Raw genomic sequence first — 115,343 nt, 5'->3', positions numbered from 1 at the left:
CATGAACAGAGACCATTTTCGCCTTATATTTCCCCAACAGTGCATTGCCCTGATCAAAACACTTTAAAATACCATCGTAACTAATGGTTTGAATCGCATCGTTTTTAAGCTGTTTCCAGATGCCCTTCTCGAAAGTTGGTTCCGGACCAAGTAACTCCGTCTGATACCAGCCCAATTTATTACAAATGACCACTTCATCAGGATCTACCTGCAGCTCGGATAAAGCCTTGCCCAGGATTTCCAAAGCAAGGCCGGCGCCATATTTACCGGCAGTATCAAACAGCGCATTTCCAGGCGAATGCGCGATGCATTCTTTGATGATATCTCTTTTGGTATCGTAATCAATTGACTGATACAAATTACCCAAACTGCTCGTACCAAAAATTACCTGGGGAAATTGGACCATATTCTTTGGGTATTCTTTTTCCATGATGGGTCACCTCCATTATTTTGACAATTCACATCATAAAGGAAGCTCTTTTTTTTTCAGAAAAAATCCCATACTTATCAAATAATTAAGCTATTTTAACCTATAAATGGAGATGATACCCCCATAAAGAATTAATGATACAATAACCACGCGGATGAAACCCCAACACCTAAAGATTCCAAACAGTGCAGACCAGTCGTTCAGTGTAAGGAAGGACATGCTGCCAAACATCAACAACCGCTGGCATTACCACAATGAAATTGAATTGATCTGTTTCCACAAAGGAAGCGGAACCCAGTTTGTAGGAGACCACATTAACAAATTTATGCCTGGCGATATCGTACTCGTAGGAAAAGATTTGCCACATTACTGGAAGTACGACATGCCTTGCATCAAGAATCCGGCTGCAGAAGAACCCTACTCCACCGTAATTCATTTTTATGATAACTTTATCGGAGAGCGTTTCCTCCATCTTCCGGAAACCAAGCAGATTAAAACCATACTTGAAAAGGCCAAAAGGGGCATTCTCATCCGGGGAGAAAATAGTCCTGAAATAGTACGCGCTATTGAGAAAATTTACCAAAGCAGCGGATTGATCAAAATCATCAAGCTACTGGAATGTTTATTAGCGATTTCCAATCTGCCGCAAGTAGTTTTACTTTCGTCTTTAGGCTTTAAATACGATTACGGAGATTCGGAAGACGAGAGAATAAACGACATCTATAATTTCGTGTTAAATAACTTCCAACGGAGAATCCACCTTAATGAAATCGCTTCTATTGCAGATTTAGTTCCAAACTCCTTTTGCAGGTATTTTAAAACGCGAACCGGAAAAACGTTCTCCAGGTTTCTTCTTGAAATAAGAATAGGCTATTCCTGTAAGCTAATCCTCGAGAACAAGATGTACATCAAACAAGTATGTTTTGAATCCGGCTTTAATAACTTTGCTTCCTTTCACAAAAGCTTTAAACTGATCACAGGAAAAACACCTAAACTTTACCAACAGGCGCATACGCTTGCATAACACCTCCTTTATCACAAAAAAGGAACACCTATTTTTCCAGGCGTTTTTCCAGCTCCTTAATGTTCACCGAGATCATTCTGCCTACCATTTTTCCATTTCGGTACGTTAAAACCCGGAATAAATCTGCACCGGTAGGAATACTTAATGGTGCTTTATAGGCAGCTGAAAATTTATCCGGATAGGTACCGTCAAAAGTATAATACACATCCAGGTTTTTCAATTCTGTATCCAATGCAATTTGAAAAGTTTTATTGACGCTGTCTTTTACAGGCCTGATCACAGGATCGTATATACTCCTTGCATAGTTGATATTTGAAAAGTCATAACGTACCATGTTACCTTCCATCCGCAGGATAAAATTTTCCCAGTTTTTCTGTTCTTTTGGCGACCACAATGCTTCTGCTAAGGCAAATGCCCTGGGCCAGGTCATATACTCTGCATGGCGGTAACTGGGAACAGACTCTGTCCAAAGACAGCCTTGTCCGCCCAGAATCAATGCAGGGTTCAGCACTTCTTTTGGAACAGGATCGAAATTATAGCAATTGCGCAGCGTAAGCATCGAATAAGTAGGCGGCTCAACAGCGGGGTCACCCTGGTAAAGGTCCAGGTAACAATTGTCGGTGGGCGTCATGACCACATGGTGATTCATCTTAGCCGCATCAATCCCTCCTTTCATTCCCCTCCAGGACATTACAGTTGCTTCAGGAGCCAGGCCACCTTCCAGAATCTCATCCCAACCCATTAATTTTTTACCCTTGGCCTGAACCATCTTTTCCATACGCTTGATGAAATAACTCTGCAGCTCTTCCACTGTTTTAAGCTTTTCGACTTCCATTCTCTTTTTACACTTCGGACAGTCTTTCCAAACCGCTTTATCACATTCATCTCCTCCAATATGAATATACCGGCCGGGAAAGAGTGCCGCGACCTCTCCGATTACTTTATCCATAAATTCAAAGCTCTGTTCATTTCCCGGGCACAAGGCATTTTCTTTTTTATCGGGAAAGTTGTTGCCAACATTGACGCTAAACGGGCCTCCTGTACAGGACAATTCAGGATAAGCCGTCAGGGCAGCAAGGCTGTGCCCCGGTACATCAATTTCAGGTAATATCGTTACAAAGCGTTTACTGGCATAAGCGACAATTTCCTTGACCTCTTCCTGAGTATAATACCCTCCATAACTGGCAACTTCATCAGCTCCCTGAGGTTTTCTGCTCCACCATAAACCCATCCTGGGCGCTCTCCATGCACCAATACTCGTCAGTTTAGGCAGGCTCTTGATTTCTATACGCCATCCCTGATCGTCGGTCAGATGCCAGTGAAAAACATTCATTTTATATTTTGCGAGCTGGTTGATGTACTTTTTAACCAGTTCTTTTGGAAAGAAGTGACGGCTTACATCCAGCATCAGCCCCCTCCAGCCGAACCTTGGATAATCCGTAATTTTCACACAAGGTATATCCCAGTTTTTATTGGCAGTTTTTCCGGAACTTTCAATCGCCCCCGGCAACAACTGCATTAACGTCTGTATGCCATAAAAAAGTCCGGCAGGTTTATTTGCCTGAATACTAACCCCGTAAGGTTTAACATCGAGAACATATCCTTCTTCCCCGATCAGTTTATTATACGTACGGTTAATGTTAAAATGAATCCCATCCTTCCCATGACCAGACCGAACGAGGGAATAACCCGTCGGCTTTTTTATCATTGCGGCAAATAATTCAGCGATCTCCCTGTAGGCTTCGTCTGAAATCAATCTGGTACTGCTCCTCAATTTGAAAACACCTGTCTTGCTTTCCACTTTGACAGGTAAAGGAATCAGGTTAAGATGAGTTGGCTTTTCCTCGTTTGCGCCAGCCTGGCAAATAACCGGCATTGCTAAGGTCAATGCGGCAGTCAGAAAAACCAGGCTCGCCAATAGGATATTCTTTCTCATGTTTACGTTTTATGGTGTATTCAGCTGATGCCGTTCCAGGTATATTGTTTCCCGGCCAGCGTTTTCAAGGTAATCAATTTCAGGCCATATTTCAATTTAACTGTTCCCCCATATTTTGACGATAGTGTAGCTGAAACCAGTTTCCCATTTTTCCATTTGATCCCTACTACAAATCCTCCTCTGGCGCATAAACCTTTTACTTCGCCCTCTTTCCATTGCTCCGGGATGGCTGGAAGCAATTCGATATACCCCTGATGGCTTTGTAAAATCATTTCTGAAATCCCCGCACCTCCGCCAAAATTGCCGTCAATCTGAAAGGGGGGATGCGCACAAAACAAGTTCGCATAAGTCCCCCCGCCTCCCATACTTAACGGAGTCCCCTCTCCTTTATATCTTAATAGTTTTTTTATGGCATCATAGGAGCGTTCTCCGTTTTGCAGCCTTGCCCATAAATTGATCCGCCAGGTAATGGCCCATCCCGTCCCTTCATTCGTTCTGATGTCCAAAGATCTGCGCACTGCGTCGGCCAGCTTAGGGGAGCCGGAAGAAGTGATGGAATAGCCCGGATAAACAGCAAACAGATGCGACAAGTGACGGTGACGGGGATCGGTATCTTCCCAATCATAATACCATTCCTGTAAATTCCCTGCTTTTCCTATTTGGTAAGGATAGAGTTTGTCTAAGGCTTCTTTTACCTTTTTTTGCATTTCGGCGTCCAGGTTCAATAGCTCCGCCGCTTTCAGATAAGTCACAAACAGTTCCCTGATCATGGCCAGATCGGCAGTTCCTCCATAAGCGGCTGCCCCCTCATATCCGGTTCCTGGTATCCTGAAGTAATTTTCCGGGGAGGTTGAGGGCGCGGTAATCAGATTTCCCTTTTTGTCTTTTACCAGGAAATCCAGACAAAACGCTGTTGCCCCTTTCATTAAAGGGTAAGCCTTGGCCCTTAAGAAATTTTTATCCCCTGTAAAGGCATAGTGTTCCCATAAATGTGTCGACAACCAGGCCCCTCCCATCGGCCAGTTGGCCCAGGACACATCTCCTTTTCCAAAATCGCCAACAGGGTTGGTCTGCGCCCAGATATCCGTGTTATGGTTACATACCCAGCCAGCACAATTGTAAAAATCTTTAGCAGTTATTGCTCCTGTTTTTGCCAGGCGACCGATGAAATCAAATAACGGGGTATGCATTTCTGATAAGTTTCCTGCTTCCGCCCCCCAATAGTTCATCTCTGCATTGATATTGGTGGTAAAATTACTGGACCATGGAGGTCTTATTTCTTCATTCCATATTCCCTGAAGATTGGCGGGAATTCCTCCCGGCCTGGAACTGCTGATCAACAAATAGCGGCTATATTGATAATACAAGGCAATCAGGTCCTGATCTTCGGCTCCCTTTGAAAAATTAATTAACCTTTCTTTGGTACTCAAATCTTTAACAGCAGCAGGCCCTAAATTCAAATCGACCCGATCAAAATACTTTCTAAAATCTGAGACATGCCGGGCCTGAAGCGCATCATATCCTTTTGCACCAATTTTCTGTAAATGACCGAGCGCAATCTGCTGTTCAGACTTACCTTCTTTACCCGGATTTTTATCAAATCCGTTATAGCTCGTCGCCATAGACAGTAATATCACCACTTCTGAGGCATCGGAAATCATTAAACGCGCTCCACGAAATTCGGACTTCCCATTTAACTTTAATATTTTCAAACGGGCATTGAACCGCATTGCATTGAGGGTATCCTGTACAATTGGATTAGGGACATTCCCCAGATAATTGGGTGCTGCATAAATCGGAGCATACCCGTTCATGGTCAAACTTTGCTGTTCCACTGCAGAGCGGTTTAACAACAAACTGGTTAGTTTACAGCTAAAATTCAGTTTATCCTTACCCTTTGCGCTAAGCCTCATCACCACCACCTGATCCGGATAGGACACAAAAGTTTCCCTGGTATAAGTAGTCTGGCCAATCTGATAGCTTACTTTACTCATCGCCCGTTGAATATCAAGCTCCCTTTTATAGCCGGTTACCTGACCTGAAGGATATTTAAAATCAAACATCAGATTGCCGAGCGGTGCATAAGATGCAGAATATTTCCCTTGCATAAAATGCATCAGGGAATCTGCTTTTTTATAATTCTCATCAAATAGTGCTTCACGAACAGGTTGCAGGTAATTCTTTGCATTCGGGTTCATATGGGCATCTACCGGTCCGCCGCTCCAAAGGCTCTCTTCATTCAGAGAAAGTCGTTCTTTTTGGACTCCGCCATATACCATTACACCGAGTCGTCCGTTGCCCAATGGCAATGCTTCTTCAAAGCCTCTTGCAGCATCATTATACCACAATTTAAGCCCTTTCAAACCCGGCTTCTGAGCAGAAACATCAGTCACCAATATTACACTCAATAACCCTGCAATTATTATATTTTTCATCAGAATATATTTGTTTTTTTAATGGTTATGAAGCTATCACGCACCTATTATTCATTGTTATTTATTGCTTTCAATGGCATTCATGAGCTCGCAAGCGCGGTTCATTACTTTTTGTAAGCGGTACCATCCTATCGACTTTTTTCGCTGAAAGTTATTTTATAAGCTACCGCATATTCAGCCGGATATTTACCTGCAGGTTGAATCACCAATCCATTCTTTGTTTGCTTCCAGGAAACCGGCACTGTGCTTCCCAGCAGCTCTACTTTCCCGATTGTCTTGTTTTCAATCGTTAGGCCCAAGGATTTGATCATCGTGCTTCCTGATGGAATGCCCAATCCTATTGCATACAAAACATCACCTTTAGTTGTAAAGCGGATATCTCTGGCATTAAAAGGAGTTTTCTGCTCTGCAAAAGGTCCTTTCGCAGATTGTGTTGGCCCTTCTCCGGCAATTTTCCATGGTCTTGTTCCATAAATTGCTTCTCCGTTTATGGCCAGCCATTTACCAGTCCCCAAGAGCACATTCGTTTCTTCGTCCGTTATTGTACCATCAGGACGTGGGCCGATATTCAACAACAAGTTTCCGTTTTTACTTACGATATCAATTAGATTGGTGATGACGTATTGTGCGGACTTGAAAGTATTGTCATTGGTAAAACCCCAGGAAGTATTCCCGATAGCATCGTCTGTCTGCCATGGCAGTTTCCTGATCTCGTCTAACTTTCCTCTTTCTAAATCTAAAACGGCGGCTTTTTCCGGAAATGCTTTATCGTATTTATAATTGATCACTACCCCTTCATTCCATTCCTGTGCTTTATTGTAATAATAAGCGGCAAAGCTTTTGCGATATGGATTTAGGGCAGGTTGTTCGATCCACCAGTCGAACCAAAACAATTGAGGATGGTACTTATCGACCAATTCTGTAGACCTTAAAAGCCAGTCGTTCATAAATTCCGGCGACATTGTTTCCTCTTCTCCCCTGGCAGGCCCATAGAAATCAGCGAACTTTGGATCGTTAACATCGGAATCAAATTTCCGCCCCCCGCTGAGGAACCACCAGTGTTCAATCCGGTGAGAGGACAAGCCAAATATCATATTCTGTTTGCGGATTGATTTTGACAACTCTCCAATGATGTCCCTTTTTGGTCCCATCTCCGCAGCATTCCATTTAGAAAGTGAAGTTTTATACATGGCGAAACCATCATGATGTTCGGCAACGGGAACTACATATTTCGCCCCTGCTTTTTTAAACAATTCTGCCCATTGATCAGGATCAAACTTTTCTCCTTTAAACATCGGGATAAAGTCCTTATAGCCGAATTTTCCCTGTGGGCCGTATTTTTCGACATGGTGCTTAAACTCTTTTGTACCCTGGGTATACATTTGTTTTGGATACCATTCTCCAATATATGCAGGAACGGAATACACTCCCCAATGGATAAAGATTCCGAATTTGGCATCTCTAAACCAATCCGGTACCTGATATTTTTCGAGTGATGGCCAGCTCGCTTCGTATTTTTCCGCTACCTGAGCTTTAGCAGCAGCAGAAAGCAGGACCATAGAGATCATAAAACATTGAATTACACTTTTCATATATTTGGTTTGGTTGATATTTTAGCCCGGTACAAAAGCAATCATGCTTTCCTAATCTAAAATTAATCCTCCAGCCCTTTTAAGTGCTTCTTTTATTATCCAACTATTAAGCTATTTTAACATAAACTTCTATTTATCTAAAAAAGTAAGTGAATCTTTATAGTAAAACAGGAGAAATGCTAGCTTCTCAACGCGCCAAGCATCCCCAGTTGCAGGATCTCTTCGAATCTGGTCTTGACGGCCTGAGCAAAGCCCTGAAGTAAACTAAGGTCTGCATTCCAAAAATCGACATCAGCAAGTATACTCAATACATAATGTTCATCACCCAGCGTCACCTTACCGGCGAAATAACCGGCACTATCATCATTGATCAGATAGTTGATCTTTTGATAAGCACCATAATACTTCCCATCTTTCTGATGATCCGTTTTCATAAATACCAGGTAGGCGGCAAAACCGAAGGCGATATGCTCCGGAACATGATGGAATAACCTGTAATGATTTAAGAGCAATGGCAAAATACGGATTTTCATTTTCATGGTATACTGAGCGGTGATATTCAGCCATAAATGTGCGATTGAAGGATTTGCAAAACGGTCCTTTACCGTATTGGCAAAAGCAGTTATTTGCTCCGGACTTACTGCATAAGGTATTGCAGGGCCAATTTCTTTCTCCATTAGCATAGCGATGTAATTCTTTATCTGCTCGTTTTCCATGGCATTTTTAACGGTGTCAATACCAGATAGAAAAGCGATTCCGGAACTTAAAGTATGTGTCCCATTTAAGAGCCTTACTTTTAATTCTCTATAAATCTCAATGTCTTCCACCACAATCATTCCCTGATCGGCCATAGAAAAGGATAAAACTTCTGCAACTTTATCATCACCTTCAATCGCCCACAAGCGATAGGGCTCCGTCATCACTAGTAAATCGTCCTGATACCCCAGTTCTTCTTCAAGCGCCGAAAGGGCTTTCGCGTCCGGCTTTCCTGGCACAATCCTGTCGACCAAAGAATTACAGAAACGATTGTGCTGCAGCAACCAGGAAACAAACTGATCTTCCAGCTCATTAAATAAGGCCAGCTTCCATACGATTTCCTTTAATTTCTTTCCGTTATCCGGGATCAGTTCTGTTGCGATGATCACCAAACCTGATTCTTCAGCCCCTTTAAATGCCTGGTATCTTTGGTATAGCACCGCTAAAACTTTGGCAGGAAAAGAAACAGGTGGACTTTGATGGATCGACTCTTCTACCAATTGTATCCCAGCTTCTGTTGTATTGGACACGATAATCCGGAGCGCTTCTGATCCGGCAATGGCCAAGATTGCTTCCCAGTTATTATTGGCGGCGATTACCCTGCTAATCGCAGCAGAAATGATATTTTCTGACACAAAGACCCCATTTTCAACACCACGGACACAAATGGTGTACAAAGAATCCTGCTGATCAAATTCTGTCGTCTCATTACCTGTTGACTTTACAACAGCCACACGCCCATTGAAAATACCAGAACGGTTTGCTTTATCAATGAAATAATCGGGCAGACCGCGAAGTAAAACACCGGTTCCAAATTGCAATACTTTTTCCGGAAGCCCGAAGCTGGCCGGATCGGGTATGTTTGTTGTCACATTTGATAGCAGGTTCAGGTTTTTCCGAGATAGGATCATTTTCTGTTATTTAAGCTCCGCAATTCTACAATGTTTTTTTGTAAATTTTTAATATACAGGCTACAAATTTAATCCTCATTCAGTTCTTCAGTCTGCATTTAAAGCGGGAGCACCGAATCGAAAATATGGATCAAAACTTCTTCGGAGGAATTCAGGGCAATAAAAAAGGTCCGACACCTAAAAGTATCGGACCTTCCTATTTTTCAAAGAATAAGTTTAAGCCGCTTTTTTCTTTTGTTTGTTTTCTGAATAAAATGCAAATCCTAAGCCAGCAAGCAACAAAATGGAACCTGCTAAAGAGATTTTCTCACCCATGTAATACGACACCGGCTCAAATTTGAACTCTACTTTATGGTTTCCTGCTTTCAGCTGCGCTGCACGCAACACGTAATCAGCTCTGAAATAAGGCTTCAGTTCTCCATCTACATACATGTTCCAGCCTTTGTCGTAATAGATCTCAGAGAACACTGCAATGATGTCTCTAGGTGCGCTGTAAGAATACACCAAATGATCCGGGTGGTAACTATCCAGTTTAATGAATGCAGATGGATCTGCACCAACAGTTTTGGTATCAATTAAAGATTTATACCTGATGTCTACGATCGCTTCCTTTTTAGGGTCAAAGCTACTGATGGCTTTCATTTCCTCATCTGCATCCTTTGCGAACTGTACGTTCTGAACGATCCAGGCATGTCCTGCTGCAGTCGGGTTGCGTTGCATTTTATAAGATCCGTTTTTAGGATCCTGTGTGATCAGGTATTTGGTATTCAACATATCCAAAACATCCTGATTGATGCTTTTTGAGAATTGGTTATCAATCAGCTCCTGATAACGTTTCAGCTTAGCAGCATGGTAACCACCTATTGTTTTGTGGAACTGTGAAGCACTTGCATCCTGGAAAGTAGAGATACTTAAATCCAATACCCTGTAATCCGGATCTTTATCTGCAACGATGAAGTTGTCCACATCACGTGGCTGAAAATGGTTGTTTACATCACTTTTGCTGGCAAAATTGCTGTTATTTAAATAACGGCGATCCACCTGCCACATGTCGACCATGATGGCAATTCCAAGTAAAATCACTGCCGTTTGCACGTTCAGTTTTTTATTTAAGAAAGCCCAAACCAGGCCATAACCAATCACGATAAACAATACAGAGCGTAAAGCATCCGCACGTGCGATGTCTGCACGGTCGGCAACCAATGCACTGGCAATATTTTGTGCGATTCCGCTATTGTTTTCCAGCATTTGTGTCAATGCCTGAATCATTTGCGGATGATTCTCTGCGGTGAAGCTAAAGAATACGGTAGGCATAATCGCAACCAGTAAACTGAAACCACCCGTGATTCCCGCAGCAATAGTTAATTTTTTAACGAGTGTCTTTTGATCATAAGTACCTTCCTGTGCTTCTTTTATCGCAAGGACAGCCAGAACAGGAACCATTAATCCAACCAATGCCAGGATCGACTCTACCGCCCTGAACTTGTTGTACATCGGGAAGTATTCAAAGAAAAGATCTGAAATCATCGGGAAGTTCTTTCCGAAAGACAACAGCATAAACAAGATCGTTGTACTTAAGATCCACCATTTGATTCTGCTTCTAACGATCAGCAAACCGAATACAAACAAGAAACAGATGATCGCACCGAAGTAATAAGGTCCTGAAGTACCTGGTTTCTCACCCCAATATTGCTGCAAACCAACCTGTCCGGCCAGTTGCTGAATTGCCTGGGTTGGATCTCCTCCTGTAATACCCTGTAATGCTTTATACGTATGGCTTTCCGGTTTCACCAATTCGTCGATACTTGTTGGTCCACCATAAAGGTTTGGAATAAGGAAAGTAAAACTCTCTCCTACACCCTGGCTCCAGCCATAAGCATACTCTTTCGACAAACCGTTTTTCTCTTCAGCCTTATCTGTAGTTAAGTTAGATTTACCACGGTTAGACTCCTTACCATATTCATAAGTCGTCCATAATTTTCCGGCATTGACCATAAAAGCCAGCACCATTGCAACTGCAAGGAAGCTAATTGCTTTTCCAAAAGCCGCTGTTTTTTTCTCTTTTACTGCATGGTATACCTCAATACCGATAAAGATCAACAGTGCAATCATCAGATAATAGGTCATCTGAATGTGGTTCGCTCTGATTTCTAAAGCCAGGAATAGAGCCGTTAAGCTTCCTCCCAACCAGTATTTACCCCTGAGGGTGAGGATTACCCCCGCGATGATTGGCGCACAGAAAGCAATGGCCAATGCCTTATTGCTGTGCCCTGCGGCGATAATGATAAAATTATAGGAAGTAAAAGCGAAAGCTATTGCTCCTGCTGCAGCGAGCCAGGGGTTCACCCTGAGTACGCAGAAGAGCAGATAAGCACCTACCAGGTACAATAAAACTGCATCTACAGGATCAGGAAAGATCGCTTTTACGAAAGAGATCACATAAGTTGCTCCATTTAGCGGGTGTTGAACCCAAATCTGATAAGCGGGCATACCTCCAAACATCTGGTTCGTCCAAAGTGGCCCTTTGCCATCTTTAGCCTTATAATCCATGATTTCTTTGGCAGTGGCCTTTGCCTGTATAACGTCACTTTGCGCAGGAGCTTTTCCTTGCAATACGGGACTGAAATAGACAAAACAGATGATAACAAAAAATCCAATGATGGCCAGGTGTATGCCATTCGCTTTTAACCAATTATTCATTAAGGTTTGTTTAAGATTAAACTAACCCCAAAAATATAAAATTGATACAGATTAGGAAGTAAATTTATCGATAAGAATAAAATACCTTTATTTTACCTCTTCATAGTCTACGAAATCACCCAGTTTATCTGTTCTCCCACCCTTAGGTTGAGGAGGCATATAATCAATAGAAATAGCTCCATCAGGTCTGCTATTGCGTTGTCTGGCCTGGTTTTCAGCTTGTTGCTGAACCTTGCTAAACATATTTTTTAGCACCATTGGAAATACCAGACGGAAAATCAACCGCAGGATATAAAGTACTAAAAAGGCGATAAAAAGAAATTTTAAAAATGCCATTTTGTTAAATTAATGTTTACAAATATAGACGGAATTGGAATTTCATTATTACAAACCCCTTCTGATTATTGCATTTTGATTACATACCTTGTACTAATCTTCTACAATTTCGGCCACACGCCCCACCTGACCATCTTCCAAACGAACTTTAATCCCTCTGGAATGAAAAGCAGAAGAAGTGAGCAAATTGGCAACGATGCCTCTTGTTAACTTTCCGCTTCTCTGGTCTTTTTTCAGGATGATGTCTACTTCTAATCCCGGGTAAATGTCTTTTCTATTCTTTCCGTCCATCTTATTTACTAAATCTTTCTTCAAATACTTTTTCCATGGCAAACATTTCATCACGTAACCTTGCAGCCATTAGGAAATCCATTTCTTTTGCCGCTTTTGCCATGTCCTTACGTGTTTTATCAATTGACTTCTGCATTTCAGGCTTTGTCATGAACTGCACAATAGGATCCGCAGCCATACTCACCTCATCCACTTCCACATAAGCCTTGGCCCTTGCCGCATTTCCAGAGAAATCCAATACTGAAGTTTGTTCCAATATCGCTTCCCTGCTTTTGCCAACTGTTTTAGGCGTGATGCCATGTTCCAGGTTATAGGCAATTTGTCGTTCGCGGCGTCTGTTGGTTTCAGAAATGGTTCTCGCCATCGAATCCGTGATGTTGTCCGCATACATGATTACCCTTCCTCTATCGTTCCGCGCGGCCCTTCCGATCGTTTGGATCAGCGCCCGGTCTGAACGAAGGAAACCTTCCTTATCAGCATCCAGGATGGCCACCAGCGAAACTTCCGGTAAATCCAGTCCTTCTCTGAGTAAGTTGATCCCGATCAGCACGTCAAATTCGCCCAGGCGAAGTCCGCGCAGGATTTCCACCCTTTCCAACGTTTTCACCTCAGAGTGAATGTAGCGGCATTTTATGTTTAAGCGATCCATGTACTTTGCGAGTTCCTCTGCCATTCTTTTGGTCAGTGTAGTCACCAGCACCCTATCGCCCATTTTTATTGTTTTATCGATCTGATCCAGCAAATCATCCACCTGGTTTACTGCAGGTCTGATTTCAATCAGCGGATCCAGTAAACCTGTAGGCCGGATCACCTGTTCAATGACCACACCTTCCGTCTTCTGCAATTCATAATCTGCCGGAGTTGCACTTACATAAATCGTTTGTGGTGCAAGGCTTTCAAATTCATCGAAATTTAAAGGCCGGTTGTCCAGTGCAGAAGGCAGTCGGAAACCATATTCTACCAATGACATTTTACGTGACCTGTCTCCACCATACATCGCGCGGATTTGAGGTACGGTGACATGACTTTCATCAATCACCATCAGGTAATCGTCCGGAAAATAATCCAGCAAACAGAAAGGGCGCATTCCAGGAGAACGTCCGTCAAAGAAGCGGGAATAATTTTCAATTCCTGAGCAATAGCCCAGTTCTTTCATCATTTCAATATCAAAGTTCACCCTTTCTTCCAGTCTTTTAGCTTCCAGGACTTGTCGATCGCCAATCAATTGATTTTTACGGATCTCCAGTTCTTCCTGAATCCCCCAGATGGAAGAGGTAAAACGGTCTTTTGGTGTCACGAACAGATTGGCTGGATAAATGGCCATATCTTCCAGTTTCTCCAGGGTTTTCCCCGTTACCGGATCGATGACGCTTAACTCTTCAATATCGTCACCAAAGAAAGAAATGCGGTAGGCATTGTCCAGGTAAGCAGGAAAAATATCTACGGTATCTCCTTTTACCCGGAATGTTCCCCGTTTAAATTCATTGATGGTCCGGGCATATAAAATCTCTACCAGGCTATGTAAAAAGCTATTTCTCGAGATTCTCGTCCCTACTGCAAAACGGAAAACCGATCTGGAGAAATCTTCCGGATTTCCCATACCATAGATGCAGGAAATCGAAGAAACGACAATGACATCTCTACGTCCCGACATCAATGCAGAAGTGGTCCGCAGTCTCAGCTTCTCGATTTCTTCGTTGATGCTCAGGTCTTTTTCTATATAGGTATTCGTGCTGGGCATAAATGCCTCAGGCTGATAATAATCGTAATAGGAAACGAAATAATTGACCGCATTTTCCGGAAAAAACTGCTTAAACTCCCCGTAAAGCTGCGCCGCCAATGTTTTGTTATGGCTCAGGATTAAGGTTGGTTTTTGAGTTTGTTGAATAACGTTGGCTATGGTAAAAGTTTTACCGGAACCTGTTACGCCCAGCAATGTCTGATAATTTTCTTCGTTATTTACCCCATCTACCAGTTGTTCGATGGCACTGGGCTGGTCTCCTGTTGGCTTATAGTCTGATACAAGTTGAAATTTCATCTGTAGATTTTCTATTTATCGCTCACGCTCGGTTCGTAAAGATCAAAGATAAGGAATTATTTACGCGGATTAAGCTTTCCATGTATAGCTTATGCTTATGCTCCGAAGACGGGGCTGAGATGCTCCGGGATAGCAAACTCATTCTTCTTAGTCCACAACAAAATCCTGCTTCCGTTATTGGCATATGCGGTTGATATGTTGCTAATTTCCGTTTTATTTTTATTGATGACTATTTAATCATTAACAGGTGGTTGATAGGTCAATCATTGGTCAAATAGACTTATTAACTATGTGTTTATAGTTACTTAAATATTAATTTTAATTAACAACATATGATCATCATATAAAAAACATTTCGTAACTTGTTACTGCACAAATGAATTACTTAATTTAAAAACAGATATGGGAAAGTTGATAAATGGCATATTTGGAGGATTCCATGGCAGGATCGGCAATTTGGTTGGCTATACCTTAAAAGGTAAATACATTATCAGAAAAATAGGCAGAAGTTCTAAACCGCTCACTCCGGGCAGGAAAGCAAACTGTCAGAAGATGACCGTTGTAAATGAGATACTGAGCCCTTCGCTAGATGTGATCCGGGCAGGATTTCGCCTCGCAGTGGCCGGAACGGATAAAAACGAGTACAATGAAGCGGTTTCTTATAATAAAAAGAACGCCATTCAGGGAGTCTATCCGAACATCAGCCTGGATTATACCAAGGTACTGATGAGCATGGGAACACTTCCGGTAGCGATTCATCCTACCATCAGTCAAACAAACGAAAAAATCACCTTTAACTGGGAAGTAACGGATGATCAGGCCTATCAGTATGGGAACGATCGCGCAATGCTGGTGGTCTATTTTCCTAATCTAAAAATATCCCACTGCGATTTGATTGGCTCAAAAAGAATTGAAGGATCACACACCCTCAACATAGGTCCGGAATATGTAAATGAACGCATGGAGGCCTATATTTCTTTTGTCAAAGACAATGGAAGAGAAGTTTCTGACAGTGCTTATGCAGGTGCTTTAAATACCCATAAAACCCTCGACATTTCGGAAAAAACGGATTCGGAGACGGAGTGCTCAAACCGGGATTCCGATTATGCGGGTTCGGATTTCGACATCATCAGCTATCGGGAGTATCTTTTGGCTTCAGGTATCGGAGTTCCGGAACCAAAAAGTGGACCGGACAAAATAATAACCAGCCGCTGGTCGATATATGTACTAAAAAGCAGGGCCAGTGATCAGAGAATTGGCGATTGCTACCTTAGATTCAAACAGAATGATAAGTTTACTGCCGAAATGAAGGTTAGCATTGCTCCTGAAGAGCAGCGTAAGGGTTATGCAAAAGAAGCATCATCAGCAATGATATCCCTCCTCTTTAACAAATCAGAAGTTAACCGCATCGTAAAAATTGTGGATGCTCAGGATGAGGCCGCGATAGCTTTGCTGAAAAGCCTGGGCTTTAAAGAAGAAGAATACTTCAAAGACAGTGTGTTTTCAGATGGGAAATGGGTAAGCGAATATCAATTTGCGCTATTAAAATCGGATTGGAAATAGATCGCAACGAACCTTACTATTAATATATAGGAAGCTAAAAGGGCTTCCTATATATTATCTTTTCAGCTCTTCAATCAAAGATTGTAAGGCCTTATTTGTATTAGTAAGTAGCTCTATCTTCTCACGTTCTACTTTTAAAATGTCTTCATAAAGCTTCTCAAGCTTTGCGGTTTGCTCTACAATTTTATCTATGGGGCTAAAATTATAATTGTAAATCGCCTGAGAGCTATCTCTCATCTCCTGAATATTGAACGTTGGGGACTTCATATTAAAGTTTCTAAGTATTTCCGGTGACACGCCCATTCCCTGCGCTAATTGCGCAAACAAAATTTCATCAAGACCTTCTTGATTTTCATAATAAGAAAGTGATTGCTGAGTAGTATTCAGCTCCTTTGCTAATATTTCCTGTTTCATACCTATAGATTCACGGAAGCGTTTACTTGTTGTCCCTGGTGTTTATTTCCGATTTTTTGGCTTTCCATATATGAAAACAGTGATTAAGTTAAAAAATCCGGGGTTCTTGTTTTTACAAAAAAAACAGGTGTAATACAAATATACAAGATTTGACACGGAACATCTGCACCTTAAATTTTCTTTTAAAGAAAAGTTATTCACATTAATTATCAGCCAAATACTATCAACCGTTTTTCTGGAATAAAAACTCCCCCGGACGGGGATTGTCCAGAGGAGGGTATTAGGGGGGTATTATTGTTTTGCAGCAAGTATTCTTGCAGCAAATTCTTTTCCCAGCCTGCTGTCCCTAAGCGGGGCAGAAAGGCTGTTATACAAGGTTTCGGCTTCCGCCACATCTAGTTTTTTGCCTGCCGATTCTTCCAGTGCAATTAAGCTGAAATAAGAATTGGGGTTGGTCTTTACGAACTCCTTTTGCAGTACTTTCCTATCCTCAAAGGCTTTTCTAAAGCGCAACTCCAATCCTTTCATAAAGGCCGGATCTTTTTTAGTGTCCTCGGTAGCGAGCTCATACTCTTCGTTGACCTTCGACATCTGGAGTTTAGGTGCGTCCAGGAATTGTTCATACCTTTTGTGTTCTTTATTTATTGGAGATCCTTTGATTTCCGCATGTTTTAAAGAATCCGGGGATTGCATTGTAATTATTCCCTTTTCGAGAAAGAGGGAAGTCATATCCGGATTTGCCCCGACATTCTCCTGACCGGCTCCCTGATGGTCCAGTAGCAATTTAGCCTGTACGGGCTCTGACAATTTCCCCTTGAACTCAAACTGCCCGTTTTTAACATTTACTGAATCCAGGATATGGGTCCCGTTTACCGTATAACTGATATAAACTCTGGCTGCAGCAGGTATTTTATCTACTTTTATTTTCAGAGAAAAGGCTTGATCCTGTGCAAACAACATTGCCGGAACACACAGACCTATAGTTAGCATGATTTTTTTCATGAGTATTTTTTTATGATCAGTTACCTTATGTTTTGTGCTATTCCTGATTTTCCAATGATCTGATCAGGAATAGGGAGTGCATATTTCGGATCATTTGGCGCCAAGATATATTCTTTACCTCCTCCGGTTCGCTTTAAAGTCAGCGCAAATTCAGGCTCTTTATTCAGGCGTTTTAAATCCATCCAACGGGTTCCTCTAAGCACCAGCTCTTTTCTTCTTTCGTTCAGGATTAACCGCAGCGCATCTGACTGATTGGTTGCCGTTAAAGGAACAAAACCTTTGATCCGTTTTTTCAGCAAGGTATTCAGGTCGTCCATCGCATCATTCACTTTATTTGCTCTTGCCGCCGATTCTGCCCTGTTCAGGTACATTTCGTCCGTGGCCACTCCTGTGAAATAGGCATAACTGCCATCGTAACTTCCTTTAAAACCCATCGATCCATCTCTGTTTTCTTCAAAGAAAACGGTCTTCCTGTAATCATTATTCAGGTACAGGTCGTATAGGGACTGATCAATCACAGGTGTAAATGTGACTTCCATTGAGAAGAACATGATGATTTCCGGATTGGTAATTCCCGGCAAAGGATAAAACTCAGTATCATCCAAATCTGCATAGTCAATCAGTTTATTATTGAGCTGTAAGGCAGCATCAGCGTACTTTCCGGCATTCGGATAATCGCGCATCGCCAGATACACTCTGGATAAATAAGCGTAGGCTGCTGCCTTTGAAGGACGGATATTATGTGTTGCATTTGCCGGCAGTAGATCTGCGGCCTGTTTCAGGTCATTCAAAATCTGGTTATAGGTTTCCTGAACATTTAGCCTCGTTGTTTTTACATTAAAATCTGAAGTCATCGTTAACGGAATCCCCGGATCAGTGGCTGCAGAAGCCGGATCATAGGCCTTGGCCCAAATCAGTGCCGCCTCAAAGAATGCCCTTCCACGAAAGAATAAAGCTCCACCTTTAACATTATTCCAGCTTTGTTCATTAAAGCCCGTCTTGTTGATTTTCGCTGTCCCCTCCAATGCAACGTTGGCATTATAAACCTGGGTATATACTGATCCCCAGTCGTTCGTTCTCACTTCTGAGAAACTCTTATCCTGCCAGGTATAAAGATTACGCTGATCCACTTCAAGACGGTTATAAGCATCGGCGCTGAGCGAATAATCATCTGCGCTGACAAACCCTGCGGAGGTCGAGGCCAGGTTCATCTCAAAATTGCCATCTAAAAGACTTTGAAAATCTTCTAAAGTCTTTGGCACCAATAATTTTTTATCCGGCTTCTCGTCCAGAAATTTCTTACAGGAAGCAAGGGTACTGAAAACGGCCAGTAAGAGGATATATATATTCTTGTTCATCGTGTTCTTATTAAAGGTTAATAATTAGAAATCTGCTTTCAATCCAAATGAAAAGCTTGCTTTCGGATTAAACTCATTGTTATACTCAGGATCAATACCGAACTTATTGGCGCTCCATAAAATGCCGAGGTTATTACCATTTGCAAAAAACTGAATTTCCTGAACAGGTAATTTTGACCAATGACTCTTCTTTAAAGTATAAGCCAGGTTTACAAACTGCAGTCGGATATGATCTGCCTTGCTGATCAACACTTCTGAGGAGTTATAAAAATTATTTCTATCGATGTTATTTGGGTAAACAAAGGAAGGGACATCCGTATGTTTTTCATCACCGGGTTTTTGCCAGCGGCTGGCATAATCCGCATGTCCTCCTGTGCCGGAAACCCCAACCAGTCTGTTATAATCAACCGAGGTTCTCCTGAAATAATGCCCCATTTTATAGGTTAAATTAACCGTAAGCGACAATTCCTTCCAGCTCAGCGTATTCATAAAATTACCAAAGACAGTAGGTGTTGCAGAACCAACAAATACCATATCAGATATCTTGCTGTTCGCACCTGTAAATTCCTTATAATTTTTTGAAGGCTGTCCATTCAGATAACCTTGCGGATCACCTGTAACGGGGTCAAGTCCAGCCCATTTATGCACTACAATCAGGAAAACCGGCTGCCCAACCAACGGCAGGGGTGCAAGGGTTCTGCCATCATTTACGTAATCTGTTCCATTTGTGCTTTTCAGCAGGTATTTGGTCACTTTATTGGTATTGTAACTAAAGTTAAGTCGTTGTGACCATTTAAAGGTCCGGTCAATAACTTTACTGCTCAGTTCCACATCAATCCCGTTTCCACTCATATTTGCCACATTTTTAAGCATCCTTGTCACACCGGTGGTCGTATAATCCATATCCTCAAGACCAAAAAGATCTGTTCCTTTTTTGTGGTAGTATTCAATACTTCCTGAAAGCACATTGTTGATCAGTCCAAAATCAGCACCGATATTGAACATCTTTACCCTTTCCCATCTTAGCTCCTGATTGGGAATCTGGCTGATGACAGACTGAGGGAAGCCTGTATAAAAAGCAGCACCGGCGCTTTGTAAAGTCAGAACAGCTGTTCTTCTGCTATCCAGGTTTCCACTTGCCCCATAGGTGGTCCTCAGCTTCAGGTAAGGTAAAAATGCCAGGTTATAAAAGGATTCGTCTGAGATATTCCAGGAAGCTCCCGCAGACCATAAGGGCACTCCCTTTTCATTTGTCTTTACGCCAAACAGATTAGACATATCTTTACGTACGCTTCCCGAAAGGGTATATTTACCTTTATAGGTATAAGCCGCATTTCCAAATAAAGAAACAAAGTTGTTCAGTAGTTCATCGGCCTTAGCTCCATCCGACAGGAACTGGGTGTTTCCAGAGATAAAATTTGGATAAGAATTGAGATAGTCCGGTCTTCCGATTTTCAGGTTTTCATCATCATATCCATAAGTACGATGTGCATTCATCACTGTTGAAATCTGTCTTACTTCTGTTCCCGCGAGCGCAGCAATCTGATGATCTCCAACTCTTTTGTTATAATTTAATTGAAAACGACCGTTCTGAGAGATCACACTATTGGTTGTGTTCCCCAATATAGCTCCATAAGGCGCATTGTAAGTGACTACCCCTGTTTTGCGGTTAAGCTTAGAAAAGCTGTTCAGGATATCTCTTGTATAAAAGCTATTCAGGTCTTGTAACGAGCTTGATTTGATTTGCTGATTTTCGTATTGATATTTCAGATCGAGGTTTAAGTCTTTAGTCAGTTCATAGCTCAGGCCGACATTTGCCATGATACTTTGCAGATTAACTTTAGTCACATTATGTTGATAATCTTCCAGAGGATAAAGCTTCCAATCCATCAATTTTCCCATTCCTGCGGTATCTGTATAAGTTTTTCTATACACATTAAAAGGAACTGCATTTCCCTGGTCATCTGCCAAACGGGAATAAGGATAAATCTTTTTTGCCCCCAGCTCATTCATCTTGTAACCGGATTTTCCTGATTTCGTATGACTGTTCGTATAATAAAGTGAGGTGCTGATTTGCAGTTTATCTGTTGCTTTGAAGGTATTCGCTGCCCTGAGGTTAATGCGATCATACTTTTCAGAAAGCACAGAAAGGTTTCTGTCGTATCCTCCGGAAATCATGTACGTCATCTTATCCGCTCCTCCCTGAAAATTCAACGCATATTGCTGATTAACCGCAGCCTGATACATGTATTTAGAGATTTCATTTCTGGAGTCAATCCCCCTCAGCGCATCAATCCGGGACTTTGCATCTGCATCTGTCATCTTTTTATCCCTTGCTGCAATCAGCAATTCCAGGACCTCCGATAGCTCGGGCTTCCTTTTATCGCTCTCCTGCACCTTATAGGCTCCTGCCGCAAACAGCTTTTGCTCTACATCAATAAAATCACTGGTGCTCATTTGTTTAAGGTCAAAGAGATTAGGTTTACCGGTAACCGTGACATTCGAGTTGAACTGAATTTTTAGCGGCTGACTGTACCTTCCTTTTTTAGTTACGATGACGATTACCCCATTTCCGGCCCTGGCACCCCAGATGGAGGAGGCAGCTGCATCTTTCAGAACGCTAATACTCTCGATATCATTAGGATTGATGTTATTTACATCTCCCTCATAAGGAAAATTATCCAGTATAATCAGTGGCGCCATTGCTCCGTTAATGGTACTTACACCACGAACCGTTAATTTTGCCCTGTTCTCTGCTTTATCAAATGCAATACTATTCGTTACCCCATCTAAACGGTTCAGGATATTTACGCCCACCTGTTTATTCAACGTTGCATTATCAATCAGTGTAAAGGAACCTGTAGCCCTTTCTTTGGGGATTTGCTGATAGCCGGTATTGACCATTACCTGTACTTCTTCCAGCTCTCCTGTTTTTACCTCAAGCTGGATGGAAGAGTTTAATTTTAGCGCCGCAGCACTGATTTCTTTGGTTTGATACCCGATATAAAACACCTGTAAAATGGCATTCTCTTCTATATTGTCCAGCTGAAACTCTCCTTTTTCGTTGGTCAGGACCGTACGTTCTGTTCCCTTGATTTTGATGGTCGCTTTCGGAAGGCCTTGTCCGGTTTCATCCAGTATTCTACCTCTGACATCAATAGCGGCCATGTAAGCGACTACTTTGTCAATGATCGATTTCTCTTTGACGCGGATGACGATACTTTTATCCTCTACCGCATAAGACAAGTCCTGTTTTTGCAGGCACAATTCCATCACGGCTGTTAAGGTGGTATTCTTAAAATTAACGTCTATGCGTTTCCCGGCATCCAGACTTTTATCTGCATAAAATACGTGATAGCCAGTCTGTTTGGCGACCTCTTTAAATATCTGTTCCAGGCTTACCTGTTTTTTGCTCAAAGTTATTTTCTGTGCAAACCCGGCAGCACTCACCTGTAACAAGCTGGCGGTCAATATAATTATGATCAATTTCACAATTAATAGGAATTTGGTTGGCAGCCAGGAGCATAGCATGCCTAGGTTAAAAGCTTTTAATTTCATAGTTTTGGTTTAGTTGGGTTAATGCCCGGAGTGGGTGCGATCTTATTTCTCCCGGTGTTAAAACCGGAAGGGGTTAACTCAATTATTTAGCCGGATAGTGTTCGTAGCACGATCCGGCTTTTTCATAGAGCCACCTGTTGACATAGGTAGATGGTTAAGGTAGATTTCTCTTCATATTTGATTTATTTTGATACAATAATTTTTCTTCCCTGGATTTTAAAGCTTACCGCTCCGGTGAGCTCCAGTCTGCGCAGCACCTTATTTACATTGTCGTACCTGGATACAATTCCACTGAACGTTTCTTTTCTTGGCGCATATGGTTCGTAGACGATTTCTACATTATACCAACGGGAAATTTTCCGCATGATCCCCTCCAGGCTCTCGTTCTTAAACATGAAAATGCCGTTCTTCCAGTCTGTATTTCTTTCGATATCGGCTTTCTGAACATCCAGTCTGTTCGCCATCAGCCTTGCTTCTTCACCCGGATTCAGCATCACCACATTGCCCGTCTTCAAAGATGAGACCCTTACCGATCCCTCCAGCAGGGTCGTTTTTGTTTGTTGCTCATCCAGATAGGCATTGATATTAAAATGTGTTCCCAGCACTTGTACCCGCTGTTTATCCGTGGTAACGACAAAAGGAGTTTTGCGTTTTGCGACTTCAAAATAGGCTTCTCCGCTGAGGGTTACTTTCCGTTCTCCGATTCCGGAAAAAGCAGTAGGAAACTTCAAAGCAGAAGCGGCATTGAGCCATACTTTAGTTCCATCCGGCAAGATCAGCGCATACTGTCCGCCTTTGGGCGTGCTGATGGTATTCTGACTTGCGGTTACAGCAGCCCCTTCGCTAAGGCTATACACCAGCTCACCATTTTTGGTTTTGGTGATCTTTACGCCTGAGACCTCTGCCAGCTGACCACTCTGTGCCGTTTGCAGTGAGATCACTTTTCCATCTGCCAGCGTTAAAGTGGCCTTATCTCCTCCCGGCGGGATGGCCGCAGCAGCCTGTTCCCGAAGCTGTTCCGCTCTGTTAGATTTAAAATAATAGAACCCTGCACATAGGGTAAGGAAAATTACCGCAGCAGCAGACCAACTGCGGTAATCCCAGCCACGAACAGCTTTAGAACGCTGTAGAGGGCTTTCCTTGTAATCGAAGATATACTGAAGCAGCTCGGTTTCCTGGTCTGCAGTCAGCTGTTTTTCATCGGTAGATGTATTTATAGCGTCGTCGAGCAGGTCACTCAATTCCAAATTATTTGCAGGATCATCCACCAATACATAAAATTCTGCCAGCTCTGCAGCTGAACATTGGTCATTTAAGTACTGATTTAGCAAATAAGGAAGCTTCTGATTCATATCTTTCGTGTAAACGGTTTATTCTTCTCTTCTTGTCCTTTAGCGACCGTTTACCTATACATAGACACGAGAAAAGTAAGCAAGGGGTAGTTGGGTATGAAATATTTTCAGAAATACACAAAAAACTACCTTAACGCAGGATCAGGGCAATGATCACCATTGGAATTCCCATCTTTTTAAAATGAATCCGGATTCCCCGCAGGGCGCCTTTCATGTGTGAATGGACCGTTGATGGTGCAATATTTAACCGGAGGGCAGCCTGTTCATAGCTAAGCCCCTCTTTATGGCAGAGTTTATACACCTCCCGCTGCTGGGCAGGAAGTCTTTCTATAGCCATTTGTACCAGTGCCAGGGTATCTTTATAATCGAGTGCATGCGCTGTAGAATGATCCGGGATTTGTTCCGCCTCAAAATCACCGACAAGCACTTTATGCTTGGCAATATTGCGCAAGGCGTTTAAAGAAAGGTTTCTTGTAATTCTATTGAGGTAGGCTCCAAAATTTTCGACCTTGCCGAGGTTGGTCCTGTTTAGCCAGATGTTGAGAAAAACATCCTGAATGATCTCTTCTGCCAATACAGGAGAGCGGGTTAGCTTCAATGCAAAAGCATAAAGACCAGGGTACCTGGCTTTAAACAATTGGCTGAAAGCTTGTCGGTTCCCCCCGATAATTCCTTTCAACAGTTCAGTCTCGTCGTATATCGGCTTAATTGACAGAAATTATCCTCCCTGCTAAAACAATTTGAAATTTCATATGTATATTTACTATGAGCTGTAAAGATAAATTTTATATACTAAATTATATACTATGAGGCTTCTGGTTTATACTCCCCTGATTACTCCACGCATAAAGTATATCTTTAATTTTATCTTTAAGGATATATTAAGGGCAAATTTGGACATCAGCCAGAACTTGTCAGAATTTATCAATACTGAGGGGCCCAAGCTTTGTTATGGACGACAGCCCGTTGGCCAAGGCCTATTTTTCAAAAGCAGCGGATTGCTGACCGATCAGAAGATCGCCGTTCAGCGGATTGGGATTACCAGCTTTGGAGATCAAAAAGTTCCCTTTCCTGTAACAGGCAGCCGTTTGCCTTTTGATATTTTTGCGGCCTCCTTTTACTTTCTGACCAGGTATGAGGAATACCTTCCATTTGATGACCGCAAAGGACCAAATTACCATGCTCAGCTGAGCCTGCAACATAAACTGGGCCTGCTTCGGGCTCCGGTAATTGATGAATGGGCGTTGATTTTAAAGAATATTCTGCTCAAAAACTTCCCATCAATGTCTTTTGGCAAGAAAGATTTCAGTTTTCGGCCGGCCTATTCTCCTGAACTCAAATCCAGGGCAACCGGCAACAGGTTAAGAAAGGCATTACATTTCATGAATTCTTTAGTCAGGCGGAAGTTGCAAAGAAAACATTATGTGCAACAAATGAATGGCATTCACCGCTTGATGATGGAGATGAATAAAAACGGAGTTTCCAGTCGGCCGGAGTTCCTGCATACAGACATCGCGAATATTCCAGCTCCGGGAAGAAGTAGCAATTGGGAAGAAAAGTTAAAAATTCCAAAGAGCTACCTGAGGCTAACCGTAAAAAACATCAATCAGGATTACAGCATGTATTATCCCGATACTCCAGGTTTCAGGGCAGGCACCTGTAGTCCGTTTCACTGGTATGACCTCCAGATAGAGAAACAATCTCAGTTAAAAATCTACCCGATTGCACTGACAGATAATGGGTTGAGATCCGGGAAAACCAATAAAGACCTGCTTTTACAGTTGAACGAGCTGATGGACCATGTAAAATTAGTAAATGGTAGTTTTTACAGCCTTTGGCAAGATAAGACTATTGCTCTGGCCTAATCTTTTATCTTTACACCCTCCTATACTTTTACACGATGATATTTAACCTTGATAAAACCACTTCCATTGCCAATGTTTTCCTGGCCGAGCTCCGCGACGAGAATATTCAGAAAGACGCCATGCGTTTCCGGAAAAATATGGAACGCCTGGGCGAGTTCTTCGCTTATGAGATCAGCAAAACGTTAGAATTTGAGCGGAAAGAAACCCAAACCCCACTAGGATTGGCCAAAACCGCATTTTTACCTCAGCAACCGGTATTGGCAACCATATTAAGGGCGGGAATCCCTTTGCATCAGGGATTGTTAAACATATTTGACCAGTCGGAATCTACCTTTATCACCGCCTATCGGAAGAACCATAAAAACGGAAATTTTGTAATTCAGGTAGAGCACATCTCTACTCCCGACCTGACCGATAAAGTAGTCATTATGGCCGACCCAATGCTCGCCACCGGTATGAGCATGGTTTTATGTTGCAAAGAACTCCTGAACCGTTATCAGATTAAGGAACTGCATATTGTATCCGCCATTGCCAGTGCCGAAGGTGTAAGCCATGTGCGGGCAAATTTACCTAAAGCTAAATTATGGCTTGGTGCTATTGATGAGGAAATGACCAGCAAATCTTACATTGTTCCCGGCCTGGGCGATGCCGGAGATCTTGCTTATGGCATAAAACAATAACCCGGATAAAATGAGTATAGAAAAAAGACCGGTCATCAAACTTCGGCTTTCCATTTTCGACAAAGGTGTTGAAATCTTTGGGCTATTGGTCTTGCTGGCAGCATGGGTCTATGTATTGGTAGCCTATTCTAAGTTTTCGGATTCCATTCCGACACATTTCAGCATTAACGGAAAACCCAATGCCTTCGGCCCTAAGTCTGATCTTTATCAGCTATTGACCGTATGCACTTCCTTATATGTGCTCTTAACCATAGCAAACCTATTTCCACAATATTTTAATTACCTGAAAGCCATCACCCCTGAAAATGCCGAAAGGCGATATACAATCGCCACAAGAATTCTTCGATACCTGAAAGTATTGATTGTACTTATCTTTGCGGCACTGGTGTTCATTACGACAAGGTATTGACAGCAGCATAACCCCCTGAATAATGATTAAACATATTTTTTTCGACTTAGACCATACCATTTGGGATTTTGACAGGAATGCTGAAGAAACCCTTACAGAATTATATGCCCAATATCAGCTGGAATCCCTGGGGCTCCGCTCTTCCCGCGAATTTATTGATACCTATACGGAGAACAATCAATTGCTCTGGGCAGAATACCATTTAGGAAAAATAACGAAAGAAACGTTAAGATCTGAGCGTTTCAGTAAAACTTTTATCCAGTTAGGCATACAACCTTCGCACATTCCGTCTCAATTTGAAGACGATTATGTACGCCTTACCCCTACCAGAACTAATTTATTTGAAGGTTCTGAAAAAGTATTGACTTACCTGCAAAAGAAATACACTTTACATATTATTTCCAACGGATTTAAAGAAAGCACCTTAACAAAAATGGACAAATCGGGCTTAAATCCTTATTTCTCCAATGTTATTATTTCGGAAGATGTAGGCGTTAATAAGCCCGACAAAGCTATTTTCGAGTATGCCTTGCGCTTAGCTTCTGCTCAAAAAGAGGAAAGCATTATGATCGGTGATAGCCTGGAGGCCGACATTCGGGGTGCTCAGGATTATGGGATGAAAGCCATTTATTTCAACCCAATGAACAAGGAAAAACCCGAAGATGTGGTCTGGCAAATCACGCATCTGGAAGAATTACTAAATCATTTCTAAAGACGATATATTTTGGTATGGGATTCGCATTCCTGAAATACACACAAATAAAAAACCTTATGAAAAGATTAGTTTTACTGTTTGCCGTTATGCTGCAAACCGCCCTTACTTTTGGGCAAAGCCGGAGTACTTCAGAAGTATTCGTCGAAATCCCTGAGCGTGGGAATTATGTCGTTTATCTGGATGATGATTTTGCAGGATCTTCCAAAGGCCGTTTCCGCTTTTATGATGTATACAGAAATTCGCCTACGCTGGTGGTGAAGAAAGACAGTGTTGAGCTGTTTCGCAGAAGGATCAATGTTGCTCCAAATACCAGGATGATTGTCAGCTATTCCAAAAGATCGGGATTGCGCAATGTGGTTACCCTTCCGATATTTGACCGCGGACAATATGCGCTGGATGATTGGGACAGGAGTTACGCTGGTAATGGAGCAGGATTTGAATATGAAGAGGCGATGACTGATGAAGAGTTTAAAGATGCAATGACCGTTATCAACAACGAAATGTTTCCGAAAAACAAATTGGCATTGGCAAAGACTACTTTAAAAAATTCAATGATTACGACCAATCAGTTGCTCGTTTTAATGAAAGCTTTCCCTTTTGACGAAGACAAGGTCGAGGTGGCACATTATGCTTATGCACGTGTTACTGATCGAAAAAACTTCATCAAGGTACCTAAAGCATTGATGTCCCTGTTTGCACAGGAGGATATGATTAAATGGATCAGCAAACAATAATATTTCTCATAGATGGGTACTGCCAAAGACTATAAAAAAATTCAGGATATTGTAGCCAGCTATAGCAGCAAGCTGAAAGAGTTTAGTGAGGAAACATTTTTGCTCAACCCTCCTATCGGAGGCTGGTCATACAGTGAGGTTTACTTCCATATTTTTGACGCCAGCATTCTTTCTCTGATGGAAATGACCAATACCATATCCGGCAAGGGAGAAAGAAAACCAACGGCCTTTATCGTGAAAGTGATTCTATTCTTTGGCAGCCTTCCTCCTGGAAAGAAATATAACGCACCCAAAAGACTGGCGGCAAGGCTAAAGAAAGTCAGCAAAACTGAAGCTTTGGCATTGATAGATCAATTCCTTTTGGAATTGGATATGGCTATGAAGAAGATCGAAAATGCGGATAGCACACTTAAAACACCACATCCGAAGCTTGGTTATTTAAATGCTTTTCAATGGTTAAGATTTATTCGAATCCATTTGAACCATCATTTGCAACAATTACGAAGGATTGAGCAATCCTATCAAAGATAACCCAACAAATTTCACATCTTTGTCTATCTTTTATCTGTATTAAAAGAACAAAAAATACGATTATGAAAAGGATTTTATATGCCAGTTGTATTGTTGTGGCGCTTTCTGCCTGTAATTCCAGTCCGAAGCAAACGCAGTCCGTGATCACGCCAACCCCCGCAGGTCTTCCTTCGGCATCGGCTCCGGTAGCGGCCACAGGAGAAAAACCGACACATAATCCGGCTCATGGACAACCTTATCATGATTGTGCAATTGCTGTAGGTGCTCCATTGAATGCAAAGAACAGTGCACCTGTTAGCCCTACACCGACTCCGGCCCCAGTTACCGCGAGTCCGGTAAAGGCTCCGGTAGTAACGCCTCCGACGGTTCCTGCCAATCAGAAAGAAGTGAGGCTAAACCCTGCACATGGACAACCGGGTCATAGCTGCGCAATTGCTGTTGGCGCACCTTTAAGTTAATTTAAGCCAGGTTAAACAAGAATGAAAATTCCAAGTATTCCTGGGTTTGATCAGGGAGCAATAGAAAAATATGCTAAAAATGCCGGCTGGCTGATGATCGCCAGAGTGGGTAGTCTTGGAATAAAGATCGGGATTGGGATCATGGTTAGTAATTACCTTGGTCCGGAAAAATTCGGTATTTATGGTTATCCCTTAATATTTGCCACCTTTTTCATTGCCGCAGCTGCGCTTGGACTGGATGGATTTATTACCCGTGAATTGTTACGGCATCCGGAAAAGAAAGACCAACTTCTGGGCACTGCTTTTATATTAAAACTAACCGGGGGACTGCTGGTTCTTCCACTGATCTATCTGGCTTATCAGATATGGAACGGCATAAACCCAATTACAGCTCCTTTCTCTTACATCCTGATTGTTAGTTTTACCGGAGTCTTTCAGGCATTTAACATTATAGACAGCTATTTTCAGTCCAGGGCTCAGGGGAAATTCATCATGAAGATTCAGGTACTCGGGAATCTCTTCTCTGCTGCGCTTAAGCTCGTCCTGATCCTCCTTGGCATGAGCCTGAGCTGGTTTATTGTCGCCTTACTGCTTGATGCAGTTTTGCTGGCGATTGGCTATGTGTATGTTTACCAGAATAATGGCGCATCGCTCTTCCAATGGAAATTTGAAAGCAGTGTTGCAAAATTTTTATTGACAAATTCATGGCCACTGGCCTTTTCGGCAATTTTGGTGACCATTTACATGAAAATCGACCAGCTGATGATCCAGAGCTATCTGGGCTCTACTGCGCAAGGGATTTACTCGACCGTTGTCCAGTTATCCGAATCCTGGTATTTTATCCCTGTAGCGATTGTAACTGCTGTTTTTCCTGCCATTATGAATGCAAAAAGGGATGATCCGGAACGTTATCAGAAAAGAATGCAGAACATGTATGACCTCATGGTATGGATCAGTATGAGCATTGCCATCGTCATGACTTTCGCTTCTCCTTTGGTCTATAAATTCTATACACCAGAGTACCGGGGAGCCGCCCATGTCTTATCTATACACATCTGGGCTGGTATTTTCACCTTTCTGGGGACGGCAAGCGGACAGTTTCTAATTGCAGAGGGCTATACAAAATTATCCTTGTTCCGTACGGGAATGGGCGCTTTGATCAACATTATTTTAAACATTTACTGGATTCCAAGGTATGGAATTACCGGTGCTGCTGTGGCGACCTTAGTTGCTTATTTCGTGTCTAATTTCATGATCCTACTGGTCCCAAAAACACGGCCTCAGGGCATCATGATGCTCAAATCGCTGTTCCTGATTACCCTTTTGGAGAAGATCAAAAACAGGCCCCGCGCTCCAAAATCTTAGCCGGATCAGCATTGCGATCAATAATTATACGGATATATTAGCTTTTTGCGTTTAACATTTTAACTTTGACTATTAAATATTGGTATGATCTGAGTGGAAGAAAGCCCTCAGACTCATGACAAACACCGGATCAGATGGCTTCTGGGCCCTGCCGACAATTAACAACATAACCATTACAGATGTCCTTAAGAAAGGTAGTAAGATCAATCGTATTAAAACCAATAAACATGCTGGACCTTATTCAGTTAAAGTCCAAAATAAAAAATTCATCTGCACCTTTGAACATCATCATCGGTTCTGAGAAAACGGCTTATCCCAACTGGCTGCCTACGAATATAGAGAGCTTAAATTTATTGGAAAAAAGCTCTTTTCAAAACCTGTTCGGCGAAAAGAAAGCGACAAAATTTCTTGCAGAGCATGTCTTTGAACACATCAGCTATGCCAATGCATTAATTGCCTTAAAAAACTGTTTCGAGTTCATGGAAAAAGGCGGCAGCATCAGAATTGCGGTGCCTGATGGTTTTCATCCCAATAAGGACTATATCGACATGGTAAAACCAGGCGGACATGGTGAGGGTGCCGACGATCATAAATTGCTATACGATTATCATCAGTTGTCTAAGGTGCTGGAAGATGCCGGTTTCCGGGTTCAGCTTTTAGAATACTATGATGAGCAGCGTCAATTTCATTTTACAGACTGGAAAAGCGAAGATGGTCACATCCTCAGGTCCAGAAGGTTTGATAAAAGGTTTAATGAACCTTTGGGTTATTCCTCACTGATTATTGACGGTATAAAAGATTAATAAAATGGCCATAATCACAGAAGATCTAGTTGCTTCCTATAATGATTTTTACACCGATAGTGATGTAGAATGGCGGATGCTTGGTGCAAAATCCAAGGCAAAGAACCTGATAGAAGTCTGCCAGGGAATTCAGCCGAAAAAGATCCTGGAAGTGGGTGCCGGCGATGGCAGCATTTTACATTACCTCAATGAATGGAAATTCGGGGAGGAACTTTATGCCCTTGAAATCGCAGATAGTGGCGTTTCTTTAATCAGAGACCGAAAGCTGGAACGCCTAAAAGAAGTCAACAGCTTTGATGGGTATACCATTCCTTATGCTGACGACAGCTTTGACCTGGTGATCCTTGCCCATGTCCTGGAACATGTAGAACATGAACGGATATTGCTGCGCGAATTAAAAAGAGTGGCTAAATACCTGGTGATTGAAGTTCCTTTAGATTATCGTTTCGGGGTGGATCAGCGCATGAAACATTTCCTGAATTACGGCCATATCAATATGTATACTCCTACCCTGATCCGCTTTTTGCTACAGAGTGAAGGCCTTTCTGTGGAAGCAGACAAAACCTCTCTTACCCCTATAGAAACGATCAAATTCTGTGAGTATCAGGTAAAGAAAACACCAAAAAGCCTGTTCAAAACCTTAAGAATTGAGCTGGAATACAGGATCAAGAACCTATTGGGTGCCATTTTAGGAAAAAACAAACGGGAACAATTTGGAAATGCTTATACCGTTCTTACTAAAAAGTCAACCCAAAATCTGGAGATCTTCTAAATATGCAAACCTTTGCACCTATCGCATTATTCGTTTATAACAGACCGCAGCATACTGAGCGCACCATAAAATTCCTTAAACAGAATCAGCTGGCCTCAGAAAGCAGGTTATTCATTTTCTCAGACGGATTTAAATCTGCGGAAGATGAAGCCAAGGTGCTGGAAGTACGCGAATTGCTTAAAAATATTGATGGATTTAAGTCCGTTGAGCTGATTGAACGCAAAAAAAATATGGGTCTGGCCAATTCAGTCATTGCCGGGGTAGGCCGCCTGGTAAAAGATTATAAACAAGTGATCGTGATGGAAGATGACCTGATCACTTCTCCTTATACGCTGACTTATTTTAACGAGGCTTTAGACCGCTACCGCAACGAAGATCAGGTGATGCACATTGGTGCTTACATGTATCCCTTAAAGGAAAACAACATTCCGGAATCTTTCTTTTACCGTGCTGCAACCAGTTGGGGATGGGCTACCTGGGACCGGGCATGGCAACATTTTGAACCCAATATTGATACGTTGATGGCACAATTTGATGCCAAAAAGAGATCCGCTTTTTCTATTGAGCATAAAATGAATTTCTGGAAACAGATGCAGGACTTCAAAGCGGGGAAAAACAATTCCTGGGCAATCCGCTGGTACGCTTCGATCTTCCTCAAAGGGGGATTGACACTGAATCCTGCGCAATCGTTGGTGAACAATATCGGGCATGACGGAACGGGAATTCATTCGGGCATCAACGACATTTACAATGTGATCATCAATCCTAAACCAATCAGTGATTATCCTGTTGAAATAAAAGAAAATAAAGCCGCCTACGAGACGATTAAAGAATTCCTGTCGACCAGGAAGGGAAATCTATGGGAAAGGCTTAAAAGATATCTAAAACAACGTTTAGGCTAAGTTCTATACCTTCCCCATAGGGTGTTATGCTTTTCTTGCTTCCAAAATGATATAAGGAGAAAGCTGTCTGGAGTTGAAAGGAAAAACCTTGGTAAACAACTTCCCTGCCAGCCATACTGTTTTCTTTAACAACCGGACACCTGCGGGCTTATGTTTTTCATTTTCCAGCCAAAGGCTAAAATGCCCGAAATATTTAGATTGAATCACTTCCAGACCTGCCTGTTTGCAGATGTTGGCGAGTAGATCCGGGTCCATACAATCAATATTGTGCTTATCGTAGTTCTCTTTGTCAAAAGTCTTTTGAAACCAACCGTTCAGTGCTTTAAAATTGGGCAATGTGATCAGTAAAGTACCTCCCGGTTTAACAAAAGCAATGTGCCTGTTGATGATGTCGGCAGTATCGTTGAAATGTTCAATCAATCCACAAGACAAGACCAGGTCAAATTGCTGTTCCGGCTGATAATTGAACAAATCAGTCTCGATGATATGAATATCTGATTCCTTCAACCCGTTGGCTTCGAGTAAAGCATTCGTTACCGGTTGGTGGACAAAATAATCCAGCAGGGTCACATCGAGTTTGAAGTATTTCTTCAGGAATACCGCATAGTATCCCGGGAAACCGCCTAACTCAATCGCTGTTTTTACCCCTTGTTTATTGATGATCTCTCCAAGTTCCTTATGAAAAAGGTAGTTCGACGGAATATTAACCGACAAATCGGTCTTGCTCTCCCAATAATTCACCCAAAACTGTCTGTCCGTTAACAGGTTGTCCATATTATTTTTTTAAATCTTTTAGTATTTCTGATACCGCACGTTCCAGTTGAGGATCTTTATTCTCCAATCTGTCGGTGAATGTATTTTTCACGTAAATATCAGGAGCTACCCCTTCCGTTTCAATATTTTTTCCATCCAGAGTATAACAGCCCCATGAAGGAAGGCGATAAGATGAACCATCGACCAATCCTTTAGCGGAGGTAAAGATAATCCAACGATAGGTTTCTGTACCAATAATCTTACCTAATTTTAATTCTTTGAATCCAGCGGCTGTCATTTCGGCATCACTTAAGGACTGTTCATTGATTAACAATACGATTGGTTTGGCAGCAGGGCCAAAATTACTTTGAGGGGCCGTTTTACCACCACGGTATTTCCATTGAAGGTAAGGTCTTTGCGCTAAGAATTTTAAGACCTCATCATGTACATTACCTCCGGTATTGTAACGCAGATCGAGGATAATGCCTTCTTTATTGTTTTCCTGAGCCACCATATCCAACAGGAAATTTTCCAGTTCCCCGCCGCCCATATTTTTCATATAGGTATAAGCGATCCGGTTATTACCCAGCTGTTTTACGCGTTCTCTGTTATTCGTAATCCACTCATCGTACAGGTTATTGCGCAATGTGCCTGAGCTTTGAGGATGTACCTTTGTTTGGATGGTTTTCCCTCCACGTTCTACGGTAAGTGCCATTTCCTGGCTGAGAGAAGGCGAAGTAAAATAAGTATCGCGGTCGGCATCTTTGTCGACTTTGGTTCCGTCTACCGCCGTAATCACATCTCCTGCTTTCAGGTCGACACCAACATGCTTGGCATTACTCCTTGCTACGATCCGCTCTACTTTAAAAGGGTCCTTATCAGAAAAAATGATTCCCGTTTCATTGGTGGCATAGTTGAGGTTTTTACGTTCTTCGGCACCGGCAGTACCAAAGCCCAGGTGTGAAGAGTTCAATTCGCCCAGCATATCGTTTAAAAGAATGCGGAGGTCGTTGCGGTTATTCAGGTATGGAAGGTACTTTGCATACTCCTGCTGAGTCTTTAACCAGTCGATTCCATGAAAAGTTTCGTTATAGAAGTTTTCCTCTACACCGGCCCAGGTTTCGTAAAACATCTGATTAAACTCTTCATTCAGGTTTCTGTTAAATTTAAAACCAATGTCTAAACGGTCTAATTTGTTCGCTTCCAGGTTGTATTTATTAATGACCCCTCGAACCAGGGTGTAATATTTACCACCTGCTTCTACCAGACTGCCATATCCTTCTGTTACTTTTTCCGTTTTAGCACTTTCAAAAGGTTCTGTTACTGTCCGGTAAGTTCCAGCAACACCAGCCTCATGATCGGAGTAAAAGAACATATAGGTTTTTTCTCCTTTTGCAAAGACCTCGACTCCCTGCTGGGTGCCGAAAGATGGTCCCTGAAGCTCAATCCGGTCCATAATATTTTGAGTATTGATGGTAATGACTGAAGGTATTTTTTCTTTCTTTTCTGTCGGCTTGGCTTTTGTGGTATCTTTTTTAGCCGTACTTTTTACTTCAGGTTTATCTTCTTTTTTCTCTGTGAACAGTTCGTCGAACTTGTCGATGCGGTAAGGCTCATCATATTCATCCAAAGCCATTCTGTAGACATGTCCGTTTTGCATTCCCGAAGGATAAGATGGCTTTGTTCTTGCGCTGACAAAGTAAATGTACTTTTCATCCGGTGACCAGTTTGGAGAAGTCTCGGTAACCCCGGTATTGGTCAGGTTAATGGTTTTATTGTTTTTAATCTGATGTACGAAGATGTCTTCTTCGAAATTGCGGCGGGCAGTAAACAACAGGTACTCTCCATTCGGCGAAAAAGAAGGAGAAGAGTTTTGGAATGCCCAGACTTCCTCCTTAACGACAGTCTTACTTTCCAAAGATTTAAGATCCAGCATCCGGACTTCATCTCTGCCACTTAAATATACCGCCTGAGTACGGTCTTTATTGAAGGCAATATCCCGGTTGTTTCTATTGTCTTTTGTCAGTTGTTTCAACGTTCCTTTTCCATCGGCAGCAATGGTAAACCAGTTCTGATATCCTTTGTCTGTTTGGTTAAAAACCAGGGTACGGTTATCGGAAAGCCATTTTACCTCCATTGCGCGCTCTGCAACCTTTGTCCCTCTTTCAATTTTCTTAACAAATTTCCCTTCTGCATCACTTACAAATAACTCTCCTCTGGAGATAAAAGCGAGCTTTTTACCATCCGGGGACAGGTCAAAAGCACTGATAGCGGCCCGCACATCAAACTCCTGCTCTTTGGTTAAAATATTATTTCTGGAAATGCCGATATTGATCTTCTCTGATTTTTGAGTGGCAACGTCATATAGATAAAGTTGATAATCTTTCTCAAACACTATTTTATTTCCTGATGCAGCCACCACCGGGCGCTTAACCGCCGACTTAAAATCCGTCAGTCTTGTTTTTTTTCCTGCTTTAAAAGTATACAGATTGTATTCATCGTTCCATTCATCAGAAGCGAAGAAGACATTGCCGTTTTTATCTACACTGGCCCAAAGGTCCTTGCCTTTATAGTCGGTATATTGTTTATAAGTCTTTGTTTTAGGGTTCCAGGATTGGATATCCGGATTAAAAGCACCTTTATAACGCTTACGGTTGGCCGCGTTTTTACTCTCCCAGGTGTCATTAAAAAACAATTCTCCGTTGGGTGCTTCCGCGACATTGTGAATCAGGTTAAAATAGTGGTCAAAAAGGCGACTTGCAGTACCTCCGGTAAGACCCACTTTATAAGCCGTGTAACCATTGTAACGTCCTGAGGTGAAGTAAATAGATTTGGAATCCCAGCTCCAGCTCTCCACCTCATCTGAGGCATCATGAAAAGTCAGCTGTGTTACCGTTCCTCCGGCAAGTGGCATGAGGTACACATCGTTGTTTCCAAACTGGTTAGCAGAAAAAGCCAGCCATTTTCCATCCGGAGAGACTTTGGGACTGACCTCATTACCAGGCATTGCCGTAAGACGGGTAGCTGCACCTCCGGCAGAAGGAACCTTCCAAAGGTCTCCTTCATAACTAAACACCACGATCTGACCATCCGGGGTCAATGCCGGATATGCTGTAAAATAGGGCTCGTTTTGAGCCGTGGCTACCATATTAGAAAGCAGTAAGGCAGCGGTAAGGGCGTAAAAAACTTTTTTCATTGTATATATTTGGTTCTGTTTAGGGGTATGGCTTAGGATTCTTTCGATTTTTAAATTAATTTTATCGGCATACAAACAATGTTTTTTCTATTATGCTGTTTTAAAAGAAGATGTTCGTGGTACTTTAGCTATTTTTATCCCATGTATAGGGCTGTTAACAGCAGAGGACACTGAAAAAAATTCAGTGTGGCAAAAAACAACATCTTTTTATTAAATTTTGATAGAAACCAACGAAAATACATAAGAATTTAACAATGGTTCACAATAATAGATAATTTTGATAAATTGAAAGTAGTACACTTAAATACATATGAAGGAAACGGGGGTGCCGGAAGGGCCTGTCTGCGCTTAAGTGATGCCCTGAAAGCGCATGACGTCGATTCGAATGTGGTGGTCTATTTTCAGTTTAAGGAAAGTAAGCTCACCGATACTTTTAGTAAGGGCCCTTTCCAGAGAGCTCTGGCAGTTTTCAACATTCTTGCCGAGCGTTATTTGTCTAAAGCATTTGCTAAAGCCGTAAAAACACCCTTTTCATTGCAATGGTTTGGCCGTTCGGTGATCAAACATCCTAAGGTAAAAGAAGCTGATATTATCCATTTACATTGGATTAACCATGGTTTTTTATCTCCAAAGTTTCTGGCGCAGATCGATGAACTGGAAAAGCCGGTGGTCTGGACTTTTCACGACAGCAATGCTTTTACCGGCGGTTGTCATGTCCGCTATTCCTGTGAAAATTACCATAAGGAATGTGGCTGCTGCCCATTGCTAAAGTTTAGTGGAAAGGATGATTTTTCCCATAAAACCTGGCTGCGTAAGAAAAAGGCATATTCGGAGCTGAACTGTCATATTGTGGCCCCCAGCAACTGGATGGCAGAATCTGTGAAACTGAGCAGTTTATTGGGCACCCGTGGCATTACGGTTATTCCAAATACGATTGAGACCAAGGTTTTCAAACCTTATGTAAAATCGGAAGCGAAAAAGGTGTTAAAGATCAACCCCAATAAATTTGTCATGATGAGTGGTTTTATGCCCTCCAAAAACGACAAGCATAAGGGAACTTCTTACCTCATCGATGCTTTGAACGACCTGGCTTCGAGACCTGGAATTGTTAAAGAAAACATAGAACTCGTCATTTTCGGAAATAAAGACAATGTCGATATGCCGGAATTCCCTTTTAAAACCACGTTTTTGGGCACCATCAGCAATGACGAACACCTGGCCAAGTGCTATTCTGCTGCAGACGTTTTTATCACCCCCTCACTGGAAGATAACCTGCCTAATACGGTAATGGAAAGCCTGGCTTGCGCAACGCCCGTGGTGGCCTTTAAAACAGGTGGCATTCCGGATATGGTGAAGCATCTGGAAAATGGCTATCTCGCGGAATATAAATCTTCAGAAGACCTTGCCACTGGAATAGAATGGCTATATCATGACGAAAATGCGCCTGATATTCAAAAAGAAGCAAGAAGAACGATTTTAACTCAATTCTCTGAAGCCGTTATTGCAGAAAAACACTTATTATTGTATCAGTCCCTGATTAATTTACAGCCGCGTTAATTTTAGATTTAGATTTTACCTCCATGCAACCAAAGCTAAGTGTCATCACCATCGTTTATAATAATGTAAAGGATATTGAGCGCACAATGCTTTCTGTGTTGAATCAGACCTATCCGAACATAGAATATATTCTCATTGACGGAGCTTCCGGTGACGGCACAAAAGACATCATTTATAAATATAAATCAAGACTTGCCCAGTTTATTTCAGAGCCGGACAAGGGGATCTATGATGCGATGAACAAAGGTTTATCCCTCGCGACAGGTGATTATGTCCTGTTCATGAATTCCGGTGATGAAATTTATGCGCCGGTAACGGTGGCAGAAGTGTTTGATACCGCAGCCGCAGCAGATATCTATTATGGCGAAACAGAGATGTTTAACGAGCAATGGGAAAGTCTGGGACAAAGGAGACATCATTCGCCGGAAAACTTCGACTGGCAGAGTTTTAAATATGGCATGAGCATCAGTCACCAGGCAATCTATGTGAAACGCAGCCTGGCAGAACCTTTTAACCTGGAATATAAATACAGTTCTGATATCGACTGGATCATCAGGGCAGCAAAGAATGCTTCGAGTATTGTAAATACGCATAGCTATGTGGCGAAATACCTCGTTGGTGGTGTATCTAAGAAAAAGCACCTCGCCAGTCTCAAAGAGCGCTTCCGGATATTTACAAAATATTACGGGTTGGTGCCAAACCTGATCAATCATATTTTCATTGCCATCAATCTGGCGCAATATTATATCCGCCACCGCAGAACCAATGATTAATCATGCCTTTTCTATCCCATATTACCTTACCCAAAACCGAGATAGCAGATTATCCGTTTTCTATCCCCGCGTTTAAGGAGGGATTAACACTCCGGTTGCACGACAATGTGACTTTCTTTGTGGGTGAAAATGGTTCCGGTAAATCTACGCTGTTAGAGGCGATCGCTGATCAATGCGGGTTTAGCCTGCGCGGTGGAAACCGCAATCACAATGTAGACAGCAGCGAAGAATATAACGGCTACAGCACACCGCTTAGTGGATCTATTACCCTTGGCTGGACACCAAAACGCATCAGTAATGGATTTTTCATGCGGGCGGAGAGCTTTTTCAACTTCGCAGATTATATTGATGAAATTGCAGTTGAAGACGCAAGCATACTGGATGCCTATGGAGGCAAATCTCTTCATGAGCAGAGCCATGGGGAATCATTTTTATCGCTCTTCCAAAATCAATTCAGCAGGGGCATTTATATTCTGGATGAGCCTGAAGCAGCGCTTTCGCCCAACCGGCTGATGACTTTTATGTCGATTATTAACAAGCTGGAACAATCCGGCAGGGCACAATTCATTATTGCCACCCATTCTCCTATGCTCCTTTGTTATCCTGAGGCTACAATTTATAATTTCGGAACATCCGGACTGGAAGAAATCGGCTATAAAGACACCGAGCATTACCAGCTGACAAAAAGCTTCCTGGACAATCCTGAGGCCTACTTTCGTTTCTTATTTGACTAAAACGCGCCGACGTCCGTGACAAAATCATGACATTCCCTTAACGCCGAATTTATACTGCTGCACTACTTTTGACTCAAAGCAATATAAAGCGCTCCATGTTACAACGAATTCTCAGATTTCCCTGCTATTTCGGCCTTGTCTTTCTCCTTCTTTTGCTGGCTGTTGTTTTTAACAGCTGTTTTTCCAAGACTGAAGGATTTCTGATGCTCAATCTTTATCATCCATTATGGCTGGATCGCTTTTTCATGTTGGTTACAAATTTTGGTGACGGCCTTTTTAGCCTGATGGTGATCATCGTTCTTCTTTTATGGAGAAAGAGAAAAAAAGCAGTCATATTGCTCGTTGCTTTCCTAAGCTCGGGCCTGATTGCTCAAATTATGAAAAGAACCTTCCAGATGCCCCGGCCGAGTGCTTTTTTTGAACAGACGGGATTTGATTACCCCTATTTTGTAAATGACATAAACCTACATGGTTCAAATTCTTTTCCTTCCGGACATACGACTTCAGCTTTCGCCCTGGCCACCGTAATGGTACTCGTTTTTAAGAAAAAGAGGATTTCTCTATACTGCCTGTGCTTCGCGGTACTCACGGGGTATTCCCGCATCTACCTCGCCCAACATTTTTTACAAGACGTTATTGTTGGTGCATTGATCGGAACCTGTTGCGCTTTACTGAGTTACCAATGGATTTATAAGTCAAAGGTTTTTAAAGAAAACCGGCTTCCTTCGTATCGGTACAGAGCGGCTTCAGCGTTTCAACACTTGTCATCCCAGGACTAGGTTTCTAAAAATATACTTTTAATACAAAACAGTATCGGAAACTTACAAAAGTCCAGCTCCGCCTATTTAAGTATTCGGGATTAGGTATCATTACGGATATCAACTTAAAAACTATCCCTATGAACCAAAGTCACCTTAAAAAATTGATTGCTATTGTCTTCATCAGCAGTAGCATTATTGCCTGTAAAAAATCTAATGATTCAGAACAAAACGGCGCTATTCCAGGCCTTTCAAAAGAGCTGAAAGCAGAAGCCTATCAACCCAAAACCACCGGAGCTTCGGTAAAAGCCTATTATCATGGAGAACTCGTAGACCTGCTGGAAATCGAGAATGGGAAATACCTGTTTGCCAATGACATCGTGTTAAATCCCGAAGACGTATCTCTTGCCGGAAAACCATCAAATGAAGGTGCAGTAGACGGGAAATTATGGACCAACAGAAAAGTATACTATAAGTTTGCCACAGGAATCTCTGACACGCTTAAAGCCCGTTGGATCAGGGCTACCGCCTTCTGGACGGTCGCTGGTCTTGATTTTGAATTTATCGTTGCTGATGCCAATACCGCAGATTACATAGAGCTGAACGAGAATAGTGATGGTTCTGCTTTTAGCAATTCCATTGGAAGAAAAGGAGGTGCTCAGATCATTTCCGTGGATACGGATTCTTTCCCTGTAGGCTCGATTGCCCATGAAATCGGTCATGCGCTGGGTCTACATCATGAACAGCGCCGCCCTGACCGCGATTTGTTTATCAATGTGAACACTACGAATTCTCAATACGTTCCGGCACCAACAGCCTTTGGCATTGGTCCTTTCGACTATACTTCTATCATGATTTATCCATCCGGAGGAGTAATGACCAGAAAAGATGGAACGGGATGGAACATGCAACGCACACAGCTTTCTGCAGGAGATCGTTTGAGTACCAATTACAAGTACAATCAGGGCACGCATATCCAGGGGGGAATTTATGAAATAGAACCTCAGCATGCTGCAGGAAAAAACCTTCAGGTTGCTGCGAACAATAGCAGTGTAGCGATTAAAACAGATGATGACGGGCTTAATCAACGCTGGCAGATCAGTCATGTCAGAGATGGTTTTTATAAGCTTGTTCCTCAGAATAACACCGGAAAATCGCTTGACGTAGAAGGAGGTTCCACTGCTGCCGGGGCAAATGTGATTGTATATACTTCGGGTTCAGGAAGCAATCAATTGTGGCAGATTGTACCGTCGTATACCGATGGTTATTTCAGACTCATTCCGGCAAGTGCAAGAAAGATTGGTGTAGATGTGCAGGATACTTCTGCAGCTGATGATGCGGCTGTAAAAATGGGTGCCCTAAGTCTTTCTCAGGCGCAGCTATGGAAGTTTAAGAAAATAAACTAGAACAATACATATGATCCCCTGAGACCTTTAAGGATTCAGGGGATTTTTATAGGATTCACCCAATTTCAGGACGAACAGATTTTAGTTTTGAATTAAGGGTTTGTAGACCACAATGCCCCTTCTTTCAGGAATACCCGGCGGTTAAGCTTGAGTTGTGCAACTACAAGTTCTGCAAAATCTTCTGGTTGCATCACGCGGTCAGGATTTCCATCTGTTAATTTAAGGTCTTTTGCCATATCGGTAGAGACCGTACTTGGTACTAAAGTACTCACACGAATATTGTGTTTACGGGCTTCCTGCATTAAAGATTCCGACATTCCGATCAGTCCGAATTTAGAAGCACTATAGGCACTCGTTACCGCAGCCCCATTTTTACCGGCAGTAGAAGAAACATTGATGATATCTCCCGTTTTTCTTTCTATCATTTCCGGAAGTACTGCACGGGTTACGTAATATGGGCCAAATAGGTTGACTTTCACAATCTCTTCCCATTTTGCAGGCTCCAGTTCCATAAATGATCCGAAAGCAGCGATTCCTGCATTGTTAATAAGGATATCTACTGCACCTAATGAAGATTTCAGCCCTGTAATGGCAGTATTGACAGCATTAATATCGGTTACATCTGCGGTAGCAATTGCTGTTTTAACACCGTATTGTGCCAGTTCTTCCGCCACTTTTTCTAAGTCAGATGCTGTTCTTGCTACTAAACCTATGTTTACACCTTCCTGTGCCAAAGCAATCGCAATGGCGCGTCCGATCCCTTTTCCGGCACCGGTGATGATGGCATTTTTACCCTTCAATGATTCCATATTATCTTGTATTAAGCGGCAAAATTAAGAAAAAACAGGGCTGGGAAAGAGGGTTTGAGGAATATTACTTCTAAATAGAAAAAGCCCGCAGGTGTTGACCTGCGGGCTCGTATTTTCTGATCCGAAAGGACTAGAAGTTTTTACCTTTTATTTTACGTTCACCTTCAGTTAAGTAGATTTTACGTAAACGCATGCTCAATGGAGTGATCTCGATGTACTCATCAGCCTGGATATATTCCATAGCTTCTTCCAGAGAGAACTTAATTGCCGGAGCAATACGGTTGCTATCATCAGTACCAGATGCACGCATGTTGGTTAAAGCTTTACCTTTAACGATGTTTACTACTAAGTCATTGTCACGGATGTGCTCACCCATAATCTGACCTTCATAAACCTCAACACCCGGATCTACGAAGAAACGACCACGATCCTGTAGTTTATCAATTGAATAAGCAGTTGTACTTCCTTTTTCCATAGAAACCAATACTCCGTTCAACCTTCCAGGGATTACACCTTTCCAAGGCTCATAAGCTTTGAAACGGTGTGCCATAATCGCTTCACCACCTGTAGCGGTTAATACGTTATTTCTTAATCCGATGATACCACGTGCAGGAATGTCAAACTCTAAGTGTTGTAAATCTCCTTTAGGTTCCATGATCAACAATTCACCTTTACGTTGTGTTACCAGCTCGATTACTTTACCAGCAACTTCACCCGGTACATCTACGATCAAAGTTTCAATAGGCTCACATTTTTTACCGTCAATTTCTTTAACGATTACCTGTGGCTGTCCTACCTGAATCTCATAACCTTCGCGACGCATGGTCTCGATCAATACTGATAAATGGAGAATACCCCTTCCATATACTAAGTAAGCATCAGGAGATGGAGTTTCAACCACTTTAAGGGCTAAGTTTTTCTCCATTTCTTTGTAAAGACGTTCTTTGATACGTTGAGACGTTACAAATTTACCTTCTTTACCGAAGAATGGGGAGTTATTGATGGTGAACAACATGTTCATTGTAGGCTCATCAATTTTGATTACCGGCAATTGTTCCGGAGCATCAAAATCAGCAATAGTATCACCGATATCAAAACCTTCGATACCTACAACAGCGCAGATATCACCAGATTTCACTTCAGTAGCACGGATCTTTCCTAAACCTTCGAAAGTATATAATTCTTTAACTCTTGTTTTTACAATCTTACCATCACGTTTGATCAAAGTAACCGGTTGGTTTTCTTTAATCACACCACGGTGAACACGTCCAACTGCGATACGACCTACGAAAGATGAATAATCTAAAGAGGTGATCTGCATTTGTAAAGTACCATCGTTTGTAGGTGCAGGAGGGATATTAGCAACAACTGCGTCTAAAAGCGCGAAAATGTCTGTAGTAGGCACTTTCCAGTCTGTACTCATCCAACCTTGTTTTGATGAACCATAAATCACAGGGAAATCCAATTGATCTTCTGTAGCTTCAAGGTTAAAGAACAATTCGAAAATCTGTTCGTAAACCTCTTCAGGGCGACAGTTTTCTTTATCAACTTTATTTACGACTACGATTGGTTTTAAACCCAGAGCCAAAGCTTTTTGTGTAACGAAACGAGTTTGAGGCATCGCACCTTCAAATGCATCACACAATAACAATACTCCATCAGCCATTTTCAATACACGTTCTACTTCACCACCAAAATCGGCGTGACCAGGGGTATCAATAATGTTGATTTTTACATCTTTATACTGAACAGATACGTTTTTTGAAACGATGGTAATTCCCCGTTCACGCTCCAAATCATTATTGTCAAGTATTAAATCTCCCGTTTGTTCGTTATCACGGAAGATGGAACAAGAGTGTAAGATCTTATCAACCAGTGTAGTTTTACCGTGGTCAACGTGGGCTATGATAGCTATATTTCTTATTTTTTGCATAAAATGCGTGTAATTTTTGCGCAAAGATACGTTTTATTATCGACATATCAATCAATTAGTTAAGAGCAAATATTGAAAAATAAGTGTCTTTTATAATGTGATCGTAATGACCATTTTATTCAAAACAGGTATTGGCGTTCCCCCAGCTAATGCGTACTTTGTTGACAGTTAAAATCGGCATAAAAAGCGGATTGATCAACGCCTCAACAATTATAAAAGATGGAAAAGAAAGCAGTTTTATTCGGTGCGAGTGGATTAATAGGAGAAAGCTTGCTGGAACAGCTCCTGAGCAACAGCAATTATAAAGAGGTCCTTATCGTGGGCCGGAAGAAGCTGGAACGACAGCATCCCAAACTAAAACAGCTGATTGTAGATTTTGATAAGTTGAATGATTATGCACCGCAGATTCAGGGAGATGTGGTTTTCTGCTGCCTCGGCACTACAAAAAATAAAACCCCGGATCAGGTACAATATAAAAAGATAGACTACCAGTATCCACTGGATGCAGCAGCCATTGCCAAAAACAACGGGGCAGAACAATACCATCTGGTATCTGCTTTGGGGGCAAATCCTTCTTCGAGCATCTTTTATACGAAAACAAAAGGAGAAGTAGAAAGAGACCTGAAAGCCATTCCTTTTAAAAGCGTTCATATCTATCAGCCTTCCCTGCTCGTTGGGGAAAGAAAAGAAAGCCGTAACATGGAGGGCCTGATGACCGTTGTGATGCAGATCTTAAACCCATTTCTGATTTCCGGTTTGCGGAAATACAGGAGCATCAAAATTGAGAAGGTCGCATCGGCGATGCTGAAGAAGTCTCTGGAAGATGCTTCCGGAACATTTGTTTATCCTTCGGATAAAATCGAAGAAATCAGCAGCAAATCCTATAAATAGGTTTTTCTACCGAATGCCCAGGTTAAGAATGCCGGCATTGCTTTGGACCAGGTCGGAACATCGTGCGTCCCTCCCACCATTTCATAATAAGCGATGTCTTCGGGACGTTGATACCCTTTTTCCAGCAAGCCCTTGATGACATCAATGGTATCATCAATAGAATCTATAATGTAATTGCGGTTCCTGTCGGCAGTTTCGTCTGCTGTGCCTGTCATCAGCCAGAATTTAAGCTCAGGCCTGCCATTTGTTTGTTTAATCATTTGATGAAGAATCCGGTCGTCATCTGTATAACCGTCTTTAAGGTCTTTTTTTCTCCACCAGAAAGCTCCCGAAAATACGCCTACGGCATCGAAATAATTTTCGTTGTTCCAGGCAATATCAAAAGCAGTCAATCCTCCAAGAGAACATCCCGCGAAAGCCCTTTTCCCATTGATCGGCATTTCTACTTCTCCCTGAATAAAAGGAAGCAGTTCATTGATGACAAAATCGGTATAGGCCGGGGCTAAGCTACCTCTTCCGGCGAAATCAGGAACACCGGCAACCCCATATTCCTGAACGCGGTCTTTGGAGGCTTTAACAGCAACGACCACCAGGGGTTCTATTTTATGCGTCCGGTACAATGCGTTTAACGTATTTTCCAAATCCAGACCTTCGGCGTCCTGTCCATCGTTTAAAATAAGCAGATTCAGTGTTTCGTTTCCCAGCAGGTTATCGGGAGTAAAGATTTCCAGCTCTACCTCTCTTTTTAAACTGTTAGACTTTATCACGTTTTTAGTTCTGATCACTTCCGGAAGTAACATGGTGGTATACATAATGCGGCAATTTCCCCTTTCTCACAAATAGTCTGCAAAGGTACTATTATTGACAAAATATCTTCATAAGTGTCAATATTTTTCAGCTAATGTGCAGATTTATAGAAAGAAATGCGAATTTTCCTTTGGGTTTAAAAATAGTTTTTTATACCTTAAAGCAGCTAATTTTCGCAACATGGTTGAAGAGTATAAAAAATGGTATAGCCATAATCTAAACGCGGATTTTGAGCTGCTGACCTTCGGACAAAGTGGTTATCCGATCCTGCTCTTTCCCACCAGTATGGGGCGGTATTTTGAGAACAAAGATTTTAAGTTAATTGAATCTGTACAACACTTTATTGAGGAAGGAAAAATCAAGATCTACTGTGTAGACAGTATCGATAAGCTAAGCTGGTACAACAAGGATATCCATCCGGCAGACCGGGTAAAGAACCACATCTGGTATGATAAATTGTTACTGGAGGAGGTTTCTTCCATGGCAAGGCAGGAGACCGGACACGACAAGATTATCACCGCCGGATGCAGTTTTGGGGGCTATCATGCGGCGAACTTCGCTTTCAGACATCCCTGGCTGGTGAGCCATATGATCAGCATGAGCGGTGCATTTGATATCCGCGGACAGCTGGACGGCTTCTACAACGACGACGTTTATTTCAATAATCCGGTAGATTACCTGCCACATGACCAGAACCGGGAACTCTGGAATATGAAAATTATTCTGGGAACATCCGACAGAGATATGTGCAAAGGAGACAATGAAAAGCTATCCGGCATCTTAAATGACAAGGGCATCGGGCATTGGCTGGATATCCGCCAAAATGCAGATCATGACTGGCCCACCTGGCGACAAATGTTTCCGGAGTACCTGTCTCAATTGTAAATTCATAAAGGGCATATTTATCAGAACATTAACGCCTTTTTGTTGTTTCATCATTAACAAAACCAAGAGAATCAAAGGGGATTCGAAAAACAAACCAAAACATCAGCAAAAACCAGGAAGCTTGTCGGCCGAAAACCAACAAAGGGGACCGGATAACGTAAAAATCAGGAAGACCTATAAAAACTATACTAATTATATGAAAAAAATCGGAATCTTATTTGGGCAGGAAAGATCATTTCCGGAGGCCTTTGTAAAACGGGTAAACGAAATCGCAGGACCAGACATCAGGGCAGAATTTGTGAGTATTGACAAGATATTTCAGGCCGAACCACTAGGATATGCGGTAATTTTAGACCGCATTTCTCAGGGTGTCCCCTTTTACCGTGCGGCATTAAAAAATGCAGCAATGACAGGAACGGCAGTGATCAACAATCCGTTTTGGTGGAGTGCAGATGAGAAATTCTTCAACAATGCGCTGGCCATAAAACTAGGGGTTCCGGTTCCTAAAACCGCATTGATCCCCTCTTATGATCAACCGGACGACACCACAGAAAAATCATTCAGCAACCTGGCCTTCCCAATGGACTGGGATGGAATATTTAAATATACAGGGTTCCCAGCTTATATGAAGCCCTTTGATGGCGGCGGATGGAAAGAAGTGTATAAGCTGCATGACAAGGAGGATTTCTTTGACAAGCACAGTCAGACCAAACAAACGGTGATGATGCTTCAGGAAGAAATCGTTTTTGACGAATATTTCAGGTGTTATTGCATTGGTGGTAAGTATGTGAAAATCATGCAATATGAACCGAGAAACCCAGCTCACTTACGTTATGTAGTGGAGAAAGGGCCTTCGAGCGAGAAGTTATTGCAAACGATCCATGATTATGTGATCCTGTTAAATCAATATCTGGGTTATGATTTCAATACGGTAGAATTTGCTGTTCGTGATGGTATCCCTTATGCAATTGATTTTTGCAATCCTGCACCTGATGCAGAAGTAACCAGTGTGGGCCAGGAGAATTTCGACTGGGTAGTGGAAACATCGGCAAAATATGCCATAGAACGTGCAAAGGAACATGTGGAGGGGCAAGACAACCTGACCTGGGGCAAATACATCAGAACCTCGGTAAATGATGTTCCACTGATTGGAAAAGCAAAACCGGCAGCAAAGGCTAAAGAAACGGCAAAAACGGCTGCAGCACCAAAGGCAACGGCGAAAAAAGCTCCGGCAAAGAAAGCAAGTACAACGAAAAAATAACAAGGCATCAATTCAACAGCTAATATGATGAACGATTTTACGCTTGGTGTAGAGGAAGAGTACATGGTGGTCGATCCCGTAACACGCGAACTGACTTCACACGATCAAAAGATTGTGGAGGCAGCACAAAAAATACATAAGGATCAGGTGAAGGCAGAAATGCATCAGGCCGTGGTAGAGGTAGGTACGGGAATCTGTAAGAATACAGAACAGGCCCGTGCAGAGATTTCTCAATTGAGATATACGGTATCTCAACTGGCAGGAGAACAAGGATTACGTATTGGCGCTGCCGGTACGCATCCATTTTCACATTGGGAAAAGCAGCTGATTACAGAGCACCCACGTTATAGCGAGATCGTAAACGAGCTTCAGGAAGCGGCAAGGTCCAACCTGATTTTTGGTCTCCATGTGCATGTCGGCTTTCAGTCGAGGGAGCTGGCCATTCATATTGCCAATCAGGTCCGGTATTTTCTACCCCATGTCTTTGCTTTGTCTACGAATTCTCCATTTTGGGAGAGCAGAAACACGGGATACAAATCCTTCCGGACAAAAATATTCGATAAATTCCCAAGAACAGGGATTCCTGACATATTTAACAGCATCGAAGACTATGACAACTATGTGAAGTTACTGATCAAAACCAACAGTATCGACAACGCGAAAAAGATCTGGTGGGACATCAGGGTGCATCCATTTTTTGAAACTATCGAGTTTAGAATTTGTGATTGCCCGATGCTGATCGATGAAACGATGGCCTTTGTTGCCCTGTTTCAGGCTTTATGTGCAAAGCTATACAAACTGCGTTTGCAAAACATGAAGTTCATCAGTTATTCCAGAGCCTTGATCAATGAGAACAAATGGCGTGCTGCAAGGTATGGCATCGATGGAAACCTGATTGATTTTGGAAAAGAAATGGAGGTAAACTGTAGAAATCTTGTTCTGGAACTATTGGACTTCGTAGATGATGTGGTGGACGAACTGGGTTGCAGGGATGACATCAATTATGTACACAAAATTCTGGAAAATGGCACGGGCGCAGACAGGCAATTGGCTGTTTACGAACAAAATGGTAACTTTGAGGCGGTGGTAGATTATATCACCTCACAAACGTTAATTGGTGCGAGATAGAATATGACAAGGGATAGAAATAAGATTAGGGTTGCCGTAATTGATATGAACAATGGGGTAACCAACCAGGGGATGCGTGGGATACAGGAAGTCTTGTTGCGTTATCAGAAAGAAATGTCAGTTGAATTATCTTATGATGTATTTGACCTGAGACAAAAAGGAGAAATTCCAGGCATTGGTTACGATATCTATATTTCAAGCGGAGGTCCGGGAAGTCCTTTTGATGGAGAAGGAGAAAAATGGGAAAATGATTTTTTCTCATTGCTGGATGATATTGATGCGTTTAATACCACAAATGAACATCAAAAGAAACATGCCTTTTTAATTTGCCATTCCTTCCAGATGGCTTGCCGGAAATTTGGCGTAGGAAAAGTCATCAGAAGACGTTCTACCGCCTTTGGCATCTTTCCTATTTACCTGACAGAAGAAGGTGAAGACGAGATGGTATTTAACGGCCTTCCCAATCCTTTTTATACCGTAGACAGCAGAGATTGGCAAGTCATCAATCCCGAAGATGTCTTTTTCTCGAATACAGAAGCACGGGTGCTTGCACTGGAAAAAGAACGACCACATGTGGATCTGGAACGCTGTGTGATGGCAATCAGGTTTACTAAAGAAATTATTGGAACTCAGTTTCATCCGGAAGCAGATCCGGTAGGAATGAAACAATACCTCTTGCAGGAAGACAAGAAAAAAGCAATTATTGAAAACCATGGAGAGGAAAAATACCTGGATATGTTGGACAGTGTAGACGATCCGAACAGGATTACCCTCACCAGAAGCGTGATTTTACCCAACTTTTTAAATGAGGCATTAAATGCCTTACAGGAAGCATAACTATGATTGGCAGCTACAGAGCATCATTTAATGAGCATTTTTCGGAGGAGAAGTATCGTGAGTTTTTGGAAAAACTTGAAAACGGGTTTACTAAAATCCCCTTTCGCGTTGCGGAAACACCCATATTTCTTCCTGCTTCATTAAAAGAAAAACTGATTGCTGCCGGTGCTGAAATTGTAGCGCTGATTCGACAACCCGACTTTAAGGAACTCACTGAAAAGTCGATTCCGGAGAACTGGAAGGTTCCTGCAGAAAATGCCCAGCCTCACTTTTTAACGTTCGACTTTGGCATTTGTAAAGATGAGCATGGCGAGTTAACGCCCAAGTTGATAGAAATGCAGGGCTTTCCCTCACTTTATGGATTTCAGGCACTGTTAGGGGAAACTTATAAAGCGATATATTCCCTTCCGGAACAGCTCACTCCTTATTTTAATGGGATAGATGAAGCCGGATATATTGCCCTACTCAAGGAAGTTGTTCTAGGAGATCATGAAGCCCATGAGGTTGCATTGATGGACATCGATGCCCCCAACCAAAAGACCGCAATCGATTTTCTCGTGACCGCTCAATACCTGGGTATCAAAATTCTCAGCCTTAGCGACATTAAAAAAGAGGGTAAGAGTCTGTACTACGAGCAGAACGGGGAACGCATCAAGTTGAAAAGAATTTATAACCGCCTGATATTTGATGAGATTGGCGACAATACCGATCTGTTCAAAGACAGTTTTGACCCCCGGGACGAGCTGGATATCGAATGGATCACCCACCCGAACTGGTTCTACAGGATCAGTAAATACACCATGCCTTTTCTGAAAAGCGAGTTTGCCCCGGAAACATTTTTCCTGAATCAACTGAGCAGTATTCCCTCAGATCTGGAAAACTATGTGTTGAAGCCTTTATTTTCATTTGCGGGAATGGGCGTGATTATTGATGTAAAAAAAGAAGATATTGAAGCGGTTGCAGATCCTGAAAACTGGATTTTGCAAAGAAAAGTAAATTACGAACCAGTAGTTCAGGCGCCCGACGGAGGGGTAAAGGTAGAAATCAGGCTGATGTATTTATGGCCGGAAGGAAAGGAACCTGTACTTTGCATCAATCTGGCACGTCTGAGCAGAGGCAAGATGATTGGTGTACGCTACAATAAAGATTTCGATTGGGTGGGCGGAACGGTTGGCCTTATGGAAAAGTAAATTTACATTCAACAGACCGGCTAAATGCAGTCTTTAATTAGTTTTGTAATATGGACATTCAAACCATTTTAGTTGTTATTCTTTTTATGGCCGCGATATTCTATATCGGCCGTATGATATATAGATCGTTATCTCCCAAAACCGGGGGCTGCGCTTCTAATTGCAAGTGCGGTGTAGATTTTTCCAATATCGAACCCAACAAGAAATAGATTTCATCTATATCCCCTATGATTGAACAGTTCAAACTCTATTTACAAAAGAAGGTAGCCATAACAGACGAGCAGTTCGATCTGATCGCCGGTAAGCTCAAGGTCAAGAATTTTGATAAGAATGAAATGATCCTGATGAAAGGTGAGGTCTCTACCCATGGTTATTTTGTATTGGATGGATTGTTACGCAGTTATTCTATCGATGCAAAGGGCAAAACACACATTATACAATTTGCACCGGAACAATGGTGGATGTCGGACCGCAATGGAATGTTCCATGAAGCCTCAGAGTTTTTTATTGATGCCATAGAGCCGACACAAGCGATCGTTATGCCAAAAGCGTTTATTGATGAAGCGGCAAAACATGTACCCTGCATGTATGATTTCAACAACACTATGCTGCATAACTCGATCCGCTTTATGCAGAAAAGGATCAATATGCTGTTGAGTGCCCCTGCCGAAGAAAGATACCTGAACTTTATTCAACTCTATCCCAACCTGACATTAAGGGTTCCGCAATGGATGATTGCCTCCTATCTTGGCATCACTCCAGAGTCCCTGAGCAGGGTCCGTAAAGACCTGGCACATAAGCATTTTAAAATATAATTCTTTCTTATCATACATCAATGTGTAGCTGATGTGCTTGCCGTAATTTTGTGTTGTTAATCAAGAAAACAACTTAAAAAAAATATTATGGCAACTACACAATGGGCATTAGACCCAACTCATAGTGAACTACAATTTAAAGTAAAACATTTAATGATCACTACTGTAACCGGTAGCTTAAAAACATTAAATGCGTCATTAACTTCTGAAGCAGATGATTTTCACAATGCTCAGGTTTCCTTTGATGCAGAAACAGGTTCAATTGATACTGGTAATAAAGACAGAGATAACCATTTAAAAAGCGGTGATTTCTTTGACGCAGAAAAATTCCCTAAAATCACGTTTGACTCTACCTCATTGAGCAAAGACGGTGATGATTATACTTTACATGGAAACCTGATCGTTAAAGGGACCAGCAAACCGGTAAAATTGAATGTAGAATTTGGCGGTATTGCTACCGATCCATGGGGAAATACCAAGGCTGGATTTACTTTGAATGGTAAAATCAACAGAACAGACTTCGGATTAACCTGGAACGCAGCTTTAGAAACAGGTGGTGTAATGGTGAGTGAGGAAGTAAAAATATTAGGTGAATTACAATTTGTAAAACAAGCTTAATAAAAACTCATGCATCCAGGTCATAGTAAAAAACAAAGACGAAATGGAAGCAAATATTAAACAGGTGTCGGCTGTTTTAAACCCGCCGGCACCTCATATGGTCGGAGACGGCTTTAGGGTTCATAACTTTTTCCCAAAAGGATATAAGCTTAAAATGAGCCCTTTTTTCCTGTTGGACTATAATTCTAAGATACAATTTTCTGCACGTAATGAACCGAGAGGTGTTGGTGTACACCCACACCGGGGTTTTGAAACGGTTACCATCGCCTACCATGGCGCAGTTGCGCATCAGGATAGCGCCGGAAACAGTGGAATTATTAAACCCGGGGATGTGCAATGGATGACTGCAGCAAGTGGAATTCTGCATAAAGAACGCCACGAAGAGGCGTTCAGCAAAAAAGGCGGCCCCTTCCAAATGGTTCAGTTGTGGGTAAACTTACCGGCAAAAGATAAAATGAGCAAGCCGAAGTATCAGGCACTCTGTCATGGCAGCATTGCCCGTCATCAGCTGGAAAACGAGGCAGGGGTAATTGAAGTCATTGCGGGGGAATATATGGGTACAAAAGGCTCTGCAAGTACCTTTACACCGATAGAAGTATACAATCTACGTCTGAATAAAAATGGGAAGGCATCTTTTAGTTTTCCTTCGGATTATAATACCGCGTTTGTCGTGATTGAAGGCGAAATAAAGGTTAATGATGCGGTGCTGGCAAAGACAGATCAACTGGTTCATTTTAAAAATGAAGGAGAAGAAATTCAGGTTGAAGCAATACAAGACAGTGTTATTCTTGTTTTAAGCGGGGCACCCATACACGAACCGATCGCACAATACGGTCCGTTCTTAATGAACAAACCAGAAGAAATTCAACAGGCGATTGCAGATTATAACCAGGGTAAATTTGGTTATTTAGAGGAATAATTTAGAAAAAGCCGGAGATGATCTCTGGCTTTTTTATGTTGAGAATTATTTAAACCTTCTGAATCAGGCAAACCGCATAAGCGACTACTCCTTCTTCTCTTCCAATAAAGCCCATTTGCTCATTCGTGGTCGCTTTTATAGAGATATCTTCAATATCAATACCAATGGCTGCTGCAATGTGCTGCTGCATGGCCGGGATGTGAGGATTAATCTTTGGTGCTTCCAGACAGAGCATGGCATCAATATTACCAATTTCAAAACCCTTCTCTTTAACCAGTTTTACGCTTTCCTGTAGTAGGATAATGCTACTGATCCCTTTCCAGCGTGGATCAGTATTTTTAAAGTGATAGCCTATATCCCTCAAATTAGCTGCACCAAGAAGTGCATCGCAAATGGCATGTAACAAGACGTCCGCATCCGAATGTCCATAAGCACCTTTATGGTGTTCTAAATCTACCCCACCCACCACAAAAGGATGATTCTCCTTCAGCTGATGTACATCAAAGCCAAACCCTACCTTAATCTTCATTTCTATATATTTTCGTTTATTAGTATTCCCAATCCATTATTTGGCTTCGCCAAAATTGAACAATAAAGAGAACCTCAGCGTATTTGCCAAAGGGCTTTTTTGTGGACTGGCCAGCAAATATGCAAAGTCTATGTTGAATACATTGTATTTAAGACCCGCACCTAAAGTAAAATAGCGTCTGTCGCCCTTTTTCGGACTTTCATAAAAATAGCCTGCACGAAGGGCAAATTGCTGATTGTACCAATATTCCATTCCTGCAGCAATATTGATTTCCTGCATTTCTTCTTTAAAACCACCCGGGGCATCCGCAAAAGAACCGAAAATACCTGAAGGAACAGATCGATCAGGATCCTGGCCGGCAATTATTTTTCCATCGGAGTTGTAAACTGGCTGGGTTGGTACCAGTAATTTATTAAAATCAAGCGCGAAGGTGAACTGATTAAAATCATCAATAATAAAAGTGGAGGCTCCTCCTATTTTTAGGTTTGTAGGAAGAAAAGAACCTTTATCTCCATCTACGTAGCTCATTTTCGTGCCAATATTTGAGATGTTCATTCCGGCGGAAAGGATTGCGTCCTTGCCTAGAAAACGGGTTGGCTTTTTAAAATATGCAGAGACATCAACGGCCACAGCGTTCCCTGCTTTAGTTTGCTGACCGGCAGAGAACTGTCCTGAAAAAAGATTGGAACGGATATATCTTGCGGCTGTTCCTAATGAAAATGATTCTCCCATTTTCCTGGAAAAAGAAACATCAAAGGCCAGTTCATTTGGATTGTAAACACCCAGGTCCTGCTGATTGATATCCGTTAGCTGAATCTCTCCAAGACTAAAATACCTTAAAGAAGCCCCAATTGTATTTCTGTTATCCAGTTTATAATAACCGCTAAGATAAGTCAGGTTCACGTCCGGGATGAGGCTTTTTAGCCATGGACTGTAGGAAACGGAAAAGCCGTAAGTACGCTCTAAAAAGGCCAGTTTAGCAGGATTAATACTCATGGCATTCGCATCCGGCTGAACGGCTACCCCTGCCTCGCCCATACCACCAGACCTCGCATCGGGACTAATCAGCAGGAAAGGCACCGCGGTAAAAATATTACTGGAACGGCTTCCATTAGTCTGGGTTCCCGGCTGGACGCTTTGTGCATACAAATCAGCGTAAACTGTTAATAAAGAAAATAAACTCAAAACAGTTTTTACCAGTCTTCTACTCATTTGCCAAATAATTACACCACTATTATATGCAAGTTAACATAGTGTTTAATAAAATCAAAGTATTATGAACATTCTATTCGATTTGAGATACCTTCTATAATCCATTAAAAACCACCAGAATATTTATTCAAATATGCCTTAAAGAGGCACAAAACATCATTTATTAAAGATTATTTTTATTTAAAGCATTTGTTTTGTTGTAGTGTACGTCTTTTTTTATGTAATTTTAACAGTTAAAGCACTATGATATCCCTCTATATGAAAAAATCATACTTATATTCAATTGCATCTATTGCAATTATAGCTTCTCTGGCATCCTGCAAATCAAAGTCAGGAACCTCCGAGAAGACAGGAATGGCATATAACAAGCAAGAATTTGGAGGCTTTGAAGTAAATAAAAAATTCAAGCGTGGCCCGGGTCCCGGATTAGTCGAAATTGAAGGTGGTGTATTTGTCATGAGTGGAAGTGCGATAAATGTTCCCGGTGAGGAGCTCAGCAATTACAATCATAAAAGGGAGACTACCGTTTCTTCTTTCTATATGGATGAAACAGAGGTTTCCAATACCAACTGGCTGGAATACCTGAACTGGATCCGCACCAGTTACCCAACGGATCACGAATATTATTATAATGAACTTCCTGACACGTTAGTTTGGCGCAGACCTTTGTCTTATAATGAACCTTACGTAGATAATTATTTAAGGCACCCTGCTTATCAGGATTATCCTGTAGTAGGTGTAAGCTGGGAACAGGCAGAAAGATATTGTGCCTGGAGAACGGATAGGGTGAATGAGTTGTTGCTCCGTGAAAAAGGTTACATGACGAGCTTTAAGGATATTAATGGCGGAACGTCAAAAACAGCTGGTAACGCGACGGCAACAGCAAGACCAACAGAGCCTTTTAACACGGATATTTACCTGAACGGACAGTATGATGATAAGGGTAAGAAAGCAATGAAAGACCTGAATCCTTCCAACGCTGCCGGTACCAAGGGAGCTGCGACAGGTAAAAACGCAGCTACAAGAAATGTAAGACTGGAGGATGGGATTATCAAACAACCTTACCGCCTGCCAACAGAAGCGGAATGGGAATATGCTGCTCTTGGCTTAATTGGAAATACACAATATGAGAATATCTCCGCGAATAAAATTTATCCATGGAATGGTTTAGGCCTGAGCTCTGCAAAAAGAAGTACAAGAGGATTAATCCTGGCTAACTTTAAGAGAACCAAAGGTGATTATATGGGTGTAGGCGGGTCACTGAATGATAAAGGCGGCCTTACAGTTGCGGTAAGGTCCTATATGCCAAATGACTTCGGCCTGTATAATATGGCAGGAAACGTGAACGAATGGGTTGCCGATGTTTATCGCTCCAAAACATTTGAAGCAGCAGACGCCTTTAATCCATATAGAGGAAATTACTATAAAGACAAAAAAGTGGCTGATCCGGTTAGCGGAAAGATTGAAAAAGACAAATACAACAAACCTGTCTTAACAGATGCCATTTCTTACAAGAAACAAACCTGGGCAGAGAAACAGGCTGCAACGCCGCCTCCAACGGTTAACACGTATGCCGATCAAAGAGGATTTCGTGATAAAGCAAATGATTTATACGGGGAGATTACCCTTGTAACGGACAAATCAAGGGTATATAAGGGAGGATCATGGGAGGATCAGGCATTATGGCTGAACCCGGCAACCAGAAGGTTCCTTTCTCAGGATGAATCTACCGCTGATATTGGTTTCCGCTGTGCAATGACGATGTTAGGCGCTTCAGAGATCCGATCCACAGGAAAGCCTCAATTTAAGCCTAAGACAGCGAAAGCATTCAGGGCCGGAAAATAAAGTTAAAAACATAAAAAAAGGAGCAATGCTCCTTTTTTTATGCGAATTGCAGTAGAATTTCGTTCTTTTCTACCTTATCCCCTTTCCGGATCAGGATCTTCTTCACTATCCCTCCGGTGGGTGATTTAATAATGTTTTCCATCTTCATCGCCTCTAATACTAACAGGCTGTCTCCTTTATTCACTTCCTGTCCTTCTTCTACAATGACGTTCAGTACCAATCCCGGCATAGGAGCTTTAATTTCGAGCACTTTATTTGCCGAGGAGCTATCCATTCCCAGTTTCTTCAGCAATTCATCATACTGGTCTTCTATTCCAACCTGATAAAGTGTACCGTTTACTTTAATGACCACTGCCTTTCCTTCTTCGTTGCGCTCTACCAACTCTATATTGTAGGACTTATTCTGGTAGATCACGTGTTTCTGTGTTGGAGAGAGGTCTCTGGCATCCATCTGCAGCTCCAGTCCATTAACCTTTAATGCTTTTTCTGCTATTTCTACCTCAAAATTGTGTTGTTCATTTACTTTGACCTTCATAGTTATTGTGTTAGTGCATATTGAACTAAATTTGCGCCCATTTTTAAGGCGTTCAGGCGTTTATCTTGTGTATCCTCAGGATATGTACCAAAGTCTTCCCATCCATTCCCCAGATCGCATTCAAATGTGTAATAGCAAACCACCCGTCCTTCCCAGATCAAGGCAAGTCCCTGAGGTATTTTACCATCATGTTCATGGATTTTCGGAAGCCCTTTGGGAAACTTAAATTTCTGGTGATAGAGTGGGTGATTTGCAGGTAAGTCTACAAAAGAAAGCTCAGGAAAAACCTTTTTCATTTCTTTACGGATAAACTTATCCAATCCGTAATTATCATCGATATGAAGGAATCCACCACCGGTCAGGTATTTTCGCAAATTCTGCGCTTCATTAGGGCTAAAGACAACATTACCATGCCCGGTAAGATAGATAAAAGGATAATTAAACAGCTCGGCGCTGCCTACTTCGACGATGACATCTTGTGGCGCGAAGTTCGTATTCAGATTTTTATTGCAAAAATCAATCAGGTTTGGAAGTGCGGTTCTATTGGCATACCAATCACCTCCACCACTATATTTCAATTTTGCCATTTTATAGGTTGGCGGCTTGAAACCACTCAACAGGATCAATAATCCGGCAATTAAGCAAAGTTTAATTTTCATCAGAATATAATTGTCTTTTAGTGGTTATGAAGCTATCATCAGCATGTTCAATGCTTTTTGTAGGCAGTATGCTTATGATGGGTTCATCGGTTCAAATAATTCACTTCAAAACAGGCAGCTAATGCAGCCGTTTCTGTTCTCAGACGTGTATTACCTAAAGTTAGGGGTTTAAACCCGCTTTGCAAAGCAAGTTCGATTTCCTTCGGGCTAAAATCACCTTCAGGGCCAATAAGGATAAGATAACGTTGATGAGGTTCAAGCACCTGGCTGATGTACTGACGTGGCTCCCCATCGATACAATGGGCAATCATTTTAACGGAGTTGTGCTCCATTTTCAGAAAATCACTTAAAGATATTTGTGGATTTAACACCGGGTGATAGGCTTGTAAAGACTGTTTAACGGCAGAGGTAATTACTTTGTTTAACCGGTCTTCTTTAATGACCTTCCGTTCTGATCTTTCGCAAATCACCGGAGTAATTTCATCAATTCCTATTTCGGTTGCTTTCTCCAGGAACCATTCCAACCGGTCGATATTTTTGGTAGGTGCAACGACAATATGAAGATGATGGTTTCTTTTTTGATACTCCTGAATGGATTGTGTGACGCGAAGCTGAACATTTCTTTTGTGCTCTCCAATGATCTCGGCTTCATAAAAGCCACCTTTTCCATCAATCAGATTAACCAGGTCGCCACGGCCTAACCTTAGCACTTTGAGACAATGCTTACTTTCTTCTTCGTTTAAGCTATACTCACTGGAATCGATATCGGGTGTATAAAAAACATGCATTGCTCAAAGGATTAGTGGTTGTCCACCATATCGCTTTTCGCAATCACCAGTTCAAGCTTTATGGTTTCAATGTTTTGCTCGGTTTTCTTTAGGATAGTGAATAAATAACCGTAACACTCTTCGCTGTCTCCTACTTCAGGTATTTTACCGAAAGCATGAGACACCAATCCTCCTACCGTATCGAAATCTTCATCTTCGGGAAGATCATGAGGTAAATGCTCATTTACATCGTAAACAGTAGCATAAGCATTGATGATAAATTCCGTCTCAGAGATTTTCTCTACTGTTGGTTTTTCCTCATCATACTCATCCTGGATTTCTCCAACAATCTCTTCCACAATATCTTCCAATGTAACCATACCTGCGGTTCCACCAAACTCATCGATGACAATTGCAATCTGGATACGTTTCTGCTGAAGTTCACTCAACAGGTCATTAATTTTTTTAGTCTCAGGAACGAAATAAGGCTTTCTAATGATGTCTTTTAGCGCCCAGTCCTTCTTGTCAGCCAATAAGGGTAAGATGTCCTTAGCGTGGATAATACCGATAATTTTATCAATGATTTCATCATATACCGGCAATCTGGAATAGCCTTCAGCAATGATCTTTGAAATCACATCAGCTGGGGCGGCAGACAATTCTATTCCTGATATTTTGGTTCTGGGAACCATAATGTTCTTTACAACCCTTTCATTAAAGTCAAAGACATTTTTAATTAATTCATGCTCATTGGTATCCAAAGCGCCACTTTCTTTACCCTGATCCAATAAATAATGAAGTTCTTCCGTACTGTGAACAGATTCATGTCCACCAACATTAGAAATTCCGAATAATTTAAGGATCACATTAGCAAAACCGTTCAAGACCCATATAAATGGTCTGAAGATCAGGTAAAATGCCTGTAAAGGGACTGCGATAAACAATGTTGTAGCTACCGGTCTCTGTATCGCCACTGATTTTGGCGCTAGCTCACCAAACACAATGTGCATTATGGTAATCAATAAAAAGGCGATGGCAGTGGAGATGGAAGAAATATATACTTCAGAAAAGTTAAGCTTTACCAGGCCATCGTGGATCAGGCTGTGCATGACAGACTCACCCACCCAACCTAGTCCAAGTGAAGCTAGTGTGATACCCAGCTGCGTTGCAGCCAGGTAACCATCCAAATGCTGGGTAATATATTTTGCAATATTTGCTACCCTGCTTCCGGACTTTGCTTTAATTTCAATTTGAGAGGCTCTGACTTTGACAATTGCAAACTCTGCTGCAACGAAAAAGCCGTTCAGTGCTACTAAGAAGAATGTTAAAAATATCTTAAAACCTTCCATTAAGAATTGTTATTTCTAAACTTTTGGTCATAAAGGATGATACTTTCCTGTATCACTTTATGTGCATACCGAACGCCCAAAAGATGTTCAATAGTTACTTGTTTTTCTTCTAATGCCTTATAATCCTGAAAGAATTTAACAATCTCTTTCATCGTATGAGGAGGCAATTCTGCTAAATCATTGATGTAGTTAACAGACATGTCATTTTTTGCTACCGCAATAATTTTGTCATCCTGCTCACCATTATCCACCATATGCATTACGCCAATTACCTTCGCTTCTACGATAGACATTGGATAAACGTCTACAGAGCAAAGTACAAGGATATCTAAAGGGTCATTATCGTCACAATATGTTTGTGGGATAAAACCATAATTTGCCGGATACATCACAGAAGAGAAAAGTACTCTGTCTAATTTAATCAGGTGGGAATCTTTATCAATTTCGTATTTAGCTTTAGATCCTTTAGGAATTTCAATAATTGCATTTACGGATTCTGGCAGGTTTGCACCCGGAGAAACACAGTGCCACGGATGATGCTCGTCTTTAATCATTTTTTATTGTTCAGTGTTTGATATATCATCATTGTCGTCTTTCACTACTTTCTTTTTTACGAATGTGTAAACCAGAGGGATAGTGGTGATTACAATGAAGCCTATAATTATATATAATAAATAGTCGTTAATTTCTTTTTCAAATCTCTTGCCAAGGAAATAACCCAGCAAAGTTAAGGAAGCAATCCAAATAATTGCGCCCGCAAAGTTATATAATGCAAATCTTTTAAAATCTAATTTTACTACACCAGCAAAAATCGGTGCAAAAGTTCTTACAATCGGAACAAAGCGCCCCATTATAAGTGCAAAGGCTCCCTGTTTATTATAATAATCCTCGGCAGCCTTTAAATAGCGTTTTTTAAAGAAGAAAGAGTCCTTTCGATGGTACAGTACGGGGCCCGTCTTTCGACCAAACCAATAACCTGTGAAATTTCCAGATACAGCGGCTACAATCAGCCCGGCAATTAACACATATATGTTCACGTCTAATTTGCCTGTAGCGACGAACATCCCCGCGAGGAACAACAGATAGTCGCCGGGTAAAAAGAACCCAAAGAACAAACCTGTCTCCGCAAAGATGACGAACATTACAACATAGAAACCACCTTCTTTAAGTAGTTTTTCGGGATCAATGAAGTGCTGTAATGAGTTCCAGAAATCGTGCATAGTTCAATTATTCGTAAAACTACATATAATTATCTACAGAAATGATTATATCAGATTTAAAATTACTGAAGGATATACACCAAGGAAAACAGTAATGATCAACGATAGTACCAATACAACTTTATATTGCACAGGGGTTTCCAGTTCAATCTCAGCCCCCTCTTTGAAATACATCGCCACAATCACCTTGAAATAATAGTAAAATCCTACTAAAGCATTTAAGATGGCGAAGGCAACCAGATAAAACTGGTAATCATGCATTACATTCAAAAACATCAGGTATTTACCGATGAATCCCGCAGTTAAAGGAATACCTGCTAAAGACAACATCGCTATAGTAAGTACGAATGCTGCAAAAGGATTACGTTTTCCTAAACCATTGAAACTTTCAAAATTGTCATTACCAGTTTTCTGTTTCACCAGGATCAACACACCAAAGGCGATGATACTTGCAAAAGTATACGCAGCAGCATATACCAATACATTGTTCGCTGAACTTGCAGTTAGCGCAACTAAAGAGAACAACAGGTAACCCGCATGAGAAATACTGGAATAAGCCAGCATTCTTTTGAAGTTCTTTTGGAATAAAGCCGTAACGTTACCGATGAATAAAGTCAGGCAAACGATGACCATCAATGGTGGTAACCAGAAATCATGTAAAGGCGCGAATGTATCCGCAAACAAACGAAGGAAAGCTGCAAAACCAGCAGTTTTCACAACGGTAGACATAAAGGCCGTAATTAACGTCGGAGCTCCTTCATACACATCCGGTGTCCAGAAGTGGAAAGGTGCAGCACCGATCTTAAAACATAGACCTACCATCAATAAAATCACACCAGGATAGAATAAAGGCGAAATGCTCTTATAATTTCCTACCAGGTACTGATTGATTGCATCCAGATCAAAAGATCCTGTAGCGCCATAAATCAGTGTAATACCGAACAATAAGAATCCTGTAGAGAAAGCACCCATCAGGAAGTATTTCAACGATGCCTCATTGGAAGCAAAATTGTTCTTCCGGATTCCGGCCAGGATATAGAGGGCAACGGACATGATTTCTACGCCGATGAACAACATCGACATGTTTTTATAAGAGACCATGATGACAATCCCTGCCAGAGCAAAGAGGATCAGGGTAAAATATTCGGCAATGTTCTCACTGTGTTCGGCAAAATAGTTTTGCGTCAGCAGGAAGATAAAGAGTGTTCCTAAAATGGTGATTCCGGCAAAAGCCAATGCAAAGTTATCCATTTGCATCATGCCATAATAGGTCTGGTTTGTATTCCATGAGGTAACTACAAAAGCCAGTGAAGTAAGCAAACCAATTAAGGTAAGGGGTAATAACGCTTTTTTAGCTTTAAACAAACCTGCGTAAAGCACCACTAAAGCTGTAACAGTAATTGTTATGATGATATTCATTTGCTTAGTTTACCGATGTTAATTTTTGTGTTACCTGTTCTATTAATTGTTGTACCGATGCTTCTGACAAATGCAGAATTGGTTTAGGATAAACTCCCAAAACGATGATCAGGGCACAAATGACATACAATACGACTTTCTCAGATCCTTTAATGTCTGTAAATCCTATCGTAAGGTCGTTGGTTTTTCCAAGCATAATGTTCTGATACATTCTGAACATATATACCGCACCGAAGATGATGGACAATCCGGCGAAAACGCCAGCCCATACTTTATATTGATATACTCCGATCAACAATAAAAACTCTCCGATGAAACCATTCGTTCCGGGAAGTGCTACTGTTCCCAGTACAATGATCAAAAATGCGATGGCCAGTTGTGGTGCCTGTTTGGCAATCCCACCAAGCTCCGCGATTTTATTTGTTTTCATCCGGCGGGCAATGATGTCCAGGACAAAGAACAAACCAACCACATTGATACCATGACTTAACATCTGCACCATTGCACCCTGCATCCCTTGTGTGTTTAACGCAAAGATACCTGCAGAGATCAGACCAACGTGAGCAATAGAAGAATAGGCTACTAATCTTTTCGCATCCTTTTGGGTAAAAGCAATGATTGAAGCATAAACCACTCCAATAATAGAAAGAATGACCGCTACATTTCCCCATTGCTGAACACCTTCCGGTGCAACAGGTAATAACCACCTGATCACTCCATAAATACCCATCTTCAACATAATCCCTGACAACAACATCGTTCCAGGAGTTGGTGCCTCTGTATAGGTATCCGGCTGCCAGGTGTGAAAAGGAAAAACAGGCATCTTAATCGCAAAAGCGATAAAGAACGCCCAGAAAATCCAGCTCTGCTGAACAGAATCAAGGTTTAAGTTATAGAAAGCCTGAATATCGAAATTATGAGCAGGATTCTGTAAGTATAAGTAGATGATACCCAACAGCATGAATAGAGATCCTGCTATCGTGTATACAAAGAATTTCATGTTTACTCTAATTCTATCCTTACCTCCCCAGATGGCACAGATAAAATAGATTGGGATCAGGGCCGCTTCCCATCCGATATAGAATAAGAAGGCATCCATTGCAGTAAAGACCAATAGCAAACCAAACTGCATAAATAAGATCAATGCAAAGAAGGCATTGCTGTTTTTATAGTCATGCTGATAAGCGGAAAGGATAATAATCGGAACCAATACATTGGTCAGCAAGACCGTGATCATACTGATGCCATCAATTCCTGCGTGGAAATTGATTCCCAAATCCTGGATCCATGGATAATTCACCGCAAACTGCGTACTGGCATCCGGGGTGAAATTACATACCGTGATTAAAGTCAATGCCAAAGAAAGGATTGCTGAAACCAAAGCAACATGTTTTGCTGCACTTCCAGTGAAGGCAGTAACCACGGCGCCAACCAATGGTAGAAATATAAGAAGTAGTAAAAGTTGTTCCATTATCTTTTGTTGAACGATCTTTTATAGAGATAAATAAGTATACAATAACAATGAGATGATTCCTACCACCATCATAAAGATATAAAAACCAACGTTTCCGGACTGAACCAACCTTAAGCCTTTACTGGCTTCCGAAGTGCTCCATCCTAAACCGTTAACTATACCGTCTACAATTTTATTGTCAATAATTTTGTAGAAGAAAGTAGAAAGTGCATCCAAAGGTTTTCTGATCAACAAATCATAGATCTCATCAAAATAGAACTTGTTGTATGATAAATTCGCCAACGCTGATCTTTTTCCTTCATCAGGAATCGGAACATGGTTTTGTTTGATATACTTCACATAAGCAAAAGCAATTGAAACCAATACCCCTACTACAGAAACTGCCATCAGTGCATATTCAGTAGCGTGATCCGGAGCTTCAGCAGTATGCTTGATCACTGGAGCCAGCCAATGCGACAACCAATGATTTCCATGCAATGCCTCAGGAATGCCTATTATTCCACCGATGGCAGAAAGAACCGCAAGGACAATCAAAGGAATCGTCATTGATTTTGGCGATTCATGAATTTTCTCTTCCGCATGGTGTGTTCCACGATACTTTCCGTAAAAAGTAAGGAACAACATTCTGAACATATAAAAAGCCGTTAAGAAAGCGCCGAAGACTGCAATAGCCCACATTACTTTATCGTGCATATATACATGTGCCAGGATTTCATCTTTGGAGAAGAATCCCGAGAATGGAGGTAAACCTGCAATGGCAATAGTACCAATCAGCATGGTCCAGAAAGTTACCGGTAATTTCTTACGCAAACCGCCCATATGCCTCATGTCCTGCTCATGGTGTAAAGCATGAATTACAGAACCTGCACATAAGAACAACAACGCTTTAAAGAAAGCATGTGTAATTACATGGAAGAAAGCACCGTTATAAGCACCAACACCTAAACCAAGGAACATATAACCCAGTTGTGAAACTGTGGAATAAGCCAGTACTTTTTTAATATCTGTTTGTGTCAACGCAATGATGGCTGCAACAATGGCTGTCGCCAGACCGACGATGGCAATGATGTGCTGGATCATTGGTGCCAAATCAAACAGTACGTTTGATCGTGCAATCATATAAATACCAGCGGTTACCATCGTTGCTGCGTGAATCAATGCAGATACAGGAGTTGGTCCCGCCATCGCATCAGGCAACCAGGTAAATAAAGGCAGCTGCGCCGATTTACCGCAGGCACCGATGAACAGTAACAGGGCAATTAAAGCGATGGTACCGTTTCCGGGAAGCATGTTAGCTGCCTGAGGGAATATTTTAGAAAACTCTACACTACCAAAAGTGGTAAAGATGAAGAAGACACCTAATAAGAAGCCAAGGTCACCGATACGGTTCATGATAAAGGCCTTCTTTGCAGCAGAAGCATAGCTGCTGTTCGTATACCAGAATCCGATCAGTAAGTAAGAACAAAGACCGACCCCTTCCCATCCGATAAACATGACGATATAGTTGGAACCCAATACCAACAATAACATGAAAAAGATAAACAGGTTCAGGTAACTGAAAAACTTACCAAACGCCTCGTCACTGTGCATGTAACCGATCGAGTAAATATGGATCAGGAAACCTACGCCTGTAATGATCAGCAACATAATCGAGCTCAAAGGATCTACCAGGAAGGAAAGTGGAATACTAAGCTTACCAGCACTGATCCAGTCGAACAAGAAGATCTCATGAGACTTATTTGCATCTGCTCCCAATTCGAAGAAGATACCTACACTAATGGCAAAGGAAATGAATATCACGCTGCTTCCGATAAAACCGATCAGGTTTTTAGAAAGCGTATTTCTTCCCAGGCCATTGATAACAAAGCCTAAAAGAGGAATTAAGGGAACCAGCCAAACTAAATTTATCATGTTATTACTTTATTCTTATTAATTACCACTTAAGGCGATTCAATACATTTATATCTATAGATTGTGTATTTCTGTACACCATTACAATAATACTTAGTCCGACTGCAACTTCAGCGGCGGCAAGTACCATGATAAAAAACACAAACACTTGTCCTGAGGGATCATTGCTATGTACCGAAAAAGCGGTAAGCAATAGATTCACTGCATTCAGCATCAATTCCACCGACATAAAGATGACGATGGCATTTCTGCGGGTCAATACACCAATCACACCGATGGTGAAAATAATAGCACTTAGCCAGATATAATGGTTAAGTGGTACGCCCTGTAATCCTTGAGTTAAATTATTCACTATGCTTTTTCTTTTTTAGTTAATAATACTGCACCCACCATTGCGGTTAGCAATAAAATAGAAGACAGTTCAAAAGGCAACATATAAGGACCAAACAGTTCCTTGCCTAAATTCTTTACCAATCCCAGATTCGGATTTTTCAATAAAACAGGATCAGAGATTGCGGTAGCTTTCAGGGAACCGATAATGGTAACCACTAGGCAACATCCGGCAATTACCCCAACGATTTTGACCAGACCCGATTTTAACGGTTCATTGTCCTTATTGAGGTTGAGGAGCATCAGCACAAAGAGGAACAGTACCATGATGGCCCCCATGTAAACGATGAAGTTCACGACTGCCAGGAATTGTGCATTCAACAGGATGTAATGAACGGTTAATGTAAAGAAAGTAACAATTAAGTAAAGCACACTATGCACCGGGTTCTTGGAAAAGATAACCATCAGTGAAAAGATGACGCTTAATGTTGCTACAAAATAGAATACCGATGTACCCATTTATTTATGTTTAAACTGTTTATATTAATAACCCTCAGGTTATGTATGCTAATTATTTTTTATTCAATGGTTGTTCAACCAGTTTATCCTTGCCGTAGATAAAATCTTTACGCAGGTAATCTGAAGGAACAATTGGTCCGTCCAGGTAGATCGCTTCTTTCGGACATGCTTCTTCACACAATCCACAAAAGATACAACGCAACATGTTGATCTCATATACAGAAGCATATTTCTCCTCACGGTAAAGGTCTTTCTCTTCCGGTTTACGCTCCGAAGCAATCATTGTGATGGCTTCTGCAGGACAAGACAAGGCGCAAAGACCGCAGGCGGTACAGCGTTCCTTACCTTCTTCATCCCTTTTCAGCGAGTGCATCCCTCTGAAATTGGTAGAAAATTCTCTTTGTACCTCCGGATATCTGATCGTTGCCTCTTTTTTAAAGAAGTGACTGATGGTAATAGACAATCCTTTCGTGATTGCAGGCAAATACATGCGTTCTGCAAACGTTAGGGGTATTTTTTCTAATACTTTCTTTTTACTGGTTAATGGTTCCATTAAACCTCCTTATTATACCGCTAAATGCGGACAGTTAAAATTTTTCAATTACAGCAATCACAATACTTGTGACAATGATATTCGCAATGGCTAAAGGAATTAAAACTTTCCAGCCTAAATGCATCAGTTGATCATAACGGAAACGAGGAATTGTCCATCGTACCCACATGAAGAAAAAGATAAAAGCAAAGATCTTCAAAAAGAAGACACCGGTTCCAATCAATGGACCAATTACCTGACCAGTATGTGCCAGTACCCAATCCATTCCAGGATAGTTATAACCTCCAAAATATAAACTTGCCATTACTGCTGCAGAAACAAACATATTGATGTATTCCGCAAACAAATAGAAACCAAGTTTCATCGATGAATACTCGGTATGGTAACCACCGATCAGCTCCGTCTCACATTCCGGTAAATCGAATGGTGCCCTGTTCGTCTCTGCAAAAGCACAAATCATAAACAGTAAAAAGCCTACAGGCTGATACAACACATTCCATCTCCAGCCATGTTGATTGGCTACGATTTCACCGATACTCATGGAATTGGTCACCAACAATAAAGCAATGATGGATAAACCCATTGCAATCTCATAACTGATGTTTTGAGATGCCGCACGGATCGCACTTAACAAAGAGTATTTATTGTTAGAAGCCCATCCACCGATCATTACACCGTAAACACCTAAAGAAACCACACCGAAGATATACAGGATACCCACATTGATATCAGTTACCTGCAAAGGAATTACGCGATCACCTATTGTCATTGGCGTACCCCATGGAATAACCGCAGTACCGATACAAGCCGTTAACATGGCTAAGCCGGGACCAACCATAAATAACCATTTACTGGCATTCGTAGGGATGATCTCTTCTTTCATGAACATTTTCAAACCATCGGCCAAAGGCTGAAGAATCCCAAAGGGACCCGCTCTGTCCGGTCCTAACCTGTCCTGTAAAAACGCAGCCACTTTCCTTTCTGCATAAGTGGAATACATGGCTATCACTAAACTTATACCGAATATAATCGCTACCAGTACAAATTTCTCTATTACAAAAGCTATATCCATTAGAATTTAGTGGTTTTTTCTAGTTCTACCCTGTTTGCTTCCTGTAATCTGGCATTATCCTGAATTACCGGCAAAGGTCTTAAAGTATCGTAGTGATTGGAGGCAATTACAGAAGTATCGCTGATCTGTGTAGGATGTTCAATCGTCCAGTCTGCGGTTTTCTTCTTGTCAAAGCGACAAGTGTTACAGATGAACTCTTCTACCTCACCATAAATGTCCTTACGGGCCGTTACGCGCAATACATCTTCCCCTTTATACCATAGCGTTACTTTTCCGCTACAAGTAGGACAGTCTCTATGTGCATCGATAGGCTTGGTAAACCAAACCCTGTTTTTAAACCTGAAAGTTTTATCTGTTAGGGCTCCAACCGGACAAACATCGATCACATTTCCGGAGAAATCGTTGTCGACAGCCGTTTGAATATAAGTAGAGATCTCTGAATGATCTCCACGGTTTAAGATTCCGTGAACACGTTTATTCGTAATCTGATCTGCAGTAAATACACAACGATAACAAAGAATACACCTGTTCATGTGTAATTGGATCTTATCGCCAATATCGATGCGTTCGAAGGTTCTTCTTTCAAACTCATATCTTGTTTTCTGCAAACCGTGCTCGTAACCCAGATTCTGAAGGTCACATTCACCTGCCTGGTCACAAACAGGGCAATCCAGCGGATGGTTGATCAACAACATTTCCACTACACCGCTTCTTGCTTCAATCACTTCCGGAGAAGTAATGTTCTGCACTTCCATTCCATCCATTACGGTGGTCCGGCATGAAGCTACCAGTTTCGGCATCGGGCGGGGATCCTTTTCAGAACCTTTACTCACCTTAACGATGCAGGTCCGGCACTTACCACCGCTACCTTCTAATTTGGAATAATAACACATCGCCGGAGGAACAATATCGCCGCCGATTTGTCTGGCAGCATTCAGGATGGTGGTTCCCGGTGCTACTTCTACGGTTATTCCGTCTATGGTTACCTTAACTTTATCACTCATTGTTAAAGATATTCTTTTATCATTCTTCTGCTTCCCCGGTCTTAGAACCGCTTAAACTTCCGTCTGATCGTTAATTTTCTGTACTCACTGCTTTAGCTATTGGTTCAGCATAATTTGCCAATCCATAATTTGTATCCAGGCTTTTCACCGGTTCATTCACATGCCATTCAAATTCATCTCTGAAATGTCTGATGGCACTTGCTACCGGCCATGCTGCTGCATCACCCAAAGGACAAATGGTATTTCCTTCAATTTTCTTTGAAACGTCAACCAATAAGTCAATATCACTCATTTTACCATGGCCAAACTCAAGGCGGTGAAGTACTTTCTCCATCCATCCTGTTCCCTCACGACAAGGCGAACATTGACCACAACTTTCATGGTGATAAAAACGGGAGAAGTTCCAGGTATTTCTAACGATACACTGATCTTCATCAAAAGCGATGAATCCTCCTGAGCCCATCATCGTTCCGGTAGCAAAACCACCTTCAGATAACGATTCATAGCTCATCAAACGGGGATCCCCATTTGCAAGCTTTAAACTCAGGTTGGCAGGAAGTACCGGAACAGAAGATCCACCGGCAACCGTTGCCTTTAATCTTTTGCCATTGGCAATACCACCACACCACTCATCAGAATAGATAAATTCTTCCACAGGTAAGCCCAGCTCAATCTCATAAACTCCCGGTCTTACCAGGTTCCCCGAAGCGGAGATCAGTTTAGTTCCTGTACTGCGGCCAATTCCGATTTTTGCATACTCATCTCCGCCATCATTGATGATCGGCACAGTAGCAGCAATAGATTCCACATTGTTCACTACCGTTGGGCAGCCATACAATCCTGCGATAGCAGGGAATGGAGGTTTGATCCTCGGATTACCACGTTTACCTTCCAGTGACTCCAATAAAGCGGTTTCTTCACCACAGATATAAGCACCACCACCCGGCTGAACGTATAGTTCCAGGTCGTAACCTGTTCCTAAAATATTTTTACCTAAAAAACCTGCATTTTTGGCCTCAGCAATTGCTCTTTCCAGAATACGGATCTGAGGCATCATTTCTCCACGTACATAGATATAAGAAGTATGTGCGCCCAACGCAAAGCTGGATACGATCATTCCTTCGATCAGTGCATGAGGGATATGGGTCATCAGATAACGGTCTTTAAACGTTCCCGGCTCCGATTCATCGGCATTACATACCAGGTAACGTGCTACCCCTTCCGGTTTAGCCAAAAAGCTCCATTTCATTCCCGTAGGAAATCCTGCACCCCCACGACCGCGTAATCCGGACTTTTTCACTTCTTCTACCACTTCATCAGGGGTTAAAGTTTTCAAAGCCTTTTCCACAGCGCGGTACCCGCCTTTCTGGCGATAGACATCAAATGTATGAATGTCTGGTACGTTTATATGTTCTAATAATAGTTTACGGGCCATTATTTTTTGCGTAAGTCTTGTATCAAATCGTCTACCTTTTGTTCGTTAAGGTTCTCATAGAAGGTATATTCAGGACCTATCTGTAAAACCGGGCCATAGCCACATGCCGCTAAACACTCTACACCTCTCCAGCTGAATAAGCCATCCGGGGTAACTTCGTTTTCTTTCACACCAAGGCTTTTCTGCAGGTGATCCATCAGTTTTTCCGCTCCCACTAAACAGCAAGGTCCTGTTCTGCAAACTTCCAGAACATATTTACCCTGAGGTTTCAAAAAGTACATGCTGTAAAATGAGGCTACTTCATATACTTCAATGGGTTCGATACTCAGAAATGCTGCAATTTTATCCATGGCATTCGGACTTAACCAGCCCAGCTCCGCCTGTACTTCATGCAAGATTGGCAATAAAGCAGATTTTTGCTTTCCTTCCGGATATCTCTTAACGATCTCTTCAGACTTTTCAATTAAAGCCGCTGAGAACTGCACAGGTTGTTGTTCTTCTACTTTAAGCATCTAATTCTCCTGCAATAATATTCATACTACTCATGTTAATAATGGCATCTGACAGCAGCATACCTTTACTCATGGGCGCAAACATTTGATAATTAATAAAGCTTGGTCTTCTGAAATGCAGACGGTAAGGTGTTCTTCCCCCGTCATTGATCAAATAGAAACCCAGCTCCCCGTTCCCACCTTCAACAGCATGGTAAACTTCCGCTTTAGGGGCATCAATTTCACCCATCACAATTTTAAAGTGATAGATCAATGCTTCCATATTGTTGTAAACTTCTTCTTTTCCAGGCAAATAGAATTCAGGAACATCTGCATGGAAAATTCCTGCCGGTTCGTTCTTTAATTTCTCCATCCCCTGTTCAACCAGGCGAAGACTTTGCCACATTTCTTCATTACGCACCAGGTAACGGTCGTAAATATCACCGCTGGTACCTACAGGGACTTCAAAATCGAAGTCTTGATAAGAAGAATAAGGCTCGCTTACACGAACGTCATAATCTACCCCTGTAGAACGCAATAAAGGTCCTGTCCATCCATAATCCAGGCCTTGTTCTGCAGTTACGCAGGCAACCCCTGAAGTACGGTCTATAAAGATCCTGTTGCGGTTTAAAAGACTTTCAAACTCTCTTAATGCTACCGGAAACTCTTTTAAAAACTTATTGATTTTTGTGAACGCGATGTCGTTGAAATCTCTTTCAAAACCACCAATCCTACCAATGTTTGTCGTTAGACGTGCACCACAGATTTCTTCAAAGATCTCATAGATGTGCTCTCTGAATTGAAAAAGGTACAGGAAAGTAGTGGTCGCCCCGGTATCCTGTGCAATGATCGTATTACAGATGATATGATCGGCAATACGTGAAAGCTCCATGACGATTACCCTTAGGTAATCTACCCTTTTAGGCATTTGGATATTCAACAACTTCTCTACCGTCATGTGCCATCCCATGTTATTGATTGGCGATGAGCAGTAGTTTAACCTGTCGGTTAGTGGGGTGATCTGATAGAATGGGCGGTGTTCTGCAATTTTCTCAAAAGCACGGTGAATATAGCCAATGGTGGAAACACCACTTACAATACGCTCGCCGTCTAATTGAATTACATTCTGAAAAACACCATGGGTTGCAGGGTGAGTAGGGCCTAAATTCAGGGTTACCAACTCATTCTGAGGATCGTTATCTGTATATACCGGTTGATTGTGATTCATGTTCTTATCTACCAAAGTATTCGTCTTTTTTATCTACTCTGTTTGGATCTTCCAAAGGATATTGTTTTAACATCGGATGAACACCCAGTTCGTCCATGTTCAATATTCTTCTTAAGTCCGGGTGACCTTCAAATTTTACTCCGAAGAAGTCATATGTTTCTCTTTCCATCCAGTTTGCTGAATTCCATAGCACTGTAGCCGTAGGAATGGTTGGATGATGTTCGTCAATGAAGACTTTTACCCTAACCCTGATTTTCTTTACCATGCTATGCAAGTGATAAACCACGGCAATACCATGTTTTTTCTCCGGATAATGTACCGCAGTGATATCGGTCAGGAAATTAAAATTAGTATTCGCATCTTCTTTCAGAAACCTCAGCACTTCGATGATGACATCTTTAGTGGTTTCGAAAGTAAGCAAGCCATAAGGCTCATTCACGCCGATGATTTGTCCGCCGAACTTTTCTGTTAGCGCCTGAACGATTTCATTATTTGTAACTTCTGTCATTATAGTATTCCGTATGAAGCCAACATTTCCTTGTATTGATCTGAATCCCTTCTTCTGGAAGATTCATTCCTTACCAGCTCCTGGATCTTACCAAAGCCATCTAAGATCGCTTCTGGTCTCGGCGGACAACCTGGTACGTAAACATCTACCGGAATGATTTCATCTATTCCCTGAAGTACAGAATAGGTATCAAAGATTCCTCCGCTTGATGCACAGGCACCTACAGCGATCACCCAACGCGGTTCGGCCATTTGTAAGTACACTTGCTTTAATACAGGGCTCATTTTCTTAGCGATGGTCCCCATCACCATTAATAAATCCGCCTGACGGGGAGAAAAACTTAAACGTTCAGAGCCAAAACGACCGAAGTCATAGTGAGAACCCATTGTAGCCATAAATTCGATACCGCAACAAGATGTAGCGAATGGCAGGGGCCATAATGAATGGGAACGTGCCAAACCAATTACTTTGTCAAAAGAGGTGGCAAAAAAACCAGATCCTTCTATGCCTGGAGGCGCGTCTACTATATTGATGTCACTCATGATACAAAACGAAAAAAGGTTCATTCTTACAGAGAATGAACCACAAATTTACAATATTTTGGAAGCAATTGACCTAAACTATGATCATTTAGAAACAATCTAAATAGGTTAATTCCAGTCTAAAGCTTTCTTTTTCAAAATGTAGATAAAACCAAGTAACAAGGTGCCCATGAAGATGAACATTTCGATCATACCGGTCATTCCAAGCTCTCTAAAGTTAACTGCCCATGGATACATGAAGATTACCTCCACGTCGAACAGAACGAACAGGATGGCGACTAAGAAGTACTTAATGGAGAATGGCTGACGCGCATTTCCAACGACTTTAATCCCGGCCTCGAAAGTTGATAATTTATCTGCAGTCTTTCTTTTAGGGCCTAAAAAATGAGTTGCGATCAAGGTAACGACAACAAATCCTAAAGCAACAATAACTTGAAATACAATAGGTAAAAAATCTACAGGTACACTTTGGGTTTCCATGACATTAAATTTGGGACAAAAATAAAAGAAAAAGGCAGGATAACAACCCTGCCTTTTTCTTTTATTTCAATTATTCGAAAATATTACTTTTTCTTTACCGGGCTTTTAGGCGCTGGTCCAGCTAATTGTTTTAAACGTTCCTGTGCTCCTGAGTTCTGAGGATCAATAGCAAGGGCTTTAGTCAGGTAATCTTTAGCTTTCACTTTATCAGTTTCAGCTAAGAAAGAACCCACATAAACATAAGCTTCAACAAGCTCTTTTGCAGCTCCGGTTGCCAACTCAGGTTTAGTTACGGTCACCAATTGAATCAATTGCTCATAATATGGTGCCGCTAACCATTTTGGATTCGCATCATCATCCAGGTATTTTGCAATACGCGCTCTGTAAGCATAAGCTGGAATAAAATCGTTCTTATTTTTAAGGATATTGGTAAAAGCAGAATCTGCATCGGCAAGAATCTTTCTGTCCGGATTCTTTTTCTCACGATAAAGTGTTGCATAGTTTACATACTTCGACACGCCCAGGTAATAGTGGTTTGTCAATGCATTTTTACCATTAGGGTTTGCTTTGATGGCAATCGCAAATACATCACCAGCTTTAGCGTAGTTTTTAGCTTTGAAAAGAGATGTCGCCACTTCTTCTAAAGCTTCTGCATTTGTAGAATCTTTCTCTACCGCTTTAACGATATTTTTTAATGCAAGACTGTCATTGCCATTTTGCATCAAAGCCCTTCCAAGATATAGATAATCGGAGGCTACAATACGTGAAGTATCTTTAACTTTCGCAAAGAAATCATTCATATACTCTAGACTCTTTGGATAGTTCTTATTTTCATAAGCAGAATAGCCACGTAATCTTGATACCACAAGACTTTTTGGATCGTTAGGATTCATTGTAGCCAGCTTGCTTGTTTCCTGCTCTAAAGTTTGGAAATCTTTCGCATAGAACAAGAATTGTGCATAACGAAGTTTTGATTCGTAAGACTGGTCAGTCAGGTCAAGGTACTTTTTATAATTAGTCAATGCCAAAGCAGATTTAGCCACTTGTTCGGTAGCAATCTGATTTGCCCATTGCATGTAAAGCTCTGCGATTTCTCTATAAGCAGGACCATAATTCGCATCTGCAGCAATCGCTTCTTTTAAGCGCTCCTCTGCTTCAGGAAATGCTCTTGATTCTGTATACATCCTTCCGATTTGAACTGTAGCTCTTAAAAGACCTGCATTAATGTTCAAAGCTCTCATATAATTTTGTAAAGCTTCAGAATTCTTTTTTTGCAAGGCATAATAATCACCTAATGCCAGGAAAGTCTCTGCATCTTTATCGTCTTTATCCAATTCATCTGCTTTTTGAAGGTAAGGCAGTGCTGAAGTGAAATCTGGCTTATCAGTGGCAATGTATGCTTTACCGATATATAGCTGTGGGATATAATCTTTTTTAGAAGATACTTCAACTGCTTTAGCAAAATTGGTGTTTGCTGAAGTTGGGTTATTAGAAAATAAATCAGCCTCTCCTAAACCAATATAGTTTAAAGCGTTTTTTGGATCAGCAGTAACGCCTTGTGTAAATACTGCTCTTGCAGAATCTACATAATCCATTCTTAGATAAACATCACCTAAATTAAAGTAATTTTCTCCTTTACTGGCTTGTGATTTCACCAATGCTTTAAGCATGGTGGTCGCTTTCTGGTACTGTTCGGCATCTATTGCCTTTTTTGCATCATTTAAGCTTTGAGCAAAAGAGGCAGAACCCATCACTACTAAACCTAAACCTAAGGTTATTGCTTTCTTTGTCATTTTCATGGTTCAAATATAAAATTTAGTTTGTATTCTTAAAATTAAATTCTCTCGGCATCATCTTATGTGGGCCCAGTCCTGATTTGAGTACAATCAGTTGCCCCCTCTGGCTTACTAACCAGTTTGCAAAACCTGTGCCTAAACCCTCACGTCCTTCTGCATTGATGATGTAAATGTTCCTTAAAAAAGGATAAATTCCGCTAATCAGATTTTTCTGATCAGGCTTGTAAAAAGTGCTATCCCCTTTCTTGCCGGGTAAATTTTTCAGGCCCATTACTTTTATTTTTGCAATCGACTCTGACATTTCTTTACTATTCGAGATCAGCCAGTTGACACCAACCACTCCAATAAAATCTTTTTTATCAGCAACGTACGTTATCACGTCATTATTGTTCTGCAAAGTATAAACTCCTTTTTTAGGAAGTTCCTTTATACCCGCCAGATCTTTAAAATATCGCAAAGTACTGGAATAAGCATTATCAAAAACCAATTGCTTCCCGTCCGTTGCAGTTCCTTTTAGAATTTCGATTACCTCTTTAACGGTAATATTGGTATCAATATTAGCCGCATTTGTGATCAGGGCAATCCCATCAATCGCAAATCTGGAAGTTTTAGGTACGATACTCCTGTTCCTGTACATCTTATCCTCCTCTGGCCTCAGCATTCGTGACAATATAATCACTCTTGTGCTATCGTTCAGAAAGGTAGGAATAATTTTGTTTTCATTCCCTTTAACAATGTTAAAAGTAGCATTAGGGTAATCTGCTTTAAAAACGTCAACCTGATCTCCCAAGACCCCGGAAAATGATTCGTCGACCAGAATTTTCACGCTCCCGGAGGTACGTGTTTCTTCCACGGCATTTTCCTTTTTTGCTTTGCGCTTGCAGGCTACAAATACAAATAACAATAATATCAGACTCAGGTGTTTCATTTGATTTCAGCTATATTTTGATGATGATGCCCAAATTGTAGAAATTAATCCTCTTTTGGATTGATCAACCGGGTAAATCTAATTGCAGCATAGGCGATTAACAAAAGCCCAAATAGGATACGGTAGGTTTTTTCGATTTCAAACGGAATATCTTTCCAGAAGATCAATAACAATCCCAAAATCAGATAAAACGTAAACATCACTAGGCCTAAAATGAACAGAAATCGCTGTTGAGGCGATTTCTGTTTAAATGTTTTCAAGTTAAACATTCTTTTATTCTATTGTGATAAGGTAAAGCTGATTGGAATATTGTACTTCACACGTACCGGTTTTCCGTTCTGAATACCTGGAGTCCAGCGTGGACTTGCTTTCAATACTCTGATTGCTTCCTCATCCGTACCACCACCTAGTTTTCTTTCAACTTTGATGTCGGTTAAGTCTCCATTTTTTTCTACTACGAAAGATAAGAACACTTTACCCTGAATGTTGTTTTCCTGGGCCATTGCCGGATATCTTACTGCTTTTTTCAAATAAGCATAAAATTTCTCCATACCTCCAGGGAAACCTGGCTGTGTTTCAATGCTCACAAAGTCATAAACCTTAGTATCTTCTACCACTGCTGCTTGTTTTGGACCATCTCCAACCGGACCGGCAATAACAATATCAGCTGTAGGATCACCTTCGATCGTTTTCTGACCAGGATCTGCTTTTTTCAAATCTTCGATCTGAACAGGTTCTTTATCTACTACCTCATTATCCGGTTTAACAATCGGAGGAGGGAATTTAATCTGATCCTGTTTCGGTGGCGGAGGCTCTACCGGTGGCGGTGGAGGGGTATCCGGATTCACCGGTGGCGGTGGTGCAACCACAACCTCTACTTGCTTGACCTCTTTGTCTTCGGGAAGACTGCCTTTGATCAAGCTAAAAATTTTAGGGGATACAAACGCAACTATAAAAATTGTAGATGCAATCAGTAAAGCTTTTGAGGTATTTGCGGCACTAGAACTACGAAGCTCATAAGCTCCATAACTTTTGTTCTTGTTTGCAAATACTACATCAAGCCATTCCCGTTTCAATAAATCTATTTTAGAACCTAACATAGCTTACTATTTAATATTATTAATTCTCTTATTATAAAATTCCAGCACCCTTCATGAAATCTTTTTCAGCATCAGTAATGTTCTCATCATCAATTGCAGGCGCAGTAGTGATCTTAGTGATCGCTAATTCGTCCATAATATCAACGAAGTTCTTATAGGTCGCTCCTGAAGTAGGTTTGATCACCATGATGATCTGTCTTCCGCCAGTTGTTTCTGCTACTTTCTTTTTATTATCTAATATTGATTTTCTCACATCGCTGAAACTTTCCACATTAGGAGTAGACTTCCCAGCCTCCCCCATGTACCAAGCTACTTTGTTGTTTTTTCCCAATAGAATGGTCATCGTCTCCGAAGCACGTAATTCGTTCTTTTCAGTAGACTTGTCATCTTTATCAGGCTTTGCAATATCCATTGCAATTGGTTTCGACAGGGAAGTGGTCAACATAAAGAAGGTGATCAGCAAGAAGGCCAAATCCACCATCGCCGTCAAATCGACTTTGGTATTCGCTTTCTTACTCCTTACTTTTTTGCCTTTTTTCCCCCCGCCGGAGGTATCTAATTCTGCCATAATATTTATCTATTTAGCATCGCCTTCGGCAGATGTGATTAAACTAAACTTGTTGATTTTTTGCTTCTGCAGAATATCTACGATTTTCTTTACTGCAGGATATTCTTCCTGAGCATCACCTTTGATACTTACACGCATCGAAGTACCGTGTAATTCCGCAACGGAAGTACGGGATTGCAAAATCCATTCCGCCAATTGATTGTTTGTTGAATCAGCAGGGATACCAGTAGCGATATTGGATTTAGTTCTCTCATCGCTGCTCATCATTATAAATTGCTTTAAACTCTGAACAGGTACTCCGAAAGCACCAATAACACCAAAACGTTCTCTCTCTTCAGGAGTGAATTTAATGCTGTATTTCTCACCCATTTTATCAAGGGTCGACATTTTAACGTCTTTCCCAACGATCTCATAAAACACTTTGCCTTTACCTATCGATAATATACCCATGTCCAAATCAGGAACTTTAAGTTTATAGGTCGATGAAGGGATAGTAACATCCAAAGGATCAGGCTGGCGTGCTGTTGCTGTTAAAATAAAGAAAGTAAGTAATAGGAAGGATACGTCGCACATGGCGGTCATATCTATCGCAGTACTCTTTCTTTGGACCTTTGCTCTTGGCATAATTTTAAAAATTATTGATGTATTTAACTAATGATGTTAATTCTTCCGGTTTTCCATAAAAGCCGGTAAAAAAAATACATTATTTTTTATTTATGCGTAGAAGCGTAAGTTTGGATGATGCTGAAACCTGCTTCATCAATTGCATAAGTTAATTTATCAATTTTTGAAGTCAAGATGTTGTACATGATAATTGCGAAAGTAGAAGTACCAATACCAGTTGCAGTGTTAATCAAAGCCTCAGAGATACCAGTTGCTAATGCAGCCTGATCCGGAGCACCAGAGTTAGCCAAACCACCGAAGGCCTTGATCATACCCGTTACTGTTCCTAATAGACCTGTTAATGTACCTACTGATACTAATGTTGCAATTACTGTTAAGTTTTGCTCTAACATTGGCATTTCTAATGTAGTTGCTTCTTCGATATCTTTCTGGATAGCTAAACATTTCTGATCTGTATCCATGTTAGGCTCAACTTCCATTTCTCTGTATTTTTTCAAACCAGATTTAATTACGTTAGCCACTGAACCTTGTTGTCTATCACACTCAGCCATAGCACCTTCGATGTTATTTGAGTTTAAAAGCGCCTGTACTTTTTTAACGAAAGCATCTAAGCTACCTTTACCTGTTGCTTTTCCAATAACAATCATACGCTCAATAGAGAATACAATAACCATTAAAAACATACCCATTAGTACCGGTACGATTACACCACCTTTGTAAGCCATACCTGCGTAGTTACCTACTTTTGGAAGTGTTTCGTGCAAATCCGGATCTGCACCATCAATGAAGTTATTTCTATCACCTAGAATAAACTTGAAAACAAGAATTCCGATAATGATACAAATAGGAATAGTTAATGTAGCGAATAAATTTGAAGCAGATGAGCTTTCTTTTTTAACTGTTGTTGGTTTTGGTGCGTTTGCCATTTTTTTTTAGTTTTTTAGTTTTTAGTACTTGTGTTTTTTTTAAATTTAGATTAATATTCTGTAATACACACAACGATCATTACAAACAATTGTTGTAAGAACAAATTTATAACTTTGATTTTAATTCCAAATTAAATAATCGTTAGTTCCTTCCCTTTGAGACATCTCCCCCCTGTCCGTATCGGCGTATATTAAAAAAGATTGTCTCGGTGTGGAGACAATCTTTCACAATTAAAACTAAAAAAAAATTGAAATGCAAATTTTTGAGCAAAAAAAATGCTTTAAGGTGCGTTTTCGACAACTTTAGGGAATGAAGCGAGCATTTCTTCACTTGCAAAAGCTTCAAACTGTTTAAAATTGTTGACAAATGCCAACGCAAGTTCATTTGCTTTCTGGTCATATTTTTTTCCATCTTCCCAGGTATTCTTAGGATGTAATATTTCTGATGGAACACCAGGACATGCTTCAGGAATTTGTAAACCAAAGATCGGATCTGCATTAAAGCTTTCATTTTCCAGTTCCCCTTTTAAGGCAGCCGTAATCATAGCCCTGGTATAAGCCAGTTTCATCCTTTTTCCAACGCCATAAGCACCACCGCTCCATCCAGTATTCACCAACCAGACATTTACGTCGTGCGCACGCATCTTTTCACCGAGAAGTGATGCATATTTTGTAGGATGTAAAGGCATGAATGCCTTACCAAAACACGCAGAAAACGTAAGTTGTGGCTCAGTAACACCTGCTTCTGTTCCTGCAACCTTCGCCGTATATCCTGAAATAAAATGGAACATAGCCTGTCCTGGAGTCAATTTTGAAATTGGCGGCAATACACCAAATGCATCTGCAGTCAGGAAAAACACATTTTTAGGAGTACCAGCAATAGAGGGAACTACTGCATTCTCAATATAATGAATCGGATAAGCAACCCTTGTATTTTCTGTTTTATCAATATTACTGAAATCTACGGTACGTGTTCCGGGAAAATAATTGGTATTCTCAATTAATGACCCAAACTTAATCGCTTTAAAAATCTGCGGTTCTTTTTCCTCAGTAAGGTCTACACACTTGGCATAACAGCCACCTTCAAAGTTGAAAATGGTTTCTTTACCCCAACCATGCTCATCGTCGCCAATAAGACCTCTTTCAGGATCTGCAGAAAGCGTTGTTTTTCCCGTTCCTGACAATCCAAAGAAGATGGCTGTATCACCTGCCTCGCCTACATTAGCAGAACAATGCATAGACAAGGTGTTTCTTTGTTCAGGGAGGATAAAATTAAGCACCGAAAAAATTCCTTTTTTTATCTCACCGGTATAGCCTGATCCTCCGATGAGGATCATTTTCCTGGAAAAATTCAATAAAGAGAAATTTCCCTGACGTGTCCCGTCAACGGCAGGATCTGCAAAAAATGTTGGAGCAGCGATGATGGTCCATTCCGGGGTTTCCACAACGTCTTCCTCTCCAAATCTTAGAAACAGGTTGTTTGCAAACAAATTCTGATAAGCAGTCTCTGTAACTACTCTGATCGTAGTTTTATAACTCTCATCCGCACAGGCGTAAGCATCCCTTACATAATATTTCTGCTGATTAAGGTGCGTAGTTACCTTCTCCAGAAGGGCATCAAAATTTTCAGGGCTAAATTTAATATTTATATCTCCCCACCAAACCGAGTCTTCTGTTAATTCATCGCAAACAATAAATCTGTCTTTTGGAGAACGACCGGTAAATTTACCTGTATCAATTGCCAATGCTCCGGTATCGGCAAGGGTTCCTTCTCCATTTTTTAAGGCCTCTTCAACCAATTGTGCTACATCAAGCTGGTATAAGGATTGATCTGAATTTAAATTCAAATAGCTCAAATCCGGCTTAAGCGTAAGTGCTTTGCTCATAAATAAATAAGTTAGTGAGGCAAAGTTATACAGATAAAAAGGGAAAAGCGGTGCTTTTGCAGGAAAAATTTTACTTATTGTGTCGTGTACACTAACACAAAAACAACTATAAATCAGACAATTACAAAATAATTAAGGCGATTTATCAGCCTCCTGATTTTTTGACTTTATATCCTTCTTTTTGAAGAAGTACCAAAACTTTGTCCCTAAAATCGCCTTGAATTAGGATCTCGCCGTCTTTTGCGGCCCCTCCTACTCCACATTTAGATTTTAACATTTTAGCCAGCGTCTCCAACGCTTCTGTCGTCCCGATAAAACCGGTAACCAGCGTTACGCCTTTTCCACCGCGGTTTTTCCTGTCCAGCATTACCCTCAGGTCTTGTTGTTGGTTAGGAAGCGGCTCATTTACATCTTCAGTTTCTGATTCATATATAAAGGAAGGATCTGTAGAAAACATAATCCCGCCAAAATCATTCAATATTTTCTTTTTAGCTTTCATAATCAGGTGTAATGATGTTTAATGACAATGGTACAATAGAAACATTTATTTCCTTGCCCATAAAAAAAGGTTCCCCATCAATATGGATGGCATCGTTAGACATTCTTTGAATACGGATTTCCCTTCCCTGAATGATCTCGACCATATTGGACTGATCAGCAGAACCATTCAGCATATGGTAAGCCAATACCGGAATTTTGTACATAGGAAACTCCTTAATGATGCAAACATCTAATAAACCATCTGTAATAGAAGCATTAGGTGCAATATGGGCATTATTTCCATACTGAGAAGAATTGGCAACACTGACCACAAATGCTTTTCTGATGTATTCTTTACCATCTATATATATATGATAGGTCTGTGGTTTATAATCCAGCATCTCTTTAAACCCGAGTTTCAGGTATCCTGAAAGTCCCCTGGATTTGTTTCCTGCAAAAACGGAGCTGATATGAGCATCAAATCCCATCCCCGCCATATTAAAAAAACATTTGTCATTAAATTTTGCGGTGTCGATTACCCGAACTTTACAATCATTGATCACTTTAATGGCCTGGGTGGTATTCATCGGGATTTTCAGGAACCTTGACAAACCATTCCCAGAGCCGAATGGAAGGATCCCAAGAATTTTATTTTGTTGCATCACCTTAGTTCCGATCTCATTGATGGTTCCGTCCCCACCAACAGCAACGATGATGTCGAAATTTTTACTCGCCGCTTCTTCCGCAATTTCTGAGGCATGACCAATATATTCCGTAAAGCTATAGTTCGCATTAAATTTGGAACGATCCAAATTCGCATCGATTAGCCCCGGAATCTTCAACTTATCTTTCCCTCCTGAGATGGGGTTGATAATAAATAAAATATTCGATTTTGACAAAATACTGGTTTAAATACGGTACAAAATAATTGATATTTTTTGACTATTTGAATATATATAGTAATTTTGCAACATTAAAGTGGACTGATTTGCGATGCTATCATCAAAAATAGCGGGATTGCAACCACGTAAAAAAAAGTGCTAACCTATTATTCACTTCATTTTACGACCTGTTTTACAGGATCAGAAGCCATTTTATATAATTGTTTATTACAAAATTAATTATTTAAGATGTCATACTTATTTACATCAGAATCTGTTTCCGAAGGTCATCCAGATAAGATCGCAGATCAAATCTCCGACGCATTAATTGATAATTTCCTTGCTTTTGACGCGGAGTCAAAGGTGGCATGTGAAACACTTGTTACAACTGGTCAGGTTATTTTAGCTGGTGAAGTAAAGTCCAAAACTTATCTTGATGTGCAGCAGATTGCACGTGATGTAATCAGAAAGATTGGTTATACGAAAAGTGAGTACATGTTCGAAGCAAACTCCTGCGGGATTCTTTCTGCGATACATGAACAATCTCAGGATATCAACCAGGGTGTTGACAGAAGCAGTAAAGAAGAACAAGGTGCAGGAGATCAGGGAATGATGTTTGGTTATGCAACTAACGAAACTGAAGACTATATGCCTTTAGCCCTTGACCTTTCTCATAAACTATTGCAGGAACTTGCCGCTTTAAGACGCGAAAATAACGAAATCACTTATTTACGTCCTGATGCAAAATCACAAGTAACCTTAGAATACGACGATAATAACAAGCCTGTCCGCATTGATGCCATTGTAATTTCTACTCAGCATGATGATTTTGATGAAGAATCCACCATGCTGGCAAAAATCAAAACAGATCTTGTGGCTATTCTGATCCCAAGAATTATTGCCAAATACCCTCAATATGCACATTTATTTAATGATGCAATTGAATACCATATCAACCCAACCGGTAAATTTGTGATCGGTGGACCACATGGTGATACCGGATTAACGGGCCGTAAAATCATCGTAGATACTTACGGCGGTAAAGGTGCACATGGTGGTGGTGCGTTCTCAGGAAAAGATCCAAGTAAAGTAGATAGAAGTGCAGCCTACGCTACACGTCATATCGCTAAAAACCTGGTAGCTGCAGGTGTTGCTGAAGAAATTCTTGTGCAAGTGAGCTATGCTATTGGTGTAGCGAAACCGATGGGAATCTACATTAACACTTACGGAACAGGAAAAGTAAACAAAACAGATGGCGAGATCGCTAAAATTGTGGAAGGTTTATTTGATATGCGTCCTTACTTTATTGAGCAACGCTTAAAATTAAGAAACCCAATTTATAGCGAAACTGCGGCTTATGGTCATATGGGTCGTAAATCTGAAACTGTTACTAAAACTTTCAGAACTCCAAACGGAGAAGAAAAAACAGTAACCGTAGAATTGTTTACCTGGGAAAAACTTGACTTCGTAGATAAAGTAAAAGCTGCATTTGCACTATAAGCATTAAAATCACGTTGAAAAAAGGCTGATTGAACATCGTAATTGTTCATTCAGCCTTTTTTGTTTGGGATCTGTTATGGTATTGCTCGGGTCTTACAGGCCAAGTTTTGCCAGCAAGGCAGCATCTTCTTTCAATAAATGACCATCATCTATCAAATAAGATTTCACATCGGTGATCTTCATTTCATCCAATGCATCTACAAAATTTTTATAGGTAGACTTTTCAGTAGGCTTAATGATCACCACCATAAATTTCGAAGGGTCATTACCATGTGTCTTCGCAATAGCCGACTTATTCCTGTTCAGGACCTCATGGATCGTAGCAAAGGTAGCTTTTTGAGGCTCCGACTTTCCTGCTTCGCCCCTATACCAAACGATATGATTTCCCTTTCCCAAAAGCAACGTAACTGTACGTGAGGCCGGATAAGGCTGACTGGGCACATTAATTACCGGCTTGGCTATCTCCATTGCCTGAGACTTAGACAACGACGTAGTGAGCATAAAAAAGGTGATTAAGAGAAAAGCTAGATCTACCATTGCAGTCAGGTCTACTGAAGGTACTGCTTTTCGGGTTCTGTTTTTTCCTTTCATGGCCTGGCCATTTTGAGGAACGTTTAAGGTTGCCATTGTGCTAAGTTTTAATCATGATGACAAATAGTGCTCAATTGCATAAACAAAAAACCATTTTCTTATCCCGTTGTTTAATTAAGTATAAAACATCAATCATTATGGAACAGCCGATAGAAATGAATACGCTTAGCCAGATTTTAGAAAAATTAAGGTTAAAAGGCCTGGATAACGAAATCAAGATGACCGATCATGGTAAAATGCAAGGTGTTGGCGCCAATAAAATCTACAACCCGGAAGATTTGTCCATTATAAAAACATACCGTTTTGAAGGAGCTTCAGATCCGGGTGATAATTCCGTCCTTTACTTATTAGAAGATAAAGACGGACAGATCGGATATATTTTAGATGCCTATGGCATGTACAGTTCACAAGAAGGAGCTGGGTTCGACGACTTCTTAAAGAAAATCCCTACTGCCGACAGAGATCTTCAGGAACTATTTACATAGTAGAATTATAAAATGCAAAAGGCCAATCAATGATTGGCCTTTTGCATTTTTAAGCGTTGTCTTTCATAGCACTTATGCCAAGAACGATCATACCATCAATGATGGTTAACACTAAGATCACCCATTCGTAAAGCTGCATATATTTTAATTTTTAATCATACAAAGCGGATGGACAGTAGTTTATTGTCTTGCGTAGGCTTCAAAATTACCAAGACAAGGATATGGAGAGCCCAATAACAACGTAATCTTAACATACCGGATGGCAGTTGCAGGACTAACAGCAAAAAGCTGTTCGGTGGTTATTTTTGGATTAAATGTCTTATCTGTTCCCCCTCCTATATTGGTAAAACCAATTCCATCTACGCTTCCTTCAAGCTTAAATTGGGTAAAGCCCTGATTTCCGTCATTATGCGCATTCAAACCTACCTTAGTAATCTTAATGGCCTGCTTCAGGTCAACAATTAACCAATGAGGGTAAGGATAAATTGGATCAAGATTATAATCTGACTGCCAAAAAGAAGGAGCTGAAGGGTTAGTAATACTTTTCAGGTCAACTGCATCCACAATATTCATAGCCCCATTTAGCTCTTCATCTGGATTGTTAATTTCACTCGATGCCGTAGCAGTCCACCCCGTTTTGGCTAGTTTAGCTTCCGGCTTTTGAACTGGCAACACGCCCATTAACCTTGTTGTCAACACCTTACCTCCAGTATTTGAAATGGCAATGGAGAAGTTGGTCAACTCAAAAATGGGAATCGTAACTGTACCATTTGCCGCTACATTATTGTCAACCAGCGTTTCCTTGTTAATGCCATCAATTGTATACTTAAATTTTAAAGTAACTGCCTTTTTCGAGGCATTTACCCATACAAACTTTGCACCTTCCAATACCGGAGAAATCTCAATACTGGCAGCTACCGTTTGGTAATTCGGATCCTCAGGAACGACTGCGGAAACCTCAGGAGTTTCAACTACAGGGGTTACCGGGTTCTTTTTACATGCCGTAAAAAGGGCAATGAGTAATACACCTGTATAAATTCCTTTTATTTTAATCATTTTCATCTTCATTTAAATTTGTAAATGGGCAGTTATTTGATAAACTCGATTTCGAAATTTGAAATCCATGAAACGCCATCCAACCCCCAACCAGATATAACAGGCACTTTTAACCAATAAAAAGTAAGGGCGGTTACATCTGCTCCTGTTGCAATAACAGACAAGGTGCCATCGGTAATATTCTGAGGGCTCCTGCTTCCGGGAATATCATTTCCTAAAGCGTCCCAGGTTCCACTTCCCTTCATTAGAAAGTTATAACCTGTCGGTGCAACGTTATTTATCACTGCGCCACCCCCATCGTCAAGAGGCCAATATCCGATCAGATTTGCATATTTCGGATGTTTAGTTACGTCTTTTAGTGCGATATTATCTTTAACTGTGGTCGCATCCAGAGCGACGTTGAAGTACTCAATATCTGCCGCATAAAAATCCAGATTACTACTGCCATCGATATTTTTATGCCCTATAGTTAAGGGACCAGTGGTACTTAAATCTTTTGCTGCAGTAATATTTCCGGTAGCCACCTGTAAGCCATCTGTATAAAGTGTAGCTGTTCTCACACCACCACTAAGTTTTACGGTCACAGTAATGGTATGCCATTTTCCATCAAAAACGGCATTTCCATTGATTTGATTTTTACCGGTTCCTCCATTTGCAGAGCCCCCAAAAATTACCGAATATTTTGTACCGTCTTGCATCATTGTCCAGCCGGTGGTAGTTCCACCAGAAACGCCGGTACTTTTTGAGAAAAAGCCAGGATAAGAATTACCAACATTCGATTTAATCTGCAACTGTACAGTAAAGTCCTTGTCTGTTCCGGCATTATACAATCCATTGTCGTTGTTTACTGTTGCGAAAGTAGAGGTCCCTTTGAAGTGCATGGTATTGAATCCTTCTTTAGAAACTCCTTTTTCTTTAAAGCTTGGATTCGAGCAGATCAGAAATCCAGGCTTAGAGTTGCTCTCATCGCCTCCCCGGTTCGTAGTTACAATAATCAGCCAATCTTCTTTAGCGTAATCTTTACGCTTCTTCAGCGCAGCGACCATCTCGCCAACATAGCCATCCGTTTTTTCAATAGCGCCCTTGTAGGCAGGTGCATCCGCAGCAAATCCACCTGCTTTACCAGCGGTTTTTACATCCCGAAAGTCAACAAAGACCATTCTTGCATTGTTATTCTGCAGGATGTTAACCGCAGAATCTTTAACCAAAGCATCGGTGGCATTTAAAATACGGTGATCTGAGTGTATCACGTATTTATTTAAGGCCACGTCTGTTGTGATGGTAACCGTTTTAAATTCTGGCCTTACATCCAGCATTCTGGAGAAAACTGAAGGGTAGTTGGTAATTACACTGTGATCGTCATCACTACCATTATGCGGAATATAGGTATCATCAACAATTTTATGTTTTGCCGAAGACACCCCGGTCAGCATACTTGCAATAGATCCTCCATCAGTAGGAATGGCATCTCTCAACACCGTGAAGCTATATTTCCCGGTTTTAATCAACGCGGCTATATTTGGAGGATTGATCGTTTTAATATCTGCACCTACTGCCCCATCAATGTTAATAACCAGAACCTTTCTTGTGGCCAGATTGGTTCCATTATCCCCATACTCTTCAAATACCTGGGGTGGGTTTTCATATCTCTTACAGGCATTAAAAACAGTTGCACTGATGATTAGTGCTCCGGTAAATAGCAATGTATTTTTTAGTTTCATCATGATTCTTTATGATTTAGAATGCATTAAGGTTGAATAATATTAAGCTCGGCAAGAGCTGCATTGCTATTATTTGCCCAGTTGTTCTTAATTACAATTTTATAATATCTGTTTGCTATCGTTGCCGGGAAGTTATAGTTGTTCCTTGCTCCAGCTGCGCTCCCGATTTGGAAAGTACCAATACTCACCCAATCGGTATTGTTTTCGCTTTTAAAGACTTCTATATCTTTTGGAACCTGACCGCTACTTGCCCTTGGAACAAAATACATCCCCTTAGCTGATTTAGCAGAACCTAAGTCTAAAAGTAGCGTATACGGCATCGTACCAAAAGGAGCTGAGGACCAACGGGAATGCCAGAAAGTAGCATTACTACCATCTATCATTGCAGTGGCCCTTCCATTTGTAGCACCTTCACCAGTTAATTCCTCTGAACTTGCCGTAATTTTAATCGGATCATATTTCTCCGTTCCGCCGGTTTTTGTGACTGGATTATAAGTCCATATTTTCTTATCGAGTAAGGGGAACATCTTTGCTATGCGGATAGTAGATTGTGAACTTAGCGCGATGCCCCAAGCTTCAAAGAAAGGTCTTAAATCTATCTTTGAGTATTCAGAAAAGCGTTCATAAACAAAGTCGTGCTTATCAAGATCTGTGTTTGAAAAACGCTGTGCATGTCTGGCTGCAGTATACAAATAAGGCATCGCATCGTAACCATAAATTCCAAAAATCTGAAGGAAAGGGATCATTCTGGCAAATGGATCATTTATCGCCGCTACCGAACCGTCAAAGTTTTTAGTACCGGCAGTTGCTGCGAAAGCAAGAGCAGGTTGCAGCCAGTCCACTCCATGCAGAACAGCGAAATTTACAGCATTCCTGTTGGCGACCTTAAAGTTGAAGAGATTGTTCGTGGTTTCACCCAGCGTACTCCAGCTCCATGTAGAAACCTGCTGACAATTGTGTCCGAATTCGTGATAGGTACCCCAGTTTGCGCCGTGTAACAACTGATCTATGCTCACAACACTATTGAACCATTCGTCGTCCATAGTCGCAACTACCGGCCAGCCGCTATGTCCGTACCCTACGGAAGGTTGAATATCCAGCACTTCTCTCCAGGCACCCTGTGGGCTTCTGTCTCTGGTATCGGCCGGATTATCAGAAAGCCCCATCCATTTATTGTAATCAAGCTCAAAAACATCATTCCATGCGGTCATCAAAGCCGTCGGATCGGTTAAAGGTTTCGCTGAAGCAAAATTTCTGATCAGGAAATCTCTTGGAATGAGAAAAACAATACGCTTGGTGCGCATCTCCAGCCATGGAACAGTAGATGCTTTTACTTCTTTAATCCAGGCATCATTAACACTTTGCCCCAGCACAAAATCAGGAGATTTTACTGCTCCGGTAATGGAAAATTCTACCGGTTGCGGGATACCGAAAGCCGCATTGATATAAATGGTACCTCCATACAAGTTTCTTACATAGTTATCTCCGGGATACAATTGCCTGTTCATCACAATAATCGGGTCTCGTTTTAAGTTTAGCTGACCGGTAAGGTTATCCGTATGTCCACCTACCTGCACACTTAAACCGTTAATTCCTGTGGGAACCACAATTTTGATCAACTCTCCGGCAGGTGCATAAAACCCCGTACTAAACTGAGGCATTGGTGCAGATTGTATCCGTAGTAAGTAGGAGTTGGATGCTGAAAAATTCAGATCCAGGGTAAACTTCAAATCTTTTACCCTTGGCTCAGTTGCTTCAACCATTCCTGGAAAAATACGTGCTCTGGAATAAAGTGAGCGGTCTACAATTGTCATAGCGGTATCTACAGTCTGCTGGCTTTCCGCTGTACTTGGTTTATTAACGCCGTCATCAAAATTGTAACGGTATTTTTCGCACGAGGCTAAAGTAAGTACACCTACAAATGCCAGTATTGTGTTAGAAAAAATGGTATTTTTCATATCTGGTTAAGGTTTAATATCTGAATAAATAGGATTCCATGCTTTGCCATCAAGGCTCCAGGCAAGCGGGATTGAGATACCAAGCCATTGGTATAGCTCAAATGGTATATCGACATTGTTAGGAACCAGTCTGAAATAGGAATCATTAATTTCCGGACACAATAAGGACCCTGCATCACTGAAATTCTCCCATACCGGACTACCACCCATTAATAAATCCTTTCCCTTTCCACTGATATCCTTTATTGTGGTACCAGCACCTTCGTTCAATGGCCAGTATCCGATAAGATTTCCATAACGTGGATTTGTCGGGGCAACAATGGTCTTACAGCTGTAATTGCTGATCTCCTGCGTGGTTAAAGCAACATTATAAACCTGTAAGCTATTAACAAGCACATTCGCATTGTTGCTTTCGCTTCCTGGATTGTATCCAATCTTGAATGAAGAGGTATTGTTCATGTTATTGGTATTCATATCTCTTTCTGTATTTAATACCCCGTCGGTATATGCACGTACCTTCTTATTGGTCCCGTCAAAAACTGCAGTAAGTTTATGCCATTTATCATCGGAAACCACACCTCCCTGTGCCTGATTGGCAACTGAGGAGTTAAGGGTCCACTTATCTCCTTCCAAAAACATATTCCATCCGGCACCTGTAAAACTTGCAGCCCGTTTAGATAAAAATGTAGGATAGAAGTATGAGCCTGCTTTACTTTTAATTAGCAGTTCTATGGTATAATTTCCGTTCGCACCAAAGTTATAGGCATTTACGTCTGTAACAATCGCCGTAGGCCGGACCGTATAATTGAATTGTACGCTTGTCCCCACATAAGGAATCTGATCGGAGTTAGGTTTAGGAATAAATAAAGTACTAAAACGAGGGTTATAGAATATCACAAAATTGTTCCTGGTTTGGTCTCCGTACTGAGTAAGATCTGTACTGGCTGGATCTGGTGTAATTACTCCCCCCTTATTTGAAGCAATTACGACCAGCCAGTTCTCGTTTGAGAAAGTCTTTCTGCTGCTTAATGCCGCCATGATCTCTCCTATATAATTGTCGATCTGAAGAATGGCATTTGCATATTCCGGTGTATAGGTTTCGTAGTTTGAAGCCTTTGCTGCTAATTCAGCACTATGGAATTGAGCTACAACAAGAGCAGCATCCCCATTCATTAACTCGTCCTTAACGGCGTTCTTAACAGATACATCATTATTTTCAAAATTCTGACGAACTGTTGCATCTGCTGAGAAATTAGCATTAAATGCACCTGAGGCCGCTATAGAAACTGTTCTCAATTTAGCGTTAGCTTGCTTTAAGCGCGTAAATACGCTTGGATAGGCCGCAAGCTTATTACCCGCAAAATCTTCTGAAATGACACCATGCTTATCAGTACCCACCCCTGTAATCATATTTGCCCAGGCACCGGCATTTGTTAGCGTATTTTTGTTGTAATCACTTAAAGCATCCAAGGCATAAATGGAATTTTTAGTAATTCTTGCAATATTAGGAGGGTTAATGCTCTTTATCGCCTTTCCCCTCGCACCATCTACTATGATGTATAGTACTTTTCTTGCTTTAGCGCTAATACCCGCGGTATCATTACCAGAGGCATCTTTTAAACGGCTTGGAAAATCCTTATTACATGCCGATATCGCGGCAATGAACAATACAGTAGCTGCAATTGCTGTTAATCGATTAATATTTGTAGTTATCCTGTTCATGTCTGTTCTGTTTATGGTTTGATCTCTACCCGGACTATATTTCCTACTCTTTTATTATCGAATTTGGTAAAATCCCCAACGAGTAATATAGCGGGGTAACCTAAAGTAGAAGTGGTTTGGACCATCCTTGCAATCCGCCCCTGAAAAGCCCCGGTATTGTTACAGCCTGGAGCTAAAGTTCCATCCTGACTGAGTATCATAAAGCCTTGTCTCACTACCCCGCTATAGTTGTTAAAGTCACCGGAAATAATCACTTTCCCGTTGTTCAGCTGAGCCGCAAAGTTTGGAGCACCCCCAACCAGCTGACCAAATTTAAAACTCTCGTCTACAGTACCATTTGCATTTAACATCACCACTCCGCTGCTGACTTTTCCATTATAGCTTCTAAAGCTCCCGGAAAGCATGATTCTATTGGTTGTTTCATTGTAATTGATGGTAAATATGGGACCATCAGCACCTGTCCCTGAAGAGAAGGTCGGATCCATGCTTCCATCAACGTTAATCCGTACAATATTTTTTGCTGTTGTTCCATTGAAAGTTGAAAAACTTCCAACTGCCACAATTTTACCATCGTTTTGCATATAAGCACCGTAGATTGGCCCGTTTGCTCCGGCATAGCTTTGCTTTTTAACGGGATCGAAATTGTATGCTGAATCCAGATCTCCGTTTTCTTTTAACTGAGCAATCTGAGACATTCTGGTAATGTCAATTATCTTGGCATTTTTAGTCGAACGCGGATAGAAATATTTCACATAAAAATCAAAATTTCCAAGCAGGATGGTGTTATCAGCCCTAACAAAGCTTTTTGCAATACCCCCGAAGAAATTTCCGGCATTAATGCTGCTGACCACCCCACCATTAAAAGTAGGAACGGTATCTAAACTCAAATCAGGCTTATTAGGAATTGGATTGATGAGCTCAACAGACATAGAATCAAGTGAGCCATCGCTATTTAATCTGGTTACGCCATAGGTTCCAGGTGTTTTGTTAAAGGAACTGAATGAACCGGAGATCATGTATTTTCCGGAAGAAAGACGGTTAATATTTTGAATCGGCCCATCGGATCCGCTCCCGAAAAGTGAACTTTTATAGGCACCATCACTAGCAATTGCAACAATGCGGTTTATAGGCGTAGAGGGGGCCTGGTTTTCAAAATTCGTGAACCCGCCTACCAAAATGTACCCCCCGGAAGAAGTGGTTACGATATCATTGATTACGCCATTTGTCCCATTTACGGCCTTAAAGCCGGGATCTATCGAAACTTTACCCTGTACGGTAAATTTAGGACCAAAGAAAGATTGACCTTCCAGCAAAAGCGTTGTACCACCGGTACTTGCGTTTTGCGGGATTTTCACGGTAATGGAAGAATCCGTTACCTGGATGATATCGGCCTTGGTTTCGTTAACCAGGAACTCCAGTTTCTCTTTAAACTTCATCACTCCCCGAACCTTAAAAGTAACTTCATCACCTGGTGAACCTGCAATCGGATCGGCATCTGCTTCCGAAAATCTTACACCAAGTGCTTCTTTTCCGCCTTTGTAGGGATCGTCCTGGAAAACCTCCTGTTTTGAACAAGAGCTACCAATGGCCACAAAAAGCAATAAGGCAAGTTTGAAGAGGCCGAGTTTTGTATATTTTATATTGATTGAAATCATAAGTCTTATTAAAATAATCTTGTTTAACTGATATGGACAACCTTATTCATTTGCTTTCAAAATGCCGGCGGACTTAGCTGAGGTAATAAACCGCTTGCTCTCAAAATCAAGAGAATGCCCCTGATAGCGAAGTACATGTATAACCCCATTTGTAGGCTGAATATCTGATGTAGCAATCGGAGTATGAATTAGCCCGATTTTAGGATTAGAAAAATCCGGAATAAAAGACAATACCAACTGGCGGTAGCCTACATATTTTATTCCATTCGCATTATTATAAAACACCCCGATATTCATGGAACGGCCGCCATAAGAGGCGTAGCCTTGTCCTCCAAAGGCCGCTAATTCCAATGTGTCAATCTGAGGAATATCTTTTAATACATACGATCCTTTGAAGATGTACTTCGAAAAAACTTCCTTCCATACTTCAGGTTTGATCTGCGTTAATTTAGATACCGTATCTCTGCCGTCACTTCTTAAATCCTCGTTTAACCATTTCACTGCTTTATGTATACAGGAATTCGCAGGTGCAAAAAAAGTAATGTTCTCTTTTTCAAATACCTCATTCATTCCGGCAGCATCAATGGCCATCACCAGGCTATCAAAAAGTACAGGCTTAGATTTAAGGTATTGCAGGATTGTACCATTGTATTTGGCATTGTGAACGCCGGTATCCACAAAATAGCTATCCTTCGAACAGGACATCAGTATACAGCACATTACACTTAATATAGCCGCACTTGTTTTAATTATCTTTAACATATCGTTTTTCATCAAAATATATTTGTTTTTAACGGTTATGAAGCCTGCATAAGCTGATGCAGGTTTCATTCTAATATTATTTCCAATAGTTGTTCAGTACCATATAAGGATTGTCTATCAATGCGCTTTTATCTATAGGCCATGCCCAGGCACCTGCTTTAAAAGCTTCTACAGATATCGGGTTAAAACAATATTCCTTATCCATTACCTTTTTGGTGCGCACCAGATCATAATAGTAATGACCCTCGCCCATTAGTTCGCGGCAACGTTCATAAAATATGGCGTCTTTTAATTCCTTTCCGCTATCAGTAACCGGGGTGGCCACAGCTCTTGCGCGGACTAAATTCAATGACACTTTAGCGCCATCCTCATTTCCAAGCTCAGCTTGTGCTTCTGCCCTCAACAAAATGGCATCGGGTAATCGGAATACCATCAGGTCATCGTCCGGAAGCACATCTTCTCCCTCCGCCGCGAATATGTTTACGAACTTAAGTAGCTCCCAACTTCCATCTGTAGCGTAAAGCGTTGCCGGATCAAACCAATATTCGCCGCGCTTATCTGGCATACCTGTCGGATATAGTTTTGCCATGAACTTGGAGTTGTAATAAATGTAACTTTTGGTAATTGACTTTACCGGCTTATGGGGGTAGTGTAATACCATATCGGTAAAAGTATTATAGAGGTAATTTCCCGTAGAATATTCACCATAGTTCAGACTCCTCAATACTTCGAAAAGGCTTTCCTTGGTACGACCTTTAAAGATCTCCTTTGTTCTGGTAATAGGAAGTAGTTCATAGGCGTTGGTACTCATGATTTCTTTCCCTAATTCATCAACGGCAGTATAATAACCTGTTTTATCCCCTTCAGTAAATCCGGCAGCCCACATATTCATGTGCATCATTAAGGCAATCGCACTTCCGCGCATTGCCCTGATCCCAACAATTGAAGGATCTTCATAGGTCCAGGGCAAATCGTCCTTTACCGTCTTCATATCAGCAATACAATTGTTCAGCACCTCTACCATTTTCATTCTTGGCAAAGCTTCCTGGTTATAAGCTTTGGTATAGTAAGGGACATCTCCGAATTGACGAACCATAAAGAAATAAGCCAGGTTACGAAGAAATACAGCTTCTGCACGGTATTTCTTTCGCTGTTCTGCACTAAGCGATGCTACTTTATCAGCTTGCACATATAAAATATTTGCCGCCTGAACCATTTTGTACCAATTGTTCCATTTGGTTAAACTCTTGTAGTTAAAAATATCCTGAAAATAACCTTCACTGTTTATCAGGATCGTAAGAGAATTGGTAGCAATCTGTGTAATATAAGTACGGCCCTGCCCTGAAGTTGCAATAGCAGGACTGCAACGCAGATCACCTGTGGTGGCGAAATAAGGAGAAGACAAAGTATTCTCTCTAAATTGATTATAGATCCCTGTTGTAAAGGCCTCTACATCTTTCTGATTTTGCCAGTAATTGTTACCCGATAAATTATCTATAGGGGTTACATTTAAATATTTTTTACACCCGGAAAATGTGATGGATCCGGCTGTTAAAATAACGACTGCAAATAGGATACGTTTCATAAAACCCATTTTAATATTAGAATTGAACATTAAGACCAAAAGTATATGTACGGGGATTCGGATATCCCTTTGAGGAATCTCTACCCAGATCAGTCACCGTTTCAGGACTCGGACCTGAATAGTTCGAAAAAGTATAGATGTTATATGCCGTACCATAAACACGAATAGAAGTAGCTCCCAGCCTCTTGGCATACTTCTTATCAATGTTATAAGCAAGTGTAGCCTGCTGAAGTTTTATGTAAGAACCATCTTCCTGAAACAGGGTCTGATCATAACGAAACGGACTATATACAGAATAACGGGTATAATCATAAGGGTTTGGATAAGTTGCCTTGTCCCCCGAATTTTTCCAATAATCATACTGTTCCAATGGCACCAAAGAATTTAAAGCAAGTGGATTTTCGAAACTTTGAAAACGTGATGTAAGCGCGTTGTTTAAGACATCTCTTATTAAGGTATACGATCCGGTAACACTTAATGAAAAACCGCCGTATTGCATGTAAGATGTAAAACCGCCCGTAATAAGTGGTCGCGAATTTCCTGCCCCAACCAAATCGTTATCGTCAAGAATATAGTCACCATTAAGGTCAGTCCACATCGGATCTCCTCCTCTGAAATAGGTACGGCGGTCAATTACTGATCCTGCGCGATACCTTAAGCCTGTTAAGGGATCAACCGGAACGCTCAAATCTGTCGAATAAACCCCTTTTGTATTTAACAATACGTTGGTTAAACTATTTTTTCCCAAACGGTAAAGAATGTTCTGTCCTGTAGAAGCATCTTTTACTAAAAGCTGACTTGCATTGTCAGGCAGGTGTACCACTACATCTCTGTTAAGCGCCGCATTTAAACTTACCGTCCATTTCAATTTGCTGTTTGAAGATAGGGGACGGGCATTCAACGTGAGCTCGTAACCATAATTTACCACACTCATTTCATTGGTTTTTACCTTGCCGAATGCATTAATATTGGAGATGTTTTTTTCCCGCAGCATGTTGTCGACCTGCTTGTAGTACGTTTCAAAAACAAATCCGAATTTATTATTCAGGAAGCCCGCTTCAAAACCAGCATTGTATTGTGTGGTAGTGGTAGGCGTTAATGCCGTGTTAGGAATTACCCCCAGGTCAAGATTTACGGTGGGCAACTGATTGTAATTACCTCCGGCCACGTATTTTCCGTAAACATCATAAATATTCCCTGTAGGAACGATGTTCTTTCCATAACTGGCACGAATGGATCCATAATCTAACCAGCTTTCTGTAGATCGGAGCCAATTCTCCTTATAAAAATTCCACCTGGCGGCAACTGAAGGGCTCTTTGAATAACCAGCATCCGGACCATTTGTAGAAGAACCATCGACCCGGTAAGTCAAGTCCAGCACATATTTTTGATCATAGTTATAGGAGAATGATCCAGCGAGAGAGGCAGATCTAAAATTACTGAGGTTATTTAGCGTTCCCCCTTTGGAATTAAACCAATCTGAGCCCAAAGGCCCTTTCACCTGATCATTAGGCGTACTTACCTGCTGAGAAACATCAGCCCTGAAATTTGTAGAATTCAGTTCCGAGAATACTGCAGCATTAAAGTTATGTTTTTCGCCAACTTGCTTCACGTAAGAAAGCCTCGTTCTGTTATACAAAGTATTTTTACGATCGAAATAATTGTAAACCGAATCGACACCAGCACTCAGAGCGCCTGGAGTAAACCTATCTTTTGCCTGTGTAATGTAATTGAAACTAAATGAGCTTGATGCCCGTAATCCTTTTACTGCTTCATATTCCACATCAATATTGGTGGAGACATTGATCGTCTTATTGTCATCGTCGGTATTCAGGGTATTTAATAATCCGCTTGAAGCTGTAAATAACGACGGTGCCGGCAGCAAGGAAGATGAGGAACCAGATTCCGACAAACCGGTCTGGCTTAAACTGCTCCCTCCCCCCGAACTGCTGTTCGCCATAACGTTATTTAAAGAAGCCAATAGCTTAAATTTCTCATTTGGCTGATATTGGGCGTTCATATTGAGGTTATAGCGGGTAAAAGCAGTGTTTTCTACGATACCTTTTTTATCAAAATAACCTCCGTTTACCTTATAGTTGAACTGCTGATCTCCCCCGGAGATAGACAAGTTATGCGTTTGATTAAACGTAGTTCTGTAAAACAACTTTTGCCAGTTTGTAGAGTTGTTATAAAAGGCATTTAAGCTATCCGCAAGGAAGGGATTTCTATTGACGTTGTTCAGCCCGTGATAAAAATTAGTGTCATTTTTTAATATCTGATCAATCCGCATCAAACGTTCTCCCCTTCCCCCAATTACTGATTTTAGATCAGGTGGAGTATCAACCGTAAAATTTGAAGTGAACTGAACAATCGGAATCTTTGAGTTTCCCCTTTTTGTAGTGATTAAAACTACACCATAAGCACCCCTGGAGCCATAAAGCGAGGTTGCCTGTGCATCTTTTAATACTTCTATCCGCTCAATATCCTCTACCGGAATTAAGGAAATCGGACTAATTCCAGGACCAGCAGACTCAAAGCCATAGGAATAATCGGTATTGTCATCAATAGGAATTCCATCTACAACAAATAATGGGGAAGTGGGCGTTAGAAAGGCATCATCTCCCGATCCCGAAATATTCAGATTGGAAATCCCCCTGATGGTCATTGACCCCCTCATCCCTGGCGCACCGTTATTGTTCTGAATATTCAAACCCGCAACTTTACCCTGTAACAGCTCCATTACGTTGGCAACGGGTACGTCCTGAATGTCTTTAGCTGTAATAATCACACTTGAACCTGTCGAAATTTCCTTGGTTTTTTTAGCATATCCAATGATCACCTGTTCTTTAAGTGCATTTACAGATTCCTCCATCCTGATATCTATCGTTGCATTGTCCGATACTTTTCTGAACACGGTCTTGTAGCTCAGATACCTGAAGCTAAGCTCAACTCCAGGAGTAACACTTAGGCTGTACCTTCCGTTCCCATCAGTTTGGCCAAGAGGCGTTTGGGATTTTCCAGAAGTGATGACCACTCCCGGGATAGGTCTTTTATCTGCCCTATCAATTACAGTTCCTTTAACAACAATCTTCGTTTGCTGTGCTGCCAACCGGCTATTGAAGCCAAGCAACAGGAACAAGGAAAATATTACGACTGTATATCTCATATTAAGTCTTATATAAATTAGAAACGCCATGTTATTAATCATTAGTAAATTTTGGGCTCTCCCCGGTAAACCAAATGATGATCTCCCAATTGCCCTTTTCATAGATTGAAAAATCAATACTTAAATAAGCCTCCTCGCGTACATTTCCAAAACCCTGTCTTTCATATCTGAAAAGCGTATGTGCTCTATTGCCTTGCGGATTCGTATATGGAGTTTGAAAATCAACAAGAGGAATTGGGTAAGCCACATCATACTTTACGGATTCATTGGTTTTGACCATGTTGAAGCCATGTACAAGCTGATCCCACTTAGTGAGGTTGAAGCTATTTGGATCTATAGGTTTAAACAGGGAATCTACAAATCTGAATTTCAAAGAATTACCTCCCCCGTTTACTTTATTAAACAGGACAGTGATGTCGTTATAAAAAAGTCGTTGGTTGGTCTTCGCCCCCCGTATATTACTAATGCTGCTTGGGGTTAAACCAAGAAACCTGGAGAGACCGGTGATCGGATCTAAGACGGATGGCTCAAAAGGACGCTCTTTTAGTGGCATTAGTTTAAGATCCCTGAAATATCTGCGGCCACCGGAGTTAGACATTTCAACATCAAAAACATATCCTGAATCCGGTTGCGTTTTAAGAAGGGTTGAAGTTGCTGCAGACCACATCAGAAACTGACCGGAATGTTCTCTGATTTCAAAAAGAGGGCGGTTTTCCATTTTCCGCTTTGCTTCTATTTCTTCAATAGATTTCTCGGTACCTAAATAAGGTTGGCGCCATACCTGAACAGGAGTGTTATTCGTAAGTTCCGGAGCGGGTGATCCGTCCCTGGTCCTCATATTGATGATCTTAAAATTAAGTGGCTGTGAAGAAGCCCCGATAAAAAGATTGTCAGAAAACAGCGTATTTCGGCCCAATACCGGACTGTATACGCTTTGTGTAAAACGGGTATCTAAACCTATAGACTCCCGGTCCGCAGGCAAACCTTTTTTACAGCTCGATGTTAGTACAAATAACATCAGTCCTATAAAGAAAGCTCCTGATGATATTAAGGGATATTTTGTATTCGTTATGCTCATCATCTTAATTATTAACACGGGTTACAAACTCGCCAAAGCCAAAATCATGTCCCGGAGACAATACATTTATGATGGCATTCTTTGTCTTAATGTTTACTGAATTGGTAGGTGTACTCTCCCAATACCTCACAAAAATGGAGTTCTTAGGGTCGGTAAATGTGATCACTGCCGGGCCTCCTGCTTTAAAACCTGATGCATCTGCCTTTTTATAAAGAATGTGCATGTTGTAATTATGAGCAATGCTTTTTACAATCAGCCCATCCGCATAATCCTGGAAATAAGAGGTGTTGAACTCCCCACGGATAATATACTTGCTGACCATCGTATCCAATTGTTTTACATCCATATTGGCCAGGTACAACGGAGCTTTATTGATTCTTTTACGAACGGCATTTAAACTCTCTACAGAAGTCTGAAAGCTTCTGTTGGTAATCGCAAAAAAGGTAACCTTTTGAGTTTTCAGAGAATCCTGCAAGGAGGGTAGCCTGTTAAGCACAAGCAACAGGGAATCGTATACCCCCGATTGCTGTGTCTTTAAGTACTCAAATGCATTTCCATCAAATTCCTTCAAATCATTCTCGTAGTTATAATATTCGGAATCGTTTTTTTTGCAGGAAAACAACATGATGCAGAGCAACATAGCCATCAGTATAGAAAAAACAAGTGTCTTTTTATTTCTCATTGATGTAATGGGATTAGTGTTTGGTGCTAATTCTTCTTTCGTTATTTTCATCTCCAATAGTTATTTTGTTCCAACTTACTGTTTGCATTCAGCACCTCTTGTGCAATTGGCCAGTATATCCCTTTTTGCTGGATCAGAGTCATAAATGCGGGGTTATTATTTTGTATTTTATGATATCTGATCAGGTCGTACCAGCGCCATCCTTCTCCCATCAACTCTCTTCTGCGCTCCCCAAAGATTTCGCTGACCAGGTCCTTACCGGCTCCATCATTGATCGTTTTTACACCGCGGTTTTTCTTAATGGTGTTTAGCAAGGTGATGGCATCTTGTCGCTGGCCAAGTACTGCCAGTGCTTCTGCTCTAAGTAAAACCAGTTCCTCCAAACGGGTAAAAAGGATGTTCGAACTGTAAATGGCAAAATCTCCATTTGTTGAGCCGCCTCTTAAAACCTTAATTTTACTAAAAACAGGTATCTCTCCGGTGAAATTCACAAAGTAGTTTGTTCTTGGAAGGCCTGAAATCGTGTCTAATCCAAAACGCTGATCGTTGAGGTCAGTAAATACAGATGCGATAGAATCTTTCGATATGTAAAGATCAGGTGTCTGCTTAGAAATGAGTGGGGATGCAAGCACCAATTGTTCGATATGCCCATTTGCAGTAGACTCTCCATAAACATCATTGAAGCCAAAGGAAATTACCTGACTATAAGACTGTCCGTTAAAAATTCCATCGGAAGCTGTTAATTGTCCGGTTGTAGAATAAGCAATATTTGCCTTTGCATAATTGGTCATAATGAAGTCTGTGTAAACAGAAACATCTATATAATGTGACTGCCAGGCGGCAATATGTGCCAGAACTGCATAGGCAGATATTTTGGTAAACAAAGCACCTCTCCAGCGGTCCACACCATAACCATAATAAGAACCAGGCAAAATGTCATCTCCCTCTGCTCCATAAATGTAAGGAAGGTCCTTGGCCGCCGTAATCAACTCGGTTTCTGCGTAGGCTAAAACTTTCGACTGATCCGTTTTAGGCTTCTCTTCAAAAGTTCCGTCATGTGAAGCCGTGATTAGAGGAACATCACCCCAGATGCGCACCATATAGAAATACGCAAATGCTCTCAAAGCCCTTGCCTGTGCCAGGTCAGCTCTGTAATTCGGTTCAGTGTAACGGATGTCTGTTGCCCTTACTTCAGCGGCCCTTTCGATGAACAGACTTGCGCTATTAATCACTGCATAAAACGCCCTCCATGAGGTTAGTTTTTGAACCAGAGGGAAAGAGGCTTTCAGGTTTTGATTAATGATGACTTTAAGATCCGATCTGCTGGATGCAGTAAAATCGCCATTTCTCAATTCGCCCCATAACCAGTGTGCATTGTTTTCGGCCATCGCACTTCTCATCAGCGAATAACTGGCCATCAATCCTGACCTGGTATCCTGAAGCGAAGTCCAATGGGTGTTTTCATTAGAAAGCCGACTCGATTCGATATCAAGCATCTTCTTGCAGGAAAAATTAAGGCCCGAGATTGCAATTAGCAAGAGCAGTAAGCCTTTATTAAACCTGATATTTTTTTTAAAAATAGATCTCATATACTAATAATTTTATAACCTTATGCCTTTATAAATCAACTTTTATTCCTAGTGTATACGTTTTTGGAATAGATAGTCCGTATCCGGTGTATACACCATTATATTCTATTAACTCGGGATCGCTGCCGGAAAACGAAGTAACCGTTAACAGGTTGCTTCCCGTAACGTATAGGTAAGCCCTTTTAATTGTGGCTTTATTTTTAAACAAAGCTGTTTTGGATAAATCATAGCCTAAAGACACTGTTCTCAATTTTGCATAAGATGCATTCTCTAAAAACAAATCCTGCTCTAAACGGTAAGGCACAACACTGCTCCAGGGATTGTATATCGGATATTTTGACGCATCAACATTGACCTGCCAGGAGAAAATCTCCCGAACGGAATTGATGTCATTTGCCGCTTCCCTGTTAATGAAATCGTACTGAAAAGCAGCAGATTGATTTAAGGCTTTCTGCCCAACAGCATATATAATATCAACGTTCAATTTGAAATTGCCATAACGGAATTCGTTTGACCAGCTCCCGGTTAGTTTAGGCATAGCATTTCCTTTTAATATTTTATCATCGCTGTTAATGGTAAAATCACCGTTGGTATCCTTCCATCTTGGATCGCCGGCCTTAAGAATAGTGCCCTCGAAACTCAAGCGCTGATTAGTAGCCGGATTAACTGGTACTTCAGCATCAGCATTATAAATTCCCTGGTTCTCATAAATCCAGAAGCGGTCAACTGATTCGCCAACTTTCAATTTCCGGTCTCCGATGATCAATTCGTTAAGCCCATTCGGAAGTGCCTTCAACTTGTTCTTATTGAAATTAAAGCCTAGCCCTGAAGTCCAACCCAAATCCTTTCCAGTAATAATATGTCCTTGAATACCTAAGTCTATCCCAGTATTCCGAACCGCAAGTCCACTGCTAAATTGACTGGCAAATCCTGTTTCTGCTGAAATCGGGCTGTTTAACAACATCCTCTTATCATCCTTGATGTAATAAGTAACAGATGCTCCCAAGCGGTTTTTAAAGAATGAACCATCAAAACCTACGTTAAGCTGATCGGTATATGGCCATTTGATATCATACCCAACCCAGCCCGAAGAGTAAGGTCTGGATATGGTTGCAATGCCATTGTAACCAGGAATGGTTGGCTCCAACGACCAGCCGGAATTACTGCGGTATTGAGGACCGGCAGCAAATCTGTCATCATTAAAAGGCTTCCCGATTCTGGACCATGACACATCCATATTCAATTTGTCAATCCAATTGTTTGTTTTTAAGAATTGATTCTTTAAACTCCAGCTGGCACTGGCAGCTGGAGCGATGAACCATCGGCTTCCTGGTTGTGAAGAGGAAGAACCGTCATCACGAATTAGCGCAGAAAACGTAAATAAATCTTTATAAGAATATTTGGCAGAACCATATACGGAAAATAACCTGTTATGAATTTTGTCATTATACCGATAAACCAAATAGCTAACAGGCTTAAGGTAATTATCCTTCTTTTTATCTCCTTCAACAACATTAATCTTGATAAAGTCGTTTGGCCCATTGTAAGCATTGGCATACCCATACTTGTGCAGATCATCCTGAATAGATTGACCAGCTTCAAAATAAATCTGATGATCCTTATTAAAGTGCTTGGTATAATTTACGGCATTGTTGACCATAAACCGTTGATTATATCCGAAATAATTAGATACATAATTGTTCCCTGCCATTAAAGTTGTTGGATAGAAAACATCCCTTACCCCTTCATTATAATCGAAATTAAATGTTGAAATAAAGTTTACAGGCTTAAGATCAAATTTCAGTGACAAGTATCCCTGAACCAATGTTGTCCGGTTGTCATCAATTGCTTTATCATATTCATTGAGGAATGATTGATAGGTAGTTTTTGATGGTGAAATCGGATTGTATAAATCGGGGATATACCTGGTTTCTGCAAAACGGTCTCTCAGATTACGGTTCCTATCCCGATCTAATCTACTGGCATTCACCATGCTCGATACGGTTACCCAGCTAAATGGTGCCATATTGATTTGGAAGGAGGCGGCATACCGGTTTAATTTTGTATCATCCGAATTTCCTGCATTCTGAGTGGCTGATCCAAAAAACCTGAAGTTAGCCTTTTCAGAGCCCCCGGTTAATCCTAAATCAGCTGAATATGTTGCCTGGTTTTTAGCATACAAATCACTCCATTTCGAGGGACCATAATAGTCGAGGTTTGTAGAATCTCTTAAATAACCAACATAATTTAAGTAATCTGATTGTGAGGCGTATTTTTGATAAAATGGTTTACGAAAGATGTTCTCGTACTGGGCATTTACAGTTTTGATATTACTTGCCTGTACCATCCCGAAGTAGGTATTCACGCTTAAATCTCTATAGCCGGATTTTGCAGCTTTAGTAGTAATCCAAATAGCACCGTTGGCGGCATTAGGCCCAAGTTTAGCCAAAGCTGCCGGGTCCTTAATCACTTCTATGGAGTTAATGTTACTAATATCAATTGAACTTAGTAAATTGGTTGCAGGACCGATTCTATTGTAATCATATTTTTGAATATCAAAAACATAAGCGTTTTCCTGAATCATTGGAATTCCATTCAGGTAAACCATTGGCTGAAGCCTGTAAATATCATTTTTACTAAAAACAGGGGCTGAAAGCCCTCGGATAATCATGCTCTGCTCTGAACCTGGTTCTCCGCTAGTTTCCTGCACATATAGTCCCGCAATCTTACCTTTCAACATTTGCTGAACGGATACATGTGGATTTAATGCAGAGAGTTTGGCATTCAGAGAATCCATTATTCCCTTTACCTGGCTCCGCCGATCGGCCAGAATAATTGTATCCAGCTTTTTTTTGGAAGTGTCGTCAGTATCTTGTCTTAAAAGAATACTGTTGTAATTCAGTGGAGCGGTACAACGCGCTTTTGCCTCCGTCTTTGACAAACAAAGCACAGAAAGCAAGACGGCAGAAATCATACTCGCAATAATTCGGACCATTTTCATTCGTATTAATTAATTATTAGACGGTTAGCTTATTAATTTTCTATTGCTCAATAAATTAGAAAGGAGTTGTTGCCTTGAGTATGGGACATACCTATCCCATGACGACAACTACCTGTAGTTGCGATTGGATTATTTAATTAAAAAACAGGCAGATAAATACTAAACCACAGCACATGCAGTTATAGACATAGTATCTAAAATGATTAATTGAATAACCTAATGGTTCTATAGATTAGAATTGAATGCTAATGCTATATAAAACGATTGAGATCTGGATGTTGGAAAAAAGTAGAGATTTTGGTCATGGTCTGGTGGTTTAGGTTGTTGGGTCGGTTATGGTTTAAAAAGGGATTGCTCCCCTGGTTTTTATTTGGTCGGTTATCTCACTGTTGCAGAATTAATTACTCTGATGGTCGGTCAACAAGCAAGATTGGTTCTACTTACTGAAATCTAATTTAGGTCATTTCATCCATGTCTTTATTTCAATTCATAGCGCAAACGTTTGATATTCCTGTAATTATTTCAACAGTTACTTTTGATGCCAAATAGCACATTCATTTTTTCTCAATAAGACACATTATACACCAATAGATAAATATAGATTTAAACCTGGAATTATAAGGAACTTAAAACAAGATGAATACTTTAGCCGAACCAATTGGCCTCATTCCAGCAATACTGGATCACAGGATACCCGCTGAACAAACAAAATCAACAAAATAAAAATAAAACATTAATAAACAGCAAGTTAAGAAACAAAAATGCAATTAATCCATTGTAATAAAGACTTGTTTTTCCTTAATGAGGGCCCAGCGTGCACTTAATTATTTTCCTGTTGGACTACTATATTAAATTATGACGTTATATCAACACAAACGTTTGCATATTAGATAATATACGTTCATTAAAGATTTTTTCAATAAAATTGTCAAAAGCAAAAACCCCTTATAACAGCAGTAAACACATTTTTATCGACCAATTACATAGACATTCAGGACACTTGTATACTACTTTAACCCATCTTCATCGAAATATTGCGAATCAGAAAAAACCGCTCCGGATGTTAAAAAATTACCCTTCGGGGGCAATTGTTAAACAAATCCCCATTTTTTGACCCCAATTCAATGGATCTCAACACCTTATTACACAAATTCATTAAAAACCCAGATATCATGAATCGCTACTTAAACTCCTGATTCTGATATGTCGATCCATCCAATAAGCAAGAATGATAAATAGCCATCGTCTAATTGCGTCCTCTAAAAAGGATTACCTGCATTCAATTGTTTCTCAGAAAAAAATTATCTGATTGGTTTATATCTTCATAGCCATTCATTCGTTGAAACTGGAATAATTATTGACACTGCAACCTTGATTTACGACGAGTCGCTCCATTTTTTCACCCTCAACCAGCAAATGTTTTTCATTTATCAGATTAGAACCCTAAAACATAAAGTAACGTCCTGCACTGATCTTAGCTGTCCATTATGTGGAACAAGAGGAGACATGGAACTGGCCATATTTCAAAAATATGCCTGGTTCCTGATGCCCATGTGGCCCGAAAGTAAATTTGGACTGGCCTACTGTGGCAACTGTCAACAGAAAATCCCCAATGTTAAATGGACAGATGAACTGGAAGAGCGTTACTATCAGCTAAAGAAAGAAACGAAAACGCCGCTAAACCTATGGTATGGGCTGTTCATCAACCCGCTCTTATTGGCCGCTTTTATAGCCGTTATTGCCGGCACAGTTTATTTTCTTGCACAGGGGAATAAACGAAGCCGGATTCAAAACAAAGCCCTGTTAACTGAATATATAGCAGCCCCTAAAACAGGCGATCTATACCGGGTTGCAGCATTAGTAACTGAACCATCGCCTTCCTACAACTATACCTATTTCCGCTATATGAACACTTCCGGCGACACGCTGTTCGTAGAAAAGCTAAAGAAAGGTGTGACCACATACGGTGGATGGGATCAGCTCAACACCAGCGAAGCCAATGCCTTCGACGGCAAAAAAATCCCGCTAAGTCATTCCGTTTTTAAAAAAAATCAGGACTTTCTGATTATAGGTGAAGAGGCTATCCATATTTTCTTTAAAGGGATGGACAGAGCTGGCCAAACCCTGAATAAAGATTAACTAAACAAACACAGCACATGCAAATACCAGAAAAAAATCAGAATGAAGATTATGAGTTCGTAAATCATGCTTCAAGAACACCAAAGAAAAAAATATCGCCAATAGCACTAGGTCTGATATTCATTGCAGGTGGTTTGCTCTGTAGCTATTTCTTCATATATCAAAAACTACAACAAATGGCCGAACATGCGGCGTCCATTTCCTACTCCATGAAAGCAATGATGCTTGGCCCTATGTTATTAATATTTGGTTTATACTACGCAGTGATTCGACCTGATGATTTAAATCCGGTCTCCCCAAGAGATAAAAAATGGTTATATGTTTTTGTGGCTGTATTCATAGTCGCCATGATTGCACTGTATGAATGGTTTAAAACGATAGCCGGAGGCTATGGCTACAGTCTATAGTCAACCAGAAGCCCAGCATATCAAATGATCCCAAAGTCCTTACAGTAAGCCACCAGTTGCTCATTTTTAGAAAAACCCAACACCTCTTTCATAAGGTTGAGGCGCTTTTCAATACTACTCAGGCCAGATGGTCTAATGTTGTTTTCCTGCAGATAGGCTGGAATCTCTTTCTGAAGCATCCCCCGCGAGAGTAACGAAATAATGGTAATGTCGAAGTCTGTGAATTCGTAAGCATTTTTTTGCTTTATAGTCTGCTTTAGGTCTTCTGAAAGGTAAATTTTATTTTTATAAATGGCCTGTATGGCAAGCTTAAGGTCTTTGGCATCATGACGCGCTTTGCGTACATAACCATTTATACCCAGTTCTTTAAAAAGTGTATCGACAACGGCGGCCTTATTCTCTGCGGAAAATACCAAAACCTTTAAACTTGGTTGTATGAGTTTCACAGCACTCACAAGCTCCACCCCACTGCTTAGCTTTTGAGGACGATGGTCCTCTTCAAAAGAAAGATCAGTAATCAGCAAATCATAGGGCTGTTCGGCGTAAACGTTCTTCTTAATGTGCATTAATGCGTCATCGCAATAAAAGGTATACTCGGCAGATGCTATCCCTAGATCTTCCAATGTTTTTCGTACGGAAATACTGGCACTTTCGTGGTCCTCGGCAATTAATACTCTTTTGAACATCATTTCTCTAGTTAGGAAAGTGGAAAACAAATTTGGATCTTCAATCCCTTTTCCACCTTAATATCAAAGGTAATTTCCCCATGGATAGCATCTATACGGTTTCCCGTATTCCTCAATCCATTCTTAAAGGAGGCCTTGTCTGACATGCCAACGCCATTGTCAGTGTAATAGATCTTTATCTGATCGGCACCGTCCTCAAACCGAACGGCTACATTGCTGGCCCCACTATGTTTTTTCATGTTTACCATCAGCTCCTGAAGAATATGCTCAACCTCATACTTTACTTCCGGATTCACCTTTTTCCACAGTGCTAAAGTATTGCCGGCAATGAGAACTTTGGCATTTTCTGTAGCAAAGGACATTAAGAGCGCAGATATCTTCTGATGGAAATTCTGATCATCAAGCTCTGGCTTTTCATAGGAGATGTCACGTGACTTTTCGTAGAGGTCTTCTATTTTATCCAATACCTGACCTTTATCAATATCATCCCGGTTTTCGATTTCAGTCATCACCCGATAAAGTCCGTTCGCCACAACATCATGTACCCTTTTTGAGGTTTTCAACTGATGCTCGCGAATGGCATTTTGGGACTCCAACTCCATTCTTTGTTTTCTTTTTCTATACCAAATTACCGCAATGACAGCAGCTGCGACAACGAACAGCAATACAGAAAAAATTAAGATCCTCTGCTTCGCGATCTGGAACTTTTTCTCCGTATTGTCCTTTTGAAGTTCTAAATTATCCGCTTTATTCTTTTCACTCTCGTAACGGATCAATGCCGACTGATTCTTCGCTGCATTACGTGCAGTTTGCACACTGTCATCCAGATTTTGGTACACTTCAAAATAGCGCTTCATCTCCTTTGGGGGGCTAAGCTTTATCAATTTACCAAGGGCATCTAACTGATCATCGGGGCTATTCACCTTTATTGCAGCCGGGTATCTTTTAAGGGCAAAAAATAAGGCCGAATCCGGATCTGTGTATTGGTAATAATTGGCAAGATGGGAATAGCTTGAATTTTGACCCAAGAGGTCATTTTCCCTTTCACGGATATCCAGTGCCTTCAGCAGTCCGGGAGCGGCATTATAATCAGGGTTTTGCAGCCATTTGGCTACTGAAAGATTAGTCAGCGTCCGTGCATAATCTCTTTTATTATTAATTTTCTGATTTAGAATGTTTTCATAAATTGTTAACGCCTTTTTATATTCCTTTTGTTCCCGGTAAGCATTGGCGATGTTATTTTTGATCACCAATACCCGCGCACTATCCTGATTGTAAGCCAAAGACTGTTTATAAAAATCAATGGCCTGAATATAGTTTTTTAGGTTAGATGATGCAATTCCAAGGTTATTGCTATTAGACTCAAGAAAGCGAAAATTTTCCTTTTTATTCTTATCAAAAAAGGAGAATGCATCCAGTGAAAATTCCTGTCCACTGAAATAATCCCCTCTGTCTGTTGAAATAATGCCCATGTTTACGAGACATTTCCCTATCCCTAAACTATCCTTGTTGAGTTGGAATAAGTCTTTTGCTTTATTAAAATAGATAAGGGCGGAATCTGTTTTATGCTGATCTCTAAGCTCGTATGCTTTATCATAAAACAAGTTATCAGTCTTTTTTTCAATCGTATCGTTTTTTTCGGAACAAGAGACAAGAAAGACAATCAAAAAAGATAGTAAATAGAGAGGTTTCAAGATCGTTAAGTTTTGGACCTAAATTATGAAAAATAAATGATACTGTTTTTTCATTAGTATTCCCTTATTGCGGAATAGAACAGATGCAGAATTTAGTATCCATCACAGGTGTTTTGATAGAAGAATCCAATAAATTGGTGGAGGCTGATGTACCTTGAAAACAGGCAATTTTAAAATATAAAAAAGTAAGGCGGTTTTGCCGCCTTACTGAAAGTTTAGGATATTAATCAATTTTTGGAGGTGGCAACTGGCCGTTATCTCCGCCAGTATGGTCATCCGCAGTTTGACTGGTTGGTGCTGTAGGACAGCTTGTAGTAGTAGTATGTGTTGGGCATGCCAATCCCAATAAAATGGCGAATAAAAATTCAAACATAATTCAAAAATTTAGAAATGAAATGGTCCGTAGTCCCCCGCGAACCTTATCGCGGGGACTGCTACAATTGCAAATCAGAAGGCCTTCTGAAATTTTTGGGAAGTGTGAGAATCAATTGCGGGAGGCTAATAACTGCTTCCCAGGTCGGCTACCATCTACCGCGCTTTCATCTCAATTGGAAATCGGCTTTTATACATGACCCCGATAGCGATCCGGGAGCTGAACTGATTTCCGAGACAAACATACGGCAACATAAATTACTAAACATCAAGCAGTTCCGACAATACCGATCATTCCTCCGGAAATCCGATAATGCTTCGGTAATTCCTAAAATTCCGTTTGATATGAGGTGATATTCTTTTGAAAATTTTGATGATTATAGAAATGATTGATCTTTTGAGTCCTTCAAAAAAGGTTTTAAACAAAAAAAGCCCCTCGATTGAGGGGCTTTTGCTGATTGGTTTCGCAATATCTTGCTATTCCATTCCGGAAGAACTAGTTTTTAAACGAATAATATTTCTTGCATCAATTATTCAGATGTTTTCAAGGTAAAAGTGATCCGTTTATAACATGATTATAATTTTATCCCGTCAACGCTTATTACAGTTAAGGGTTGGCCATTAGCTGGACTTCTTCTGTTTCTCATTCAGTTGCCAGTAACGTACATCATCTGCTTAGGCTATTATAAATCAAGAAATCGGAATGATCTCCGACAACTCCCGCTTTAACTAAATTAACGCGCTCAAAGATTCAGAAATATTACCCCCATTAATAAATGATCAAAGGTTATCCGGTTTAAAACCAATTCTGGTTCTTGGAGGATTAGGCTGTTCTTGTTTTTCTAACAATTCATCCAGATAACGAAATACGATTTCCATATTTTTATCCTGATGGTCTAGCTTATTCTTTATTTTTTCAATTTCCAACCTGACATCTGTATTGTCTGCTATAATTTGACGTATGCGTGTAAATATGCGTATGATCTGAATATTCACCTGGATTGCCCTTTTACTATTCAATACACTGGATAGCATGGAAACACCCTGTTCAGTAAAGACCATGGGAGCATATTTTACATTACTTCCCTGTTTCAAGGTGCCATTTTGGCACCTTGAAACACTATACTCTTCAGGGCTCAATTCAAACATGAAATCTTCGGGAAAACGTTCCATATTTCGTTTAACCTGTCTCTTGAGTTGTTTGGTTTCTACTTCATAAAGTGCAGCCAGATCAGCATCTAACATTACCTTATGCCCACGTATATAATAAATCTGGTTCATTATAATTTCATCCTGGACGATCAGATTCTTAGTACATATCAGATCCAACCTTAACATCAAAGGATATACAGTTCTATTCATTGAAACGCTTGCTTTGAAAACCATCAACCTTGATACCCTGTTCTTCAAAATTAGCAGCAATCAGTTTTTTCAGCTCTTCAAATCTTTCAGACGGTATACCTTTCTGCCCTTTGACCGCGATATAAAAATAAGTGCCCTTATATTTCTGAAGGATAGCCCTTGCGGCGACAAAATCCATGTTTTTAAGAACCGCTTCGGTCAGCTTTCCCACTTTGGGTATATTAATCGAAGAGATGTATTGGACAGGATGAAATGTGGTATCCGAGGAGGAACGTAATGATGAAGGCAGCGATTTGTTGGGATTGTAAACAGCGAAGTAAACCACCGTGGCAGGACTGTCCTTTTCTCCAAAAAGGCTTTTACCCATAATTGCAGAAAATTTCATGGAAGGGTTGACGACGAACATATCGTAGCCTACACGATCCGGATGCTCCACGAATTTTCTCAGTTGTTCATTATCTTCCAGTCGGCGTAAGCCCATTACCTTGATGTCAGGAGCAGAAGCATCCCCCCTGATGTCTGGGATAAATTCGATCTTAGCCTGTGGATCATTCGTAAAGAGGAATACCGGGCCGAATTGACGGGCATACGTTTTTGCAATGCTCATGGCCTTTTGCAGGTTGTCTTCATAATTCGTTTCCATACTGAGAATGGTATTCCGGACCCCTTCAAATTCTTTCTGCCTATGTTCCCGGATCATATCTTCGCCACAGCTCCGTACAAACATCACAACCGCAAGCGCCAGCCCGAAAGGGATCGCGACGTATTTGTAGTTAAAATCACGTTTCTTGTGTCTTTCCAGCTGTTCAACGACTTCAGCAGGGGAAGCAGATGTTTTTTCCTGTTCGTGCAGCCCCTTATTTTCAATCACTTCCGTTCGGTTTGTTTTTCGGGCGGTGGTTGGCCGCTGCTGCTTGAGATGCTCCAGTAATTCTTCCCGAAACGCGGTAAAGGTGGCTACATCAGCAGCAGACTTAGGAGCCTCGGCACTTAATTTCCAAACCAATTTTCCCCCATTGTGAAGTCTGATCCGCATGGATGGTGGCGGCGCCTGAAAAGCACCATAAGGCGGAATGCTGTGAATATCGCTGTAGAGCACCCGACCATAATCTTTAGACGTAAAACCTTCATCGTCCACCGTAATGGTGTCCTTACCTCCGGATTTTTTGATGAACTGTCGGACGCAGTACACGGTCAGCGCAATCCCTAACGGTATACTGATCCATAAAATCCAGGATACGTAATCCAGCAGAAATAAACTCGAAAAAAGAACAACAAATGGTATTCCTAAAAGGCCCGATAAAAAATACAGACCGCCTTTATTGTTCTGATATTTAAACGTGTATTCTTTCATTGGTACTTATATACAAAGCTAACCAAAGCACTGTTGGTGAATTGATATATTCTTATACTGTGTTAAACATTCTCAAATCTAATGAATTGCGTCTCATAAAATTGAAAACAACCCCTTAAGGTTAAAATCTGAATTTACAGCAAATACAAGACCAGATCCTAATGAAAATATTGAATTATTTGGCATTGATCCCATATAATGTAGGAAAATTTGGATCAATGCCAAAAGTTGTGGAGCAAGTATTAAAAATATAGCTTTGTATTTTTATATAGTTTCAATTTATGCCATCAGCTGCCGCGTCCTTGCT

Annotated in this window: 100 protein-coding genes and 1 pseudogene (1 of these 101 running past the window's edge); 33 read left to right on the top strand and 68 right to left on the bottom strand. The window is 41.0% G+C overall.

Annotated elements, in window-relative coordinates; genetic code table 11:
- A protein-coding gene (locus tag BLQ87_RS14920) for an aldo/keto reductase (protein WP_245723860.1) crosses the window boundary here: on the bottom strand, window positions 1-430 show its start. The gene continues 602 nt to the left of window position 1, outside the view; the window shows 430 of its 1,032 coding nt (coding positions 1-430); the start codon lies at window positions 428-430; its stop codon lies beyond the left edge, outside the window.
- Window positions 431-584: 154 nt separating this feature from the next.
- On the opposite strand from BLQ87_RS14920, the gene BLQ87_RS14915 reads away from it, so the two are divergent.
- Window positions 585-1,454: an AraC family transcriptional regulator gene (locus BLQ87_RS14915; RefSeq protein WP_074608167.1), complete on the top strand. Its 870-nt coding sequence runs from the start codon at window positions 585-587 to the stop codon at window positions 1,452-1,454.
- Window positions 1,455-1,482: 28 nt separating this feature from the next.
- Here the strand turns inward: BLQ87_RS14915 and BLQ87_RS14910 are convergent, their stop codons facing one another.
- The 8 genes from BLQ87_RS14910 to uvrB form a co-directional block, all read right to left on the bottom strand.
- Window positions 1,483-3,390 carry a beta-N-acetylhexosaminidase gene (locus BLQ87_RS14910; protein ID WP_083361889.1) on the bottom strand — a complete coding sequence of 636 codons (1,908 nt, stop codon included), beginning with the start codon at window positions 3,388-3,390 and terminating at the stop codon, window positions 1,483-1,485.
- Window positions 3,391-3,410: 20 nt separating this feature from the next.
- Window positions 3,411-5,825: a glycoside hydrolase family 95 protein gene (locus tag BLQ87_RS14905; RefSeq protein WP_074608164.1), complete on the bottom strand. Its 2,415-nt coding sequence runs from the start codon at window positions 5,823-5,825 to the stop codon at window positions 3,411-3,413.
- A 128-nt stretch (window positions 5,826-5,953) separates the two neighbouring features.
- Entirely contained in the window at window positions 5,954-7,417 is a 1,464-nt protein-coding gene (locus BLQ87_RS14900; protein ID WP_216857808.1) for an alpha-L-fucosidase, read from the bottom strand.
- 179 nt (window positions 7,418-7,596) lie between these two features.
- Window positions 7,597-9,084 carry a tagaturonate reductase gene (locus BLQ87_RS14895; protein ID WP_074608162.1) on the bottom strand — a complete coding sequence of 496 codons (1,488 nt, stop codon included), beginning with the start codon at window positions 9,082-9,084 and terminating at the stop codon, window positions 7,597-7,599.
- 216 nt (window positions 9,085-9,300) lie between these two features.
- On the bottom strand, window positions 9,301-11,784 hold the full coding sequence (locus BLQ87_RS14890) for a hypothetical protein (protein ID WP_074608159.1): 2,484 nt from the start codon (window positions 11,782-11,784) through the stop codon (window positions 9,301-9,303).
- An 87-nt stretch (window positions 11,785-11,871) separates the two neighbouring features.
- Complete coding sequence (locus tag BLQ87_RS14885; RefSeq protein WP_074608157.1) at window positions 11,872-12,120, bottom strand: DUF4834 family protein; 249 nt, start codon at window positions 12,118-12,120, stop codon at window positions 11,872-11,874.
- Window positions 12,121-12,213: 93 nt separating this feature from the next.
- Complete coding sequence (locus BLQ87_RS14880) at window positions 12,214-12,411, bottom strand: YwbE family protein (RefSeq protein ID WP_074608155.1); 198 nt, start codon at window positions 12,409-12,411, stop codon at window positions 12,214-12,216.
- A gap of 1 nt (window position 12,412) precedes the next feature.
- Window positions 12,413-14,449, bottom strand: a complete 2,037-nt coding sequence (gene uvrB, locus BLQ87_RS14875) for an excinuclease ABC subunit UvrB (protein WP_074608152.1) — start codon at window positions 14,447-14,449, stop codon at window positions 12,413-12,415.
- A 402-nt stretch (window positions 14,450-14,851) separates the two neighbouring features.
- Between uvrB and BLQ87_RS14870 the strand changes: the two genes are divergently transcribed.
- A complete protein-coding gene (locus tag BLQ87_RS14870) occupies window positions 14,852-16,012 on the top strand; it encodes a GNAT family N-acetyltransferase (RefSeq protein WP_074608150.1) in 1,161 nt (386 codons plus the stop codon).
- A gap of 54 nt (window positions 16,013-16,066) precedes the next feature.
- Here BLQ87_RS14870 and BLQ87_RS14865 read toward each other — a convergent pair.
- The 6 genes and pseudogenes from BLQ87_RS14865 to BLQ87_RS14840 all read right to left on the bottom strand — a co-directional run.
- A pseudogene (locus BLQ87_RS14865) lies at window positions 16,067-16,438 on the bottom strand (helix-turn-helix domain-containing protein); the annotation flags it as partial.
- 279 nt (window positions 16,439-16,717) lie between these two features.
- Window positions 16,718-17,428, bottom strand: coding sequence for a DUF4369 domain-containing protein (locus tag BLQ87_RS14860; RefSeq protein ID WP_083361887.1), 711 nt, complete (start codon window positions 17,426-17,428; stop codon window positions 16,718-16,720).
- A 20-nt stretch (window positions 17,429-17,448) separates the two neighbouring features.
- Window positions 17,449-18,786: a RagB/SusD family nutrient uptake outer membrane protein gene (locus tag BLQ87_RS14855; RefSeq protein ID WP_074608144.1), complete on the bottom strand. Its 1,338-nt coding sequence runs from the start codon at window positions 18,784-18,786 to the stop codon at window positions 17,449-17,451.
- 24 nt (window positions 18,787-18,810) lie between these two features.
- Window positions 18,811-22,278 carry a SusC/RagA family TonB-linked outer membrane protein gene (locus BLQ87_RS14850; protein WP_172664881.1) on the bottom strand — a complete coding sequence of 1,156 codons (3,468 nt, stop codon included), beginning with the start codon at window positions 22,276-22,278 and terminating at the stop codon, window positions 18,811-18,813.
- A 248-nt stretch (window positions 22,279-22,526) separates the two neighbouring features.
- Window positions 22,527-23,696 carry a FecR family protein gene (locus BLQ87_RS14845; protein ID WP_074608142.1) on the bottom strand — a complete coding sequence of 390 codons (1,170 nt, stop codon included), beginning with the start codon at window positions 23,694-23,696 and terminating at the stop codon, window positions 22,527-22,529.
- A gap of 130 nt (window positions 23,697-23,826) precedes the next feature.
- Window positions 23,827-24,375: an RNA polymerase sigma factor gene (locus tag BLQ87_RS14840; RefSeq protein WP_172664880.1), complete on the bottom strand. Its 549-nt coding sequence runs from the start codon at window positions 24,373-24,375 to the stop codon at window positions 23,827-23,829.
- 127 nt (window positions 24,376-24,502) lie between these two features.
- On the opposite strand from BLQ87_RS14840, the gene BLQ87_RS14835 reads away from it, so the two are divergent.
- From BLQ87_RS14835 to BLQ87_RS14785, 11 genes are all read left to right on the top strand, one after another.
- Entirely contained in the window at window positions 24,503-25,561 is a 1,059-nt protein-coding gene (locus BLQ87_RS14835) for a DUF7033 domain-containing protein (RefSeq protein ID WP_074608137.1), read from the top strand.
- A 35-nt stretch (window positions 25,562-25,596) separates the two neighbouring features.
- A complete protein-coding gene (gene upp / locus BLQ87_RS14830; RefSeq protein ID WP_074608135.1) occupies window positions 25,597-26,241 on the top strand; it encodes a uracil phosphoribosyltransferase in 645 nt (214 codons plus the stop codon).
- 10 nt (window positions 26,242-26,251) lie between these two features.
- Window positions 26,252-26,650, top strand: coding sequence for a DUF1648 domain-containing protein (locus tag BLQ87_RS14825; protein ID WP_074608133.1), 399 nt, complete (start codon window positions 26,252-26,254; stop codon window positions 26,648-26,650).
- 22 nt (window positions 26,651-26,672) lie between these two features.
- Complete coding sequence (locus tag BLQ87_RS14820; protein WP_074608130.1) at window positions 26,673-27,362, top strand: YjjG family noncanonical pyrimidine nucleotidase; 690 nt, start codon at window positions 26,673-26,675, stop codon at window positions 27,360-27,362.
- Window positions 27,363-27,421: 59 nt separating this feature from the next.
- A complete protein-coding gene (locus BLQ87_RS14815; protein WP_172664879.1) occupies window positions 27,422-28,099 on the top strand; it encodes a proline and serine-rich protein 1 family protein in 678 nt (225 codons plus the stop codon).
- A gap of 12 nt (window positions 28,100-28,111) precedes the next feature.
- A complete protein-coding gene (locus tag BLQ87_RS14810; protein WP_074608124.1) occupies window positions 28,112-28,630 on the top strand; it encodes a DinB family protein in 519 nt (172 codons plus the stop codon).
- Window positions 28,631-28,692: 62 nt separating this feature from the next.
- On the top strand, window positions 28,693-29,088 hold the full coding sequence (locus BLQ87_RS14805; RefSeq protein ID WP_074608122.1) for a hypothetical protein: 396 nt from the start codon (window positions 28,693-28,695) through the stop codon (window positions 29,086-29,088).
- A 21-nt stretch (window positions 29,089-29,109) separates the two neighbouring features.
- Entirely contained in the window at window positions 29,110-30,453 is a 1,344-nt protein-coding gene (locus tag BLQ87_RS14800; RefSeq protein WP_074608120.1) for a flippase, read from the top strand.
- Window positions 30,454-30,680: 227 nt separating this feature from the next.
- On the top strand, window positions 30,681-31,256 hold the full coding sequence (locus BLQ87_RS14795) for a class I SAM-dependent methyltransferase (RefSeq protein WP_074608118.1): 576 nt from the start codon (window positions 30,681-30,683) through the stop codon (window positions 31,254-31,256).
- 4 nt (window positions 31,257-31,260) lie between these two features.
- The gene (locus tag BLQ87_RS14790; protein ID WP_074608116.1) at window positions 31,261-32,028 is read left to right on the top strand and encodes a class I SAM-dependent methyltransferase; all 768 of its coding nucleotides are present in this window, start codon (window positions 31,261-31,263) and stop codon (window positions 32,026-32,028) included.
- A 2-nt stretch (window positions 32,029-32,030) separates the two neighbouring features.
- Window positions 32,031-32,930, top strand: a complete 900-nt coding sequence (locus BLQ87_RS14785) for a glycosyltransferase (protein WP_074608114.1) — start codon at window positions 32,031-32,033, stop codon at window positions 32,928-32,930.
- A gap of 24 nt (window positions 32,931-32,954) precedes the next feature.
- Here the strand turns inward: BLQ87_RS14785 and BLQ87_RS14780 are convergent, their stop codons facing one another.
- Together BLQ87_RS14780 and BLQ87_RS14775 are read right to left on the bottom strand one after the other, a co-directional pair.
- Window positions 32,955-33,704 (bottom strand): class I SAM-dependent methyltransferase, encoded by a 750-nt coding sequence (locus tag BLQ87_RS14780; protein ID WP_074608112.1) that lies wholly within the window; start codon window positions 33,702-33,704, stop codon window positions 32,955-32,957.
- Between the two features lies 1 nt (window position 33,705).
- Window positions 33,706-36,879 (bottom strand): S41 family peptidase, encoded by a 3,174-nt coding sequence (locus BLQ87_RS14775; RefSeq protein ID WP_074608936.1) that lies wholly within the window; start codon window positions 36,877-36,879, stop codon window positions 33,706-33,708.
- Window positions 36,880-37,164: 285 nt separating this feature from the next.
- Between BLQ87_RS14775 and BLQ87_RS14770 the strand changes: the two genes are divergently transcribed.
- From BLQ87_RS14770 to BLQ87_RS14750, 5 genes are all read left to right on the top strand, one after another.
- Window positions 37,165-38,436, top strand: coding sequence for a glycosyltransferase family 4 protein (locus BLQ87_RS14770; protein ID WP_074608110.1), 1,272 nt, complete (start codon window positions 37,165-37,167; stop codon window positions 38,434-38,436).
- Window positions 38,437-38,459: 23 nt separating this feature from the next.
- The gene (locus BLQ87_RS14765) at window positions 38,460-39,209 is read left to right on the top strand and encodes a glycosyltransferase family 2 protein (RefSeq protein WP_074608108.1); all 750 of its coding nucleotides are present in this window, start codon (window positions 38,460-38,462) and stop codon (window positions 39,207-39,209) included.
- A 2-nt stretch (window positions 39,210-39,211) separates the two neighbouring features.
- Window positions 39,212-39,943 (top strand): AAA family ATPase, encoded by a 732-nt coding sequence (locus tag BLQ87_RS14760; protein ID WP_074608106.1) that lies wholly within the window; start codon window positions 39,212-39,214, stop codon window positions 39,941-39,943.
- A gap of 203 nt (window positions 39,944-40,146) precedes the next feature.
- A complete protein-coding gene (locus BLQ87_RS14755) occupies window positions 40,147-40,722 on the top strand; it encodes a phosphatase PAP2 family protein (protein ID WP_074608104.1) in 576 nt (191 codons plus the stop codon).
- A 119-nt stretch (window positions 40,723-40,841) separates the two neighbouring features.
- Window positions 40,842-42,107, top strand: coding sequence for an RICIN domain-containing protein (locus tag BLQ87_RS14750; protein ID WP_074608101.1), 1,266 nt, complete (start codon window positions 40,842-40,844; stop codon window positions 42,105-42,107).
- A 92-nt stretch (window positions 42,108-42,199) separates the two neighbouring features.
- Here the strand turns inward: BLQ87_RS14750 and BLQ87_RS14745 are convergent, their stop codons facing one another.
- Window positions 42,200-42,916 carry a 3-ketoacyl-ACP reductase gene (locus tag BLQ87_RS14745; RefSeq protein ID WP_074608099.1) on the bottom strand — a complete coding sequence of 239 codons (717 nt, stop codon included), beginning with the start codon at window positions 42,914-42,916 and terminating at the stop codon, window positions 42,200-42,202.
- Between the two features lie 130 nt (window positions 42,917-43,046).
- Window positions 43,047-44,849, bottom strand: coding sequence for a translational GTPase TypA (gene typA / locus BLQ87_RS14740; RefSeq protein ID WP_074608097.1), 1,803 nt, complete (start codon window positions 44,847-44,849; stop codon window positions 43,047-43,049).
- Window positions 44,850-45,068: 219 nt separating this feature from the next.
- On the opposite strand from typA, the gene BLQ87_RS14735 reads away from it, so the two are divergent.
- The gene (locus tag BLQ87_RS14735) at window positions 45,069-45,740 is read left to right on the top strand and encodes an NAD(P)H-binding protein (protein WP_074608095.1); all 672 of its coding nucleotides are present in this window, start codon (window positions 45,069-45,071) and stop codon (window positions 45,738-45,740) included.
- Here BLQ87_RS14735 and BLQ87_RS14730 read toward each other — a convergent pair.
- Window positions 45,731-46,552, bottom strand: a complete 822-nt coding sequence (locus BLQ87_RS14730) for an alpha/beta hydrolase (RefSeq protein ID WP_074608092.1) — start codon at window positions 46,550-46,552, stop codon at window positions 45,731-45,733. The two genes, BLQ87_RS14735 and BLQ87_RS14730, sit on opposite strands and share 10 nt — an antisense overlap.
- 175 nt (window positions 46,553-46,727) lie before the next feature.
- Between BLQ87_RS14730 and BLQ87_RS14725 the strand changes: the two genes are divergently transcribed.
- From BLQ87_RS14725 to BLQ87_RS14690, 9 genes are all read left to right on the top strand, one after another.
- The gene (locus BLQ87_RS14725) at window positions 46,728-47,432 is read left to right on the top strand and encodes an esterase family protein (protein WP_074608934.1); all 705 of its coding nucleotides are present in this window, start codon (window positions 46,728-46,730) and stop codon (window positions 47,430-47,432) included.
- A gap of 196 nt (window positions 47,433-47,628) precedes the next feature.
- Window positions 47,629-48,693 (top strand): ATP-grasp domain-containing protein, encoded by a 1,065-nt coding sequence (locus BLQ87_RS14720; protein ID WP_074608931.1) that lies wholly within the window; start codon window positions 47,629-47,631, stop codon window positions 48,691-48,693.
- 24 nt (window positions 48,694-48,717) lie between these two features.
- Window positions 48,718-49,821: a carboxylate-amine ligase gene (locus BLQ87_RS14715; RefSeq protein WP_074608089.1), complete on the top strand. Its 1,104-nt coding sequence runs from the start codon at window positions 48,718-48,720 to the stop codon at window positions 49,819-49,821.
- 3 nt (window positions 49,822-49,824) lie between these two features.
- Complete coding sequence (locus BLQ87_RS14710) at window positions 49,825-50,658, top strand: type 1 glutamine amidotransferase (protein WP_074608086.1); 834 nt, start codon at window positions 49,825-49,827, stop codon at window positions 50,656-50,658.
- Window positions 50,659-50,660: 2 nt separating this feature from the next.
- Window positions 50,661-51,848, top strand: coding sequence for a hypothetical protein (locus BLQ87_RS14705; RefSeq protein WP_074608084.1), 1,188 nt, complete (start codon window positions 50,661-50,663; stop codon window positions 51,846-51,848).
- 50 nt (window positions 51,849-51,898) lie between these two features.
- The gene (locus BLQ87_RS34050) at window positions 51,899-52,057 is read left to right on the top strand and encodes a FeoB-associated Cys-rich membrane protein (RefSeq protein WP_143010454.1); all 159 of its coding nucleotides are present in this window, start codon (window positions 51,899-51,901) and stop codon (window positions 52,055-52,057) included.
- Between the two features lie 18 nt (window positions 52,058-52,075).
- Window positions 52,076-52,663: a Crp/Fnr family transcriptional regulator gene (locus BLQ87_RS14700; protein ID WP_074608082.1), complete on the top strand. Its 588-nt coding sequence runs from the start codon at window positions 52,076-52,078 to the stop codon at window positions 52,661-52,663.
- 87 nt (window positions 52,664-52,750) lie between these two features.
- Entirely contained in the window at window positions 52,751-53,281 is a 531-nt protein-coding gene (locus tag BLQ87_RS14695; RefSeq protein ID WP_074608080.1) for a YceI family protein, read from the top strand.
- 43 nt (window positions 53,282-53,324) lie between these two features.
- Window positions 53,325-54,200: a pirin family protein gene (locus tag BLQ87_RS14690; RefSeq protein WP_074608078.1), complete on the top strand. Its 876-nt coding sequence runs from the start codon at window positions 53,325-53,327 to the stop codon at window positions 54,198-54,200.
- Window positions 54,201-54,249: 49 nt separating this feature from the next.
- Here the strand turns inward: BLQ87_RS14690 and ispF are convergent, their stop codons facing one another.
- Window positions 54,250-54,729, bottom strand: a complete 480-nt coding sequence (gene ispF / locus BLQ87_RS14685) for a 2-C-methyl-D-erythritol 2,4-cyclodiphosphate synthase (RefSeq protein WP_074608076.1) — start codon at window positions 54,727-54,729, stop codon at window positions 54,250-54,252.
- A 36-nt stretch (window positions 54,730-54,765) separates the two neighbouring features.
- The gene (porV, locus tag BLQ87_RS14680; RefSeq protein WP_074608074.1) at window positions 54,766-55,941 is read right to left on the bottom strand and encodes a type IX secretion system outer membrane channel protein PorV; all 1,176 of its coding nucleotides are present in this window, start codon (window positions 55,939-55,941) and stop codon (window positions 54,766-54,768) included.
- Between the two features lie 258 nt (window positions 55,942-56,199).
- On the opposite strand from porV, the gene BLQ87_RS14675 reads away from it, so the two are divergent.
- Window positions 56,200-57,786 (top strand): SUMF1/EgtB/PvdO family nonheme iron enzyme, encoded by a 1,587-nt coding sequence (locus tag BLQ87_RS14675; protein ID WP_074608072.1) that lies wholly within the window; start codon window positions 56,200-56,202, stop codon window positions 57,784-57,786.
- A 37-nt stretch (window positions 57,787-57,823) separates the two neighbouring features.
- Here the strand turns inward: BLQ87_RS14675 and BLQ87_RS14670 are convergent, their stop codons facing one another.
- From BLQ87_RS14670 to BLQ87_RS14525, 29 genes are all read right to left on the bottom strand, one after another.
- Window positions 57,824-58,321 carry a biotin/lipoyl-containing protein gene (locus BLQ87_RS14670; RefSeq protein ID WP_074608070.1) on the bottom strand — a complete coding sequence of 166 codons (498 nt, stop codon included), beginning with the start codon at window positions 58,319-58,321 and terminating at the stop codon, window positions 57,824-57,826.
- 2 nt (window positions 58,322-58,323) lie between these two features.
- A complete protein-coding gene (locus tag BLQ87_RS14665) occupies window positions 58,324-58,980 on the bottom strand; it encodes a DUF4159 domain-containing protein (RefSeq protein WP_074608068.1) in 657 nt (218 codons plus the stop codon).
- 83 nt (window positions 58,981-59,063) lie between these two features.
- Window positions 59,064-59,768 carry a 16S rRNA (uracil(1498)-N(3))-methyltransferase gene (locus tag BLQ87_RS14660; RefSeq protein WP_074608066.1) on the bottom strand — a complete coding sequence of 235 codons (705 nt, stop codon included), beginning with the start codon at window positions 59,766-59,768 and terminating at the stop codon, window positions 59,064-59,066.
- An 11-nt stretch (window positions 59,769-59,779) separates the two neighbouring features.
- Window positions 59,780-61,096 carry a hemolysin family protein gene (locus BLQ87_RS14655; RefSeq protein ID WP_074608064.1) on the bottom strand — a complete coding sequence of 439 codons (1,317 nt, stop codon included), beginning with the start codon at window positions 61,094-61,096 and terminating at the stop codon, window positions 59,780-59,782.
- Window positions 61,096-61,650: an inorganic diphosphatase gene (locus BLQ87_RS14650; protein WP_069378524.1), complete on the bottom strand. Its 555-nt coding sequence runs from the start codon at window positions 61,648-61,650 to the stop codon at window positions 61,096-61,098. The genes BLQ87_RS14655 and BLQ87_RS14650 overlap by 1 nt, the downstream gene beginning before the upstream one ends.
- A gap of 3 nt (window positions 61,651-61,653) precedes the next feature.
- Complete coding sequence (locus BLQ87_RS14645; protein ID WP_074608061.1) at window positions 61,654-62,316, bottom strand: DedA family protein; 663 nt, start codon at window positions 62,314-62,316, stop codon at window positions 61,654-61,656.
- Between the two features lie 45 nt (window positions 62,317-62,361).
- A complete protein-coding gene (locus tag BLQ87_RS14640; protein WP_074608058.1) occupies window positions 62,362-63,735 on the bottom strand; it encodes an NADH-quinone oxidoreductase subunit N in 1,374 nt (457 codons plus the stop codon).
- 4 nt (window positions 63,736-63,739) lie between these two features.
- Complete coding sequence (locus tag BLQ87_RS14635; RefSeq protein ID WP_074608055.1) at window positions 63,740-65,206, bottom strand: complex I subunit 4 family protein; 1,467 nt, start codon at window positions 65,204-65,206, stop codon at window positions 63,740-63,742.
- A gap of 21 nt (window positions 65,207-65,227) precedes the next feature.
- Window positions 65,228-67,120: an NADH-quinone oxidoreductase subunit L gene (gene nuoL, locus BLQ87_RS14630; protein ID WP_074608053.1), complete on the bottom strand. Its 1,893-nt coding sequence runs from the start codon at window positions 67,118-67,120 to the stop codon at window positions 65,228-65,230.
- 22 nt (window positions 67,121-67,142) lie between these two features.
- Window positions 67,143-67,472: an NADH-quinone oxidoreductase subunit NuoK gene (gene nuoK, locus BLQ87_RS14625; RefSeq protein WP_074608051.1), complete on the bottom strand. Its 330-nt coding sequence runs from the start codon at window positions 67,470-67,472 to the stop codon at window positions 67,143-67,145.
- Window positions 67,472-67,969, bottom strand: a complete 498-nt coding sequence (locus BLQ87_RS14620) for an NADH-quinone oxidoreductase subunit J family protein (RefSeq protein WP_069378518.1) — start codon at window positions 67,967-67,969, stop codon at window positions 67,472-67,474. The genes nuoK and BLQ87_RS14620 overlap by 1 nt, the downstream gene beginning before the upstream one ends.
- A 52-nt stretch (window positions 67,970-68,021) precedes the next feature.
- A complete protein-coding gene (locus BLQ87_RS14615; RefSeq protein ID WP_073238657.1) occupies window positions 68,022-68,522 on the bottom strand; it encodes a NuoI/complex I 23 kDa subunit family protein in 501 nt (166 codons plus the stop codon).
- Between the two features lie 34 nt (window positions 68,523-68,556).
- Window positions 68,557-69,594 (bottom strand): NADH-quinone oxidoreductase subunit NuoH, encoded by a 1,038-nt coding sequence (nuoH, locus tag BLQ87_RS14610; protein ID WP_074608048.1) that lies wholly within the window; start codon window positions 69,592-69,594, stop codon window positions 68,557-68,559.
- Window positions 69,594-70,598, bottom strand: coding sequence for an NADH-quinone oxidoreductase subunit G (locus tag BLQ87_RS14605; protein ID WP_074608046.1), 1,005 nt, complete (start codon window positions 70,596-70,598; stop codon window positions 69,594-69,596). Before BLQ87_RS14605 ends, nuoH begins: the two co-directional genes overlap by 1 nt.
- A 70-nt stretch (window positions 70,599-70,668) precedes the next feature.
- Complete coding sequence (gene nuoF, locus BLQ87_RS14600) at window positions 70,669-72,033, bottom strand: NADH-quinone oxidoreductase subunit NuoF (RefSeq protein WP_074608044.1); 1,365 nt, start codon at window positions 72,031-72,033, stop codon at window positions 70,669-70,671.
- Window positions 72,033-72,545 carry an NADH-quinone oxidoreductase subunit NuoE family protein gene (locus BLQ87_RS14595; protein WP_074608041.1) on the bottom strand — a complete coding sequence of 171 codons (513 nt, stop codon included), beginning with the start codon at window positions 72,543-72,545 and terminating at the stop codon, window positions 72,033-72,035. Before BLQ87_RS14595 ends, nuoF begins: the two co-directional genes overlap by 1 nt.
- Window positions 72,538-73,752, bottom strand: a complete 1,215-nt coding sequence (locus tag BLQ87_RS14590; protein WP_074608038.1) for an NADH-quinone oxidoreductase subunit D — start codon at window positions 73,750-73,752, stop codon at window positions 72,538-72,540. Before BLQ87_RS14590 ends, BLQ87_RS14595 begins: the two co-directional genes overlap by 8 nt.
- Before the next feature lie 4 nt (window positions 73,753-73,756).
- Complete coding sequence (locus BLQ87_RS14585; RefSeq protein ID WP_074608036.1) at window positions 73,757-74,260, bottom strand: NADH-quinone oxidoreductase subunit C; 504 nt, start codon at window positions 74,258-74,260, stop codon at window positions 73,757-73,759.
- Window positions 74,260-74,802, bottom strand: a complete 543-nt coding sequence (locus tag BLQ87_RS14580) for an NADH-quinone oxidoreductase subunit B (protein ID WP_074608033.1) — start codon at window positions 74,800-74,802, stop codon at window positions 74,260-74,262. The genes BLQ87_RS14585 and BLQ87_RS14580 overlap by 1 nt, the downstream gene beginning before the upstream one ends.
- Window positions 74,803-74,910: 108 nt before the next feature.
- Entirely contained in the window at window positions 74,911-75,282 is a 372-nt protein-coding gene (locus BLQ87_RS14575; protein ID WP_074608031.1) for an NADH-quinone oxidoreductase subunit A, read from the bottom strand.
- Window positions 75,283-75,365: 83 nt separating this feature from the next.
- Window positions 75,366-77,081: a tetratricopeptide repeat protein gene (locus BLQ87_RS14570; RefSeq protein ID WP_074608029.1), complete on the bottom strand. Its 1,716-nt coding sequence runs from the start codon at window positions 77,079-77,081 to the stop codon at window positions 75,366-75,368.
- Window positions 77,082-77,097: 16 nt separating this feature from the next.
- Window positions 77,098-78,006: a PstS family phosphate ABC transporter substrate-binding protein gene (locus tag BLQ87_RS14565; protein WP_074608027.1), complete on the bottom strand. Its 909-nt coding sequence runs from the start codon at window positions 78,004-78,006 to the stop codon at window positions 77,098-77,100.
- A 278-nt stretch (window positions 78,007-78,284) separates the two neighbouring features.
- The gene (locus BLQ87_RS14555) at window positions 78,285-79,106 is read right to left on the bottom strand and encodes an energy transducer TonB (protein ID WP_074608023.1); all 822 of its coding nucleotides are present in this window, start codon (window positions 79,104-79,106) and stop codon (window positions 78,285-78,287) included.
- A 31-nt stretch (window positions 79,107-79,137) separates the two neighbouring features.
- A complete protein-coding gene (locus tag BLQ87_RS14550) occupies window positions 79,138-79,674 on the bottom strand; it encodes an ExbD/TolR family protein (protein ID WP_074608021.1) in 537 nt (178 codons plus the stop codon).
- Between the two features lie 9 nt (window positions 79,675-79,683).
- The gene (locus tag BLQ87_RS14545; protein WP_074608019.1) at window positions 79,684-80,298 is read right to left on the bottom strand and encodes an ExbD/TolR family protein; all 615 of its coding nucleotides are present in this window, start codon (window positions 80,296-80,298) and stop codon (window positions 79,684-79,686) included.
- An 86-nt stretch (window positions 80,299-80,384) separates the two neighbouring features.
- Window positions 80,385-81,224 (bottom strand): MotA/TolQ/ExbB proton channel family protein, encoded by an 840-nt coding sequence (locus BLQ87_RS14540; RefSeq protein ID WP_074608017.1) that lies wholly within the window; start codon window positions 81,222-81,224, stop codon window positions 80,385-80,387.
- 281 nt (window positions 81,225-81,505) lie between these two features.
- Entirely contained in the window at window positions 81,506-83,110 is a 1,605-nt protein-coding gene (gene pckA, locus BLQ87_RS14535) for a phosphoenolpyruvate carboxykinase (ATP) (RefSeq protein WP_074608015.1), read from the bottom strand.
- A gap of 145 nt (window positions 83,111-83,255) precedes the next feature.
- Window positions 83,256-83,609 (bottom strand): translation initiation factor, encoded by a 354-nt coding sequence (locus BLQ87_RS14530; protein WP_074608012.1) that lies wholly within the window; start codon window positions 83,607-83,609, stop codon window positions 83,256-83,258.
- The gene (locus BLQ87_RS14525; RefSeq protein ID WP_074608010.1) at window positions 83,599-84,489 is read right to left on the bottom strand and encodes a diacylglycerol/lipid kinase family protein; all 891 of its coding nucleotides are present in this window, start codon (window positions 84,487-84,489) and stop codon (window positions 83,599-83,601) included. The genes BLQ87_RS14530 and BLQ87_RS14525 overlap by 11 nt, the downstream gene beginning before the upstream one ends.
- 231 nt (window positions 84,490-84,720) lie before the next feature.
- Between BLQ87_RS14525 and metK the strand changes: the two genes are divergently transcribed.
- Window positions 84,721-85,971 carry a methionine adenosyltransferase gene (gene metK / locus BLQ87_RS14520; RefSeq protein ID WP_074608008.1) on the top strand — a complete coding sequence of 417 codons (1,251 nt, stop codon included), beginning with the start codon at window positions 84,721-84,723 and terminating at the stop codon, window positions 85,969-85,971.
- Between the two features lie 93 nt (window positions 85,972-86,064).
- Here the strand turns inward: metK and BLQ87_RS14515 are convergent, their stop codons facing one another.
- A complete protein-coding gene (locus BLQ87_RS14515; protein ID WP_074608006.1) occupies window positions 86,065-86,598 on the bottom strand; it encodes an ExbD/TolR family protein in 534 nt (177 codons plus the stop codon).
- Window positions 86,599-86,699: 101 nt separating this feature from the next.
- Here BLQ87_RS14515 and BLQ87_RS14510 point away from each other — a divergent pair, with 101 nt between their 5' ends.
- Window positions 86,700-87,047, top strand: coding sequence for a hypothetical protein (locus BLQ87_RS14510; RefSeq protein ID WP_074608929.1), 348 nt, complete (start codon window positions 86,700-86,702; stop codon window positions 87,045-87,047).
- A gap of 180 nt (window positions 87,048-87,227) precedes the next feature.
- On the opposite strand, the gene BLQ87_RS14505 is transcribed toward BLQ87_RS14510, so the two are convergent.
- The 12 genes from BLQ87_RS14505 to BLQ87_RS14450 all read right to left on the bottom strand — a co-directional run bounded on the left by BLQ87_RS14505 (window position 87,228) and on the right by BLQ87_RS14450 (window position 107,016).
- Complete coding sequence (locus BLQ87_RS14505) at window positions 87,228-88,103, bottom strand: discoidin domain-containing protein (protein WP_172664878.1); 876 nt, start codon at window positions 88,101-88,103, stop codon at window positions 87,228-87,230.
- A gap of 32 nt (window positions 88,104-88,135) precedes the next feature.
- A complete protein-coding gene (locus tag BLQ87_RS14500) occupies window positions 88,136-89,827 on the bottom strand; it encodes a LamG-like jellyroll fold domain-containing protein (protein ID WP_074608002.1) in 1,692 nt (563 codons plus the stop codon).
- Window positions 89,828-89,850: 23 nt separating this feature from the next.
- Window positions 89,851-91,782, bottom strand: coding sequence for a M60 family metallopeptidase (locus BLQ87_RS14495; RefSeq protein WP_074608000.1), 1,932 nt, complete (start codon window positions 91,780-91,782; stop codon window positions 89,851-89,853).
- Between the two features lie 6 nt (window positions 91,783-91,788).
- Window positions 91,789-93,504, bottom strand: coding sequence for a LamG-like jellyroll fold domain-containing protein (locus tag BLQ87_RS14490; protein WP_074607997.1), 1,716 nt, complete (start codon window positions 93,502-93,504; stop codon window positions 91,789-91,791).
- A gap of 11 nt (window positions 93,505-93,515) precedes the next feature.
- A complete protein-coding gene (locus BLQ87_RS14485) occupies window positions 93,516-95,159 on the bottom strand; it encodes a DUF5008 domain-containing protein (RefSeq protein WP_083361883.1) in 1,644 nt (547 codons plus the stop codon).
- A gap of 42 nt (window positions 95,160-95,201) precedes the next feature.
- Window positions 95,202-95,921: a fasciclin domain-containing protein gene (locus BLQ87_RS14480; protein WP_172664877.1), complete on the bottom strand. Its 720-nt coding sequence runs from the start codon at window positions 95,919-95,921 to the stop codon at window positions 95,202-95,204.
- A 76-nt stretch (window positions 95,922-95,997) separates the two neighbouring features.
- Window positions 95,998-97,506 carry a RagB/SusD family nutrient uptake outer membrane protein gene (locus BLQ87_RS14475; protein ID WP_074608923.1) on the bottom strand — a complete coding sequence of 503 codons (1,509 nt, stop codon included), beginning with the start codon at window positions 97,504-97,506 and terminating at the stop codon, window positions 95,998-96,000.
- Between the two features lie 16 nt (window positions 97,507-97,522).
- Window positions 97,523-100,672, bottom strand: a complete 3,150-nt coding sequence (locus BLQ87_RS14470; RefSeq protein ID WP_074607995.1) for a SusC/RagA family TonB-linked outer membrane protein — start codon at window positions 100,670-100,672, stop codon at window positions 97,523-97,525.
- A 34-nt stretch (window positions 100,673-100,706) separates the two neighbouring features.
- On the bottom strand, window positions 100,707-101,753 hold the full coding sequence (locus BLQ87_RS14465; RefSeq protein ID WP_245723859.1) for a DUF5007 domain-containing protein: 1,047 nt from the start codon (window positions 101,751-101,753) through the stop codon (window positions 100,707-100,709).
- A gap of 1 nt (window position 101,754) precedes the next feature.
- Window positions 101,755-102,483: a hypothetical protein gene (locus BLQ87_RS14460; protein ID WP_083361881.1), complete on the bottom strand. Its 729-nt coding sequence runs from the start codon at window positions 102,481-102,483 to the stop codon at window positions 101,755-101,757.
- Window positions 102,480-104,021: a RagB/SusD family nutrient uptake outer membrane protein gene (locus BLQ87_RS14455; RefSeq protein WP_074607993.1), complete on the bottom strand. Its 1,542-nt coding sequence runs from the start codon at window positions 104,019-104,021 to the stop codon at window positions 102,480-102,482. The genes BLQ87_RS14460 and BLQ87_RS14455 overlap by 4 nt, the downstream gene beginning before the upstream one ends.
- A gap of 28 nt (window positions 104,022-104,049) precedes the next feature.
- Complete coding sequence (locus BLQ87_RS14450; protein WP_172664876.1) at window positions 104,050-107,016, bottom strand: SusC/RagA family TonB-linked outer membrane protein; 2,967 nt, start codon at window positions 107,014-107,016, stop codon at window positions 104,050-104,052.
- Window positions 107,017-108,528: 1,512 nt separating this feature from the next.
- Between BLQ87_RS14450 and BLQ87_RS14445 the strand changes: the two genes are divergently transcribed.
- Entirely contained in the window at window positions 108,529-109,161 is a 633-nt protein-coding gene (locus tag BLQ87_RS14445; protein ID WP_074607989.1) for a hypothetical protein, read from the top strand.
- A gap of 17 nt (window positions 109,162-109,178) precedes the next feature.
- Window positions 109,179-109,568, top strand: a complete 390-nt coding sequence (locus BLQ87_RS14440; protein WP_074607987.1) for a hypothetical protein — start codon at window positions 109,179-109,181, stop codon at window positions 109,566-109,568.
- A 20-nt stretch (window positions 109,569-109,588) separates the two neighbouring features.
- Here BLQ87_RS14440 and BLQ87_RS14435 read toward each other — a convergent pair whose 3' ends face one another.
- From BLQ87_RS14435 to BLQ87_RS14415, 4 genes are all read right to left on the bottom strand, one after another.
- Window positions 109,589-110,257 carry a response regulator gene (locus BLQ87_RS14435; protein WP_245723858.1) on the bottom strand — a complete coding sequence of 223 codons (669 nt, stop codon included), beginning with the start codon at window positions 110,255-110,257 and terminating at the stop codon, window positions 109,589-109,591.
- 8 nt (window positions 110,258-110,265) lie between these two features.
- Window positions 110,266-111,726 (bottom strand): tetratricopeptide repeat-containing sensor histidine kinase, encoded by a 1,461-nt coding sequence (locus BLQ87_RS14430; RefSeq protein WP_245723857.1) that lies wholly within the window; start codon window positions 111,724-111,726, stop codon window positions 110,266-110,268.
- A 1,374-nt stretch (window positions 111,727-113,100) separates the two neighbouring features.
- Window positions 113,101-113,682 (bottom strand): ORF6N domain-containing protein, encoded by a 582-nt coding sequence (locus BLQ87_RS14420; protein ID WP_245723856.1) that lies wholly within the window; start codon window positions 113,680-113,682, stop codon window positions 113,101-113,103.
- The gene (locus BLQ87_RS14415; RefSeq protein WP_074607981.1) at window positions 113,675-115,036 is read right to left on the bottom strand and encodes a hypothetical protein; all 1,362 of its coding nucleotides are present in this window, start codon (window positions 115,034-115,036) and stop codon (window positions 113,675-113,677) included. Before BLQ87_RS14415 ends, BLQ87_RS14420 begins: the two co-directional genes overlap by 8 nt.
- Window positions 115,037-115,343: the final 307 nt, after the last annotated feature.

The sequence above is a fragment of the Pedobacter steynii genome, assembly GCF_900103665.1.
GTDB classification, from domain to species: domain Bacteria; phylum Bacteroidota; class Bacteroidia; order Sphingobacteriales; family Sphingobacteriaceae; genus Pedobacter; species Pedobacter steynii.
Note: the sequence above shows the minus strand (reverse complement) of the source record. Positions and strands in the feature narration are given on the sequence as shown.

What these genes read in the sequence shown, in the direction of transcription:
- BLQ87_RS14915 (WP_074608167.1), top strand. Translation starts at nt 585, where the DNA reads ATGAAACCCCAACACCTAAAGATTCCAAACAGTGCAGACCAGTCGTTC.
- BLQ87_RS14910 (WP_083361889.1), bottom strand. Translation starts at nt 3,390, where the DNA reads ATGAGAAAGAATATCCTATTGGCGAGCCTGGTTTTTCTGACTGCCGCA.
- BLQ87_RS14905 (WP_074608164.1), bottom strand. Translation starts at nt 5,825, where the DNA reads ATGAAAAATATAATAATTGCAGGGTTATTGAGTGTAATATTGGTGACT.
- BLQ87_RS14900 (WP_216857808.1), bottom strand. Translation starts at nt 7,417, where the DNA reads ATGAAAAGTGTAATTCAATGTTTTATGATCTCTATGGTCCTGCTTTCT.
- BLQ87_RS14895 (WP_074608162.1), bottom strand. Translation starts at nt 9,084, where the DNA reads ATGATCCTATCTCGGAAAAACCTGAACCTGCTATCAAATGTGACAACA.
- BLQ87_RS14890 (WP_074608159.1), bottom strand. Translation starts at nt 11,784, where the DNA reads ATGAATAATTGGTTAAAAGCGAATGGCATACACCTGGCCATCATTGGA.
- BLQ87_RS14885 (WP_074608157.1), bottom strand. Translation starts at nt 12,120, where the DNA reads ATGGCATTTTTAAAATTTCTTTTTATCGCCTTTTTAGTACTTTATATC.
- BLQ87_RS14880 (WP_074608155.1), bottom strand. Translation starts at nt 12,411, where the DNA reads ATGGACGGAAAGAATAGAAAAGACATTTACCCGGGATTAGAAGTAGAC.
- uvrB (WP_074608152.1), bottom strand. Translation starts at nt 14,449, where the DNA reads ATGAAATTTCAACTTGTATCAGACTATAAGCCAACAGGAGACCAGCCC.
- BLQ87_RS14870 (WP_074608150.1), top strand. Translation starts at nt 14,852, where the DNA reads ATGGGAAAGTTGATAAATGGCATATTTGGAGGATTCCATGGCAGGATC.
- BLQ87_RS14860 (WP_083361887.1), bottom strand. Translation starts at nt 17,428, where the DNA reads ATGAAAAAAATCATGCTAACTATAGGTCTGTGTGTTCCGGCAATGTTG.
- BLQ87_RS14855 (WP_074608144.1), bottom strand. Translation starts at nt 18,786, where the DNA reads ATGAACAAGAATATATATATCCTCTTACTGGCCGTTTTCAGTACCCTT.
- BLQ87_RS14845 (WP_074608142.1), bottom strand. Translation starts at nt 23,696, where the DNA reads ATGAATCAGAAGCTTCCTTATTTGCTAAATCAGTACTTAAATGACCAA.
- BLQ87_RS14835 (WP_074608137.1), top strand. Translation starts at nt 24,503, where the DNA reads ATGAGGCTTCTGGTTTATACTCCCCTGATTACTCCACGCATAAAGTAT.
- upp (WP_074608135.1), top strand. Translation starts at nt 25,597, where the DNA reads ATGATATTTAACCTTGATAAAACCACTTCCATTGCCAATGTTTTCCTG.
- BLQ87_RS14825 (WP_074608133.1), top strand. Translation starts at nt 26,252, where the DNA reads ATGAGTATAGAAAAAAGACCGGTCATCAAACTTCGGCTTTCCATTTTC.
- BLQ87_RS14820 (WP_074608130.1), top strand. Translation starts at nt 26,673, where the DNA reads ATGATTAAACATATTTTTTTCGACTTAGACCATACCATTTGGGATTTT.
- BLQ87_RS14815 (WP_172664879.1), top strand. Translation starts at nt 27,422, where the DNA reads ATGAAAAGATTAGTTTTACTGTTTGCCGTTATGCTGCAAACCGCCCTT.
- BLQ87_RS14810 (WP_074608124.1), top strand. Translation starts at nt 28,112, where the DNA reads ATGGGTACTGCCAAAGACTATAAAAAAATTCAGGATATTGTAGCCAGC.
- BLQ87_RS14805 (WP_074608122.1), top strand. Translation starts at nt 28,693, where the DNA reads ATGAAAAGGATTTTATATGCCAGTTGTATTGTTGTGGCGCTTTCTGCC.
- BLQ87_RS14800 (WP_074608120.1), top strand. Translation starts at nt 29,110, where the DNA reads ATGAAAATTCCAAGTATTCCTGGGTTTGATCAGGGAGCAATAGAAAAA.
- BLQ87_RS14795 (WP_074608118.1), top strand. Translation starts at nt 30,681, where the DNA reads ATGCTGGACCTTATTCAGTTAAAGTCCAAAATAAAAAATTCATCTGCA.
- BLQ87_RS14790 (WP_074608116.1), top strand. Translation starts at nt 31,261, where the DNA reads ATGGCCATAATCACAGAAGATCTAGTTGCTTCCTATAATGATTTTTAC.
- BLQ87_RS14785 (WP_074608114.1), top strand. Translation starts at nt 32,031, where the DNA reads ATGCAAACCTTTGCACCTATCGCATTATTCGTTTATAACAGACCGCAG.
- BLQ87_RS14780 (WP_074608112.1), bottom strand. Translation starts at nt 33,704, where the DNA reads ATGGACAACCTGTTAACGGACAGACAGTTTTGGGTGAATTATTGGGAG.
- BLQ87_RS14775 (WP_074608936.1), bottom strand. Translation starts at nt 36,879, where the DNA reads ATGAAAAAAGTTTTTTACGCCCTTACCGCTGCCTTACTGCTTTCTAAT.
- BLQ87_RS14765 (WP_074608108.1), top strand. Translation starts at nt 38,460, where the DNA reads ATGCAACCAAAGCTAAGTGTCATCACCATCGTTTATAATAATGTAAAG.
- BLQ87_RS14760 (WP_074608106.1), top strand. Translation starts at nt 39,212, where the DNA reads ATGCCTTTTCTATCCCATATTACCTTACCCAAAACCGAGATAGCAGAT.
- BLQ87_RS14755 (WP_074608104.1), top strand. Translation starts at nt 40,147, where the DNA reads ATGCTCAATCTTTATCATCCATTATGGCTGGATCGCTTTTTCATGTTG.
- BLQ87_RS14750 (WP_074608101.1), top strand. Translation starts at nt 40,842, where the DNA reads ATGAACCAAAGTCACCTTAAAAAATTGATTGCTATTGTCTTCATCAGC.
- BLQ87_RS14745 (WP_074608099.1), bottom strand. Translation starts at nt 42,916, where the DNA reads ATGGAATCATTGAAGGGTAAAAATGCCATCATCACCGGTGCCGGAAAA.
- typA (WP_074608097.1), bottom strand. Translation starts at nt 44,849, where the DNA reads ATGCAAAAAATAAGAAATATAGCTATCATAGCCCACGTTGACCACGGT.
- BLQ87_RS14735 (WP_074608095.1), top strand. Translation starts at nt 45,069, where the DNA reads ATGGAAAAGAAAGCAGTTTTATTCGGTGCGAGTGGATTAATAGGAGAA.
- BLQ87_RS14730 (WP_074608092.1), bottom strand. Translation starts at nt 46,552, where the DNA reads ATGTATACCACCATGTTACTTCCGGAAGTGATCAGAACTAAAAACGTG.
- BLQ87_RS14725 (WP_074608934.1), top strand. Translation starts at nt 46,728, where the DNA reads ATGGTTGAAGAGTATAAAAAATGGTATAGCCATAATCTAAACGCGGAT.
- BLQ87_RS14720 (WP_074608931.1), top strand. Translation starts at nt 47,629, where the DNA reads ATGAAAAAAATCGGAATCTTATTTGGGCAGGAAAGATCATTTCCGGAG.
- BLQ87_RS14715 (WP_074608089.1), top strand. Translation starts at nt 48,718, where the DNA reads ATGATGAACGATTTTACGCTTGGTGTAGAGGAAGAGTACATGGTGGTC.
- BLQ87_RS14710 (WP_074608086.1), top strand. Translation starts at nt 49,825, where the DNA reads ATGACAAGGGATAGAAATAAGATTAGGGTTGCCGTAATTGATATGAAC.
- BLQ87_RS14705 (WP_074608084.1), top strand. Translation starts at nt 50,661, where the DNA reads ATGATTGGCAGCTACAGAGCATCATTTAATGAGCATTTTTCGGAGGAG.
- BLQ87_RS34050 (WP_143010454.1), top strand. Translation starts at nt 51,899, where the DNA reads ATGGACATTCAAACCATTTTAGTTGTTATTCTTTTTATGGCCGCGATA.
- BLQ87_RS14700 (WP_074608082.1), top strand. Translation starts at nt 52,076, where the DNA reads ATGATTGAACAGTTCAAACTCTATTTACAAAAGAAGGTAGCCATAACA.
- BLQ87_RS14695 (WP_074608080.1), top strand. Translation starts at nt 52,751, where the DNA reads ATGGCAACTACACAATGGGCATTAGACCCAACTCATAGTGAACTACAA.
- BLQ87_RS14690 (WP_074608078.1), top strand. Translation starts at nt 53,325, where the DNA reads ATGGAAGCAAATATTAAACAGGTGTCGGCTGTTTTAAACCCGCCGGCA.
- ispF (WP_074608076.1), bottom strand. Translation starts at nt 54,729, where the DNA reads ATGAAGATTAAGGTAGGGTTTGGCTTTGATGTACATCAGCTGAAGGAG.
- porV (WP_074608074.1), bottom strand. Translation starts at nt 55,941, where the DNA reads ATGAGTAGAAGACTGGTAAAAACTGTTTTGAGTTTATTTTCTTTATTA.
- BLQ87_RS14675 (WP_074608072.1), top strand. Translation starts at nt 56,200, where the DNA reads ATGAAAAAATCATACTTATATTCAATTGCATCTATTGCAATTATAGCT.
- BLQ87_RS14670 (WP_074608070.1), bottom strand. Translation starts at nt 58,321, where the DNA reads ATGAAGGTCAAAGTAAATGAACAACACAATTTTGAGGTAGAAATAGCA.
- BLQ87_RS14665 (WP_074608068.1), bottom strand. Translation starts at nt 58,980, where the DNA reads ATGAAAATTAAACTTTGCTTAATTGCCGGATTATTGATCCTGTTGAGT.
- BLQ87_RS14660 (WP_074608066.1), bottom strand. Translation starts at nt 59,768, where the DNA reads ATGCATGTTTTTTATACACCCGATATCGATTCCAGTGAGTATAGCTTA.
- BLQ87_RS14655 (WP_074608064.1), bottom strand. Translation starts at nt 61,096, where the DNA reads ATGGAAGGTTTTAAGATATTTTTAACATTCTTCTTAGTAGCACTGAAC.
- BLQ87_RS14650 (WP_069378524.1), bottom strand. Translation starts at nt 61,650, where the DNA reads ATGATTAAAGACGAGCATCATCCGTGGCACTGTGTTTCTCCGGGTGCA.
- BLQ87_RS14645 (WP_074608061.1), bottom strand. Translation starts at nt 62,316, where the DNA reads ATGCACGATTTCTGGAACTCATTACAGCACTTCATTGATCCCGAAAAA.
- BLQ87_RS14640 (WP_074608058.1), bottom strand. Translation starts at nt 63,735, where the DNA reads ATGAATATCATCATAACAATTACTGTTACAGCTTTAGTGGTGCTTTAC.
- BLQ87_RS14635 (WP_074608055.1), bottom strand. Translation starts at nt 65,206, where the DNA reads ATGGAACAACTTTTACTACTTCTTATATTTCTACCATTGGTTGGCGCC.
- nuoL (WP_074608053.1), bottom strand. Translation starts at nt 67,120, where the DNA reads ATGATAAATTTAGTTTGGCTGGTTCCCTTAATTCCTCTTTTAGGCTTT.
- BLQ87_RS14620 (WP_069378518.1), bottom strand. Translation starts at nt 67,969, where the DNA reads ATGGGTACATCGGTATTCTATTTTGTAGCAACATTAAGCGTCATCTTT.
- BLQ87_RS14615 (WP_073238657.1), bottom strand. Translation starts at nt 68,522, where the DNA reads ATGGAACCATTAACCAGTAAAAAGAAAGTATTAGAAAAAATACCCCTA.
- nuoH (WP_074608048.1), bottom strand. Translation starts at nt 69,594, where the DNA reads ATGGATATAGCTTTTGTAATAGAGAAATTTGTACTGGTAGCGATTATA.
- BLQ87_RS14605 (WP_074608046.1), bottom strand. Translation starts at nt 70,598, where the DNA reads ATGAGTGATAAAGTTAAGGTAACCATAGACGGAATAACCGTAGAAGTA.
- nuoF (WP_074608044.1), bottom strand. Translation starts at nt 72,033, where the DNA reads ATGGCCCGTAAACTATTATTAGAACATATAAACGTACCAGACATTCAT.
- BLQ87_RS14595 (WP_074608041.1), bottom strand. Translation starts at nt 72,545, where the DNA reads ATGCTTAAAGTAGAAGAACAACAACCTGTGCAGTTCTCAGCGGCTTTA.
- BLQ87_RS14590 (WP_074608038.1), bottom strand. Translation starts at nt 73,752, where the DNA reads ATGAATCACAATCAACCGGTATATACAGATAACGATCCTCAGAATGAG.
- BLQ87_RS14585 (WP_074608036.1), bottom strand. Translation starts at nt 74,260, where the DNA reads ATGACAGAAGTTACAAATAATGAAATCGTTCAGGCGCTAACAGAAAAG.
- BLQ87_RS14580 (WP_074608033.1), bottom strand. Translation starts at nt 74,802, where the DNA reads ATGAGTGACATCAATATAGTAGACGCGCCTCCAGGCATAGAAGGATCT.
- BLQ87_RS14575 (WP_074608031.1), bottom strand. Translation starts at nt 75,282, where the DNA reads ATGGAAACCCAAAGTGTACCTGTAGATTTTTTACCTATTGTATTTCAA.
- BLQ87_RS14570 (WP_074608029.1), bottom strand. Translation starts at nt 77,081, where the DNA reads ATGAAAATGACAAAGAAAGCAATAACCTTAGGTTTAGGTTTAGTAGTG.
- BLQ87_RS14565 (WP_074608027.1), bottom strand. Translation starts at nt 78,006, where the DNA reads ATGAAACACCTGAGTCTGATATTATTGTTATTTGTATTTGTAGCCTGC.
- BLQ87_RS14555 (WP_074608023.1), bottom strand. Translation starts at nt 79,106, where the DNA reads ATGTTAGGTTCTAAAATAGATTTATTGAAACGGGAATGGCTTGATGTA.
- BLQ87_RS14550 (WP_074608021.1), bottom strand. Translation starts at nt 79,674, where the DNA reads ATGGCAGAATTAGATACCTCCGGCGGGGGGAAAAAAGGCAAAAAAGTA.
- BLQ87_RS14545 (WP_074608019.1), bottom strand. Translation starts at nt 80,298, where the DNA reads ATGCCAAGAGCAAAGGTCCAAAGAAAGAGTACTGCGATAGATATGACC.
- BLQ87_RS14540 (WP_074608017.1), bottom strand. Translation starts at nt 81,224, where the DNA reads ATGGCAAACGCACCAAAACCAACAACAGTTAAAAAAGAAAGCTCATCT.
- pckA (WP_074608015.1), bottom strand. Translation starts at nt 83,110, where the DNA reads ATGAGCAAAGCACTTACGCTTAAGCCGGATTTGAGCTATTTGAATTTA.
- BLQ87_RS14530 (WP_074608012.1), bottom strand. Translation starts at nt 83,609, where the DNA reads ATGAAAGCTAAAAAGAAAATATTGAATGATTTTGGCGGGATTATGTTT.
- metK (WP_074608008.1), top strand. Translation starts at nt 84,721, where the DNA reads ATGTCATACTTATTTACATCAGAATCTGTTTCCGAAGGTCATCCAGAT.
- BLQ87_RS14515 (WP_074608006.1), bottom strand. Translation starts at nt 86,598, where the DNA reads ATGGCAACCTTAAACGTTCCTCAAAATGGCCAGGCCATGAAAGGAAAA.
- BLQ87_RS14510 (WP_074608929.1), top strand. Translation starts at nt 86,700, where the DNA reads ATGGAACAGCCGATAGAAATGAATACGCTTAGCCAGATTTTAGAAAAA.
- BLQ87_RS14505 (WP_172664878.1), bottom strand. Translation starts at nt 88,103, where the DNA reads ATGATTAAAATAAAAGGAATTTATACAGGTGTATTACTCATTGCCCTT.
- BLQ87_RS14500 (WP_074608002.1), bottom strand. Translation starts at nt 89,827, where the DNA reads ATGATGAAACTAAAAAATACATTGCTATTTACCGGAGCACTAATCATC.
- BLQ87_RS14495 (WP_074608000.1), bottom strand. Translation starts at nt 91,782, where the DNA reads ATGAAAAATACCATTTTTTCTAACACAATACTGGCATTTGTAGGTGTA.
- BLQ87_RS14490 (WP_074607997.1), bottom strand. Translation starts at nt 93,504, where the DNA reads ATGAACAGGATAACTACAAATATTAATCGATTAACAGCAATTGCAGCT.
- BLQ87_RS14485 (WP_083361883.1), bottom strand. Translation starts at nt 95,159, where the DNA reads ATGATTTCAATCAATATAAAATATACAAAACTCGGCCTCTTCAAACTT.
- BLQ87_RS14480 (WP_172664877.1), bottom strand. Translation starts at nt 95,921, where the DNA reads ATGTTAAAGATAATTAAAACAAGTGCGGCTATATTAAGTGTAATGTGC.
- BLQ87_RS14475 (WP_074608923.1), bottom strand. Translation starts at nt 97,506, where the DNA reads ATGAAACGTATCCTATTTGCAGTCGTTATTTTAACAGCCGGATCCATC.
- BLQ87_RS14470 (WP_074607995.1), bottom strand. Translation starts at nt 100,672, where the DNA reads ATGAGATATACAGTCGTAATATTTTCCTTGTTCCTGTTGCTTGGCTTC.
- BLQ87_RS14465 (WP_245723859.1), bottom strand. Translation starts at nt 101,753, where the DNA reads ATGATGAGCATAACGAATACAAAATATCCCTTAATATCATCAGGAGCT.
- BLQ87_RS14460 (WP_083361881.1), bottom strand. Translation starts at nt 102,483, where the DNA reads ATGAAAATAACGAAAGAAGAATTAGCACCAAACACTAATCCCATTACA.
- BLQ87_RS14455 (WP_074607993.1), bottom strand. Translation starts at nt 104,021, where the DNA reads ATGAGATCTATTTTTAAAAAAAATATCAGGTTTAATAAAGGCTTACTG.
- BLQ87_RS14450 (WP_172664876.1), bottom strand. Translation starts at nt 107,016, where the DNA reads ATGGTCCGAATTATTGCGAGTATGATTTCTGCCGTCTTGCTTTCTGTG.
- BLQ87_RS14445 (WP_074607989.1), top strand. Translation starts at nt 108,529, where the DNA reads ATGGAACTGGCCATATTTCAAAAATATGCCTGGTTCCTGATGCCCATG.
- BLQ87_RS14440 (WP_074607987.1), top strand. Translation starts at nt 109,179, where the DNA reads ATGCAAATACCAGAAAAAAATCAGAATGAAGATTATGAGTTCGTAAAT.
- BLQ87_RS14435 (WP_245723858.1), bottom strand. Translation starts at nt 110,257, where the DNA reads ATGATGTTCAAAAGAGTATTAATTGCCGAGGACCACGAAAGTGCCAGT.
- BLQ87_RS14430 (WP_245723857.1), bottom strand. Translation starts at nt 111,726, where the DNA reads ATGGGCATTATTTCAACAGACAGAGGGGATTATTTCAGTGGACAGGAA.
- BLQ87_RS14420 (WP_245723856.1), bottom strand. Translation starts at nt 113,682, where the DNA reads ATGAATAGAACTGTATATCCTTTGATGTTAAGGTTGGATCTGATATGT.
- BLQ87_RS14415 (WP_074607981.1), bottom strand. Translation starts at nt 115,036, where the DNA reads ATGAAAGAATACACGTTTAAATATCAGAACAATAAAGGCGGTCTGTAT.